Raw genomic sequence first — 89,019 nt, forward strand, 5'->3', positions numbered from 1 at the left:
GCCAGGCGCAGGTCGCCCCGCGGCGGCAGCTGGGCCGCCGCTGAGCTCCGCCACCAGCCGGTGGCGATCAGTGCTGCCGTGCCGGCGCCGGCCAGTCCCAGAAAGCGCCGGCGGGGGATGGGCATGGGGGCAGGAGGGGAGGTCAGGCGGCCTGGAGCTGACGCAGCTGGGCTTCGAGGCGCTGCTTCAGGCGTGACTGCACAAGAGCGCAGAGATCGTGCACCAGCTCGTCGTCGGCCGCGTAGATCATGCGCACACCCTCACGCCGGCAGCTCACCAGGCCTGCGCGCTGCAGCTGGCCGAGCTGGCGGCTGATGTGCGACTGGGAAAAGCCGGTGGCCTCGATCAGGGAGGCCACATCAAGGGGGCCCTGCTTGAGGTGACAGAGGAGCTGCAGACGGGCTGGCTCGCTGAGCAGGCGGAAGAACTGGCTCAACTCCTCCAGCAGCTCGGGGCTGGGGTCTGGGCTCGGGTCTTGAGTGCTGGTGGGCGCGCCCATGGCGATGCGAGAACTGCACTATGACGGTTTACGCATTATGACCCATGGGCGCAGAACGGCTTCAGAGCACGCTCAGGGCGACCCCCAGGCCCACCACCAACGCCGCGATCACGGCGAAGGCCCAGGCGGCATGGGCTCGGGCATCAGCGGGGGTTTCACCGATCACGGCCGCCACTTCATCGGCGTAGAGGTTGTCGTGATTCTCCAGATCGTGGGTATGCATGGCGGGTCCTCCTGAGGGGGCGAGGTGCTGATTTCAACCTAGGCAGCCCATCGAGGGCTGCCCAGGTTGTCGCCATCAGGCTTCACGCCGGGCCGATCAATTGCCCTTGCGGCCCTTGCCCGAGCCGCCACCGCCCTGTCTGCCCATGGGCGCCGCGATGCCGTCGCGGGAGTAGATCTCTTCCATGGCCTTGCGATGCTTCTGGCGCTCGGCGTTGTTCTGCTGCCGCCCCTCCTCCATGCAGCTGCGCAGGGCGGCGGAGTCACCGGCGCCTTTGATGCAACGCTCGTTGCTCTGCAGAGACTGAATCCGCTCGCGCTGATGGCGCAGCAGCGCGGCCTTGCGCTCCGGGAAGATCTGGGCCTCCTGGGCGGGGGTGAGCTGCTGGCGGGCCGGGCTATCGGCCAGGCCTGGCAGAGCGGTGGTCCCAGCGAGTGCGGCGATGCTCAGGGCACCTGCCAGCAGGAGGCCGGGGCGGAATCGGGCTGGGGAAATCATGGCAACCATGGGGATACGGGGAGAGGGAGAGGGACATCACAGGGCAGGCGGTGCACCCCGCTGGGCCGGTGCTCTGCTGGCCCGTTGCTCCTGGGTGCAATCCTCCCCCCAGACTGCGGCTGGGATGTGACAGCTCAGCGCTGGGTTGTGACCGGATCTTTCCGGAACCGCTCAGCCCAGGACCGCTCAGCGCGGCACTGGTACCGGCGCCAGGCCACGCTCGTCGAAGACTCCTTCAAACAGCACGGAGCTGAGGTAGCGCTCGCCGGAATCGGGCAGCACCACCACGATCGTTTTGTCCGCGTACTCCGGCTCGGCGGCCAGGCGCAGGGCGGCCGTGGTGGCGGCCCCGCAGGAGATGCCGGCCAGGATGCCCTCCTCCTTCATCAGCCGGCGGGCCATGGCCACCGCCTCGGCGTCGCTCACGGTTTCCACCCGATCCACCAGATCGAGGTCGAGGTTGGCGGGCACGAAACCGGCACCGATGCCCTGGATCTTGTGGGGCCCGGGGCGCAGCTCCTCGCCGGCGCGGGTCTGGCTGATCACCGGGCTGTTGGCCGGCTCCACCGCCACCGATTCCAGGGGCTTGCCGAGGGTGTGCTTGATGTAACGGCTCACCCCGGTGATCGTGCCGCCGGTGCCCACGCCCGCCACCAGCACGTCGATCCGGCCCTCGGTGTCGGTCCAGATCTCAGGCCCGGTGGTGTCGTGGTGGATCTGGGGATTGGCGGGATTGGCGAACTGCTGCAGCAGCACGTAGCGGTCCGGGTCGGAGGTGGCCAGTTCCCGGGCGGCGCCGATGGCACCGGCCATGCCGAAACGCCCCTCGGTCAGCACCAGGCGGGCGCCGTAGGCGGTGAGCAGTTTGCGCCGCTCCAGGCTCATCGTTTCCGGCATCGTGAGCGTGAGCGGAATGCCCCGCGAAGCGGCCACGAAGGCGAGGGCAATCCCGGTGTTGCCGCTGGTGGGCTCGATCAACTCCTTTCCCGGCCCCAGCAGGCCGTCCTGCTCGGCGCGCCAGATCATGGCCGCGCCGATGCGGCACTTCACCGAATAGGCGGGATTGCGGCCCTCGATCTTGGCCAGCACCCGGGCCCCACAGCCTTCGGTCACCCGCTGGAGGCGCACCAGGGGGGTGCGGCCGATGCTGAGGCTGTTGTCGGCATAGATGGTCATCGCGGTGCGCCGGGCGTTGCTCCAGCCTAAGGACGCCGCCTGACGCGCTCAGGACTGGGCCGGCTCCCACTCGATCTTCACCACATCCACCGGCCCGCGGCCGCTCTGGTTGAGCTCCTGGGCCGCGCGCAGGGCCGCCTCATGGGTGTGGAACAGGAAGGCCTGCTCGGGACTGCTCACGTCACTGAGGTGTTCGTCGCTGCCCTGCAGGGCCAGGTAGGCGGAAGTGTCCAGCCGCTGGATGGCGTAGCGCTCCGCCTGGGTGCAATCCATCGGATGGGACGGGTCGATCTCCGGTGCCCAGAAATGCATGGTTGAGCTGTGGGTGTTGATCTGGAGGGTTGAAGGGGTGAGTGTTTCTACTGAATCTTCAGGCTGAATCGTCAGAAGTGACGTTGCTGAGCGCACCCGTGAACAAGTTAGCTGTGCTGCTTGCCTGCGCAGCTCCTTTACGCCTCTTCATGGAAAGCGAAACGTTCAATGAAACCTGGTTGGAGGCTTGCTGAGTTGGCCCTTAGCTTCGCCAGGCGGCCGGTTGGCCGCTCTCCCTGCCCGACCCCAAGCCCTCCACCCACCACACCCCACTGGCCCTGGTTAAAGCCCCCGTGCTCGGCATTGAGCGTTACGCCAACGATCGCGACAAGGAAAACTGGGCCCACGCCTCCAGTGAGGATCGCAACACCATCATCCGCGCTGTGTATCAGCAGGTGCTGGGCCATCAGTATCTGATGAAGAGTGAGCGGCTTGATGGGCTGGAGTCGTTGTTCCGCAACGGTGATCTGACCGTGCGGGAGTTCGTGCGCCAGGTGGCCAAGAGCGGGCTCTACAAAGAGCGCTTCTTCGAGAACTGCAATCCCTACCGCTTCATCGAGCTCAACTTCAAGCATCTGCTGGGCCGGGCGCCTCAGAACAAGGCCGAGATGCTCCACCACTTCACGATCCTGCAGGAGCAGGGCTATGATTCTGAAATCGATTCCTACCTCGACAGCGACGAGTATCAGGAGCGCTTCGGTCAGGATGTGGTGCCCTACATCCACGGTTGGGACTACTCCAAAGGTCATGAGGGCCGGCAGTTCTCCTGGCTGATGCAGCTGGCCCGCGGCGCCGCCGCGTCGGTGAAGGGGGATGCCCTGGGGGTGCAGTCGCGCCTCAACAAGGTGGTGCACACCAACCAGCCGATCGCCGTGAATCCACCCAGCTCCGGGCCGGCCTTCTTCCGCTCCGCCATCGGCACGGGCGTCTACGACGGGGAGCTGGGCACCAGCGTGGCGGTGTTCAACAGCGACCGCCGCGACCGGGTGGGCGGCCTGCCGGTGATGGCCGGCACCCGCAGCAGTGATGGCGCCAGTGGTCGTCTGGTGACCATTCTCGTCACCGGCGTGGCTGATAACACCTACGTGCGTTCGGCCGAAACCGTGATCCGAGTGCCCTTCACCCGCATGAATGAAGCCCTGCAACGGGTGGGTCGCATGGGCGGCCGCGTGGTGGAGGTGCGGGTGAGCTGAGATCCACACTGGAGGGAGAACTCCTCAGGAGGGGCTGCCATGTTTCTGAAAACCCGCCACGACGACGATTCCAGCCTGGTGGAGGTGCTCGACCTCAAGCAGTTGTTCGATCCCTTTGCCACAGAGGTGGAGGTGAGGATGCATGCCGGTGAGGAGCTGCAGGATCCCCAGGCCCTCACCAAGGCCAGCCTGTTCTTCCCCTCCGGGGAAGAACTCCCACGCTGCTGGCTGACCCCCACTACGCCGGCTGATCACGCCGGCTGATCGCTACATCCCGAGACCCTCGGTGGGCAACAGCAGATCCATCAGGGCTCCGCCCTCAGGGTGGTTGCTGGCCTGGATCCGTCCGCCGTGGGTCACGGCGATCTGTTGCACGATCGAGAGGCCCAGGCCGCTGCCCGTCCGCTGGCTGCGGGCCCGGGCCGGATCGCCCCGGTAGAAGCGCTCGAACATGTGCTCGAGATCGTCCCGGCTGAGGCCGGGACCGTGGTCGCGCACGCTCAGCTGACACCAGCCGCCCCGGCTGGAGAGCGCCACTTCCAGGGCGGCGCCGTCGGGGCTGTAGCGCAGGGCGTTGTCGATCAGGTTGAGCAGAGCCCGGTGCAGGCGTGAGGCGTCAGCCTGCACCGTGATCTCCCCGGGGTGCTGGATCTGCAGATGCACGCCGCGCTGCTCCGCCAGGGGCCGCAGGCCCGCCCACACCTCGTCCACCAGCTGGCCCAGCCCCACCGGCGCCAGCTTCAGGCCCCGCCCCGGCACCGTGTTCTCCAGCCGCGAGAGCTCCAGCAGATCGTTCACCAGCTCCTGCAGGCGCAGCAGTTCGCGCTGCAGCCGCTCCACCAGCCGGGCGTTCTGGTGGGTCACCTGGGCCGCCAGGCTGTCGCCCACCAGCAGCAGGGCGGTGAGCGGGGTCTTGAGCTCGTGGGCCACATCGCTCACCCAGCGCTCCTGTTGCTCCAGCTGGGCCTCCAGGGAGCGGCGGCTCTGGAGCTGCACGCCGATCCAGCCACCGAGGGCGGGCACCACCATCACGTCGAAGTCCTGGTGGTTGAACTGCCACTCCAGCCGCTGGGGCCGGTCGTGACGCCGGGCCATGGCCACGCAGCTGAGCAGGTTGGGGTCGGGGCAGAGGTCGGCCAGCTGCCGGCCCTTGAGGTGCCGGCCCGCCTTCAATCCCAGGATCCGCTCGGCCCTGGGGTTGAGATGGTGCAGCCCACCGCCCGGCTCCAGCAGCACCCAGCCCACCGGGGAGGAATCGATCCAGCAGAGCAGCTGAACGGCATCGGGGGATTCCCCGTCGCCGGGCTGCTCGGGCCGCTGCCAGAGGGCCCAGCGCCGCGGCGAGGGTTGGCGGAGGTCAGCCAAACCTGTAGCCGAAGCCGCGCACGGTGATCAGGTGCTGGGGCGCCGAGGGACTTGTCTCCAGCTTCTCCCGCAGCCAGCGGATGTGCACGTCCACGGTCTTGCTGTCGCCGAAGTAATCGGCCCCCCACACCTGCTCAAGCAGCTTGTCGCGGCTCCACACCCGTCGGGGATGCTGCATGAACAGCTCCAGCAGCCGGTATTCCTTGGGGGAGAGGTTCACCTCATAGCCGTCGCGGGTGACCCGGCACTCATCCTGAAAGAGCCGCAGGTTGGCGTGCTCCAGCACCTTGCTGGCGGCGGTGGGGTTGCTGGTGCGGCGCAGCAGCGCCCGGCAGCGGGCCACCAGTTCGCGCATGCCGAACGGCTTGATCAGGTAGTCGTCGGCCCCCACCTCCAGCCCCAGCACCCGATCGGTCTCGCTGTCCCGGGCGCTCACCACCAGGATCGGGGTGTGGTTCTCGGCCGCCCGCAGTTGCCGGCACACGTCGAGGCCGCCCAGCCCCGGCAGCATCAGATCGAGCACCACCAGGGAAAATCCCTCACCCTCCGGGGCGCGCTGGATCGACTGCAGGGCATCGCGGCCGTTGCCGCAGGCGGTGACCGTGAACCCCTCAAGCGCCAGGGCGTCGCTGATGGTCTCGCGGATCGTGTCGTCGTCTTCGACGACCAGCAGCCTGGGTTCCATCGCCCCATTCTGTCGCCTCAGCGACGCTCCCCAGAACAGCGGATCAGCCAAGGCGATACCCCCTGCCGCGCACAGTGCTGATCAGGCGGGGATTGCTGGGGTCGTTCTCGAGCTTGAGCCGCAGCCAGTGGATGTGCACGTCCACGGTCTTGGGATCGAGGGAGGGGCCCTCGAGCTCTCCCCACACCTGCACCAGCAGCTCCTCGCGGGGCCAGATGCGGCGCTGGTGCTCGAGCAGGAAGCGCAGCAGCCGGAATTCCCGTGGCGAGAGCCTGATCCGTTCGCCGCCGCAGCGCACCTCGTGTTCCTCCACCACCATCTCGATCGGGCCGCAGCGCAGCACGGTGCGACACGGCATGGCCAGCTGGCGGCGGCGCACGAGCGCCCGGCAGCGGGCCAGCAGCTCCGCCAGCCCGAACGGCTGGCGCAGCACGTCATCGGCACCGGCGTTGAGGGCCCGCTCCGGGTCCCGACTGCCGAGCAGCAGCAGGGGCACGGATCCGGCTGCGCCACGCAAGGCCTGCAGCTGATCGTCGTTCAGGTCGCTGCACACCACCACCAGATCGATCCAGACATCGGGGTCCTGCAGGGCGACCACGGCCTCCGCTTCAGTGCAGCACGTCAGTTCAAAACCACCCTCCTCGAGGGATGGGGCCAGGGAGGTGTCTGCAGGGGAGCTCGGATCAACCAGCAGCAGCCGCGCGGGCTGCTGCTGGCTCATCGGCGCTGCAGCGGCTGATGGGCGATCACCAGACGGCGCTGGGAATCGATGTGCAGCCAGCCCTCCTCGCGCAGGCCACCGAGCACCCGGGTGACCGTGACCCGGGTGGTGCTCAGAGCGCTGGCCAGTTCCTGGTGGGTGAGCTTCACGTTGAGCCGCAGCCCCTGCTCGCAGGGCTGGCCGTAGTCGTTGGCGAGCAATTCGAGGAAGCCACGCACCCGCTCCTCAATCCGGCGCAGGCCGAGGAGCGCCAGCATCGCCTCGCTCTGGCGGTAGCGGGCCGCCATGCCCTGCAGCAGGGCGATGGCCAGATCGGGAGAACCGGCCAGGTCTTCGCAGCTCAGGCAGAGCAGGTCGGTGTCATTCAACGTGCGGGCCTCATAGGCCTGCACGTTGCTGAGGGGTTCACCGAAGGGTTCGTTGGGCCCGGCCAGCCCGAGCAGCAGCTCATCGCCCTGCAGGGAGATGGCGCTCAGTTTCACCATCCCCCGGATCACCATCCACACGCTGCGCTTGAGCAGGGGCACACTGCTGCCGGCGTTGAGATGCACGAGGCTGCGCTTCTCGAAGCTGGCCTCCAGCAGATCGCGGAAGCTGTCCCGATAGGAGGCTTCCAGGGACGGTGTGAACACCATGACGATCTGGATCTGGATTTGCGCTCAACCTATGGGGGCTGACCGGGCACCAGGCAAAGGGCTGGTAGCGGACTGTTTAAGAGTTGGTTAGGCCCTGTTCCTGAAGGGCCGGGCAGCACTGCTACGCTCGCGCGCATGCACGTGACTCCACCCTGATCGCCTCCGGCACGTCGCACGAGACACGGCGCCGCTCCCGGCCTGTTTTCTGCATCGATAGCTTCCCGGCTTCGTCGCCGCGTCGCCCCTGCCCAGGCGTGTGGATCACCCCCGCACCATCCATCTGATCCCAGGTATCTGGATCGCTGAGGCGTTCACCTGGGGTCGTTGATCCCGGTTTGGCGGTTTCTGCGGCGTGCATTCCCCATCAGGCTGCAGTGCCGATGAGCTGGGTTGGGTGTCCGTTCTCGCCAACCCCTGCTTCTGATCCAACCGCCATTTCCATCTGTGTTTCAAGGCTTGCAACTGGTGCCCCGGCGCAGTGCGATTCCCGCTGAGCTGCTCGCGGGCATCGTGGTGGCCCTCGGCATCATCCCCGAGGCCATCGCCTTCTCGATCGTGGCTGGGGTGGACCCCCAGGTGGGGCTGTTCGGCTCGATCTGCATCCTGATCGTGGTCGCCCTTCTGGGTGGGAGGCCAGGCATGGTGTCGGCCTGCACAGCCGGTGTTGCCCTGCTGATGGGCGGCCTGGTGCAGTCCCATGGCCTCACCCATCTTCTCGCCGCCTGCATTCTCGCCGGCATCTTCCAGATCATCTGGGGCCTTCTGCGACTGGCCAAGCAGATGCGTTTCGTGCCCCGGGCGGTGACCGTGGGTTTCGTGAATTCGATCGGGGTGCTGATCTTCCAGGCCCAGCTCCCCCAGATGGGCTTCGGGCGCCTGGGCAGCGACACGCCATCGAAGCTGGTGGGAGTGGAGGCCGTGAGCTGGCCGATGGTGTGGGGCCTGGTGGCTCTGGGGCTGGTGATCATCTACGGCCTGCCCCGACTCACCAGGCTGGTGCCCGCCACCCTGGTGGCGATCGTGACGATCAGCGTGATCGCCGAGGTGTGGCAGTTGCCGGTGCCACGGGTGGGGGATCTCGGTGATCTGCCCAGCAGCCTGCCGGTGTTTGAGATCCCCTCCGTATTCGGCTCCTTCGACACCCTCGGCATCATCCTGCCCACGGCCCTGGCGATTTCCCTGGTGGGGCTGCTGCAGTCGTTCCTCACCGCCAACGTGGTGGAAGACCTCGTGGATGAGGATGCCGACTACGAGGCCGAGGCTCGGGCCCAGGGCATCGCCAACATCACCGCCGGCCTGTTCGGCGGCATGGCCGGTGCCGGGATGATCGGCCAGACGGTGATCAACATCGAATCCGGCGGTCGCCACCGTCTCTCCACCCTCACCGCCGGGGTGGGACTGCTGATCCTGGTGATCTCCCTGAGCGGCTGGCTGGCTCGCATTCCCATGGCGGCCCTGGTGGCGGTGATGATCATGGTGTCGATCAGTACCGTGAACTGGGATTCGTTCCTCAAGGTGCGCAAGATTCCCAAGAGCGATACCTCGGTGATGCTGCTCACGCTGCTGCTGGCCGTGCTCACCCGCAACCTGGCAATCGCCGTGTTGGTGGGGGTGGCTCTGGCAGGCATTCTGTTCAGCCGCAAGGTGGCCAAGGTGATTTCGGTGGATGCCACCTGGCTTGATGATCACTACCTTTATTACACCGTTCGTGGCCAGCTTTTCTTTGTGAGCACGGTGTATTTTCTGGCTGGCTTCAAGAAGCACGTTCATCCCGCTCGCGTCACCATCGACATGGCCAATGCCCATGTCTGGGACCAGACGGGCATGCGTGCCCTTGATCAGGTGATCCGCAAACTATCGCGGGCCGGCTCCAGCGTGGAGGTGTTGAACCTCAATCGGGAATGCCGGGATCTGTTCGATCGCATCAGCGAAACACCTGAGTTCGTGCTCGGCGCCCGCTGTGCGGTTCCCGCCTCCTCAGAGGTTCAGGCGTGACGTTCCTCATCTCCCTGCGGCCCGCCACGCTGTTCAGCAACTGGAAGGGCGACCTCACCGGCGGCTTTACGGCCGCCGTTGTTGCTCTGCCCCTGGCCCTGGCCTTCGGCGTGGCCTCCGGGGCTGGTGCCATCGCCGGCCTCTATGGGGCCGTCACCCTCGGTTTCTTCGCGGCTCTGTTCGGGGGCACCCCCAGCCAGGTGAGCGGTCCCACAGGGCCGATGACCGTGATCATGACGGCCGTGGTGACCCTGCTGGTGGGGCGTTACGGCCCCGAGGGGGGGCTGGCGATGGCCTTCACCGTGGTGGTGCTGGCCGGTGGCTTTCAGGTGCTGTTCGGCCTGATGAAGCTGGGCCAGTACATCACGATGATGCCCTACACGGTGATCTCCGGCTTCATGAGCGGGATCGGCGTGATCATCATCGTGCTGCAGATCCCCACCCTGTTCGGGGTGACCCTGAGCGGGCCGATTCCCACGATCGTGGCCGGGATTCCTGGGGCGTTCGCCCAGCTCAATCCCACCGCACTGGCCCTGGGGGTTGCCACTTTCGCCCTGGTGATGCTCTATCCCAGGCGCTGGAACACGGTGCTGCCGGCGCCCCTGGTGGCCCTTGTGCTGGTCACGGTGGTCTCCGTGGTGGTGATACCCGAGGACGCCATTCCGCGCCTGGGCGCCATGCCCGCCGGTCTGCCCAGGCTGGTGATCCCGCGCCTGGGCCTGTCCGACCTGCGCACCCTGGCCGGTTTCGCCCTCACCCTGGCGGTGCTGGGGGCGATCGATTCGCTGCTCACCTCCCTGGTGGCCGACAACATCACCCGCACCCACCATGATTCCGACAGGGAACTGATCGGTCAGGGCATCGGCAACATCGCCGCCGGTCTGGTGGGTGGTCTGCCGGGTGCGGGCGCCACCATGCGCACCGTCACCAACGTGCAGGCGGGGGGGCGCACCCCCCTGTCCGGCATGATCCATGCCCTGGTGCTGCTGGTGATCACGCTTGGGGCGGGTCCCCTGGCCAGCCCGATCCCCCAGGCGGTGCTGGCCGGCATCCTGCTGCGGGTGGGGCTGGACATCATCGACTGGAACTTCATCTTCCGGGCGCCGCTGCTGTCGTGGAAGACCACGGGCCTGATGTGGCTGGTGCTGATCCTCACGGTGTTCTGGGATCTGGTCACCGCCGTGGTGGTGGGGGTGTTTCTGGCCAACATCCTCACGATCAAGCGCCAGAACGACCTGCAGCAGGAGCAGATGCGGCGGCTGCAGGGCGCGGCCGATCTGGCCGCGGCCGGCCACGACCTCAGCCCTGAGGAGCGCCAGCTGCTGCGCCGCTGCGGCAAGCAGGTGCTGGTGCTGGAGCTGTCGGGCCCGCTGAGTTTCGGTGCCGGCAAGTTCCTGTCCCAGCAACTCACCAGCGTGGATGACTTCCACACCCTGGTGCTCGATCTCAGCGCGGTGCCCCTGCTGGGGGTCACGGCCGCCCTGGCGATCGAGACGATCTGCTTCGACTGCCGCGACCAGCAGCGCCAGGTGATCATCGTGACCGATCGCAGCCAGCCCGTGGAGCGCCTCAACCGCCTCGGAGTGGACCGGATCCGGGGCGTGGCCTTCATGGTGGATCGGCTCTCAGCCCTGCAGGCCTGCTCCAGCCAGCTCGCCAAGGCCGCCTGAAGTCATGGGCTGGTTCGGCCTGGCGGAGCTGCTGATCCTGGCCTTGCTGGCCGACGGCCTGTTCCGGCGGCTGGGGGTGCCGGGCCTGATCGGCATGCTGCTGGTGGGGGTGGCGCTGGGCCAGTCGGGCCTGGGCCTGCTCGACCCCCGGCTGCTGGCCCTCAGCGCCGAGCTGCGCCAGATGGCCCTGGTGGTGATCCTGCTGCGGGTGGGCTTCGGGCTCAACCTCGGCACCCTCAGGACGGTGGGCCGGCGGGTGCTGCTGCTGGCCTGGATCCCGGCCACCTGTGAGGGCCTGATGATCACCCTGGTGGCCCAGCCGCTGCTGGGGCTGAGCCTGCTGGAAGCGGCTCTGCTGGGCAGCGTGATCGCGGCGGTGTCGCCGGCTGTGGTGGTGCCGCTGATTCTGCGCCTGATTGAGGAAAGGCGCGGCACCGAGCGGGCCATTCCCCAGATGGTGATGGCCGCCGCCTCCCTCGACGACGTGCTGGTGATCGTGGTGAACGGCGTGCTGCTGGGGCTGCTGGTGCAGCAGGGGGTGGGGGTGCCTGCAGCGCTGATCCGGCTGCCGGTGGGGCTGGCCCTGGGGGCCGCCGCCGGCGCCGGTCTGGGCTGGCTGCTGATCCGCTGGATCGCCCGCTTCCGGCCCCAGGCCAACCGCCAGGTGCTGCTGATCCTGGCCCTGTCGCTGTTGCTGCTGCGCCTGCAGGAGCGCATCAACGGCCTGGTGCCGTTCACCGGCCTGGTGGCGGCGATCGCCCTGGGGGTGGTGATCCTGGAGCTGCGCGACGACCTGGCCCATCCGATCGCCGCCAAGCTGGCCTCGATCTGGGTGTTCGCCGAGCTGGTGCTGTTCACCCTGGTGGGGGCCCAGCTGAACGTGGCGGTGGCCTGGCGCAGCGGCCTGGCGGGGCTGGCGGTGCTGGCCATCGGCCTGCTGGCGCGCTCGATCGGCACCCTGCTCTGCCTGGCCCGCAGCGACTTCACCCCCGGCGAGCGCCTGTTCGTGACCGTGGCCTACCTCCCCAAGGCCACCGTGCAGGCGGCCATCGGCGCCGTGCCGCTGATGACAATGCAGGCCGCCGCTCTGCCCACCGGCCCCGGTGAGATCATCCTGGCGGTGGCGGTGCTGAGCATCGTGACCACCGCGCCGCTGGGGGCCTGGCTGAGTGCCGCCCTCGCACCGCGGGTGCTGCGGCTGGAGAACGGGGCCGGATGATGCATGGTCCATGCTCCGGCAGACTGTTCCTCCAGTGAATCCTGGGTAGGGTGAGGTTCAACGCGAGAAGAATTGGAATGAACCCACAGGGTGAGACGGGCAGCTGGATGCGGCCATGGAGGTGAAGTTCTATGGGGTTCGAGGATCGATCTCCGTATCGGGCATCAAGTATAGCGAATTTGGCGGAAATACCACCTGTCTAATGATCATTGCCCCGGGAACGCAGCGGATTGGAGTGATCGATGCTGGAACAGGTATTCGTCAGCTTGGGGCTGATTTCCTGGCCAAGGGGAGCGATCAGAAAGACATCTTCATTGCGTTCACTCATTTCCATTGGGATCATATCCAGGGATTTCCGTTCTTTGCTCCCGCATATGACCCCGACATGACTATTAACTTGCTAGCAAAAGGAGGAGATAGAAGACTAAAGTGCTTGCAGGATATATTCGCAACCCAGATGCAGGAAACCTATTTCCCCGTTGCCATGGGTGAGATGGGCGCTCGATTCGAGTTTCTCCTGATCGAAAATTCCACTCAGACCTTTATCCCTCCAGACCAAGTGCCTGTGCATGTGACGGCCGTCAGGCATAACCATCCAGGTGGCGCCTACAGCTATCGCTATGAACGAGCGGGGCGATCTCTGGTTTTTTCAACTGACATTGAGCATGGCGAGAGCATTGACGAAAACATTGTGAGCCTTGCGCAAGGGGCTGACCTGCTCATCCATGACGGCCAGTATTCCAACGAGCAACTTGCGACGAAGAAGGGTTGGGGTCACAGCAGCTACGAGCAGGCGGCCGAAGTGGCCATCAGGGCCAACGTTAAGCAGCTGATCGTTACACATCATGATCCAGATCATGATGACGAGTATCTCAGGGGCGCTGAGCAGCGTTGTCGCGACATTTTTCCTGACACCACCTTCGCGCGCGAGGGGCTGCTCGTGTCCACCTGAAATTCCAGGCGGCGCTGGTGTTGTTCGCCCGGGGGGCAGCTGAATCCGGCGGTGGCGAAGTTGCCGTAGATCAGGCCGGAGAGGGTGGCCATCACCGAGCGGATCACCAGCAGGTTGGGCAGGGAGAGGGCGGGGCCCGCCAGCAGCGGGGACAGGGCCGGGGTTTTCATCATCCCCCCCCCCCCGTCGATCTCCATCGTGTCGGGGATGTCTCTCACCTCGGCGCTCGGGGCGGTGCGGGGGATTCGGGCAGCTGGGCCGGGTGAGTGATTCGATAGTGATCAACGAAGTGGCCTGGCCCACCTCTTTGACGATTGTCAAGGTGGTGCCAGGATGGCCTCATGGTGTCCACCGAGTTCCTTCCCGGTCTGGCTTCCCCGGTGCTGGGCCGCTCTGTTCCCATGGACCCAGACGCCGCCCACGGGCTGGCCCTGCGGCTCAAGGCCCTGGCCGATCCCGTGCGGCTGAAGCTGCTGGATCACCTGCTGGTCTGCCCCAGCCAGGAGGACTGCACCTGCAACCTGGCGCCCCTGGTGCAGCTGTCAGAGCCCACCGTGAGCCATCACCTCAAGAAGCTTCAGCGCTGCGGGTTTCTCACCAAGGAGCGTCGGGGCATGAGCGTTTACTACCGCGTCTCGCCCCGGGCCATCGACGCCGTGGCTGGAGCGCTGCGCGTTGGCTGAGCCACGCCCCCACCCCGCCGCCTTCTGCCTGAGCGTGCTGCTCAATGGCGCCCTGGTAACCCTGCAGCTCGTGATCGGCTTCGGCTTCGGATCTCTGGCCCTGTTCGGCGATGCCCTGCACAACCTGGGCGATGTGGCCGGCCTGCTGCTGGCCTGGGGTGCCGAGGGGCTGGCCCGGCGGCCCCCCAGCCGGCGCTTCACCTACGGCTTCGGCCGCAGCACCCAGTTCGCCGCCCTGGCCAACGCCGCCCTGGTGATGGGGGCCGGCGCAATCGTGGTGCTGGAGGGCGTTCAACGCCTGGGGCGGCCCGTGGCCCTGGGCACCACCCCGGTGGCCCTGGCCGCCCTGGCCGGGCTGGTGGTGAACCTGGGCTCGGCCCGCCTGTTCGGTGGGGGCCATCACCACGACCTCAATCGCCGCGCGGCGGTGATGCATCTGCTCAGCGATGCGGCCCTCTCCGCCACCGTGCTGCTGAGCACCCTCCTGATCGCCATCACCGGCTGGACCCCCCTCGACGCGATCGTGGCCATCGGCGTGGGCGGCCTGGTGGTGCTGAGCGGCTTGCGGGTGCTGCGCGAAGCGGTGGCGGGCTCCCTCGATGCGGTGCCCAGCACGGTGGATCTCGAGGCCGTGGAACGCTCTCTGCGGGCGATCGAGGGGGTGTGCGACGTCCATCACCTGCATGTGTGGAGTGTGAGCACTTCTCGGGTGGCCCTCACCGCCCACCTCTGCCGCGATCCGGCGGCGGTGAACGACGCCCACCTGCTGCGCCAGGCCCAGCAGCAGCTGCGGGATCTGGGGGTGGATCACGCCACTCTGCAGCTGGAGCCGGCCACGGGGATCGGCTGCGATCAGCCCGTGGTTCCCCGGTAGGGAAACAGCCAGCGGCTGCGGTTGGCCACGGCCACCAGAGCCAGCATCACCGGCACCTCCACCAGCACCCCCACCACCGTGGCCAGGGCGGCGCCGGAGCGCACGCCGAACAGGCTGATGGCCACCGCCACGGCCAGCTCGAAGAAGTTGGAGGCGCCGATCAGGGCACCGGGGGCGGCCACGTCGTGCTGCTGGTGGCAGGCGCGCATGCCCAGGGCGGTGAGCAGGAAGATCAGCACCGTCTGCAGGATCAGCGGGATCGCCACCAGCACGATCAGGGCAGGGTTCTCGGCGATCCGGCCGGCCTGGAAGCCGAACAGCAGCACCACCGTGCCCAGCAGACCCACAATCGTCCAGGGCTTGAGCACCCGCTCCAGGTGCTCGATCGCCCGCTCGCTGGCCAGAAAGCGGCGGGTGAGCCAGCCCGCGACCAGGGGGATTACCACGAACAGCCCAACCGAGAGCTGCAGGGTGTCCCAGGGCACCACCACCTGGCTCACCCCCAGCAGCAGGGCGGCGATGGGGGCAAAGGCCACCACCATGATCAGATTATTCACCGCCACCTGCACCAGGGTGTAGGTGGCATTGCCGCGGCAGAGCTGGCTCCACACAAACACCATGGCCGTGCAGGGGGCTACCCCCAGCAGGATCATGCCGGCGATCAGCTCGTCGCCCAGTTCGGCGGGGATCCAGGCGCCGTAGAGGCCGCGGATGAACCACCAGGCCAGCAGGGCCATGGTGAAGGGCTTCACCAGCCAGTTCATCCCCACCGTCACCAGCAGCGGCTGGGGATTGCGGCGGATGCGGCGCACGGCGCCGAAGTCAACCGCCAGCATCATCGGGTAGATCATCAACCAGATCAGCACCGCGATCACCAGGTTGATCTGGGCGATCTGGATCCCACCCAGCACGGTGAACAGACCCGGGAAGGACTGGCCCATGGCGATGCCGGCGGCGATCGCCAACGCCACCCAGAGACTCAGAAAGCGTTCAAAAATTCCCATCTCAGTCGCAGCAGGGGGTGGCGGGAGCGGTGCACTGGCGGGCCAGGGCCGCCAACCAGCTCTGCAGGGCCTCGAGGGCTTCTGGCCGCAGGCTGTAGTACACCCAGCGGCCGCTCTGGCGATCGCTCAGCAGCCCGGCATCGCGCAGCACCCGCAGGTGAAACGACAGCCGCGACTGGGCCAGGCCCAGCTCACCGGTGAGATCGCACACGCAGCGCTCGCCGCCGGCCAGGGCCTCGAGCACCTGCAGCCGGCAGGGATCGGCGAGGGCCTTGAGCATCGGCCGCGCCTGCTCGGTGCCCAGGGCGGGAGCAGTGCCCAGGGCGGTGGCGGCTGCTGCCGGGGCATCTCTTAACCCGTTCATAAAACCCATCAAGCACAGTTGATGTGAGAGTACCGCCAATCGCTCTTGGGTTGTGCGCATCGGCATCAACGGCTTCGGCCGCATCGGCCGCCTGGTGTTCCGGGCTCTGTGGGACCGCCCCGGCATCGAGCTGGTGCACGTGAACGACTGCGGCGGTGATGCCGCCACCGCGGCCCACCTGCTGGAGTTCGACTCGGTGCACGGCCGCTGGCAGCGCCCGGTGACGGCCCAGTCCGCCGGCTTCGCCGTGGAGGGCACCGACGTGGGCTACTCCCAGCTCAGCCATCCGGCGGTGGTGCCCTGGAAGGACGCCGGCGTGCAGCTGGTGCTGGAGTGCAGCGGCAAGGTGAAGACACCCGACGCCCTCGCCGCCTACTTCTACGAGGGCGACATCAACAGGGTGATCGTGGCCTGCCCGGTGAAGGGGGATCTCGACGGCGTGGAGATCCCCAACATCGTGTATGGCATCAACCTTGACGCCTACAAGCCAGAGCGGCATCGCCTGCTCACCGCCGCCTCCTGCACCACCAACTGCCTGGCGCCGGTGGTGAAGGTGGTGCACGAGAGCTTCGGCATCCGCCACGGCTCGATCACCACCCTGCACGATGTCACCAACACCCAGGTGGTGATCGACAGTTTCAAGAGCGATCTGCGCCGCGCCCGCTCCTGCCTGCAGAACCTGATCCCCACCACCACCGGCTCGGCGAAGGCGATCGGCCTGATCTTTCCCGATCTGCAGGGTCGCCTCAACGGCCACGCCATTCGCGTGCCGCTGCTCAATGCCTCGATCACCGATGCGGTGTTCGAACTGGAGCGCAGTGTGAACGCCGAGGAGGTGAACGCCGCCTTCGAGGCCGCCGCCAATGGCCCCCTGCAGGGCATCCTCGGCTACGAAACCCGGCCGCTGGTGTCGAGCGATTTCCTCAACGACAGCCGCAGCTCGATCGTGGATGCCCTCTCCACCTTGGTGGTGAACGGCACCCAGCTCAAGGTGTTCGCCTGGTACGACAACGAGTGGGGCTACAGCTGCCGCATGGCCGATCTGGCCTGCCACGTGATCAGCCAGGAGGCCCGCTGATGCGCACGCTCACACCGGTTCAGCAGTACAGCATCATCACGGCCAACAACTGGGCGTTCACCATCACCGATGGGGCCCTGCGCATGCTGGTGGTGTTCCACTTTCTGCAGCTGGGGTTCACCACACTGGAGGTGGCCTTCCTGTTTATCTTTTACGAATTTTTCGGCATTCTCACCAATCTGTATGGCGGCTGGCTTGGGGCCCGTTTCGGCCTCAAACTCACACTCTGGATCGGCACGCTGCTGCAGATCGTGGCCCTGTTGCTGCTGGTGCCGGTGGCGGACACCTGGCCCAGGCTGCTCTCGGTGGTCTGGGTGATGGCGGCCCAGGCCCTCAGCGGCATCGCCAAGGATCTCGAGAAGATGAGCGCCAAGAGCGCCATTCGCGTGGTGGTGCCCGAAACACCCGACGATCACAGCCGCGGCGAGGGGCAACTGTTTCGCTGGGTGGCCATCCTCACCGGCGCCAAAAACGCCCTCAAGGGCCTGGGCTTTTTTGTGGGCGGTGTTCTGCTCACCACCGTGGGCTTCAACGCGGGCGTGGTGGTGCTGGCTGGCTGGCTGGCGGTGGCCTTTCTGGTCACCCTGCTGCTGCCGCGAGACATCGGCAAGATGAAGAGCAAACCCGCCTTCAAGTCCCTGCTGTCCAAGAGCGAGGGCATCAATGTGCTGTCGCTGGCCCGTTTCTTCCTGTTTGGCGCCCGCGATGTGTGGTTCGTGGTGGCCCTGCCGGTGTTTCTGCAGGCGAGCCTCGGCTGGGACTTCTGGAAGGTGGGCGGTTTCATGGGCCTGTGGGTGATCGGCTACGGGATCATCCAGGGTTCAGCCCCGAGCCTGCGCCGGGCCTGGGGCAGCGATCGGCCGCCCGGTCCGCCGGCCGTGCAGTTCTGGGCGGCCGTGCTCACGGCGATTCCGGCGCTGATCGCCATCAGCCTGTGGCGTGAGGCGGGCAACCCCGGCATCGCCGTGGTGGTGGGGCTGATGGTGTTCGGGGTGGTGTTTGCCATGAATTCCTCGATTCACAGCTACATGATTCTCGCCTACACCGAAGCCGACGATGTGAGCCTGAATGTGGGGTTCTACTACATGGCCAATGCCGCCGGCCGTCTGTTGGGCACCCTGCTGTCCGGGGCTCTGTTCCTGGTGGGCGGGCTGCAGGCCTGTCTTTGGGCCTCCTGTCTTCTGGTGATCCTGGCCTTCCTCGCCGGCAGGCGGCTGCCCACGCCACCGCGGCAGCTGCAGCCGGCTTAGCGATAGCCCTCTTTGCGGGTTTCATCGAAGCTCTTGCGCAGGGCTTCACCGATGGTGAGGCCGATCGGCAGATCACCGCCGAAGGAGGTGCCGAGGATGTGGCGGTAGAGCTTGGTTTCCACCAGCCGGTAGGTGTCCGCCGGCAGGGGGATGTAGCCGGCCTCCTCCACAAAGCGCAGACCATTGCCCACGGTGAAGCCCACGAAGCTGCGAATGGTGTCGTCTTCCCGCATCTGCTTGTCGTTCACATACATGAACAGGGGCCGCGACAGGGGTTTGTAGCTGCCGTCCTGGGCTGATTCCACCGAAGGGGCCACGGCGATGCCGTCGGCGCCGGCGATCGCCAGGGCATTGAGCCGATCCTGATTGGCCTGGTAGTAGGCAAAGCCGAAATAGCCCATGGCATTGGGGTCACTGCCCACACACTCCACGATCACGTTGTCGTCTTCGCTGCCCTCGAAATCGCTGCGGGAGTTGGCCTTGTCGCCATTGATGGCTTCGTTGAAGTAGTCGAAGGTGCCGGAATCGGTACCGGGGCCGCAGAGGCGCAGGGGCCGATCGGGCCAGTCGATGTTGATCTGCTGCCAATTCTTGATCTTGCCCTCGGCCTCCTTCGACCAGGTGCGCGAGAGTTCCTTGGTGGTGATGGCGGAAGCCCAGTCGTTGTTGCCGTTCACCACCACGGTGAGGGCATCGAAGGCCAGGGGCAGTTCGATGAAGGTGATGCCCTTGTCGGCGCAGGCCTTGAGCTCGGCGCTGCTGATCGGCCGGGAGGCGTTGGCGATCGGGATGGCGCCCTGGCAGAACTCGCGCATGCCGCCCGTGGTTCCCACCTCGGAGAGCTTCACACGCACGTCTCGGCCGCGTTCGGTTTTGGCAAAGCCCTCGATGGCCTTCTCGATCACCGGGAACACCGTGCTGGAGCCGCTGATGGTGAGGCTGGCGCTACCGCCTGAATCGGTGCTGTCGGCAACGCGATCGCCACAGCCGCTCAGCAGGGCCAGGGAGGCGGTGAGCAGGAGGGCGGAACACTGGCGGTGGCGAGCCATGGGGGAAAGATCACGCGAACCAAGCCTGATTGATCAAGGTTTTTTGTTGGTTAAGGGCAGGCCATGGTTGACCGTTTGCAAGGAATAAAAAAAGGGGCTGCTGGCAGCCCCTTGGATCTTGCGTTTGGATCTGGCGTTCAGTGTGCAGCCAGCTGGCTGTGGCCCCAGCCAGCGGCCAGCCGCTTACTCCTTGATCTTCTCGATCTCGGCCAGGGCACGCTTGCGCAGATCACCCGTGATCGGCACGTAGCCCAGCTCAGCGGCGGTGGCCTGGGGACCATCCTGCAGGGCCCAGGTGAGGAAGGTGCGCACGGCCTCGGCTGTCTCGGCGCCCTGGCCACTCTTGTAGCCCAGGATCCAGGTGAAGGCCACGATCGGGAAGCTTTCCGCCCCGGCGGGGTTGCAGTCTTCACCACCCAGGCGCTCGTCGAGCACCACCTCGTTGAGGGCGGCGGCGCCGCTCTTCTCATCGGCCATCACGAAGTTGCCGTCCTTGTTCTGGAGAGCGGCCGCCTTGATGTTGCCCCTCACGTAGGCCTGGTTCACATAGCCGATGGCACCGGGGGTGTTTCCGATCACGCCGGCCACGCCCTCGTTGCCCTTGCCGCCCACGCCCACGGGCCAGTTCACGGCCTTGCCCACGCCCACCTTGTCCTTCCACTCCTCGGAGAAGCAGGCCAGGGAGTTGGTGAAGGCGAAGGTGGTACCGGAGCCATCACTGCGGTGGGCCACGGTGATCGGGCTGTCTGGACAGCCCAGGGCGCTCCAGTTGTTGATCTTGCCCAGGAAGATGTCAGCCACTTGCTCCTGGGTGAGCTTGAGGTCGGGGCAGTCGGGGTTGTTGTAGGCCACCGGGACGGTGCCGCCCAGCATCGGGATCTGCACGGCGCCGCGTTCGCCAGCTGCACCTGAGCTGAAATCTTCGTCGCTGAGTTCTTCGTCGGTGGCGCCGAAGTCCACCGAGCCGGCCAGGAACTGGCGCACACCGGCGCCGGAGCCCACCGACTGGTAGTTCATCTGGTTGCCGGTTTCAGCGGAGTAGTCGGCGCCCCAGCGCTGGTAGGCCGCTGCGGGGAAGGTGGCACCCGCGCCACTGATGGTGGGCAGGGATTTGATCTCACCGCCGCCACCGCCACAGGCTGTGGCCAGAAGGGAGAGCGACACCACGCCGCCCGTGATGGCGAGGGAGGAGCGGCGAACGCGCCGGGGCTGCTTCGGCTTGGCGGAGAAGCGGATGGGTTGCATGAACTCTGGGTTGTCTGACCGCGGCCTATGTCTACTGGATGAAGGCGACGAGAGCCTTAAGAGCCGTTTATGGCCAGGTTAAGTTGGGCTCTATTTGCTCAGATCAGAACAGAGAAAAGAGGTGCCATGGGGCACCTCTCTGCGACAGGGCTGTGGGTTGGTGAGGGAGCCTGGATTACGAGCCGATGCGTTCAACCGCCTTCTTGGCTTGGTTGAGGATGTTGCCCTGAAGGGGCACGTAACCGAGGCTTGCGGCCTGGTTCTGAGCCGCGGGGCTCAGCAGGTGATTCATCGCTGTGCGCATTGAGTTGGTCTTGGCGCCGTTGCCGCTTCGGTAGGCCAGAATCCAGGTGAGGGTGGAGATGGGATAGCTGTTGGCACCTGCGGGGTTTGGGTCCTCACCCGCCAGGTTGGCATTAAGCTTGATGTTGTTCAGGGCTGCCGCACCGCTTTCCTTGGTGGGCATCACAAACTTGCCGGCTTTGTTCTGTAGGGCGGCGGCTTTGATCTTGCCCTTCACGTAGGCCTGGTTCAGATAGCCGATGGAACCCGGTGTGTTCTGGATTACGCCTGCCACGCCCTCGTTGCCCTTGCCGCCCACGCCCACGGGCCATTTCACTGCCTTGCCTTCACCCACCCTGCTCTTCCATTCGGGTGAGAAGGCGCTCAGAGAATTGGTGAAGGCGAAGGTGGTGCCGGACCCGTCGGAGCGGTGGGCCACTGTGATCTTCCCCTTGCCGCATTTGAGCTGCTCCCAGGTGGTGATCTTGCCCAGGAAGATATCCACAGCCTGCTTCTGGGTGAGGTTGAGCTTGGCGCAGTCGGATTTGTTGAAAGCGATGGCGATGGTGCCTCCCACGGCCGGGAACTGCACCACCCCGCGCTTCACCTTGGCGGCCTCGGCGGCCTTGATCGGCTCATCGGTGGCGCCAAAATCCACACTGCCGCCCACAAACTGGCGCACACCAGCACCGGAGCCCACCGATTGGTAGTTCACCCGCACCTTGCTGGCCACGCCGGCGAAGGCGCGCTGATAGAAGGGGGCAGGAAATGTGGCGCCGGCACCGCTGATCGTTGCCTGTGCCAGCAGGGGAGTGGCGGCGGCGGCAACCAGGGCCACAGCTGTGATGGTGCCGGCGGCGGTGGTGGCCTTCCTGGCGAAGGTCATGATTAGAGCAAGAATTACCTTGCTTTTTATAGCAGCGGCAAGGTTAAGCAATCACCATCTCCTCATTAACATCCGGTGCTTTCCTGATTAAGACTCTGCGCCTTTGGGCTGTTTTCTGACTGCTGACCTGTGGCGATGCTCTGGTGTACAGGTGGCGGCCATGAAAAAGGCCCTCCATGAGGAGGGCCCAGGATGAGGCGAGATGTGTGAGGTGTGGGGTGCTGCAGCGACGCAGCGGCAGATCAGAACTTGAAGGTGGTCTGGATCACGCCGCCCCAGGTGTCGTTGCCACGGTTGTTGCGGTAGTCGCTGGCGTAGAACAGCGCCGGGGTGATCGAGATGTTGTCGGTGACCTGGAACTTGTAGAAGAGCTCGTACAGCCAGGACTCGGTTTCGCCACTGCTGGTGAAGGGCGGCATGCCGACGGCGAAGCCAGCGGTGCTGCCCTCCAGGAACACGTCGCTCCACTGCAGGCCAGCCATCCAGGACTGGGAATCGCGGAAGCCGCCGTCACCCCAGTTGTATCCGTAGCCGGCACTGATCGAAGGCACCCAGCCCGCATCGATCGGCTGCCAGTAGGCACCGAAGGCAATGCTGTTCGTGTCGCCGCCGCTACCCACCGTGCGGGGGCTGAAGTTGGGAACCCGGATGTTGGAACCCTCGGAGCCGTAGCGATAGGCCACGGCCGCACCCCAGTTCTTGGACTTCACACCCAGCTGGGTGAGGAAGTTGATGCCACTTTCTTCCGTGAAGGCGCCCACGCTGGAGTCGTCGTAGCCGTTCTCGGAGACGTAGTTGGCATCAAAGGTGACGTAGGGGTTGCCCTTCTCCACCTGCTGCCTCCAGCTGACGCCGAAACCGGCGCCGGTGCCCTTGTTGTAGGTACCGGAGGCACCGGCGAGCTGGAAGAAGTCGAGGATGCTCGAGTTGTAGGCGGAGGGGATGAAGCTGAGCATCTCGGTGTTGCGCACCAGGGCGCCCACCGTGACCCTGAAGCTCTCGCCCACCGGGAAGCGGTAGAAGAGGCGATCGATCTCGACGCTGTCGTCGGTGCTTTCAGCTTTGTCGAGCTTGAAGATCTGGGAGCTGCTGCCGAAGGGCAGGGAGCTGAAGTTGCCGGAGCGCAGGCGGGTGCGCAGCAGGTCCTTGCCGGTGAAGCTGGTGTCGAAGCTGAGGCGCAGGTCGTAGTTGAACGTGACTTCGTTCGGTTTCGCCGCGCGGGTGCCGTCGGAGTTGCGCAGCGGGCTTTCGAAGTCGGGGGTGCCGCCCAGGATGAAGCTGGCCTCACCGCGCAGCTTGGTGGTGGTGGAGAACTGGTTGGCCTCCAGCTCCCCCACCTTGGCCTCGAGGCCATCGACGCGGCCCTTGAGGATGGCGAGTTCCCGCTCGAACTCGGCCATCAGGCGCTTGAGCTCGTCGGTCACCTCGGTGACGCGATCGAGGCAGGCATTCAGGAGAGCAGCGGCCTCGAAGCGGGTCATGGCCCGCTGGCCCTTGAAGGTGCCGTCGGGGTAGCCGGCCACGCAGCCGTAGCGCTCGATCAGGTTGGCGAGCGCCTGGTAGGCCCAGTCCGTGGGCTGGACGTCGGGGAACTGGGAGATGCTGGTGACCTGTTCGTCACTGGCGTATTGGTTGACGCCATCCAGGTTGATCTCAGCAGCGCTGGCGGCCATGGGGGCCAGCAGACCGAGCGCTGCAGGAGCAACCAGGAGTTGCTTAAGAAGTTTCATCGGGTCCTCACACCGATAGGGAAGAACGTCCAATGGACGTCGCGCCGCAACGTATCGGCCTTTGCCTGAGATGGGGAGTGGCCAGATCACTGGGTGCTGTCGTCCAGAACACATCGGTGCCAGGGGGTGGCGTGCATCAGCCCAGGCGGCCGGCCAGGTTGATCAGGCCTGCCCGGATCTGCCCCAGGCCGGATCGCTCCTGGCCTTCGGCGAGCCAGAGCAGGGGGCGCCGCCGGCGCTGCGGCGCCGCCAGCAGGGTGGCTGCCAGATCCCGCCACTGCCGCCAGCACTGCAGGTGGTGCTGCTCCATCAGCCAGTCGAGCTGGGGCACGGTGCGCTCGATGCCATCGCGCAGTTGCTCGTCGATGGCTTTGCGCAGCACCTCCAGGTCGTTGAGCTCAGCCAGCAGATCCCGGCCCCTCCGCAGCTGCTGGCGCCAGCGTTGGCGGGCGCTGGCGCCTGCCAGGGGCAGGTTGTCGAGCCGGTCGCCATGGTCCTCGAGGCAGACCCCCAGATCCCGCAGGCCGGCCAGCTCCTCCCTGCGCTCAGCCACCCACCAGCCGCGGTGCAGCAGCAGCGGTGCGGGGTCGGCCTCCCACTCCAGCAGCCAGGCCTGCAGGGGCTCCTCCCCCAGGGCCGTGTAGCGGGGGTCCCGCAGCCAGCCCTGCAGCCGGGCAAGCTGCTCGAGATGGCCACCACTGCGCAGTGCCTCCCCGAGATGGTCGTGGGCCAGCTGCCGTTCGCGCTTCAGCTGTCGCAGCACCGGCTTGAGCCGGCGCACCTCCCGCTCCGGTGCCTGGGGCAGGAAGGCGACATCGAGGCGCTCCCGCAGGCGATCGAGATCCCGGACCATCGCCAGTCGCCGCTGGGTTTTGGCGAGTCGTTTGGCGTTCACGCCCTCGGGTAGATCCAGGGCCGGCTCGAACTGCAGCAGGCTGTGGAGCAGCTGGCGCAGGTGGTCATCCATCTGGCGCAGGGGTTCTGGATCCCGGTTCTCCAGCACTGCCGCCTGGAGCTCCACCAGCCCCCGGCAGTGCTGGGCGATCAGGCCATGGGCGTGATCGCCGTTGAGGATCGGCATGGCTGCGGCTGCCATCACTCCACTCTCCCGGCCCCAGAGCCCCTCAACGGTTAAGGGAAGGTTGTCTCAGCGGGGGGTCGTCCAGTCCTGGAACCAGCCGCGACGCTGCAGCAGCCACACCTGCAGGGTCGCCACCAGCGCCATCAGCAGCAGCGCATAGGCATAGCCGTGGCGCCAGTGCAGTTCGGGCATGTGCTCGAAATTCATGCCGTAGATGCCGCCGATCACGGTGAGTGGAGCGAAGATGCTGGTGATGATCGTGAGCGTCTTCATCACCTGGTTCATGCGGTTGCTCACGGTGGCGGCATAGGCCTGGGAGATGCCATCGCACTGGTGGCGCAGCAGCTCGCAGTTCTCGAACAGCAACTCCACCTGCTCGGCCATGTCGGTGAAGCCGGCGAGAGCCTCCGGGCCGAGGAGCTGCTGCCGCTGGCGCAGCAGCTTTCTGATCTGGTGGCGCAGCGGCCAGATCTGATGGCGGATCCGGCGCACGTTGCTGCGGTGTTGGAAGGCCATGGTCAGCAGCCTGGGTTTGGCCCGTCTCAGTGCCGCCTCCTCCAGCTCATCGAGCCGGTTGGCCATCTGCTCGAGGATCGGAAACAGGCCATCGAGCACGTCATCGATCAGGTAGTGCAGGATGTCGTCGAGATCGCGCTGGTCCACCGCGCTGGCGTTGGAGCGCAACCAGGCGGTGATCTCGGCAAACGAGTCCCCCTTGTTGGCCTCCTCGAAGCTCACCAGCAGGTTGGGCATCAGCAGCAGGCCCACCTGGGAACTGATCAGGTGGGCCGGATCGCGGGCCGTGGCCAGGCGATGCAACACCACCAGGAGGGCGTGATCGAGACTGTCTACCCGTGGCCGCTGGGGCACCTCCAGCAGGGGTGGCAGCAGCAGGGGCGGAATTCCCAGCCCCTCGAGCTGGGTGGAGATCTGATCCGGGTGGGACAAGCCCACCACCCGCAGCCAGATCGGCGCCCCGAGAGCCTTCAGCCGTTGCAGGTCGCGGGCTGTGGCCACCGTGCACAGCTCGGCCCCGTTGGGGCCAAACACCATGGCGCTGAGGCGGCTGGGTTGGTGACCGCCATGCACATAGAGCTCGGTGGGCAGGCTGGCCGGCCGTTCCTCGAGGCGGCGGGAGGTCAGGGCACCAGGGGTCGGACGCAGCACGGGGCCTCAGGGACGATCCAGCGGTCGAGCACCTGGGCGCCGCCCAGAAGGGAGGCCTGCAGCAGCAGGCAAACCATCACGTCGGACACCAGGCTCGAAGAGATCATGCCGCTCGCGTGCGCCATCGGCATCCTCGGGGCAGGGGCCCGGCCCGTCGGTGCCGCAGGCCACAACGGCCGCCCTGAGGTGTGCGGTGTGGCGGCGTGCAAGCCAGCTTCGCAGCTACTTTGAAATGAACGTCCAACTTCGGCGCAGGGCTTCCACCTGCAGCACCCCGCCCTTGAGCTCTTCCCCCTACAGGTCATCCTCCGGTGACCGTCGCCCCGACGAAGCGCCCAGCGTGCGCGCGCCCCTGGAGGCCCATTCCTCCTACCGGGCTCAGGATTGGTCGCCCCAGCGGGTGACGTTTCACCAAAACCTGGAAACCTTCGCCGACCGCGTGGGGCTGCTGGTGGGCCTGCAGAGCAACGGCAAGCTCAGCCAGGAGGAGGCCTACGACGAGATCCGGCGCATGTGGAAGCAGCTCAAGGACAGCAAGGGCTCGCTGCTGAAGGATTGAGGGAGGGTTCCGGGGGTTGCTTCACTCCTGCTGGCCCAGGTGACTGCTGATGCGCTCCAGGTGCTCGCTCACCCGGCGCAGCCAGCGCATCGCCTCCAGGCGCGCAGTGCCGCCGTCCACATCCAGATCCCCGGCCGCCACCCGCGCCAGCACTTCGTCGCGGTAGGGATCCAGGCGCTGGGCAAACCGGCGGGCGCAGCCCTGGGTGGCGGCGGCTGAGAGTTGCCACTGGCGCTCCAGGGTGAGGGGGATCAGGCGTTCCACCAGGTGCTGCAGGGCCTGGCGCTCGTCGGCCAGGGAGGCACTGCCCACCACGGTGCGCAACCGTTCCGGTTCCTCCTCGCAGCGTTCATGCAGCCGCTGCAGGTGATCGAGGCCATGGAGCAGATGCACGAGCTGCCGGCCCAGGGGCTCGCTGAGGCCGCCGAGGTGTATCTGGTCGAGATAGAGCTCCAGCCGGTCGAGGTCGGCCTGCAGCACGTGCAGTGTCCGGGGCTGGCGGCGGCTGGATCGCTCCGCCAGTGCGCCACGCAGCAGGTTGAGCAGGGTCACGAAGGTCTGGTTGATCGCCGCCTCGGCCTGGCTGACGGCCGTATCCGCGTCCTCGGGCGGCGTGTCCGCGAGGGCATCCACCGTGCGGTCTCCGTCGGCGGGCAGCAGCCGGCGGATCAGGTTGGCGAAGGGCAGGGTGAATGGCAGCACCAGCAGCACACCGGTGACGTTGAAGCCGGTGTGAAACAGGGTGAGCGCGAATTCGGGATCATGGCGGCCCAGGGCCGGCCACCACTGCTCAAGGGCCCCCAGGTAGAGGGGCAGCACGGTGAAGGCCAGGCCGGCGGTGAGCAGGTTGAACACCACATGGCCCGCGGCGGTGCGCCGGGCGCTGAGGCTGCCCCCCAGGGCCGCCAGGATTGCGGTGATCGTGGTGCCCACATCCATGCCGATCACCAGGGCCAGGCCCTGGGGCAGGGCGATGGCGCCGGCGCCCAGGGCCGCCAGGGTGGTGGCCACCCCCGCCCCCGACGACTGGGTGATCACCGTGGTGAGCAGGCCGAGCAGCACCAGCTGCAGCCGGCCGATCAGGGTGCCGGCATCGAAGCGGCTGGGATCGAGCAAGAGACCCTGGCCGGCCATGGCCTGCTGCAGGGCCGCGATGCCGGTGAACAGCAGGGCGAATCCCGCCAGCGCGATTCCCAGCTGCGCCTGCCGGCCGCGGCCCAGCAGGCGCAGGGCGGCCCCCACCAGCAGCAACGGCAGCATCAGCTGGCTGAGGTTGAGCTTGATGCCCAGCAGGGCCACCAGCCAGCCCAGCCCGGTGCTGCCGATGTTGGCCCCGAAGATGATTCCCAGGGAGGCCTGGAAGCTCAGCAGGCCGGCACTCACGAACCCCACCGTGGCCACCGTGGTGGCCGACGACGACTGCAACAGGGCCGTGGTCAGGGCACCGCTGAAGGCGCCGCTCCAGGGCGAGCGGGTGAACCGCAGCAGCCCCTGGCGCAGCCGGCCGCCGGCGAGGCTGCGCAGCCCCTCGGTCATCAGCGCCATCCCGAGCAGGAACAGACCCAGACCGCCGGCGGCATTGAGCAGGACACCACCGGCTGAGGTCATCGCGCGGGCTGCTGCGGACCCGGCCAGCCTGCCTGGTCAGGGTTGGCCGCTGCCCACGCACGTTCTCTGGAAGCTCTGGCAGCACACCAGCCGGTCGCGGTGGCTGGGGTGCTCCGGCTGTCCGCTGAGGCTGCCGGCCGCGATCTGCCGCAGGGCGCGCACGGTGGCGGTGATGTTCGGCCCCTTGTTGAGCATCAGGGCATCGGCCCGCGCCCCCAGGGCCGCGTCGCTGATCTCCGCCCGGGTGGGGGTGCCATGGCGGGCCATCTCCTCCAGCACCTGGGTGGCCCAGATGCAGGGCACATGGGCGGCGGCGCAGAGGCGCAGGATCTCCTCCTGAATGGCGGCGAGGGCTTCCCAGCCGCATTCCACCGCCAGATCGCCGCGGGCGATCATCACCCCCAGCGGCTGGGGCCGGCGCATGGCCGTGAGCAGCAGGCGGGGCAGATTGGCAAAGGCCTGGTGAGTTTCGATCTTCAGCACCACCCCCATCCGGCTGGCCCCCAGCTGCTCCAGTTCGCGCTGCAGGGCCTCCACATCGGTGCCCTGGCTCACGAACGAGTAATTGACGATGTGGGCGTGGGTCGTGGCGAAGGCCAGATCCTGCCTGTCCTTGGCGGTGAGTGCCGGCAGCTGCAGGTCGCTGTCGGGGAAGTTGATGCCCTTGTCGGCCCGCAGGCGGGTGCCGCGGGGTTTGCTCTCGTTGATCTCGATGGTCACCGCCTGCGCGTTCACCTGGCGGATCACGCCGCCGAGCTTGCCGTCGTCGAACACCACCCGCTGCCCAGGCTGGAGCGCAACGAAAACCTCCGGCAGGGTGCAACTGATGGTTCGCCGGCTGCGGCTGCTCGGCACGCTCTCCGCAGCGGCGGTGAGTTCGAGGGTGTCACCCACCCGCAGGAGCAGCTCTCCGGGGCAGGGGGGCAGGGCAGCCACCTCCAGCTCGGCGCCGCCCCCTTCGCGGCGGAAGCGCAGTCCGCCGGTGAACCGGCAGTGCTGCCGGCAGCCCAGCAGCAGGCCGTCGGCGCGGTGCTCCACCACCGTGAGTTCCCGCACGCGGCCGGACGCATCGCGGCCGCTGAAGCGGTCGCCGGGGGCCAGGGATTGGGCCACCCCTGCCTCGGGCAGCTTCACCACCGGCAGGGGGGTGATGTCGGCCTCCGGCACAGCCGGCTCCCGGCCCGGGGTCATCGCCAGGATCAGGGCCGGTTGCAGCAGGCGGCCGTAGCGATCCCGGCGGGGCCGGGCATCCACCACCCCGGGCTCCTCCGGCAGCGGGCCGGTGCGCAGCTTGGGTCCGCCCAGATCCATGCTCACCCGGCAGGAGCGCCCAGAGGTGCTGGCGGCCGTGTGCACGGCCGCCACCAGCGCCTGCCACACCGGGATGCTGTCGTGGGCGCAGTTGATCCGGGCGATGCCCATGCCTGCCTCCACCAGCTCCTGGATCAGGCCGGAGTGGTGGGCGGCCTCAGCGGGCAAGGTGACCATGATCGCGTTGCCCTGGCCCGTGGGCTCCTCGCCGAACAGCTGCTCGCAGTGCTGTTGGAGCAATTCCACGGCCAGGCCATGGCTGGGCGAGGCGGCTGCGACTGGCGGCTGATCCCCAGCTGCCAGCTGGGAGAGCACCGCGTTCAGGCTGGCCAGCAGGTGACCATCACAGCCCTCCAGGGAACTCAGGCCCCGTTCGCGCAGCTGGCGCTGCAGGCCGGGATGGTCGTGGCGGTGGAAGGCGATGAAGTGCAGCAGATTGCGCGCGCTCTCGCGGTATTGCGGCTGCACCGCGGTGAGCCAGTCGCCGCAGTCGGCTTCAAAGGCCAGCAGGTAGACCCGCAGGGCCTGCAGCTGTTGGATCAGTTCGGTATCGGGGAGGGGCGGCGCGGCGAGGGGACTGGTGTTCAAAGCTCAGGCACCACCGACGCGCTCTGTACCCATCGTGGTCAGCAGCTCGCTGCCACGACGGTGTTCCAGAGCACGTGGTGCCGTTGGCCTCAGGCCGCCAGGGGTGGGGCGGACAGGCACGTCGCCGGTGTGCGTTCGGCGCCGGCGATGGCGCTGGGGGTTTCGCGGCGGAAGCTGGTGAGCCGGTGGCGGCCGGCCCCGAGTTCAGCGGCGAGCACGGCGCATGCGCGCTCGGGCATGGTGTGATCGCCACAGGTGAACACATCCACGGCGGCATAGCCCGACTCGGGCCAGGTGTGGATGGAGATGTGGGATTCGGCCAGCAGGGCTAGCCCGGTGACGCCCTGGGGCTGGAAGCGGTGGGTGATGAGGTTGAGCAGGGTGGCACCGGCCTGATGGGCGGCGGCGGTGATGGTGTCCCTGAGGAAAGCCTGGTTGTCGAGCCGACCCGGATCGCAGTCGTAGAGCTCGAGGATGCAGTGTTTGCCAACCGTGTCGCAGCTGGGGGGCGCTGCGGTCCATCCAGGGTTGGGGTGCAGGGATTGCAGGGTTGGGGTCATTGACCGGCCATGGGCACAATCCAGCAATGTAGGGCCACTGCTCCCGGGGGCCATGCCGGTGCTCCTGGACACGCCTGCGGTTTGCATCCGCCCACCCGATGGCCTCAACCCCGGCGCCGGCGCTTAGGTCATCGCAGAGCACCGCCCCATCCCGGACGCCATGGCCACCCCGTCGCCCTCAGTGCTGGTGCTCAACAGCGGCAGCTCCAGCCTCAAGGCGTCCCTGCGCGACGGGGCGGGGGGGCGCCTATGGCAGGAGCAGCGGGCCTGGGACGGCGGCGACGGCAGCCGGGCCATGGAGTCGCTGCTGGAGGACTGGCTGGCACCGGTGATCGCGGCCGCCGATCCCGCCCCCACCCTGGTGGCTCACCGCATCGTCCATGGCGGTGCCAGCTTCACGCGCCCCACCCGGCTGAGCCCGGCGGTGCTGCGGGAGCTGGAGGCCCTGGTGCCCCTGGCGCCGCTGCACAACGGCCCGGCCCTGCAGGCGATCGCCTGGCTGCAGCAGTGGCTGGCGGCCCATCCGCTGGCGGATGAGGCCGCCATTCCCCAGTGGGCCTGCTTCGACACCGGCTTTCATGCCAGTTTGTCCCCCGCGGCCTTCACCTATGCCCTCCCCGCTGCCTGGCGCGACCAGGGCCTGCGCCGCTTCGGCTTCCACGGCCTCAACCACCAGCACGTGGCCGAAACCGTGGCCCGGCTCCACCCCGGGGCCCGGCGGGTGATCAGCTGCCACCTGGGGGCCGGCTGCTCGCTTGCTGCCATCGCCATCGCTGCCGATGGCACCGCCCGCAGCATCGACACCACCATGGGTTTCACGCCCCTGGAGGGACTGGTGATGGCCAGCCGCAGCGGCAGCGTGGACCCGGGACTGCTGCTGCAGTTGCTGCGCCAGGGGATCAGCGCCGAGGAGCTCGACCACGGCCTCAACCACGCCAGCGGCCTCAGGGGGCTCTCGGAGCTCAGCGGCGACATGCGCGAGTTGCGGACCGCGGCGGATCAGGGCCACGCTGGTGCCCTGCTGGCCATTGCCGTGTTCCGGCACCGGCTGCTGCAGGGCATCGGCGCCATGGCCGCCAGCCTCGGTGGTGTGACTGTGATCGCCCTCACTGGCGGCATCGGCGAGCACGACGACGCCCTGCTGGAGGAGCTGCGGGAGCGGCTCGACTGGCTGCAGCCCCTGGTGCTGCTGCGGGTGGCGGCCGATGAGGAGGGACTGATGGCCCGGCAGTGCCTGGCGGCCATGGCGTCTTGATGTTGCCTTAACCCGGGTTGGTCAAGCTGGGGGCGTTCCCTTCAGTGTTTTATGTCGGCTCCCACGGCTGATGAGCAGCTCCTCCACAGCATGCAGATGCTGAGCCGCAACGGCTCCATCCTCGAGCTCGAGCCCGGTGCGGTGATCTTCCGGGCCGGTGAGCCGGGCGACTGCCTGTATGGGGTGCTGGAGGGCAGCGTGCGGCTCACCTGGGGCGATGGCTCGGAAGCGGAGTGTCTCGGGACGGGCCGCTGCTTCGGCCAGGGCGCCCTGGTGCAGCCCGACCACCGGCGCTATGGCACCGCCACCGCCACCGAGCCCACCAAGCTGATCGTGATGCAGCGCGAGGGCATGCTGTTCGCCATCGAGCAGCTGCCCATGTTCGCTCTGCAGCTGCTGGAGTCCACCGAACGGCGGCTGCAGCACCTGCGGGCGCTCGCGGCCTGAGCGGGGCTGCCGGGGACCCATGCCTCTCCTTTGACACGCCCCCATGAATCAGGCCGAGGCCTTTGCCGCCATCACCGTTGCCGCCGTGGCGGCGGACCACTCCTTCGTGGGCGATGAGGCCAAGCTGATCCGCGAGCAGCTTCTGCAGCGCGCTCCCTACCGCACCATGCCGCTTCCCAGCTTCGGGGAGCTGTTCTCCGGCCTGCTGCTGCGGCTGCGTGACATCGGCTGGCAGGCCCTGGTGCGGGAGGCGGCACCGCAGTTGCAACCTGATCAGCGCGAAACCGCCTTTGCCCTGGCCGCCCAGTTGGTTCACTGTGACCGTGAGGTGAGCGCAGAGGAGGAGGCCTTCCTCGAGCAGGTGGCCCACCTGCTCGAACTGGCGCCCCAGCGCAGCCACCAGATCCTGGAGGTGTGTGCCTTGCTCAACGCCGACTGCCTGGCCTGATGTCAGCGCCTCACTTGACGCCGGGCATGAAGCGGCGCTCATGCTGGGCGCCGGTGAGCATGCGGTTCCAGTAGAGCGCCGGCAGGATCTTGCGCTTCACGAACCACATGCTCCAGCGCTCCTTGGTGGGATCGAGCGGGAACGACGGCGCCGGCTCCTGTTTGTAGTTGAACTCGGCCATGATCGTTTTGCCGTAGCCGGTGATCAGCGGGCAGCAGCTGTAGCCGTCGTAGGCCGCCTCCAGGGGCCGGCCGTCGAGCAGGGCCAGGAGGTTGGCCACCAGCACCGGCGCCTGGCCGCGCACGGCGGCGGCGGTTTTGGAGTTGGGCATGCCGCTCACATCGCCGAGGGAGAACACGTTGGCGAAGCGGACGTGCTGGAGGGAGAACTGATCCACCTCCACGAAGCCGGCGCCATTGGCCAGGGGGCTTTCGGCCACCACATCGGGTGCCGCCATCGGCGGGGTGACGTGCAGGAGGTTGTAGGGAATCACCTCCTCACGGCTGCTCTCCCCCTCCGTCACCTTGAACACTGCTTCTTTTTTGTCCGCGCGCACGGCGGTGAGCACATGGTTGTAGCGGGCGTCGATGCCCTTGCGCTTCACCACCTCCCGCAGGGGCGCGGCATAGACGGGAACCCCGAAGATGCCCGGCGTGGCGGTGGCGTAGATCACGTTGGCCTGGAGTTTCTTCTTCTTGAAGACGTCGTCGGCCAGGTAGGCGATCTTCTGGGGCGCACCGGGGCACTTGATCGGCATCGGCGCGCAGGTGAACACCGCGTTACCGCCCTTGAAGGCCTGGATCGCCTCCCAGGTGTAGGCCGTGAACTCCTTGCTGTAGTTGCTGCACACGCCGCCCTTGCCCAGGGCCTCGCTCAGCCCCTCGATGCGATCCCAGCAGAGCTTCATGCCAGTGGCCACGATCAGCAGGTCGTAGCTGACCGTGGCTCCGGTGGTCGTGGTGACGCGGTTGTGCTCCGGGTCAAAGCTGGAGGCCCCTGCCTGGATCCAGTGCACGCCGGAGGGGATCAGGTCGCGTTCGGCGCGGTGGGTGTCCTCGAGGCTGAACACGCCACCACCCACCAGTGTCCAGCCCGGCTGGTAGTAGTGATCGTGGGCAGGCTCCAGGATCGCCACATCGAGGGCCGTGCGCGCCCGCTTGAGCTGCGCTGCCACGGTGATGCCCGCGGCCCCGCCGCCGACGATCAGGATCTGGTGGTGGGCCATGGAGGCAGGGCAGCCGTGATTGCCCGTCCATTCCATCAGCCGCAGCTGCGGATGTCAGTGGATCGGGCCGTGGCGTGACGGGATTGTTGGAATCGGCGGCTGCCGGCCGGTTCAACGGGCGGAGTTCAGGCGGCCGGCTGCTCGATTTCGCGCTTGAGCAGCACGTAGAGGTAATCGGGCGACTTATAGCGGGTGGGCAGACATTTCTGCAGCAAACTCAGACGCTCCCAGCACACCGTGCGCTGAATGGCTTCAAAACTGCGGCCATTGCGGATCAAGAGGCGGAGGGCCTTGCAGTAGGTGGGGTAGCTCGCCTCCAGTTCCCCGATCGTGAGCTTGGCAGCAGCACCCATGGGCCTTCAGCGGATTGTCCAGATCAACCATAGGAACCCACCTCTCGGGCCCCGGTGCCGGCGATCACCTGCGGCCGGTTGGCTTCATGAATCCTTACGTGGCGGCGCTGATCCCGCATCTGCCAGGGTGGATCCTGTGCGCAACAGGGGGCCAGACCCCGGCACGGCGATGACACCGCAAACACACGGCGATGACAGCCCCAGATTTTCCTCGGCGGCTCACGTTGCGCCAACCCGACGACTGGCATGTGCACCTGCGCGATGGGGCCATGCTCCAGGCCGTGGCCGGGGCCACAGCGGCTCAGTTTGCCCGGGCGATCGTGATGCCCAACCTGAAACCGCCGGTCACCAGCGTGGCCGCCGCCACGGCCTACCGGCGGCGCATCCGTGAGGCCCTGAGCGACGGCTGCCCCTTCCAGCCGCTGATGACCGCCTACCTCACCGACACGATCGAGCCGGCTGAGGTGGAGCGTGGCTTTGCCGAGCAGGTGTGGGTGGCCTGCAAGCTCTATCCCGCCGGCGCCACCACAAACTCGGCGGCGGGGGTGAGCGCCATCGAGGCGATCACGCCGGTGCTGGCGGTGATGGAGCTGATCGGCATGCCGCTGCTGATCCACGGGGAGGTGGTGGATCCAGCCGTGGACATCTTCGATCGCGAGGCGGTGTTCATCGAGCGGGAGCTGGCGCCGCTGCTGCAGCGCCACCCCGGCCTGAAGGTGGTGCTGGAGCACATCACCACCGCCGACGCCGTGGATTTCGTGCGCAGCGGCCCGCCCAACCTGGCGGCCACCATCACCCCCCACCACCTGCACATCAACCGCAACGCCATGTTCGCCGGCGGGCTGCGGCCCGACTTCTACTGCCTGCCGGTGGCCAAGCGGGAGCTGCACCGCCTGGCCCTGCGCGCTGCGGCCACCTCCGGCAACCCGAAGTTCTTCCTCGGCACCGACAGTGCCCCCCACGGCCGTGGCGCCAAGGAGTCGGACTGCGGTTGCGCCGGCATCTTCAACGCCCCCTTCGCGATCGAGAGCTACGCGGCGGCGTTCGAGCAGGAGCAGGCCCTCGAGCGCCTGGAGGGGTTTGCCAGCGAGCATGGCCCGCGCTTCTACGGCCTGCCGCTCAACAGCGGCACGATCACCCTGGAACGGCAGCCCGTTGCGGTGCCCCAGCGGCTGCACCGCAACGACGCCGCCGGCACCGCCGTGGACCTGGTGCCCTTCCACGCCGGCGAAACCCTGCCCTGGCGGCTGGCCACCACGGCGGCAGGCACGTGATTACGAGGTATGTCGGGCCCTCGCCCGGCTCCGGCGCCGTGCCCTAACAACGCTCCAGGCATCCCTTGGCCATGGGCTTTTTCGTCCAGCTCACCGAGGCCATGGCCGATCGCCAGTCGCTGCTGGTGACCGGCCTCGACCCCAACCCCGAGATGCTGCAGAGCTGGGCGGCGCGCCGCGGCATGGCCAACCGCTCCTTTCTCAGTCAGGCGCGGCACTGGATCAAGGCGGTGATCGAGGCCACCGCTCCGCACGTGTGCGCCTATAAGCCCAGCCTCGGCTTCTACCAGGCCCTGGGGCCGGTGGGGCTGGAGCTGCTGCTGGAGGTGCGCGAGCTGGTGCCGCCCGATCTGCCCCTGATCATCGACAGCAAGCACGGCGATCTCAACTCCTCCTCCGCGCTCGCCCACTACCTGTTCCGGGAGCTGGCCGCCGACGCGGTGAGCCTCTCGCCGCTGCCGGGCCAGGACATCGCCGCCCCGTTCCTGCTCTATCCGGGCAAGGCGGTGGTGATGACCTGCCACAGCTCCAACCAGACGGCCCGCGTCATCCAGCACTTTCCCAGCGAGGACGACCCCCTGTTTCTGCGCATCGTGCGCGAAACCCTGCTCTGGGGCACCCAGGAGCAGCTGCTGCTGGAGGTGGGCACCAGCGACCCACAGATCCTGGCGCGGGTGCGGCAGGTGGCCCCGGAGCGCTTCCTGATCCTGCGCAGCCTCTGGGGTGAGGAGGAAAAGCTCGAGGCCATGCTGCAGGCGGGTTTCACAAGCTCCGGCGACGGTTTGCTGCTGCCCCTGCCTCAGAACCTGCTGGTGGAAGACGACATGGCCCAGCGCGCCGTGGCGCTGAAGGCGCAGATCAACGGGATCCGCGATCGCTGGCTGGAGCGCCGGCAGGGAAGCGCCAGCTGCGATCTCTGGCTGGCGGGCAACCCCGCCGAACCGGCTGGGACATCGGGAGCGCCGCCACCGGATCCGCTGGAGGCGCTGATCCTTGATCTGTTCGACATCGGCTGCCTGCTGTTCGGCGAGTACGTGCAGGCCTCCGGGGCGGTGTTCAACTATTACGTGGATCTGCGCCAGATCATCTCCGATCCCAACCTCTTCCACCGGGTGTTGGATGCCTACGCGGGCTGCATGGGCGAACTGGCCTTCGATCGCATCGCCGGCATCCCCTACGGCTCCCTGCCCACCGCCACGGGTCTTTCGCTGCTCCTGCACAAGCCGCTGATCTATCCCCGCAAGGAGGTGAAGGCCCATGGCGCCAGGCGGCTGATCGAGGGGGATTTCGAGGAGGGCGATCTGGTGGTGGTGGTGGACGACATCCTGATCACCGGTGGCAGCGTGCTGGAGGGCATCGCCAAGCTGGAGAGCTCCGGCCTGGTGGTGCACGACGTGGTGGTGTTCCTCGACCACGGCGGCGACCACGACCGCCATGCCCGCGAGCGCCTGGCGGCGGCCGGCTACCGCTGCCATGCCGTGCTCGACATCGAGCGCATCACCCGGGTGCTGCACGGCGCCGGGCGGCTCAGCGACGCGCAGGCCGCCACCCTGCGTCCCGGCCTGGCACTGGGCTAGAAACCCGCCAGTCGCCGGCCCTCCTGTGGAGCCCACACCCAGGGGGTCGATCTCCGATCCGTTTCTGCGCCGGCCGGTGCTCACCGTGGTGCTGGCCCTGCTGGTGCTGCTGGCCGGAGTGGTGAGCCTGCCGGGCCTGCAGATCGAGAACCTGCCGGAGATCGCCCCGGGGCGGGTGTCGGTGAGCGCCAGCTACCCCGGGGCTGGCCCCGAGGTGGTGGAGCAGGGGGTCACATCCCTGCTGGAGAAGCAGCTCAACGGCCTCGAGGGGCTCGATCAGATCCGCTCCACCAGCTCCAACTCCAGCAGCAGCATCACCCTCAGCTTCGAGGGTGGCAATCCGGAGATCAACCAGATCAACACCCAGAACGAGGCCGCCGTGGTGCAGCCGCGGCTGCCGGGGCCGGTGTCGCGCTTCGGGGTGCGGGTGCGGCGCAGCTCCGACGACCTGTTGATGGTGCTGAGCTTCAGCGCCGAGCGCGATCGCTACGACGACGTGTTCCTGAGCGGCTGGGTGGAGCAGGTGGTGATCGACCGTCTGCAGCGGGTGAGCGGGGTGGGGGAGGCACGGCTGTTCGGCGGCAGCACGCTGGCCTTCCGGCTCTGGCTGGATCCCCAGCGCCTCAATCTGGCGAACCTCACGATCGCCGATGTGAGCAGGGCCCTGCAGGAGCAGAACGTGCTGGCGGCCCTGGGCCAGGTGGGTGAGGCCCCGGCTCCCGCCGACCAGATGCTCACCCTGCCCCTGCGCATGGAGGGGCGCCTGCGCACGGTGGCGGAGTTCGAGGATCTGGTGGTGGCCCGTGGACCGGGCGGTGGCGTGATCCGACTGGCCGATGTGGGCCGGGTGACCCTGGGCAGCGAGGACTACGGCTCGATCGCCACCAACCTCGACGGGCGCTCCACCGTGGCGATGGGGATCTTCCAGCGCGACGGCAGCAATGCCCTGGAGGTGAGCCGGGGCATCAGCGACGCCCTCGATGAGCTCGGCGGCCAGATCCCTCCCGGAGTGGACCTCCAGGTGATCATCGACGAGGCCGAAACGGTGCGCCAGAGCATCGATCGCACCCTGGCGGGCCTGCGCGACGCGGTGCTGCTGGTGTTCTTCGCGCTGCTGCTGGGTCTGGGCAACAGCCGCCTGGCCCTGATCTCGGCGCTGGCGGTGCCGGTGGCGCTGGTGGGATCGCTCACGGTGCTGCGCCTCAGCGGCAGCTCGATCAACACCCTCACCCTGTTCGGCATGGTGCTGGCCACCGGCCTGGTGGTGGACGACGCCATCGTGGTGAGCGAGGACATCGGCCGGCGGCTGGAGCGGGGCCATGCCCCGCTGGCGGCGGCGCGGGAGGCGATGGCGGAGCTGGGCGGCGCCGTGATCGCCACCTCCCTGGTGCTGGTGGCGGTGTTTCTGCCGGTGCTCACCCTGCAGGGCAGCACCGGGCGGCTCTACGCCCCGATCGGCCTGACGATCGGCGCCACGATCTTCTTTTCCACCATCAACGCCCTCACCTTCACGCCGGTGGCCGCCAGCCGGCTGCTGAATGCCGACCAGCGCGAGCCCCGCTGGTTGCTGCGCCTGATCGATCCCCCCCGCCGGGCCCTGGAGGCCCTGGAGGGCCCCTACGACCGCTGGCTCACCCGGGCCCTGGCCTGGCGCCGCCGGGTGGTGGCCGTGCTGCTGGTGGGCTTGCTGCTCACGGCCTGGGCCTACCAGCAGCGCCCCAAGGCGTTCATCCCCCAGGAGGACGGCAGCCAGCTGCGCGGCCTGGTGGTGCTGCCCGACGGCATGGCCCTGGCCCGCACCCAGGCGGTGATGGAGCGGGTGCGGGAGCTGGTGCGGCAGGAGCCAGCGGTGAGTTCCGGCAACTTCTACGCCGGCCGCTCCTTCGGCGACAGCGCCCCCAGCCGGGGCATCTTCTTCCTGCGCCTGCTGCCGATCGGCGAACGGCCGCCGGGGGAGCACACCCCCGCGGCGATCGCCGGCCGCCTCAACCGCGAGCTGTCCAGTGCCATCGACGATGGCCAGGTGGTGGTGATCGAGGCCCCCAGCGTGCGCGGCTTCGGTAGTGAGGGGGGGATCGAGTTTGATCTGCTCGACACCAGCGGCGGCCGCCTCAGCCTCAGCGCCTTCCAGGAGGCCGTGCAGACCTTCATTGCCGCCGCCCAGGCCACCGGCGACTTCGAGCGGGTGACCACCCGCTTCAGCGCCGACGCCCCGCTGCTGCAGCTGGAACCCGACCGCCTGCAGCTGGCGTCTTTGGGGGTGGATCTCAGCGCGGTGGTGGATGTGCTGGGGTCGAGCTTCGGCAGTGAGTATGTGAATGACAGCTTCGAGGGCGACCGCATCCGCCGGGTGATCGTGCAGCTCGAAGGCACGAATCGCCGCGATCCCGCCGACGTGCTGGCCCTGCGGGTGCGCAACCGCGAAGGCCGGCTGATTCCGCTCTCCCAGCTGGTGCGCGTGCGCGAAGACACCGGCCCCACCGCGATCACCCGCACGCGGCTGGTGCGCTCGATCGCGGTGCGGGCCCAGCCCAGGGCTGGGGTGAGCACTGGCCAGGGGATGGAGCGGCTGCAGCAGGTGCGCCGCGAGCTCGGCAGCCAGCTCACGGACCTGGAGTGGGCGGGCCTGGCGCGGGAGGAAGCCCGCTCCGGCGGCGCCAACGAACGGGTGTTCCTGCTGGCGGTGGTGGTGATGGTGCTGGTGCTGGCCGCCCTCTACGAGAACGTCCTCGATCCCATGATCATCCTGATCACGGTGCCGCTGGGGCTGCTGGGAGGCATCGCCGGGCTGGCCCTGCGCGATCTGCCCCTGGATGTGTACGGCCGCATGGGCCTGCTGGTGCTGATCAGCCTGGCCGCCAAGAACGGCATCCTGATCGTGGAATTCGCCAACCAGCGCCTGGCGGCCGGCATGGCCCTGGAGCCGGCGATCCACGGCGCCGCCGTGGCCCGGCTGCGGCCGATCCTGCTCACGGCGATCTCCTCGCTGGCCGGTTTCCTGCCGCTGGTGTTCGCCGAAGGGGTGGGGGCGGTAAGCCGCCGCAGCATCGGCACCGTGGTGTTCTCCGGCCTGCTGATGGCCACGGTGCTCAGCCTGTTCGTGGTGCCGGTGGTCTACCGGATCGTCAAGGGCTGGGAGCTGCGCTGGGGTGAGCGGCGTCGCCATGGCTCCGTGGACGCGCCGTCTGCGGCTTCTCAGCACCCTTAGGCCACGCTATGGATCGCGGCAGCGACAGACCAGGCCGCAGTTCTGTGAGGAGTTGATCGCGTGACCGCAGCGGACACCAGGCCACCGCAGACGGGCAGTAACGCCTCTGGCTTGCTCGGCCGGCTGCTGCCGGGCCTGGAGCGGCTGCTCCACTACCGCATCGGCTGGCTGCGCAGTGATCTGCTGGCCGGCATCACGGTGGCGGCCTACCTGGTGCCCCAGTGCATGGCCTACGGCGAGCTGGCGGGGTTGGAGCCGATCCAGGGCCTCTGGGCAATCCTGCCGCCGCTCTTGCTCTATGCCGTGCTGGGCTCCTCGCCACAGCTCTCGGTGGGCCCGGAGTCCACCACCGCCGTGATGACGGCCGCGGCGGTGGGGCCCCTGGCCGGGGGCGACGCCGCCGGTTATGCGCTGCTCGCCAGCACCCTGGCGCTGCTGGTGGGCCTGGTGTGCTGCCTGGGGGCCTGGCTGCGGCTCGGATTTCTGGCTGATCTGCTCTCCAAGCCGATCCTGGTGGGGTACATGGCCGGTGTGGCGGTGATCATGATCACCGGCCAGATCAGCAGGATCAGCGGTGTGCCGCTGGCGGCCGAATCCCTGGCGGGCCAGCTGCTGGAACTGATGCGCCACCAGGGTGAGATCCATCCACCCACGGTGCTGCTGGCGGCGGGGGTGCTGGGGTTCCTCTTCTGGGTGCAGCGCCGCTTTCCGCAGGCACCCGGCCCGCTGCTGGTGGTGCTGCTGGCCAGCTCCGTGGTGGGGGTGTTCCATCTCGACCGTGCCGGGGTGGCCGTCATCGGCCCCATCCCGGCGGGTCTGCCTTCGCTGGCCGTTCCGGGCGGCATCACCACCAGCAACCTCACCTATCTGCTCTCCACCGCGGTGGGCATCGCCCTGGTGGGCTATTCGGACAACGTGCTCACGGCCCGCGCCTTCGCCGCCCGTGGCGGCTACCGCATCGATGCCAACCAGGAGCTGCTGGCGCTGGGAACGGTGAATCTGGGCAACGGCCTGTTCCAGGGGTTCCCGGTGAGCAGCAGCGGCAGCCGCACGGCGATCGGCGATTCCCTCGGCAGCCGCTCCCAGCTGTTCTCACTGGTGGCCTTCGCGGTGGTGATCACCGTGCTGCTGTTCCTCAGACCCCTGCTGGCCCTGTTCCCCAAGCCGGCCCTGGGGGCGATCGTGATCTACGCGGCCCTGCGCCTGATCGACGTGGCGGAGTTCCGCCGGCTGCGGCAGTTCAAGCGCAGCGAATTCCGCCTGGCACTGATCACCCTGTTCGGGGTGCTGGCCACCGACCTCCTGATCGGGGTGGGTCTGGCGGTGGCGCTGTCGATGCTGGATCTGCTCGCCCGCCTGATGCGCCCCCACGATGCGGTGCTGGGTTCGGCTCCGAACCTTGCCGGCCTGCACGACGTGAACGACTGGAAGGGCGCCACCACCGTGCCGGGGCTCGTGATCTACCGCTACGACGCGCCGCTGTGCTTCGCCAACGCCGAGAACTTCCGGCGGCGGGCCCTCGAGGCGATCGCTGCGGAGGAGACGCCTGTGGAGTGGTTCGTGCTCAACGCCGAGGCGATTGCGGAGGTCGACATCACGGCCGCTGATGCACTGCGGGACTTCGCCGAGGAGCTCCAGAGGTGCCACATCACCTTCGCCATGGCGCGCGTGAAGCAGGACCTGTACGGGCTGCTGGAGCGGGCCGGCATCGTCGAGCGCCTGGGGCCGGAGCGGTTCTTCCCGACCCTGCCCAGTGCCCTCGCCGCCTTCAACGCCCGCAGCCAGAACCGCCCTGCATCGCTTTCTATCGGTGATGCGTAAGGGATCTCCTCTGCTCGGCTGCGCCGGGGAGAATGAACTGATCTGCCAGCTGCTGCTCTTGCCCGTTTCCGTCTCCAGGTGGCAGCCCTCCAGGTGTGCGGCTCACCCCGTCGGGCGTTCTGCCTGGAGGAGCTCGCTGCTGCTCGGCCTGGCCGTCGCGGCTGGGGGCTGCGCCGCCCCGGTGAGCACACCCCTTCCCAAGCCCCTGGCCGTGGCGGCTGAGCCGGTGGCTTCCCAACCCTTTCCGGAGGAGATCACCACCATCAGCACCCTGGAGGCGCCCGAGGAGGTGAACCTGGCCGCCCAGGCGGGCGGGCGCATCGAGAGCCTGCGCGTGCGGCAGGGCGATGCGGTGCGCGCAGGCCAGCTCCTGGTGGTGCTCGACCAGACCCAGCTGCGCGAGGAGGTGAAGGCCCTGGAAAGCCAGCGCAACGAGAGCCGGCTGAACTTCCAGCGCTTCGATTTTCTGGCCAAGCAGGGGGCCGCCAGCCCCATCCAACGCGATGCCCTGCGCCAGAACTTCGTGGCGGCCGAGGCGGCCCTGAAGGCCAAGCAGGCGGATCTGGCCTACAAGGACCTGCGGGCGCCGATCGATGGTGTGGTGAGCGACGTGGCCGTGAAGCCCGGCGACGTGATCCGCGCCGGCACCCCGTTCACCACCATCCAGCGAACGGAACGGCTGCTGGCACGGATCGACGTGCCCTCGCGCTACGGGCAGCGGGTGCGTCCCGGCCAGCCCGTGCTGGTGAATGTGCCCGGCGGCAACGGCGATGTGGAGGGCCGGGTGGTGTCGATCGATCCCCGCGTCAACAACGCCACCCAGTCTTTCCTGGCCAAGGCCGAGCTGGACAACGCCGGTGGAAGGTTCCGCAACGGAGAGCGGGTGCGCACGCGCCTGGTGATCGATACGGTGCCCCGGCTGGCCGTTCCCGCCCTGGCGGTGACACGCACCAGCGGCCAGACGTTCGTGTTCGTGGTGGGGAGTCTCCAGGATCTCGAGGCCCAGCCGGGCAATGTGCCGCTGGAGCCGCTGCGGGCGCTGCCGCCCGACAGCCGCTTCGCGCTGAAGGTGCCGGTGAGCCTCGGACCGCTGCAAGACAACCGCTACCCGGTGGTGCAGGGCCTGCAGGCCGGCCAGTCGGTGATCGTGAGCAACCTGTTCAGCCTGCGCCACGGCACACCGGTGACCGCGTCATGAGCGATCCCGACCAGCGCCTGCTGCAGCTCGAGCAGCGGGTGACGGAGCTGGAGGCTGAACTTCGCCAGCTCCAGGGAACCCTGACCCTGGTGGGTGACGTGCAGCGCTACTCCCGCCTGCGGGACCTGCTCGCGGCAGGCGATCTGGATGCGGCCGATCGGGAGACCGCCCGGCTGATCGTCGACCAGCTGGCGGACCGGGATGGGGACGTGAGTCCTGAGGCCCTGGAGCGCAGTTCGGCGGCGATGCTGGAGATCATCGACGGGCTCTGGAGCGCCAGCAGCCATGGGCGGCAGGGATTCGCCGTGCAGCAGCAGCTCTACCGGGAGCTGGGCGGCAGCCGCACCAGCCTGATCGCCCAGGACTCGGCCCTGTTCGAGCGCTTCACCCGGACGGTGGGCTGGCCCACCCAGGCGGGCGTGGGATTTGCCTTGTCCGAGGAGCTCAGCGTGCCGGTGGTGGCGGCCCTCGATGACCAGGGCCTGCCGCCGCCGGGACACCTGCCCCTGCGCTGCTGGTCCAGCGACTACGGCCTCAAGGCGGCGAACCTGCTGATGGCCCGCCTGATCGAGGTGTTCGCCGCCTGAGGCGGCGGCGCTGGGCCTGGGCGATGGTGGCGAAGCCGGCCCCCACCAGCGCCCCGATCCCGGCCCCCACGCGGGGATAGGCCCGGTAGAGGCGCTGGTAGGGGAGGCTGCGGAAACGCTCCCGGCCGGCGGGATCCTGGGCCAGCGGCTCGATCGAGCGGCCCAGCCCGGCCCCGAGCACGGCCCCGATCACGGCGGCGAACAGACGCTGGCGGTTGGCCCGGTTCATGCTCAGGCCGGCTCCACGCTGCTGTCGATCGGCTCGGGGTCGCTGAGGTAGCGAAGCTCCAACCCCTTGATGATGACGTAGATCACCGGGGCCACCCCCAGGCTCAGCACCGTGGCCACCAGGTAGCCGCCGAAGCTCACGGTGCCGATCGACCAGCGGCTGATCGCACCGGCGCCGGAGGCGGTCATCAGGGGGATGTAGCCCACCAGGCCTGAGGCGGCCGTCATCACGATCGGCTGGAAGCGCACCTTGGCGGCATTGATGGCCGCCTGGGCCAGGCCCATGCCCAGGGTGCGGAATTCGTTGGCCTGCTCCACGATCAGGATGGCGTTCTTGGCGGCCATGCCGATCAGCATCAGCAGGCCCACCTGGGCAAAGATGTCGTTGCTGATCACCGGCCAGAAGCCGCCGGCCTGGAGCAGATTGGCCCGGCCCCAGATCGCCACCATCGCCCCGAGGGTGGCCAGGGGCACGGTGAGCAGGATGATCATCGGGTCGATGTAGCTGCTGTACTGGGCGGACATCACCAGGAACACCAGCACGAAGGCCAGGGCGAAGATCGCCACGGTGGCGCCGCCGGCCGTCCGCTCCTCCAGGGAGAGGCCGGCCCACTCGTAGCCGAAGCCGGGGTCGAGGGTTTCGGCGGCCAGTTCCTCCATGGCGGCGAGGGCCTGGCCGGAGCTGTAGCCGGGGGCGGGCACACCCTGGATCTTGATCGACTCGTAGACGTTGAAGGCCGTGATCGCGGGTGGGGCGATGAAGGGCTCGGTGCGGATCAGGCTCTGCAGCTGCACCAGATCACCGCTGCGGGAGCGCACGAAGAAGGCGCCGATGTCGCCTGGCTGCCGGCGCTCCTCGGCCTCGGCCTGCACATACACGCGGTACTGATCGGCACCGAGGATGAAATCGTTCACGTAGGCGCCACCGAGATAGGCCGCCAGGGTGCCGAAGGCCTCCTGCACGTCCACATCCAGCGCCTTCGCCAGATCGCGATCCAGGGTGATCGACATCTGCTCGGTGGCCGGCGTGAAGGTGGTGGTCACCCGGCCCAGCTCAGGGCGCTCCACGGAGGCCGCGATCAGGGCCTGGGCGTTGTCGATCAGCACATCCATCGGCTGGCCGGCGCGGTTCTGGAGATGGAACTCGAAGCCGCCGGTGGCCCCCACCCCGTCCACCGGCGGGATGTTGGCGGCAAAGGCCAGGGAGCCGCTCACCTCGGCGCGCAGCCTGCCGTTGATCGACTGCAGCAGGCTGAACACCGATTGGTCGGCCTCGCTGCGCTGATCCCAGGGTTTCAGGCGGATGAAGAACAGATACTTGTTGTAGGCATTGCCCTCCAGGCCGAAGCCGGCAGCCCCCAGGAAACTCTCGATGTCGGGGTAATCCTTGAGGATCTCCGTCACCTGCTCCACCTGGCGCTGGGTGTAGGGCAGCGCCACGGTGGGTGGGGCCTCCCCCTGGATGATCATCAGGCCCTGGTCCTCATCGGGGATGAATCCCGTGGGCACGATCGTGAGCATCAGGTAGGTGGCCACCAGGCCGGCCACGAAGATGGCGAACACCAGGTAGCGCATCCGCACCAGCAGCTCGATCGTGCGGCCATACCAGCTCTCCAGGCCGCCGAAGATGCGGTTGAAGCCCCGGAACAGCCAGCCCAGCCCGACATTGAGAACCCTCTGCACCGCATCGGGTTTCGCACCCTCCGGTCGCAGGAACAGGGCGCTGAGGGTGGGGGAGAAGGTGAGGGCGTTGAAGGTGGAGAACACGATCGCCGCCGCCAGGGTGACGGCGAACTGGCGGTAGACGATGCCGGTGGTGCCGGGGAAGAAGGACACCGGGATGAACACCGCCAGCTGCACCAGTGCGGCCGTGATCGTGGGCGAGGCCAGCTCGTTCATCGAATCCAGCGCGGCCTGCAGGGGTTTCATTCCCTGCCCGAGCTTGGCCTTGATCGACTGCACGATCACCACGGCGTCATCGGTCACCGTGCCGATCGCCAGGATGATGCCGAACATGGTGAGCTGGTTGATGCTGAAGCCGAGGCCCAGCACCACCGCCATCGCCCCCACCATGGCCACCGGCATCGCCAGGGCCGGCACGATGGTGGAGCGCCAGTCCTGCAGAAACAGCAGGATGGTGAGCACGGCCATGATGATGGCATCGCGCAGGTTGCCGGTCACATCCGCCAGGGAGGTGGTGACGAACAGGGTGGAGTCGTAGGGAATCTCGTAGCGCACACCGGGAGGAAAGGTCTGCGACAATTCCCCGATCCTGTCCTTCACCCGGTTGCCCGTGTCGAGGGCATTGGCACCGGGCAGCTGATACACGAACAGGGAGGTCGAGGGGCGGCCGCTCTGGCTGGTGTCGACGTCGTAGTTCTCTGCCCCCAGCTCCACCCGTCCCACATCGCTCACCTTCACCAGGGTGCCGTCGTCGCCCACCTTGAGCACCAGGTTCTCAGCGTCGGCCACATCACGGAAGCGGCTCTGGGCCACCAGGGGGACGGCCACCTCCTGCCCCGGTGTGCTGGGCTCCTGGCCGAGGCGGCCGGCCCCGGCCTGGATGTTCTGATCCAGCAGGGCCCGCTGCACGTCCATCGGCGTCAGCCCGGCGCTGGCCAGCCGGGCCGGATCCAGCCAGATGCGCAGGGCGAAGCGGCGCTCGCCGATGATCTTCACGTCGCCCACGCCAGGCACGCGCCGGATCTCGTCGATCAGGTTCTGGTCGACGAAGTTGCTGAGGAACAGCTGGTCGTAGAGGGGCTGGCCGTCGGCGCCGGTGTCGGCATAGAAGCCGTAGGCCACCAGGATGCTCGGTGAGGCGGCCTTCACGGTCACCCCCGTCTGTTTCACCACCTCCGGCAGGGTGGGCTCGGCCTGGGCGACCCGGTTCTGAACATTGACCTGGGCGATGTTGCGATCAACGTCCACCGGGAAGAAGACGTTGATGTTGCTGATGCCATCCGAGGAGGTGTTGGAGGCGATGTATTTCATGTCCTCCACTCCGTTGATCTCCTTCTCCAGCGCCCGCGTGGTGGTGTCGAAGGTGGTGCGGGCGTCGGCGCCGATGTTGGTGGCGGTGACCTGGATCTGGGTGGGGGCCAGCTGGGGAAGTTTCTCCAGCGGCAGCAGCGGGATCGCAACCCCACCGATCAGCAGGATCACCAGCGAGCACACCGTGGTGAGCACCGGATTGCGGATGAAGCGATCGGAAACGCTCAAGGCAACCCGGCGCGCTGGTGTTCGAGACTAGGAACCACTTAGCGTGGGCCTGCTTCGGTGTCGCCGAATGAAAGATTGCCGGCGACAGCATGGTTGGCCAGAGCGATGAGCAACGGCCCAGACAGCAACAGCCCGGACTTCAACAGTCCAGATAGCAGCAGCCCAGACCTCAACAGCCTGGACTGCAGATCCTCGATGCCCGGATCACACCATCAGGCGGTCGGGCCCGGATCGACCTGATGGGCTGGGTTCAATCCCCATAGGCCACCACACAGGCCGCGTTGAGCAACTCAGCTTCCGAGGCCGTGCGGGGTGTCTGTCCGTCGAGGGTTCCCTGCTGACAGTCCGCCCTCATCTCCACCGTGCCGGTGTCGGTATTCACCACGAAGGTCACCCCCTGGCTGCCGGCAGGTTCGACGCTCGGGTAGTACAGCTCATAGCTGGTGTTGGGAACGGCGATGTAGGTGACCTGATCGGAGATGGCGTCATCCACCGCGGCGTCGATGATCGCGGCGGTGGTGAGGGCGGTGACGCCCCAGGCCGCGGCGCTGGCACCCCACCAGTTCCAGGGGGGAGAACTCCAGCCGCCATACCAGCCGTAGTTCCATGGGCGGGCATAGCCCCAGCCCGGCCGGGCCCAGCCCGACCAGTAGTTGTCCCAGCGGTTGTCGGAGCGGTCGCGCCGCACGTCCGTGCGGTCCGACACGCGGTCGCTGCGCTGGTCCTGGCGGTTCGTGCTGCGGTCGGTGCGGTTGTCCTGGCGGATGTCGGTGCGGTCGGTGCGTTCCCCCTGGCGATCGCCGCGCTGGTCCGTGCGCTGGCCCTGCCGGTCCCCGGCCCCGTCCTGGCGGCCCTGCTGGCGGGTCGTGGTGGTCTGGCTGCGCTGCGGTTGCCGGGTCCCGCTTGCGGCGGGCTTGGGCTTGCTGCCGCTGCTGAAGCCGCCGGCGGGTTTGCTGCTGCCCCGGAAGGAGCTGCCGCCGTTGCTGTAGTTGCCGAAGCCGGTGCGACCGGAGGAACTGCGGCTGCCGCCACTGCTGCGGCCGTAGCTGCGGCCACCGCCACCGCCACCGCCGCCACGACCGCCACCGCCGCCACGACCACCGCCACCACGGGCGAGCAGCGACACTTCAGAGACGGCGGGGGCCTCGGCCGCGAGACCTGATGCGGCCAGCAGCGGCAGCGGCTGGAGGCCCAGGGAGAGGCTCAACCCCACCACGGTGCCCAGACGGAGAACGCGGTTCATCGGTTGATGGCCTCCAACAGGCGGGTGCAGCCGTCGTCGAAGCAGGCGATCTCGGTGCGGCCGTTGCTGCCGAAGCTCAGGCCCATCCGGTCACGACCGGCCAGGGCCGGCCCCCCTTCCTCGCGCACGCTGTTGAGGTAGTTGGGGTTGACCACGCAGAAGGCGCGGTCGTTGAAGCAGAGCTCGTTGGTGGAGAAGCGGATCGTGGCGTTGCGCACCGGCCCCCAGCTGTTGGTGGTGGGGTTGAGGGCCTCGATCCGCACATAGGGCTCATCGAACACCCGGTACACGAGGGTGCGGTCGCCCACCCGGTGCCGGTATTCGGTGGAGTCGCCCACCTCCACGGCCTCCACCACGCAGGGCACGGGGGCCATGCGCTGGATGCTGCAGGTGGTGTTGAGGGAGTAGAGGGTCTGCGCGCCGGCGGCCCTGGGGAGGGCCACGGCACCAAGCGAGATGGCAGAGCCGAGCAGCGCCAGCAAGCGGAGCGAAATCATGGCGTTGAGAAGGGAAAACCCGGCGGTGCGTTCAGGAGCCGTTCCTTCACTCTGTGCATCACCTATGCACCAGCGCGGGCCCGCTCACTGGACGGTCATCTTTCATCACAGCCAGCCCTGCGGCTGACCGGGGCCGGGTGGCTTCAGTCGCCGCCGGTCTCGTCGTCATCGCTGCCGCGCATGCTGAACCGCCCGATCAGCACCCCCAGCACGATGGCCAGGTAGCTGTTGCCGGCCACTGCCAGGGCAATGCTCAGCATCTGGGCCGCAGGCGTGATCGGCAGGATGTCGCCGTAGCCGGTGGTGGTGAGCGAGACGAAGGCGAAGTAGTTCAGCTTCACGAAGTCGAGCCTCCACACCGGATCCAGACCGTCAGGCCCGTGCGTGGTGAGGTCGACGCCGGTGAAACTGCCGGGCGCCACGGTCTCCACGGCCGCGCTGAGGATGCCGCCGGAGAGACCCAGCATCAGGTAGCCCGCCAGGGCGCCGCTCAGCACGGCCTGATCGACGCTGCGCTCCTCGTTCAGCTGGCGGATCAGGCGCTGGGTGCTCCAGAGGCTGAACAGGGCCCAGAGCACCACCACCGGTACCCCGGTATCGCGCAACTCCAGCGGAGTGAGCAGCCAGAGCCCGCCCACGGCCAGGGTGGCGATGCCCGTGCCCCGGTACAGCCGCCGGTGGAGGGTGCCCCGGCGGCTCCGCTCGCCGCCGCCCCCCAGGGCCCTCAGCATCACCACCCCCAGGGCCAGGTAGCCGGGGGAGGCCATCTGGTTCCAGGGATCGGGCAGGATGAAGATGGCGAGCAACGCCACGCAGGCGCCCAGCAGCAGTCGGTAGTGGTGCTGGCGCGCACGGCTGGCCATCGCCTTCAGGTCTCCAGCTGGCAGTTCACGTTGAACTCGAACGGCACCGCCGCCGCCGGCAGCGAGAGCAGATGGCTGACGCTGGCGGCCAGGTCCTCCGGCTGGGTCATGGCCTGGCTGGGGATCGCCGTGACGGCGGCGGCCATGTCGGTGTTCACCCAGCTGGGGCAGATCGCCGTGACGCGGATGCCGTCCTCCCAGCCCTCGTTGCGCATCGCCTGGCAGAGGGCCAGCAGGGCGAACTTGCTGACGCCGTAGGCGGCCAGCCGCCCCTTCACCCGCTTGCCGCTCATCGACACCAGCGTCAGCACGCGCCCGTCGCCACTGGCCGCCAGCAGGGGCCACACCGCCCGGCTGAGCCGCCAGGGGCCCATCAGGTTCACATCCAGCACCCGGGCGATCTCCGCCTCCTCGCCGGCGGCGAAGCGCAGGCCCACCCGCGAGAACACCCCGGCGCAGTGCACCAGCGCATCGATGCCGCCCCAGCGGGCCACGGTGGCGTCCACCCAGGCCCTCGGACCGCGGGGATCGGCGTCGCCGGCGCCTGCTTCGTAGGGATGGATGAGCAGGCGCTCCGGTGGCTGCCGGCACAGTGCCGCCGCGCCGGTCTCGGCCTGCAGGCCCGCCGGATCGCGCACCCCCGCGCTCACCCGGTGGCCCTCGGCCAGCAGGCGCCCGGCGATGGCGCGGCCGATGCCGCGGCTGGCGCCGCTCACCAGCACCGTTCGCGGGCTCGGGGCGTCGGCGGGTTCAGGCTTGCCTGGAGTGGCGCTCATGGGGCGGTGCTCATGGGGTTGCGGGGCCGGCCCGCACGATCGCCCTGGCTGGGTAGCGGTGCACCAGGTGAATCGGGCGCTCCAGGGTGGCATCCATGCCGCTGAAGCTCACCAGCAGTTCGCCCCCGCCCGCCGCAGGATCGCGGTCATGGCCCGCCAGCGGACCGCCGTCCTCAAGGGGATGCAGCAGGCGCAGGTCGTCGAGCATGGGCAGGCCGTCGGGGGTGAGCAGGGGCAGCGGCCGCAGCTGCCGGTCCCCATCGTGGGGCTGCCAGAACACGCGCACGCGCACATCAAAGAGGGTGTTGGGGCGGCTGTTGTGCAGCCGGATCACCAGGCACTCGCGGCCCTCCTGCGCCTCGATCCGGGCCTGCTCGGCGAACTCCACGCTCTGCGGGGTGCGGGCGAAGCGGGCGAAGGCCAGGCCGGTGATCAGGGCCACAAGGATCAGGCCGGTGATCGCCTCGCCGGTGGTCACCAGGTGCACCCAGAGGCTGTCGGGGTAGAGGGAGCCGTAGCCGATCGTGGCCAGCGTCTCCACCGAGAGGAAAAAGGCCCGCAGGGACACAGGCAGATCGTCGCTGCCACCGATGCCGGCGGGATCGAGCAGGTAGAGGCCGGCGAACAGCAGGTTGATCAGCAGGTACAGCCCCGTGACCAGCGCCAGGAAGCGCCACCAGCTCAGCTCCACCAGCAGCAGATAGGGCTGGCGCCAGCGGTCGCTCATGGCTGCTCCGGCTGCCGCAGGGCCCGGCGCCAGCGCCGGCGCACCGCCGCCGCCGTGGCCGCCACCGCGCTCTGGGGGCCCACGTCGATCGCCTGCTGCCGCTCGTCGGAGTCGAGGGGTTCATCCCAGCCGATCTGGCGCTCCAGCACCGTCAGATCAGCGTCGGAGGGGTCGTGGCCGCGGCGCTGGCGCTGCTCGATGCGCTCCCGCAGCAGCGCCTCCGGGGCGCTGAACTCCAGGATCAGCAGCGGCACCCCAGCGCGGGCCGCCACCACCGCCATGGCGGCGCGATCGCCGCGGCGCAGGAAGCAGGCATCCACGATCACCGCAAAACCGGCTGCCAGCACCTGCGCGGCCAGCTCCGGCAGCCGCCGGCCGAACAGCGCCTCGCTCACCTGCCGGCCATAGAGATCGCCCTGGCGTAAAGGGCCGGCCGGGACGCCCCAGAGCCCGAACATCCGCTTGCGCTCCACATCGGAGCGCAGGCGGATGGCCCCCAGCTCGGCCGCCAGCGGGCCGGTGTGGTGTGATTTGCCGCTGCCGGAGAGCCCGTGGCAGATCAGCACCGCCTGGGGGGCCGGCGTGATGCTGGCCTCGGCCAGGTCCAGGTAGGCCGCCACCGGTCCATCGGCGCTGCCGTCGCCGCTGAGGGCTGCCACCTTGGCGCGCACCAGGGCCCGGTAGCTCTGATACCAGCGCCACAGGGCCAGGCCGCCGTGGTCGCCGCTGAGGTCCAGCCAGTGGTTGAGCAGCCGGGCCCCCAGAGCCGGATGGCCGCGCTGCTGCAGATCCATCACCAGGAAGGCCAGGTCGCTGATCACGTCGATCCAGCGCAGGGCGGGGCTGAACTCGAGGCAGTCGAACACCTCGATGCGCCCGTTTCGCAGCAGCATGTTGCCCAGGTGCAGATCACCGTGGCACTCGCGTACCCGCCCCTGCTCCAGGCGGTGCACCAGCAGCGGCTCCAGCTCGGCGAAGGCGGCCCGGTTCCAGCCCGCCAAGCACTCGATGCGGGCCTGCAGCTCGGCGGCCGCTCGCTGCCGCAGGCAGGCCACATTGGCCTCCACCGGCTCAAGTACCGCAGCCGGGGTGCCGTAGGGGCCGGCGGCGGGGGCAACGGCCGCGGAGGCGTGGAAGCGGGCCAGGGTGTCCGCCAGGGCCTCGATCTGCTCGCCCCCCACCTCCTCCCGCGCCAGGGCGGCCGGCAGCAGGGCCTCCTGGGGAAACTGGCGCATCCGCACGGCCACCTCCAGCGGCGCAGTCCGCAGGATCTCCCCGTCGCTGGTGTTCTCCGCCAGCTCCTGCAGCCGGGGTCCCCGTTCGGTCTGCACCACGGCCGCCAGACCCAGGTAGAGGTCGCTCACCAGGCGCCGGTTGAGGCGCAGCTCCTCGCGGCAGTCGTGCAGGCGCAGCGCCAGGGTGGTGAAGTTCACGAAGCCCAGATCCACGGGCTTGCGGATCTTGTAGGCCACCGGGCCGGTGAGCAGCACCCAGGAGATGTGGGTCTCGAGCACCGCGATGGTCTCCACCGGATGGCCGTAGGCCTGGGGACGGCGCAGGGCCTCGATCAGGGCGGAGCCCTCGCTCACCTGCTCCCTCCCGGCCTGGGTGGAATCGTGGCAGATCCGCAACGATCCGATCTGCAACGATCCGCGGGCCGCGGGCCGGGACTGGGCTATTCAAGTTCAGCCAATCACGGTGCTGCCATGGGGCGGATCGTTCGCTGGGGGCTCGGCCTCCTGCTGGCGGCGGGGGTGCTGCTCGCCGGCCTGCTGCTGTTGCCGATCGGGGAGTGGTTGCCGGGGGGCACGGTGGGCGATGTGCCCAGCGCCCAGGTGGTGAACGGCACCGCCTTCAACGCCCTGTTCCCGGAGGCCGGCCCGGGCGAGCAGCTGGTGTACACCCAGGAGAAGCGGGGCTTCAGTGAGGCCCGCCTCAAGCAGGGCGACAGCACCCTGGCCCTGCTAGCCATCTCCGACACCACCACCGCCCCCGAGGCCCGCGAGAAGTTCGCTGCCAGCAGCGAGCGCATCCAGGGCTGGCCGCTGGTGGAGCAGGGCCCCCAGGCCAGCGCCCTGCTGGTGGCTGAGCGCTTTCAGGTGAAGGTGATCGGCCAGGGGGCGGGGCTGGATCCGGCCCAGCGCCATGAGCTGCTGGACGCCTTCGACCTGTCGGGTCTGGCGGATCTGCAGGCGCCGGCCCTGCCTGCCAAGGGGGCCCGATGAGCGCCACGGTTCTCGAGCGCCTCGAGCGCCTGCCTCGCCGCAACCTCACCGTGCTGGCCCTCAAGGGCATCGGCACCCTGGTGCCGGGGGGCTGGCAGAACATCACCTCCGCCGACGCCCTGATTGCCGAGGTGATGGGCAGTGAGGATCCGGCCCTGATCGCCCAGGTGCGGGCCCGGGCCGATGTGCTCAGCCGCGCCCGCCACGAGGGCTATGGGCGGGCCCTGAGCCTCTACGACGCCGTGAACCGCTCCCAGCGGGCCGGCGGCGGCCTGCGTCTGCTGGCCAACGTGGGCGGCGCTGTGCCGCTGCTGCGGCGGGTGGCCGATCTCACCCCCACCAGCGACACGCTGCAGGCGGCCGATCTGGGCCTCAAGGTGGCCGCCGAGCTGTTGGCCTTCACCCAGGTGAACGGCCTGCCCGGTGACAGCTTCGGCGACTTCGCCGCCGCCCTGGCGGACTACGGCAGCGAGGCCCGGGTGCGGATGGCGGCGCTGGTGTGCTTCGACGCCCTGCTGCCCCTGGGCGATCAGGCCCTGGCACGGCTCGACGAGCTGCTCGGGATGGTGGCGCAGAAGGACCTGCGCCAGCTGCCGGCCTACGCCGGCATGGCGTCGCTGATCCCTGGCCGGGGTGAGGCGGCCCACCTGAGCTTCATCCGCCGCGGAGTGGACACCTGGCTGGGCTGGGCCGGCGGCCTGGTGAGCGGTCTCGGGCTCAGTGGCCAGAAGGCGGTGCAGGCCCTGGAAACCACCCTCGGCCCCTGGCAGGGGCGCTTCGATCAGATGGCCACCTTCCTCGACGTCTTCACCGACACCTATCGCCATACCGGCACCCAGGCCGTGGCCCGTAGGTTGGTGCAGCGGGCGGCCGCTGAGATCTGAGTTCTGGACCCCTGCCCCCAGCCGATGTCGATGCCATCCCTCAGCCTGCGCGCCAAGGTCTCCGTGGTCGCCGTGCTGCTGGCATTTGTGGGCGTGTTCGCGCTCGCCTGGCAGCTGCGGCGCCAGCACCAGCAGCGCGCGCTGGCGGTCTGCCGCGAGCTGCGCAGCGAGATCAGCGACCTCAAAACCAACACCTTCGACCCGCGCCTCGAGGAGATGCGCACCATGCGCCTCAACCCCTCCCAGGCCGAAACCCTGCGCAACGCCGACCCCGACGCCTACGCCCGCTTTGCCGCCACCTACGGCCAGCTGGTGGAACAGGTGGCCCAGGCGGCGGACCGGCTGGGCGAGAAGGTGGACCTGTTCCAGAGCAAGGGCTGTGTGGATCTGGGGCCGGCCTCCTGAGGGGGCGGCAGTGAGGGGGCGGTGGCGACAGTCAGTCGAAGCCCAGCAGGTCGAAGATCTCCCTGTCCTTGAGCGATTCGGCTTCCAGGGGCTTCACGTCGTCCAGCATCGCCTGGGCCAGTTTGAGGTATTCGTTCTGCACCGCCTCCACTTCGGGCGTGGGCTCCATCTCGAAGATGGTGCATTTCTTCAGCCGTGAGCGCCGGATGGCATCCACCGTGGGGAAGTGGGCCATGGTCTTCATGCCCACCCGTTCGTTGAAACGGTCGATCTGATCGGTGTCTTCCGAGCGGTTGGCCACCACGCCGCCGAGGCGCACCTTGTAGTTCTTTGCCTTGGCCTGGATCGCGGCGATGATGCGGTTCATCGCGAAGATCGAGTCGAAGTCGTTGGCGGTGACGATCAGGCAATAGTCGGCGTGCTGCAGCGGGGCCGCGAAGCCGCCGCACACCACATCCCCCAGCACATCGAAGATCACCACGTCGGTGTCCTCGAGCAGGTGGTGTTCCTTGAGCAGCTTCACCGTCTGGCCGGTGACATAGCCGCCGCAGCCGGTGCCGGCCGGTGGGCCTCCGGACTCCACGCACATCACGCCGTTGTAGCCCTCGAACACGAAGTCTTCCGGCCGCAGCTCCTCGGTGTGGAAATCGACGGTTTCGAGGATGTCGATCACCGTGGGCACCATCTGCTTGGTGAGCGTGAAGGTGCTGTCGTGCTTGGGATCACAGCCGATCTGCAGCACCCGCTTGCCCAGCTTGGAGAAGGCCGCCGAGAGGTTGGAGCTGGTGGTGGATTTGCCGATGCCGCCCTTGCCGTACACGGCGATCACCAGGGCCCCTTCCTCGATCTGCAAGGAGGCGTCCTGGTGCACCTGCACACTGCCCTCTCCGTCCTCGCTGTGGCTGCCGATGGAAGCGGGGGGCTGAAGGGTGGTGGTCATGGTTGCAGACAGTGCAGAAAGAGTGCAGAAAGAGTGCAGAAAGAGCGCAGAAAGAGCGCAGAACCAGCCGCTGATCCAGCGACGGGTCCCGGCTGCGTGGGTCCATCCAAGGCCCCGCCATCACCGCTTGCAGGGGGGTGGTGCAATCCGAAACAACGCCGCGTTTGAGGTTGTCAAACCCCCACAAGTGGGGTGAGCAGAATCACTCATTCACAGCGGTGGCTCAGCGGCTGAAATGCACCTTGGCCTCGTAGAGGGTTTCGCCGTCGATGCTCACCAGCCCCCGCTCGCGGGCGAAGGCCTCGGTGTTGCGCCGCACCTTGCTGCGCACGAAGAAGGGAATGCGGGAGAGTTCCGCCTCGCCATCGGCCGTCCAGCGCAGTTCGCCGTTACCGGGGGTGGTGGCCGGCTCGGCAGCCGGTTCGTCGACAGAGGTGGCTGGGGGAGCGCCGGATCGGGCGCCGGATGGGGCGGCCTCGGCGAGGTGGCTGCGATGGCCCTCCACGAATTCGAAGTCGTGGCGGAACATGCCGATCAGGTGCTCCTCCAGCCCCATCATCAGCGGGTGCACCCAGGTATCGAAGATCACGTTGGCCCCCTCCCAGCCCATCTGGGGGGAGTAGCGGGCCGGCACGTCCTGCACGTGCAGCGGTGAACTGATCACGGCGCAGGGGAGGCCCAGCCGCTTGGCGCTGTGGCGCTCCATCTGGGTGCCCAGCACCAGCTCCGGCGCCGCCTCCGCCATCGCTGCCTCCACCGCCAGGTAGTCGTCGCTGATCAGGGCCTCAAGGCCCAGCTCGGCCGCCGCCGCCCGCACCTCGCGGGCCTGCTCGCGGCTGTAGCTCCCCAGCCCCACCACCTGGAATCCCAGCTCGCGGCTGGCGATGCGGGCGGCGGCCACGGCATGGGTGGCGTCACCGAAGATGAACACCCGTTTGCCGGTGAGGTAGGTGGAATCCACCGAGCGGGAATACCAGGGCAGCCGCGACCGCCGTTCGGCCTCACACACCCCATCGGCGCCGGCCACGAGCTCGGCCGGCAGCTCCATGGCCAGCACCCCGTGCAGCTCGCGCAGGAAGGCGGCGGTGGCGCCGATGCCGATCGGCACCGTTCTCACCGTGGGCATCCCGAAGCTGCGCTCCAGCCAGCTGCACACCGGCCCCGCCACTTCGGGATAGAGGCACACGTTGGCATCGGCGCTGGGGAGGCGCAGCAGGTCGGCGGGGCGGGCCCCCAGGGGTGCCACCACGGTCACGTCGATGCCGTGGTCGGCCAGCAGCGCCGTGATCTCGCGCGCGTCGTCGCGGCAGCGGAAGCCCAGCAGCGAGGGGCCCAGCAGGTTCACCCGCGGACGGCGGCCCTCGTCGCGCCAGCGGCTGGGATCCGGCTTTGGGCTTCCCGGTGCGGGCACCTGCCCTTTGAGCAGGCCGCGCACCAGCTGGTAGAGGGTTTCGGCCGCTCCCCAGTTCTCCTTCTTGGAGTAGGCGGGCAGATCCAGGCTCACCACCGGCACGCCGCCCAGATCCATGCCGCTGGCCAGGGCGCCGGGCTGGTCCTGGATCAGCTCGGCGGTGCAGCTCTCACCCACCAGCAACGCCTCGGGCGCAAAGCGCTCCACCGCCTCGGCGATCGTGCGCGTGACCAGTTGGGCGGTGTCGCCGCCCAGATCGCGGGCCTGGAAGGTGGTGTAGGTGACCGGCGGCCGCCGGTCACGGCGCTCGATCATCGTGAACAGCAGGTCGGCGTAGGTGTCGCCCTGGGGGGCATGCAGTACGTAGTGCACCCCCTCCATCGAGGTGGCGATGCGCATGGCGCCCACGTGGGGCGGGCCTTCGTAGGTCCAGAGGGTGAGTTCCATGGGGGGTATTCAGGGGTGGTGTTCAGGCGAAGGTGAGGGCGGCGCGGCGGCGCAGGGAACGGGCGAACAGCTCGGCCAGATCACCGGCCTGGTCGCAGCCGTGGATCGGGCTGAACACCAGTTCGATCGACCACTTGGTGGCGATGCCCTCGGCTTCCAGGGGATTGGCCAGGCCCAGGCCGCACACCACCAGGTCCGGGCGTGAGGCGCGCACCCGTTCCAGCTGGTTGTCCAGGTGCTGGCCCTCGCTCAGCTGGGTGCCGGCCGGCAACAGCGCCAGCTCCTCGGCCATCAGCCGGCGATCCAGGTAGGGGGTGCCCACCTCCACCAGCTCCATGCCGCACTCGCGGCTCAGGAAGCGGGCCAGGGGGATCTCCAGCTGGGAATCCGGCAGCAGGAACAGCCGTTTGCCCGCCAACACCTCCCGGTGTGGCGCCACCGCCTGCCGGCCGCGCTCCACCAGCGGATCGAGCACGGCGGCGATCTGGGCCGGGGCGATACCGAAGGCGTGGGCCGCAGCCGCCATCCAGGCCCGGCTGCCCTCCACGCCGATGGGATAGGGGGCGGCGATCAGCTCGGCACCCCGGTCCACCAGCGCCCGGGCCGTGGCGGAGAGGAACGGCTGGGCCAGCAGCACCCGGGTGCCGGCACCCACCGGCGGCAGCTCGGTGGAGCGCCGCGGCGGCAGGCTGCGCACCGTTGGGATGCCCAGGCGCTCGAACAAGGTGATCAGCCGTTCTTCAACCCCATCAGCGAGGGTGCCCACCAGCAACAGCTGGTCGGCCTGCGCGGGGTCGCCGGCGGGCGGCATCAGCGGCACCATCGCCAGCAGGGCGCCGTCTTCCCCCTGGGTGAAGGTGGTTTCGATGCCGCTGCCGGAGTAGTTGAGCACCCGCACGCGGCCGGCGTGCTGCTGCTGCAGGCGCTCGGCCGCCTTGGCCAGATCCAGCTTGATCACCTCGCTGGGGCAGCTGCCCACCAGAAACAGGGTGCGGATCTCGGGTCGCCGTTCCAGCAGCTTGGCCACCAGCCGGTCGAGCTCCTCGTTGGCGTCGGCCAGGCCGGCGAGGTCGCGCTCCCCCAGGATGGCCGTGCCGAAGCGCGGTTCGGCGAAGATCATCACCCCGGCGGCGCTCTGGATCAGGTGCGCACAGGTGCGCGAGCCCACCACCAGAAAGAAGGCGTCAGGCATGCGCCGGTGCAGCCACACGATCGAGGTGAGCCCGCAGAACACCTCCCGCTGGCCGCTTTCCTTGAGCACCGGGACGCCGGGGTGGGGGGAGGAGGTGAGGGTGGCGGACATCCGCGCGTGCCTTGCAGGAGTGTGGATGGTTAAGGCTTAGAGAATCCGGCCCCGTTGGGGATGACAACAGCAGGAAAAGTTTGGGATCAGGTGGAAGGCCACCCCGTTGGGATCAGGTGGAAGGCCACCCCGGCGTCGATCTCCAGTGCTTCCTGCCAGGGGAGCAGCTGCGCCTGGGGTGAACACTCTCAATGACCTAGCAACCGGGGGGGCATGACATCGGCCAGGGAATCGCCGATGCGCAGATCATCGAAGTGGGTGACGTAGCGATGCGGCTCGTTGCCCTTGTAGATCCCGAATTTGACCCGGTAATGCTGCGGCGGTCGCCCCGGCTCCCCTCGGCATGCTCCGGTCTCGCTTGATCCATAGGGCCCCTGCCAGTGCGCGATGCGTTTGCCGTCAGCCCAGACGTCGAACTGGCCCGCGCCGTGGGGATCCGGTTTGGCGGCGATCACGAACCTGTGCCAACGCCCTGGCGTGAGGCGAAAGCGTGCCGCCACGGAGGTGTCGCGGTTCCGGTGGCGCGTCATGAAATTGATGGCATGGCTGGAGCCGCGATCCACACGCACGCCGGCAATGGGTGACAGCGGTGCGCACTGCCACAGCTGCAAGGGGTAGAAGCCCTCGGTGGTGACCGGCGCCCGAGCTGGCAGCCGCAGCCTGAAACCGATGTAGGTGGTGCGAGCGAACGGCCGGTAAGGGCCGTGGGCTAGCTCCACCCGGTCGTTGCCCTCTGCGGATTTGCCGTTGGTGCGGAATTCCAGATAGCGGTTGCCGGGTTCCGTGCGAATCCTCGGTGGCTCCACTGAGCGCTCGCACTTGCCCATCAGACGCGTGGCCCCTTCCTGGTAGTTGCCGCCTCGATGAATCTGGGGTCCACAGCGTTCAGGATGCTGGATGGTGCCTTCCCCAGTCACCGCGATCGGGGTTTGGGGCGGGGGTGACATGGCTGGTTGGGGGGTGACCGCGCCCCCCAGGGTCACTGCCGCCAGCAGGACAGGGGGTAGGAACTGCCGAACCGCCGCCGCGTTCATCCGGGGAGGGCGGCCGTGTCCAGTCGCAGATCCACGGTGCACAGCCCGGGCTCAAGAGGCCGCCAGGGCGGGCCGAGCGGCCCTGGGATCCGGCCCGGCGCCTCCGCCTGCCAGCCCACCTCGGCACGCTCCAGCCGCCACTGGGCCAGGGGCAGCCCGGGGCCATCCCCATCGGCCTCAGGACCGAGCAGCTGCAGCACCAGTGGCAGGTGGGGCTCGATGCCCGGATGCAGGCAGGGGTAGAGCCGGTGCAGGCGGTAGCGCACCGCCAGTGGGCCATCGGCCAGGGGCAGGGGGCGGCCGTTGAGCAGCAGCCGGTGCCGCTGGCGGAAGGCTGCGCTGCTCTGCACCTCGAAGCGCTGCAGGGAGGCATCCACGAAGCGGCTGGTGAAGCCGCCCTCCCGCGGCGTGTCGCAGATCAGGGGCCAGGGCTCCAGGGCCGGCAGCAGGCTGCACCGCTCCCCGGGGTCCTCCCCCTGCCACTCCAGCAGCGGCGGGAAGCGCCAGCGCCAGATCGCCCGGAACGGCTCTGCCGTCAGGGGCAGTCCGGCCTCATCGAGATCGGCCAGCACCAGCTCCAGGTCGTGCCAGAGGGGGCCCGGCAGCAGCAGGCGGTCGTGCAGGGCTGTGCCCCAGGGGCGCAGCTGAACCGGCCGCCGCTCCGGGCTGAGCAGCATCGCCGCCAGGGATGACCAGAGCAGGGCGATGGCGGCGGTCCAGTCGGGATCGGGCAGGGTTTCCAGGGCCCGGAATTCGATCAGCCCCAGACAGCCCGCCGGTGTGCCCGGATTCCAGAACTTGTCGAGGCTGATCTCGCAGCGGTGGTTGTTGCCGGAGCGGTCGGCGTGCAGGTGGCGAAGAGTTTCGCCGATCAGCTGGCGCTGATCGCCGCTGCCGAGGGCCTCGAGGTCGCGGTAGGCCAGCTCCAGGTCGAGCAGGCTGCCGAGGGCCTCATCCGGCCGCGGCGCCTGGGAGGCCGGGCCCACGCCGGCTCCGCAGAACAGGTAGCCGAGGCTGGGGTGGTGCTGCAGGTAGCGCAGCACGCCCACCAGCCAGGCCGGTCGGCTGAAGAAGGGGTGGCGCTCCAGGCTGGGTCCGCCCCAGAGCAGGTGGTTGCCGCCACCGGTGCCCTCCTGGCCGTCGCCGCCCCGGGCCTTCCAGGTGCGCAGCCCCACCTCCGCCGCGGCGGCATCCAGCAGCCGGATCCAGTGGCGGTATTCGCTCCAGGTGGCACACACCGGCAGGTTGATCTCCAGCACGCCTGGATCGGCGGCCAGGCCGAGCACCTGCCAGCCCTCGGCCGCATCCACCGGCAGAAGCCCGCTGAACTCCGGCGGCGCCAGGGGGATGCCTGTGGCCGGGTGCTGGGCCAGGCCGCTGATGGCCTGCAGCAGCAGCTCGGTGGGCTGGCGTTCCAGGGGCGGCAGGAACAGCCCCCAGCCCTGGGAATCGATCTCGAGGGTGAGCAGCTGGCAGGGCACGGTGGTGGGGAAGTGCTCCAGCGGCAACCGCAGCCCCGCCGGGCCCGGCGCCAGCGTCAGCTGCCGCTGCTGGCGCGGCAGCGGCCAGGGGCTGCTGTGCCACTGGTCCTGGTCCCAGGTGAGCGGCACGGCCCACACCTGGCGCTGGGGATCGAGGGGATCCCGCAGCCGCCGCCGCTGCAGGGGCACCCCCAGGGCCTGGCCGAGCCGTTTCAGCCAGGCCTTGGCGTCGGCTGCCGCCAGGGCCTGGCCCTGGCCGTCGGGCACGGGCCAGGGGGCGATCGGGCGGCCGTCGAGGCCGGTGACCAGGCGCAGGGCCCAGCGGGGGTTCACCTCGCCCTCGTAGCGCTTGCCGCTGCAGTAGATCAGGGTGCTGCCGGGCCAGGTGCGGCGACGGATGGCCCCGGCCATGGCTCGGGCCACAGGCAGCTTGGTGGGGCCGTCGGCGGCCACGCTCCACTCCGCTCCCTCCGGCTCGATCGGCACGTAGGTGGGCTCGCCGCCCAGGGTGAGCTCGATACCCGCCTGCTGCAGCCGGGTCTCGGCCCGGGCGGCGGCCAGCTCCATCCAGTCCTGTTCAATCCAGTCGTGCGCCATCGCCGCCCTGTGCGCTCCGAGGTGTGGAACATCGGGTTTGCCCCCATGTTGCCTGCCAGGCGTTGGTTTAATACGCCGAAGAACCGCAGCTGCGGTTCTGGATCGTTCGGTGCCCCGCTTCTGGATGGCCCCACTGCCCTGGCGACGGCGCCGTCCCCCATCCAGCCGCAGCAATCGCGCCTGGCAGGCGCCCCTTGCCCTGGCCTTGGTGGTGAACCTGGCGGCGCTGGGCTACCGCCTCACCGAGGGCTGGGACTGGGGCGATTGCTACTGGATGGTGGCGATCACCCTGAGCACCATTGGCTACGGGGAGGTGCATCCGCTCTCGTATTCGGGCCGGCTGGTCACCGCCCTGCTGATCCTGGGCGGGTTGGTGGTGGTGCAGATCGCCATCCAGGGGGTGCTGGGGCTGAGTGAATCGGGCTATTTCCGGCGCCTGCGGGAGCGCCGTTTCCGTCGCTGGTTGAACGCCATGCAAGATCATGTGATTCTCTGCGGCTACGGCCGCATCGGCCAGGAGATCGCCCAGCAGGTGGCCCGCGAGGGGGTGGAGCTGCTGGTGGTGGAGACCGATCAGGAGCGCCGGGAGGCCGCCGAGCAGGAGGGCCTGCCCGTGCTGGTGGCCGATGCCACCCTCGACGAAACCCTGCTGGAAGCGGGCATCCACCGCTGCCGCTCGCTGGTGGTGGCCCTCTCCAGCAATGCCGCCAATCTCTATGTGGTGCTCAGCGCCCGCGGCCTGGCTCCGCGCTGCCGGCTGGTGGCCCGCTCCGACAGCAGTGAGGCGGAGCGCAAGCTGCGGCTGGCGGGGGCCGATGAGGTGGTGAGTCCGTATGTGAGTGGCGGCCGCATGATGGCGGCCACGGCCCTGAGGCCCATGGCGGTGAGCTTCATGGACCTGCTGGCGGGCAGCGACTGCGAGGTGGAGGAGTTTCTGCTCAGCTCCGATCCGGCCGACCTGGGCCGTCTCAACGGCATCAGCCTGGGCGAGCTGGAGCTGGGTCGGCGCACCGGAGCCCTGGTGCTGGCTGTGCGCCAGCCCCGGCGCCAGGCGGAGGCCGGCCTGCAGTACCGGGGCAGCAGCTACCGGCTGCCGGATCAGGAGCTGGTGGCCAATCCGGGCAGGGAGCAGCAGCTGGAGCCCGGCCAGCTGCTGGTGGTGATGGGCAGCAAGGAGGAACTCGCTCAGGTGACCGAGCTTCTGGGCCCGGCGCTGCGCAGCGTGGATCTGATGTCGAGTTAGGCCTGCACCCTGTGGGTCAGGAGTCGGCTTCCTCGAGGATCTGGCGCTTGAGTTCGATCTGATAGCCCTCGGTCATGGCGTCGAGGGCCTCGGCCTCGTGCTCATCCACCTGCAGGGCCTCGCCCAGCACCAGGTCGGGCACCTGGGTGGCGCCCACGGCGGTGAGCGCCATGCCCAGGGAGGCACTGTCGCGATGCCAGATCGAGGCGGCTTCGGCCAGCTTGGTGAGGGTGTCATCGCTCACCACCTCGCCGCTGCGCTGGGCGATCGCCGCCGCCAGCCGCCGGTCGTCGAACACCGCCGCCGCCGCCAGGTGGGCGGCGTGCAGGGCCCCCAGGCTGTACAGGGCTTCGGAGCGCAGGGTCACCAGGCTCTTGCCCAGGGCCCGCTCCCGCACCCCCTGCCAGGGCACCGACGGGGTGGCCTCATCGCCGGCGGCCGGTCCGTCGTCGAGATCCCCCAGGGCCGGCAGCTTGCGGCTGGCCAGGCTGAGCTCGCCGCCGGCGGGGGGATCGAGCCGTTCCCCCACCCACCGCAGCCAGTGCCCGATCCCTCTGCGTAGACCCCTGCGTAGACCCCTGCGCACTCCCATCCCTGCGTTGCTGCTGCAACCACTGTGGCCCCGATCAGGCCTCGCTGTCGCGGAAACGGTCGCGGATCGCCTCCACTTCCGGTCGCCGGCGGCCCAGGGCCGCCACGCAGTCGGCATCCAGCTTGCCCAGGGCCACCAGCCGCTCCAGCTCTTCCAGGGCAGCCTCCAGGCTCCAGGCCTGCTTGTAGGGCCGGTGGCTGGTGAGGGCGTCGAGTATGTCGGCCACCGTGATGATGCGCGCCTCCAGGCTGATCTCCTCGCCGCTCAGGCCGCGGGGATAACCCGAACCATCGAGGCATTCGTGGTGGTCGGCCACCACGTTGCGCATCATCGCCGCCTCCCCCCGGTGCTCCAGATCGAAGTCGCCGATCAGCTTCTCCAGCACCTCCACGCCCATCCGCACATGGTTCTCCATCAGCTGGCGCTCATCGGTATTCAGCTGGCCGGGCTTGAGCAGCACCTCGTCGGGGATGCCGATCTTGCCGATGTCGTGCAGGGGGGAGAAGAGGTAGAGGTTGGCCACGAATTCATCACTGAGGCCGCGGCTGGTCTGCAGCTCCCGGCCGATCAGCCGGGCGTAGTGGGCCATGCGCTCCAGGTGTCCGCCCGTCTCGGTGTCGCGCAGGTTGGCGAACTCCCGGGCCACCGCTGCCGAGGTGGTGATGGAGCGCACCAGGTTGAGCTCCTGGCCGATCGTGAGGTTGATCAGGGCGGCGAACAGTTCCAGGCTGCGCTGCACCGTGGCGGTGAACGCCGCCTTTCGAAGGGAATCGAAGAACAGAACACCGATCAGGGCGCCCCGCTGCTGCAGCGGCACGGTGAACGAGGAGCGGTAGCCCTGCTCGAGCAGCCAGCGGGAATGGGGGGTGTCGCCCGTGACCACGGCCGGGATGTCGTCGATCACGCGGGTGCCGCCGCCGCCGACCAGCCGGCTGAGCGAGGGGCTCTCGGCCAGCCGCCACTCGTAGGCCTCGATCGGAGTGCCGCAGCGGGTGCTGTCCACGAACGTGCTCAGCAGGTCGTCGTGCTGGTCGTAGAGGGCACAACTGATCCGGTCCACCGCCGGCACCACCTCCAGCAACTGGCTGTGGAGCTGGCGCAGGCGGGCTTCAAGGCCATGACCGCCAAGGGTGTCGCTGCTGCCGCCGGCGCTGCTGGAGGTGTGAAGCGAAACCATTCCGTTGGCCCTTGGGCCACAGACCTCTCCATGATCGGCCCCCACCGACGGTTTCGCAGGGCATGGGTATCCGCCCTAGGAGTTGCCGGAGGGTGAGGCTGGGCCACCGAGCTGGATCGGCAGCCCGTGGCGCAGGTTGATCAGCCTGGAGGTGATCACCGCCTGGCCAGGCTCCAGGCCACTGAGCAGGGGGTAGCGGTTGTTCTGCAACGGGCCGAGCCGCACCGGCACCTGGATGGCGAAGCGGCTGCCGGCCGGCAGGTTGCGCAGGCTCTCGAGATCCACCCGTCCGGGGTTCTGCTCGAGATCGGCCAGGCTGCCGGGCACGAACACGAACGCCTGGCCGGACTGCTGGCTCACGGCCTGGAAGGGCACTGAGAGCTCACGGCGCTCCTCCAGCAGCAGCCGCGTGAGGCTGCGCAGGCCGCTGCGCAGGCTGCCTGTGGGGTTGTTGAATTCGGCCTTGGCCAGCAGGAACTGGCTGGCGTCATCGATCAGCGGATCCACCGAGCCCACCCGGCCCCGGCCGAGCTCCCGCTCGCCGGAGGGATCGAGCAGCACCACGGTCTGCCCCGGCCGCACGCGCTCGGCGTAGAGGGCCGGCACCTCCAGCCGCGCCTGGAGCTGGTCGTTGCGCACGATGCGCGTGAAGGGCTCGTTGGCCTCGATCACATCCCCCACCTTCACCTGCAGGTCGGCCACGATGCCGCTGATCGGTGCGCGCACGTCGCGGAAGGCGAGGTCGGCTTCGGCGGCCCGCAATTCCTCCCGCGACGCCACAGCCTGCTGGCGAAACTCATCGCGCTGCTGCACGCTGGCTGCTCCCTGGGCGGCAAGGGCGGCAAAGCGCTCGGCATTGATCTGGTCGGTGCGGGCCTGGGCGCGCAGGCGGGCCACCTCGGAGCGGGCCTGCACCTGGTCGAGCACGAGCACCAGCTCACCGGCGCGCACCGGGTTGCCCTGGCTCACCCGCAGCTCGCGGATGCGTCCCCCCGCCTGGGACGAGAGCTGCACCTCCTCGATCGCCTCCAGGGTGCTGATCGTGTCGATGGTGGAGCTGAAGGGGGTGGCAGACAGCGTCTCGGTGCTGACGCTGAGGGGGGGCGGCGCCGGCCTGCTGCCCTCGCCCTGCTGGCGGCAGCCCACCAGCAGCGGCAGGGTCACCAGCGCCGCCGCCAGGGCTGCGCTCAGCTGGGTGCGGCCCGGGCGACGGCGGCGGCGTGTGGCTCCAGCCCTGATTCCCTCAGCTGCCATCGAGGTTGGTGCGCAGGATGCAGGGTAAGAGCCGCCCCGATCAGGGCGCTGGCGCTGCAAACGCTCAGATGTAGAACATCTGCTGGGGCTGAGCCCTGGCCGCCCGCTCTTCGAGCAGGTGCTCCAGGGTGGTGCTGTTGAGCAGGCGGGCGCGGGCCTGCTCGAGTTGTCTCTCAAGGCCGGACACAACGCCGAACTCCAGCGTGGAGCGGTCTCCCTGGCGCTCGGCCGTTGTGCCCCGCTCCAGGCAGCTGATCACCTCGGCCACGGTGATCGCGGCAGGCGCACGGGCCAGTTGATAGCCGCCGCGGGGGCCACGCATACTGCTCACCAGCCCGCCCTTGCGCAGGCTGGTGAGCAGCTGATCGAGGTAGCGGGCAGGAATGCCCTGCCGGCGGCAGATTTCCCCCACCTGAAGGGCGCTCCCGGGGGGCTCCACCGCGGCCAGCTCGATCAGGGCCACCAGGCCGTATTCGGTCTTGGCACTGAAGGTCATGGGCCCGCCGCCGGCCGCTGCTGGGGCCATTGTCTCAGCTGAACCCCGGTGGGTGGGTGGGGATTGTGCCGTGGGAGTGTGGTGTCCGTGATTCCCAGTTGTTGTGCGTGCTGCCCTGGCGATCCTGGTGGTGATGGCGCTGGTGGTGGTCAGCCTCAATCCACGGCGAGCGGATTTTGCCTGGTTCCTGCAGCTGCGCCGGCCGCCATGGCTCACCTTCGAGCCCCTGATTCCCCTGATCTGGTTGCTGATCTACGGATGTTTCTTCGTTTCGGCGCTGCTGGTGTGGACCGCCAGTGGTCGCTGGGATCTCATGGCCGGGTACCTGCTGTTGCTGGTGCTGGTGCAGAGCTACACCTGGCTGATCTGCCGCACCCGCCGGCTGGATTCCGGCACCGCGGTTGGATTCATCGGCTGGGTGTGGGGCATTGCTCTGACGATCGCCGTGGCTCGCGTGAGCGCAGTGGGCTGGTTATTGCTGGTTCCCTATCTCCTCTGGAGCCCTGTGGGTACCTTTGTCACTTGGCAGATGCAGCGCCTCAACCGCTGAAGCCTGGTGTGATCCCCACAGCCCAACCGGCGTTGATCGCCCTGATCACTGATTCGCTATGCTTTCGATGTTGATGGTTTGAACCATGCTGACGGGACAGGAACTTCTCACCCGGGTGAAGGAGCTCGGTGACGCCTCCAAATCGGAGCTCGTGCGTGAATGCGGCTACGTGAGCACCAAGAAGGACGGCAGCGAGCGGCTCAACTTCACGGCCTTCTACGAAGCGCTGCTGGAAGCCAAGGGCGTGAGCCTTGGGGATGGCGCCGCCCAGGGCCGTGGCAAGGGTGGCCGCAAGCTCAGCTACGTCACCAAGGTGCAGTTCAACGGCAATCTGCTGGTGGGCAAGGCCTACACCGCCCAGCTCGGCCTGCAGCCCGGCGACGAGTTTGAGATCAAGCTGGGCCGCAAACAGATCAAGCTCATTCCCATCGGCGGCACCGACGAGGAAGATTGATTCCGGGGGCCCGATGGCCCAGCGGCACAAGGGCGGGCCTGGTCGTCCGATCGGACATCCCCCCGACGATGACGACGACCTGCCCACCGGGCCGAGCCTGTCACTGCCCCTGCGCCTGCTGGCCCTCCTGGGGGCATTCTCCTTTCTGATGATCGGCCTCAGCAGTGTTGTGCCGCTGTTCAGATCCCCTCCACCCAGGCCCCTGCCGGATCAGCAGAGGGGACCCATCGTGTGATCCCTGGCCCCAGCGCTCTGCAGGGCCGCCTTCGGGCCTTGTGTTGCAGTGCCTTGGGTGACTCTGGGGCGACAGGCCCTCCTAACGTTGGCTCTCGCCCATCGCGCCCCTCAGCACGTCATCGGCATCACCATCGGCACAGCCATCCAAACAGCCATCGGCGGCAGCCTTCTGATGCGTGTGGATCCGCTCAGCCCGGCTCCAGTCCATGCCGGCTTGGGTCTCAGCTGCGGGCCCCTCCCCTGTCCCGATCTCAGCCTGCTCCACCGGTCCTGGAGCGGCCATTCCCTGGTGCTCGATGGGGTGGTGCTCTTCCTGATCATCCTGGGGCGCTACTTGCTCACCGCCGGGGGATCCTGGTGGCTGCTGCGCCTCTGGGGCCGGGGCCGAACGCCGAAGCCCACCCCAGCGCAGCGCCGCCGCCGCGACGAGGGGATTCGCCATGACATCCGGCTGTCGGTGGTTTCCGCGGCGGTGTTTGCCCTGGCCGCGGGCCTGGTGCTGTGGTTGCAGGCCCAGGGGCTCACCCGTCTCTACGCCCGGCCCGATGCCTACGGCTGGTGGTACATCGCCGTCAGTTATCTGGCGGTGCTGATCCTCCAGGACGCCGTGTTCTATGCGACCCACCGACTGTTTCACCATCCGCTGCTGTATCGCTGGTGCCACCACGGCCATCACCGCTCACACCATCCCACCCCCTGGACGTCGTTTGCCTTCGATCCACCTGAAGCGGTGGTGCAGGCCCTGTTCCTGGTGCTGGTGGTGGCGCTGGTGCCCCTGCACCTGATCACCCTGGTGGCTGTCTTGAGCACCATGACGGTGTGGGCGATCGTGAACCATGTGGATCTGGATCATCTGCCCCAGCGCTTCCCCCACCACCTGTTCGGTCGCTGGCTGATCGGCCCGGCACACCATTGCCTGCATCACCGCCGCCCCGGGGTGCATTTCGGCCTCTACTTCACCTTCTGGGACTGGCTCTGCGCTACGGAGGATCAGAGCTATGCCGCGAGTGTGGGTCCGGCTGGCGTTGGCTCCAGGGCGTCATGACAGCCGGATAACCGCCACGCGCCGGGTGGGTGGACGCGCCAGCTTTGTAATACTTCACATCTGGAACCATGAGCGTTTCTCAGGTGCACCGGCAGGCCATCACCTCCGGCGTGATCACCGTTCAGGAGATCCACTGGCTGGCCCACCATCGTGACCACTTCACTCCGCAGGAACGACAGGTGGTCTCCGGCCTGATCCGCTTCCTGCAGCAGGGAGTGATCAACTTTGGATGCCGCCTCGCCGACCCCGTCAATCGGCGGCACGTCCACAGCGCCGAGCTTCAGGCCGTCTGATGTCACTCTGATGGGCATGGAGCCCTTCGAAGCATGCTCTTTCACGTTCGCCACGCCCTGCGGTATGCCTATGAGCGGCCGGTGTTTCTTGAGCCCACCACGGTTCGGCTCACTCCCCGCTCCGATCCCGCCCAGCGGCTGCTGCATCACCAGCTTCAGGTGACCCCGGAGCCGAGCGGCAGCAGCCGCGTGCTGGAGCCTGACGGCGGCGAGGCCGTGGTGCTGTGGTTCGACACGCTGCGGGAGGAGCTCACCCTCGAGGTGGACATGGTGGTGCGCACCTTGAGGGAGAACCCCTTCGACTGGATCATTACCCACCCTCCGGTCAGGGGCCTGCCGGCTGCCTACCCGCCCGGTGAAGCCCTCTCCCTGGCCCCCTGTCTGCAGGGGCAGGGGCCGCCCATCGCTGAACCGGTGCGCCAATGGGCAGCCGAGTTGGCCTCAGCGGTGGATGGCTCGGCCACCGACTTCCTCATGCATCTGGCCGACACGATCCACCACGGCTTCCACCACATCGGCCGGCCCGACGGGGAGCCGATGGGCGCCGCAGACACCCTTCTGGGCCGCACCGGTGCCTGCCGCGACACCGCCATCCTCTATGTGCAGGCCTGCCGCAGCCTGGGGCTGGCCGCCCGCTTCGTGAGCGGCTACTCGATGCACCATCCCGAGGAGGTGAGCGAGCACGAACTGCATGCCTGGGCCGAGGTGTACCTGCCGGGGGCTGGCTGGCGGGGCTACGACCCCAGTCTCGGGCTGGCGGTGGCCGACGGCCATGTGGTGCTGGCGGCGTCTCCCGATCACCACCTGGCGGCGCCCGTGAGCGGCCGCTATCGCGGCACCGGGGTGGGGTCTTCGATGCGCTACGCGGTGGAGGTTCGCACCGCCGAGAGTCTCGAGGCGCTGCAGGCTCTGGATCGCGACAGGCCCGTGTGCATGCCGGCGCCGGAGGAGTGGATCAGCGGCGAGGGCACGCCTGGCCGCGATGATGGGCCACGTGAAAACCCCCAGGCTGAGCCCGGGGGTTGATGGGGGTCTCGACGTTGCGAAGACCTCAGAAGCAGAAGGGCAGGAACTGGGTGCGGCAGGCGGCGTAACCGTCCACCAGGGCTCCGAGGCCGATCTGGTGAGCGATCCCGAAACCGGTGAGCCCTTCCACCACCACGCCGATCACAAGGCCGAGCATGGCGGCGCGGCCGTTGAAGAGCTCAGCCCGCTTGAGCTGCTCCAGGTGGTTCTGCTGGGTGTTGGTCATCGGGGGTTGTGGGGGGCGAGGTCGCTGGGGCGGGACAGCACAAATGCCACCATGGAAGTGAGCACGATCACCAGGGCGGTGACGCCGGCGATGGCGGTGGAGTAATCAGCGGACATGGCGATCAACCCAGGCCGATCTGGGAGAGGATGCCCTGGCCGGTGAGCAGCTCGGTGCCGAGGCCGATCACGAAGCCGAGCATGGCCAGGCGGCCATTCCAGGTTTCGGCGAAGGCGCTGAACCCGAAGCGGGGAGTGGTGTCGGTCATGGAGGTGACGAAGTGTTGAGTGAACTGTAACAGGATGTAACGGGTTTGTCGAGGTGGGTGCCGGGTGGGGGCCGCGCCCGTTGCCGATCAGCGCGGAGCGGCTCTGTTCAGGCCGGTCTGCCCTGGAGCGAGCGCTCGGCACAGGAGCTGCTCACCCGCCTGGCGATCCCCTGCCCCCCATCGCTGCACGCTTGCGCCCCATGCCGGGGAGGGCCTGTTTCGCTTGACGGGTGCTCCGGCCCGTGGCCATAACCAAAGCAGGCATGCTGGTTCGCCATGGCCACCGAGATCGGCTCAGAGACGGCCACAGACAAAGGAGTGCCGCAACCGGCGGGGTGGCGGCTCCCTGCTGTCCTGCTCGCTGCGGTCGAGTCGCAGGCCGCGGTTGAGGGAGTGATTCCAGACGTGATCGCCGCTCGCGTGGTGGAGGCCGGCCTGATGGAGCTCGGGATCATGCCCCACGGCCGCTGCTCGGTGCGAACCGGATTGTGCGGTGGCGGTCCGATCCCGCTGCCGATCCAGCAGAACCTCAGCGTTGTTTCATAGCTGAGCTTGCGGCCGCCCTTGGCATCCAGCACGGCGGCGCTGGACCTTGCCCCATGAATTTCCGCGAGGCGCACTGATCCAGGTCGCGGCGGTGGGCAAAGGCCGGGCCGTCGTCCACCTTCGCCAGGTTGATGTTGGTGCCTGTCATCACCTCGGCCACGGTGCGGCCGCAGCGGTCGGTGGTCTTCATATCAAGCCGCACCGTGATGGTGTCGCCGTCGCCGACCGACAGCACCGTTGCGCGCTGGGTCGGCCAGATGCAGCAGGCCGTTCCTGAGCATCGGTGCAGTGTGCAGCGGGGTCTGGAGTTGATCGAGGATGGGCCACTCCCCGAGGACTGATCCAGCGACCCAGATGGACGCCCATGCCCCTCAGCCCGGGCATGGATTCATTGCGTTTGCGCTCTTTTCGCGTCCTGACCTGTCCAGAATCAAGGCCCCCTCCCGCTGTCATGGCCCGCCTGGAAGTCCTGCTCTCTCCCGTCGCCGATGGCGAGGCGTTTCGGGTTGCGCTCGCGGCGCTGGCCAGGGAGTTGGGCGGCACCTTCACCTGGCTGGATGGCCGCAACGCCTCGATCGCCCTGACGGCAGGCCCCCGGGCCCTTTCGGTGCAGGTGCTGCTGGAGCTGCGTGCCGGTGCGGAACTGGGGCTGCTGCTGAGCAGCCGCGAGGGGATGGGCAGCGGCGCCCCGCTGAGCGGCGCGGTGCTGGAGCAGCTGCTGGCCGGCCTGCAGGCGGTCGCCCCTGGCTCTCGGGTGCGGTTCCGCTCCGACCGCGACGGCCCCATCTGTCACTTCTTCAGGGCGGAAACGGTGGGCCGTGATCGCGAATGCCTGGCCGCGGGCTGAGGGCTGCCTGCGTCAGGCCTGGGGTCAGGGGAGACGGGGCCGCAAGCCCCCGCTGAGGTGGAGCGCCCCCATCTCCTCGGCCTTTCTGAGTGTGCTCCGCTCCGCAGCCGTGATCCGGGGTGCGGCCATGGCCACCTCGGGCGCCGCTTTGCTCGTGCTGCTCCTCTTGCCAGCGATGACGACGAGGGCGGCGGCCGCCCCAGCAAGCAGGTGGCGAATGAACGGGATCAGGGGCTCCCCAAGGACTACCGCTTCTCCGCCAGCGAGGTGGCGGTGCTGCGATCGGGCCTGATGGCGATGGTCCTTGCCGCGGATCCTCAGCGTGCCCGGCAGTGGGGGCAACCCCAAACGAGCCAAGGTGTTGGCCTGGGCTGATGGTGATGCCGGGTCTCGTCTGTGTGCTGCCCGAATTGCGGGCATTTGCGTCTTCCGCTCTGGCGCAAGGCTCGTTTTGGCCTCACCGGAGCGCCGCACCAGTGCCTCAATCACCAGGAAGGAAGGGTAAAGCTGTTGTGCTCAAGCTGCTCGACGCAGGGGGCTTTGAGAGCAGCCGAGGCTCAGTCATCAGGTGCGGCGTCGCTGCACCTGCAAGGCACGCTCCAGGTCCTCGGACTGGGATGGCTCCACCCGATCCTGCGCCTCCTGAAGAAAGCGGACGCGATCGATCATGCGCGACAGCCGACCGGTGAAGATGTCCACGGACAGCGGAATGGCGCGGGCCAGGCCGGCGATGGAAGCGTTCGGATCCACCGCTCACCACCAGCAGTCCAGGTTCTGTCCCACACCTGAACCGCCTCGGGCAGGCACCGCCTGCCGCGCACCCGGGGTTCCAGCAGATCCCCGTTAGGGTCCGCTGGCGCACGACCGACCGCGATGGGCCTGCTGGTGGATGGGGTCTGGACCGACCAGTGGTACGACACCAGCAGCAGCGGCGGGCGGTTCGAGCGCTCCCGCGCCGCCTTCCGCAACTGGATCACAGCGGACGGCTCGCCCGGGCCGAGCGGGGTGGGTTGCTTTGCGGCAGAAGCCGGTCGCTATCACCTCTAAGTGTCGCTGGCCTGCCCCTGGGCCCACCGCACCCTGATCTTTCGTGCCCTCAAGGGCCTGGAGGGCCTGGTCGGGCTGTCGGTGGTGCACTGGTTCATGGGGGAGCAGGGCTGGACCTTCCGCGAAGGGGATGGGGTGATTCCTGATCCCAACGAGGGGGTTGCGGTGCTGCACGAGCTCTACACCCGGGCCGATCCCTGTTACTCCGGCCGTGTCACGGTGCCGGTGCTGTGGGACAAGGCGCAGCGCACGATCGTGAGCAATGAATCCTCCGAAATCATCCGGATGTTCAACAGCGCCTTCGATCACCTTGGCGCCCGGGAGGGCGACTTCTACCCGCCGCCGCTGCGTGAAGAGATCGATGGGCTGAATGAGCGGATCTACAGCACGGTGAACAACGGTGTGTACCGCTGCGGGTTCGCCACCAGCCAGCAGGCCTACGAGGAGGCGCTGGGTCCGCTGTTCGCCACCCTCGATGCGCTGGAGGAGCGCCTGGCCAGCCGGCGCTATCTCACGGGTTCAGCCCTCAGCGAGGCGGACTGGCGCCTGTTCACCACCCTGCTGCGCTTTGATCCGGTGTATGTGGGGCACTTCAAGTGCAACCTCCGGCGGCTGGTCGATTACCCCCACCTGTTTGCCTACACCCGCGATCTGTTCCAGGTGCCGGGCGTGGCGCACACGGTGAACGTCGATCACATCAAACGGCATTACTACCAGAGCCACGGCACCATCAACCCCACCGGGGTGGTGCCGGTGGGTCCGGAGATCGACTTCCTCACGCCCCATGGCCGGGAGCACCTGGCATCAAAGGCTGATTGAGCGGCGGATCGAGCGGCTCAGTCTCATCGAAGCGGCTGAAATCCAGGCAGATGCTGTCCGGTCCGTCCATCCGCACCATGTCGCTGAAGCGCTCCTCGAAGCGCAGGTCGCCGGCGCCGTAGCTGCAGCGGAAGTGCACCGGCGCCAGCAGGATCTCGTCGATCCCCTGGAAGGCCACCACAATTTCGCCGTGGCGCCGCTCCAGATCCTCTCTGCCCAGGCCGTGGAGGGGGCTGTCGGCGTCGATGCGGTGCATCACCGTCCACATCAGCTGGAGGGAGATCGACTGGTCGCGCACCAGGGGCAAGGGCACGATGCGGCGCATCGTGCGGCCGTCGGGGCAGTCCTCGTCGATGGCCAGCGAGGCCTGGATCCGGCCGTCCACCAGGCTGGTCTGGCGCACGCTGGCCACGCGGAAGGTGAGGGTGGGGCAGCCCTGCCACGGCTCGATCGTGGCCACTCGGCTGAACAGCAGCCGTGCGCGGCTGCGGGAGAAGCGGGCGAAGGCCAGACCGGTGGTGACGGCGATGAACAGCAGCCCGAGGAAGGCTTCCACCGTCACCACCAGATTCACCCAGAGGCTGGTGGGGTGGAGCAGGCCGTAGCCGATGGTGCTGAGCGTCTGCACGCTGAAGAAAAAAGCATCCAGCAGCGTCAGCGTCTGCCCCATCGGCGTGCCGCCGATGCCGCCGAGATCCAGGGCATAGAGCAGGGTGAAGGCGAGATTCAGGAGCAGGAAGCTGGCGGCGATGGCCAGCAGGAAACCCGGCCAGGGGATCGCCAGCATGAAGCGGTAGGGCTCCCGCCAGTGCCGGTGCCAGCGCTGGAAGTGCTCGGCCTGAAGCACCCCGCCCTGCCGTTGCAGCCGCACCGAGCGGATCTGCCGGCGGCGCTCTGCCGGATGCCGCATCAGGTCTCAGCGGTGCCGAAACCCATGGTGGCACCGATTGCGGGCCAGCAGGTGCTCAACCTTGGGCACCCCGGCCCGCAGCAGATCTGGTGCTCATCGGTGCAGGGGGTCCGTCTGAGCCGATCTGGTGAGGAGTCAGGGCTAGCCGTACCAGCTGCGGTACCACTGCGTCATCTGCTCGATCTCCCGGCTTTGGTCCTTGACCATGGCCTGCTGCATCGCCCGCAGTTGCGGATGCTCGCTGTTGGTCTGGGCCATCGAGGCCATCATCACGCCCATCTGGTGGTGGGGGATCATCTGCTCGATGAAGGCCCGGTCGAAATCCTGGGCTGTGCTCAGGGCCGAGAGATTCGTACCCCCGCCCATATGTCCCATCCCCATCCCCATGCCCCTGTGTCCCATTCCCATACCCCCTTGCCAGCCCCAGTCCGTGCCTTGTCCCCAGCTGGGCACGGGTTGGCCGAACCACTGCGAATACCACGCGCGCATCTGAGCGTTCTCACGCGTCTGGCTGGCCTTGATGCTCTTGGCCAGCTCTTTGATTTCGGGCCGCTTTGCGCGGGTGAGGGCAAGATCGGCCATGGCAATCGCCCCGTCGTGGTGAGGGATCATCATCACGATGAAGTGCTGATCCATCGACTGGGAGCCCATCCGCCCCGGACCCATCCGCCCCACTCCCATCCCGCCTCCTGGTGGGGCCACCGAGGCGGGTTGCTGGGACAGCGCTGCAGCCCCCAGGGACAGCACGAGCACTCCCAGCCCTGCTGTCGCCGCGAGTCGGTGCTTCATCATCAGCTTTGCTCCATGGCGTCTGCCTGTCATCAGCATGGGGACGCAGAAGGACGCTGGACGCCGCTCCGGGTCATTGCTTCACCTGGCAGCAGCACCATCGTGATCAGGCCGCCCGGAAGCGACGCAGCAAGGAGGAATTTACGATCACCGACAACGAACTCAGGGCCATGGCCGCCCCGGCAATCATCGGATTGAGCCAGCCGAAGGCGGCGATCGGGATGCCGATGATGTTGTAAAAGAACGCCCAGAACAGGTTCTGGCGGATCTTGCGCATCGTCGCCCGCGACAATCCGATGGCGGTCACCACCAGCCGCACGTCATTGCCGATCAGGATGATGTCGCCGGCCTCCTTGGCCACATCCGAACCCGAGCCAATGGCGATGCCGATATCGGCGGTGGCCAGGGCCGGAGCGTCATTGACGCCATCCCCCACCATCGCCACCTTTTGCCCCGCCAGCTGCAACGTCTTGATCGTTCCAGCCTTGTCGGCAGGACGCACCTCGGCGATCACCTCGGTGATTCCCACCTGGGCGGCAATGGCCTCCGCAGTGGCGCGGGTATCGCCGCTGAGCATGATCACCTGCACACCTCGGCGACGGAGCAGGGCCACGGCCTCCTCGGCTTCGGCTCTGACGGTGTCGGCCACGGCAATCAGACCGAGGATGCGTGTCGAGCGGCCTAACAGCATGGACGTGCGGCCATCGGCCTCGAGTTTGGCCAGTCGCTGCTGCACGTCGTCAGGGAGGTCGCCCAGGAAGCGAGTGGCCAGGTGCCGATTGCCCAGCCAGATCGGCTCTCCCCCCTCAGTGGCGGTGAGGCCTTCACCAACCTGGGCCTCGAAGTGGTCAATCGGCAGCAGGTCGAGGCTGTGCGTTGTCACGGCCTCGGCGATGGCAGCAGCCAGGGGATGCTCCGAACCATGCTCCAGCGAGCCCGCCAGTTGCAGCACCTCCCGCTCCGAACTGCCCGGCAGGGCGATCAGATCCGTGAGGATCGGCTTGCCCTGGGTGAGCGTGCCCGTCTTGTCAAAGACCACGGTGGTGAGCGTCTCGGCCCGCTCCAGCACTTCGCCGCTGCGGATCAAGATGCCCTGCTCGGCGGCCTTGCCCACCCCCACCATCAGGGCCGCAGGGGTGGCGATGCCGAGGGCACAGGGGCAGGAGATCACCAGCACGGCAATGAAGGCCAGCAGGCCACTGCTGAACTGGCCCGCCAGTGTCCAGATCCCGAACGCCGCGAAGGCGATCAGCACCACGGCAGGCACGAACCAGGCCGTGACCTGATCGGCCAGGCGCTGCACCGTGGCGGTGCTGGCCTGGGCCTCCTCCACGATGTGCACGATCTGGGCCAGGGCTGTGTCCGCCCCCACGCGGCTGGCCCGAAAACGGAGCAGCCCCGACCCATTCACCGTGCCGCCGATCAGCTCGGCGCCGGCATTTTTGGACAATGGCAGGGATTCGCCGGTGAGCAGCGACTCATCCACGGTGGAGCTGCCGTTGAGCACCACGCCATCGGCGGGGATCTTCTCGCCCGGGCGCACCAGCACGGTCTCATCTATGGCGATGGCATCGGCAGGAACGGTCATCTCCATGCCGTCCCGGATCACCGTGGCTGTGGCTGGCTGAAGATCGAGCAACTTCCGCACGGCGGCAGAGGAGCGTTGCTTGATGGTCTCCTCCATGAATTTGCCCAACAGCACGAAGGCAATCACCACCGCCGAAACTTCGAAATACACGTCCCGTTCATTGACACCGACCGGAAGCCAGCTGGGCGCAAAGACCACCACCACGCTGTAGAAGTAGGCGACGGAGGTGCCGAGGGCGATCAGCACATCCATGTTGAGGGCGTGGCGCTTCAGGGCAGCCCAGGCGCCGGCATAGAACGACCAGCCACCGATGAACTGCACGGGGGTGGCGAGCACGAACAGCCACATCCCCCAGCTCATCCAGGGCAGCGCCGGCAGCGGCACCCACGACATCAAACTGACGCCCGCCGCCAGGGCGATGAAAGCACCGGCCCGGAACAGCGCCAGCGCCAACACCCCGCCGATCACAAGCCCGACGCGGCGGCGCATGACGCGCAATTCACGGTCGGGATTCTGGAACGTCAGCAGGCAAGTCTGGCTGCAGAAGTAGTAGCTGCGGCCTCCACGCTCGGCGGAAAGTGCCGTGGCCCGGGGCACGACCATGCCACAGATCGGGTCCTTGGCCATCCCCTTCCCGCCGCCGCCTTGCAGTGGTGGGGCATGGCTACCGTGCTGCCCGTGGTGATGGCTGTGCTCCTGGCTGACCGTCGTCGCGTTCATCTTGGCTGCTCCAGATACGAGGGGCTTGCTATGGCTGGTCTAGTCAGAATTGCGATCAAAGATCCAACAGTGCGTCATATCTGCTGTGGTGATCGAGCATGCCGTCAATGAAGCGCAGGTCTTGATCCCTGGCAGTCATGGTGCCCTTTGTGTTTCGCGCCACCGGGCAGCTGGGCCAGGGCAGGAGCCACCAAGGTGAGGGCAGAGGCCAGACCGATCAAGCTGGCGCTGCAACGGGACGAGCGCATGGCCGCAAGGTCAGGACACCTCACCGTATGGTCTCCACTAACAGGAGAGTCAATGGGGGCTTGACTCTCTCGCTGACAGGAGGCTCTGCGTTGAGATCCGCTGCTGCGAACTGGAGATCAACCACACCCGCTTCCACCGGTATCCACGGCTTCTTTGAGCCCTGCAGCGGCTGCAGCCCTGCCGGAGGACACCCGGGTGTGGTGCGCCGGCGCTGCGGCCTGGCCACGGTCCCCAGCACCATCGCCAGCGAGCGGGCCACCAACTTGTTTCCGAGAACACAGGAGACGGCGCCGAACTGGCGCGTCTGCGCAGCAGCAAGGATGATTGGCTGGCGCACGAAGCCTTGGTTCATGGCGCCACGAGCCATGGAATGAGTTCCCATTCGCTCCCCGGTGAGCAGGGCGGGAAGCAGAACCTGCCTGCCACGATTGCTGCCGGACTCACGGTTGGCAGCCTCTCCGCCTTCGCACAGATCTCCTTCGGAGCCCTGCTCTTCTCTGGATCCCTCTCGGGAGGCATGGGAGAGGGTGTCAGCCATACGCTGCTCGGGGGGGTGCTGATCGGGAGCGTGATGGCGCTGGGGGGCTCGTTCCCCGGCACGGTGGCCCGACCCCACGAACTGCCGGTGATCGTGCTGGCGCTCCTGGCGGCCCAGCTGGCCCACCGTCTGCCCAGCGCCGCACCCGGCGCCGATGTGCTCGCCACCGTGACCGTGCTGATCATGGTCAGCACCGCCGTGTTCGGCCTGACGGCCCTGCTGCTGGGTCGCTGGGGGGCCGGCAACCTGTTCCGATACCTCCCCTTTCCGGTGCTGGGAGGGTTTGTGGCTGGCACCGGTGGCCTGCTGGTGAAGGGAGGGCTCACGGTGATGCTGGGCGTGTCGGCTGATCAGTTGACCTGGTCAGCGCTCATCGACCCAGCCCTGCTGGGCCGCTGGTTACCCGGCCTGGGCTTTGCGGTGCTCATGGTCGTCGGGACGCGGCGCTGGCCGTCCTGGCGGACCATCCCGATCTTCATGATCAGCGGCATCGCCGCCTTCCACCTGCTTCTGGGCCTGACCGGCGGGAGCCTGGGCTCGGCGATGGTGGGCGGCCTCGTGCCGTCGTTGCCAGCCGAGATGGCCGCCCGCAGCCTGGTGCCCGCCGCGCTGGCTGGTCCTGTGGCCTGGAGAGAGGTGGCCGCCAGCCTGCCGGACATTCTCGCGGTGGCCTTCCTGGCCAGTCTTGGCACGCTGCTGAACGCCAGCGCCATCGAAGTGACGGTGCGCCGGGAGCTGGATTTCAACCGCGACCTGCAGATGGTGGGCCTGGCCAACCTGCTGGCAGCGCTGGTGGGCAGTCCGGCGGGATTTCACTCCTTGAGCTCCACCGCCCTTCCCGACCAGATGGGGGCCCGGGGACGGGCGGTGGGGCTGCTCGCAGCGCTGGTGTGCCTGGCCGCCTGGCTGGGGGGACCCAGGCTCCTGGAGGCGATCCCGTTCGCCGTGACCGGAGGGTTGCTCGTGTTCCTCGGGATCTCGCTGGTGGCCAACTGGCTGCTGGACCGGCGCAGCTTCCTGTCGCCGCTGGAGAACTCGGTGCTACTGGCCATCCTGGTGGTCACCATGCTGGCCGGCTGGGTCGCCGCCCTGGTGGCGGGCCTGGTGCTCGCCCTGGTGCTGTTCGTGGTCGACTACAGCCGCATCTCCGCGGTGCGCAGCCTGATGACCGGCCGCACCCGCCGTAGCCATGTGGATCGCAGCCCCGCCCGCAGCCGCCTGCTCGAGCGCTACGGCGATTCGATCCTGGTGATCTGCCTGCAGGGGCATCTGTTCTTCGGCACGGCCCACATCCTGCGCCGCACCATCATGGAACGGCTGGAGGTCCCCTCGGCTTCCAGGCCGCACTGGATCCTTCTGGACATGCGGCTGACCAGCGGCCTGGACGCCTCGGCGCTGTACACCTTCCAGCGACTGGCTCAGATCTGCGAGAGCGCCGGCATCGAACTGCTGTTCAGCGGACTCTCGTGCGACACCCTACGGCTGCTGCTGCGCTCCGGAATCCTGCAGGGCGGACGGGAGGGCCAGCATTGGTTCGCGGATCTGGACCACGGCCTGGAGTTCTGCGAGAACGAACTGCTCTCCCTGCATACGGTGCAGGAGAGCAAGGAACCGCTGGCGCTGATGGAGGCCGGGGAACTCCGCGGCCAGGGCGATCAGCAGGCCTTCGAGCGACTGCTGGAATGCTTCGAGGCGGTGAGCTTCCCGGCCGGCAGCACGATCATTTGGCAGGACCAGCCCCCCGGCGATCTGATTCTGCTGCTCTCAGGTCGTGTGGTTGTGGAGCGACGCCCAACGCCGCAGGGTGCACCGATGCGGTTGCGCACGATGGATCCCGGCACCTGCGTGGGGGAGATCGGCTTCTACCTGGGCACACCCACCAGCGCTTCGGTGATCTGCGAGGAGGAGGTGAGAGCGCTGCGGCTCTCGCAGAGCGCGCTGGCGGAGCTGGAGAAGGACGCGCCGGAGGCGGCGATGTTGCTGCACCGGCTGGTGGCCCGCAAGCTGGCCCAGCGGCTGATCAGCACCAATCAGCTGGCCACTGCCCTGGCCGGGTGATGTGTCCTGGACGACAGCAGCTCGGGGACCCGAACCCCAGGCCAGGGCTACGGTTCAGAGCAGTGATCAGAAGCCTTCCCCCCCGATGACCACCACTTCCATCGAGCACGAGGATCTGGCCGAGGACCTGCGGCGCATCCGCCTCAGCGGACGCCTGGACATGGTGGGCGTGGGCGAGATCGAGATGCGCTTCACCTCTCTGGCGGCGAGCCGGCCGATCCGGGTGCTGGTGGATCTCACCGGCGTGTCCTTTCTGGCTTCGGTGGGTCTGCGCTGCATCATCCACAGTGCCAAGGCACTCGAGCTGAAGGGCGGCAGGATGGCGCTGCTGCTTGGAGAGAACACCGTGGTGCGCGGCACCCTCGACACCGTCGGGGTCTCGGACATCATCCCGGTCTGCGACGACGAAGCCGCCGCCATGGACGCGCTCACCGTGTGACCCCCAGGTTCCGGATGGCTTCCCCTCCACCTCCCGCCGCGATCCCCTTGGAGATCCAGGCCGCCCCCCTGGAACTCCGCCGAGCTTCAGCCTGGCTGCGGGCCAGTGGAGACAGCATGGCCGTGCCCGCCGTGCAGATCGACCGGCTCGAGATCTGCCTCAACGAGGTGCTGGCCAACCTGCTGGAGCACGGCGGCACCAAAGAAAGCGGTGAACCGATCCTGCTGCGGCTGTACACCATCACCCCCGATGCCGGCGCCGGCGTGCGGCTGGAGATCAGCGATGGCGGTCTTCCCTTCGATCCGCTCGTGGCCAGCGACAAGCCCCTGCCCTCCAGCCTGAGTGAAGCCAGTCCGGGAGGACTTGGCCTGCGCCTGGTGCGCGCCTACACCGATGGCATGGCCTACCGGGTTCTGGAGCACCGCAATGAACTAAGTATCGAGATGCACTGGTCACCGCAATCCTGAGCAACGATCCCGACCCACTGGCCCGTCCCTCAGCCCCCCGGCATGGCTACGGCTGGATTCCCCTGTTCCGCGACGTGGACGAGGCGCTGCTGGCCCGTCGGCTCGAGTGCTGTGAGGTGCGGCACCTCAGCGCTGGCACCGACCTGCTGCGCCCCGGCGAGCCCAACGACACCATCTACGTGCTCCTTTCCGGTGAGCTATGGGTGCACCTCAGTCCTGAGGCCCGGGCGGACCAGAGCATTCCGGTGGCGGTGGGCGAATGCATCGGCGAGTTCTCCGCCATCGACCAGCAGCCGGTGTCGGCTCTCGTGCGCTGTGAAGGCGAGGCGGTGGTGCTCTGCCTGCAGGGGGAGTTCTTCTGGAGGCGCCTGGTGCCCCTGCCCGGCGTGGCCCGCAACCTGATGCGGGGTCTCACCCACCGGGCACGCACCGCCAACAGGCTCACCCTGGAGGCCCTGCGCGAGCGGCTCGAGCTGGAGCATCTGCGCAAGGAACTCGAGCTGGCGCGCGAGCTTCAGGCCGGCATGCTGCCGTTGCGCCATCCGCTCGTCCCGCAGCGCCCAGACCTGGACATCAGTGCACGGATGGAACCCGCTGCCAGCGTTGGCGGTGACTTCTTTGACGCCTTCCTCGTGGGCGATGGGCGGCTGTTCATCTGTATCGGCGATGTGTCGGGCCATGGCATCGGCGCGGCCCTGTTCATGGCCCGCGCGATCGGTCTGCTGCGCAGCCTGGTGATGGGCGCCTCCTGTCCCGCATCCGTGCTGGAGCAGCTCAACGCCAGCCTCTGCGAAGGCAACGAGACCTGCCTGTTCGTGACCTTGTTCTGCGGCTTCCTGGATACCGCGAGCGGGCGGCTGGAGTACTCCAATGCCGGCCACTGCCCGCCCCTGCTGGTGAGGAGCGGGCAGGTGACGGAGCTGCCCCTGCCCCAAGGCCCGCTGGCGGGCGTTCTCCCCAGGGCCACATTCAGCAGCATGGAAACCCATCTGGAGCGGGGCGATCTGCTGTTCGCCTACACCGACGGCATCACCGAGGCTGAGGATGGAGATGGCAGGCCCTTCGGCACTGAGGGCTGCCAGCGACTGTTGGGAACCCTGCACAACGCGGCACTGCCAGGGATCCTCGATGCGCTGCGCAGCGAACTGCACAGCTTTAGCCAGGGCCGCAGCCTGGAGGACGACTGCACACTGCTGTTGTTTCGGCGTACCTGAGCCTGCGGGTGCAGGGGAGTTCCTGGGCTCTGGCATGGGAGCCGATTGGCCAGCAGGACGCATTCAAGGGCAGGTGGGTGGCCGTGCTCGTCCAGGAGGTCTTCCAGCTGGAGCAGGACGAAGCCTTCGATGTGGCTGCGCAGGCTCGCCAGTCAACCTGAGTACTGCAACCGGGGTGGGCGCCTTGAGGCCGGAGTTGAGATTCAACGCCTGATGCCGACACGCACAGGACCATTGTACTCAACTCGCGACAATCTGCCATCGGGAGAGACCAGGATTACCGTCTCAAGCGTTCCTATTTCCCCCTTTGCATCCCAGCCGGGAGCACCTCCAAGGAAGCGGAAGCGATAGCCCCCTGAACTCTCTTGCACCATGCAACTGCCGCCGCCAGTTTGATGCATGCATTTTTCTGATGAATAGTTACTCAGCCCATCATTAATCACTTCGGCTTGCATGCGTGCAAGGTTGGCGGCACGCATTTGCGACTGACTAATAGTCTGTGCGAAGGCGGAAGGGGCGAGAACAATAAGAAGGGATGAGATGGCTGGAATGAGCTGTTTCATGAGAGTCGATAAAGAAGAGAATTGAATGGAAATTGAGGAGGCAGCTGACGATCCGCAAGAAGGATGTGGGTGCTGCGTTTGGATCGATATCAGATGGGTCTTCGACAAAACAAAAACTCAGCCCCTATTGCCAAGGCGGAATCATGCTGCTTCGCTTTCCCCTTGGCTTCGATGCAATTCACATGGCCTGCTTGGCGAAGGAAGTGGCTGAACCGCTCAGCGATGCTTTGATCAAGGATCGGGTCGATGGGCTGGCAGTCCTTATTTCTTCTAGACAGGTCAGTTCGCTCTGATCCTTTCGAGCTGAATCGTTGCGGCAACGGCCTGTCCAGAGCTCTGCCGCATCAGTGCCGAAGGGGCCTCTGGGGAAGTTGCGAAACATGAACGCCCCAGGAGCACACTGCCCAGCTCGGCCACCAGCTCCTCAGGGGCATCGCTGCGGGAGCCGAAGACCCGGACAGATCCCGCTTGAGCCGCGGCGCGTGGCCGCTGGCGTGGATGGCCTCGTGGTCCCAAGCGGCATAGAGAGCCGCGGCCCCGTGGATGCTCTCGCGCTCCGGCAGCTGGATGCGATCCGTTGGCGTAGCCGATCGGTTGGAACAGGCTTGCCTCAGCCATGCGCTGGAATGATGCCTAGCTTTTGGATAGGAATTCAAGTCTCGCGAATATGGTCCGATCAGCTGTCACGCTGTTCCCGTTCGCCCTGCTGTTCGGAGGCGCAGTCCTGGTGAACACCCCGGTCCAGGCACAGTGGTTCACCGGCGCCATCACCAACCCAACCCCCGGGGTGCTCTGCGATCGCAACGCCCAGCGTTGCTTTGACAACCAGGGCCCCTCGATCTCCCTGACACAGCGCTATCTGGGTAACAGCGCTGGCCAGCGGCTTTCCGCCGAGCAGAGCGGCAGGCCCAGGCCGTCGGAATTCCAGCTCAGCAACGGCACGCTCTGCAGTGTCCCAGACCAGACCTGTTGGAGCGACGGCTCGAAGAAACGGACCAGGAACACGACTCTCAGCGAGCAGCTGTTCGCTTCGACCACCGTTGACACTTCCGGCAATGAAACACAGGCAGCACGCTGCAGCCTGCACCAGCAAGGGCGGGGTATTTATGACGGTCCCTGTGAAATCCGTGTTGTGAGTCGCGACGGCAATCTCCAACGCTATGCGGCGATCTTTCCCGATGGGCGCCGCTACCAGTTCCGCCGCAGCGGGGATGCCCTCCAGCTCGAAGACGCCACAGGCACCTGGCCCGTTGAGTTGATTGATCATGGCTACACCGGTGTGTTCCGGTGGAGCACCATGTTGCTGGTCGCCACTCGCGAGCACAGCCAGATGCGGCCTCTCGCAGGTGCTGATAGTCCGGAACCAGGCTCATCGGTCTCGCCGTTCAGCCCCGGGCAGCTGATCGATCTGCTCTTCTTCCGCAACTGAAGCCAGCGGCGCAACAGCCGCAGGCTCACTTGCTGCAGTGGTGGGCGGCTCACGGTGTCCACCACCGGTACGTCGTCGCTCCGAAACGGTGTTCGCCGCCGCCGCCTGCCGCGTCCCCGCACAATCACCACCGCATGCAGTTCCTGAAGCCCGGCTTCACCCAGGCGGCTGCTGCCCTGGGCCCATTCCTCCACCCGGTCGAGCGCACGCCAGTCGTTGCACACCTCTTGTTCCGCCTTACTGCCTGCACGATCCGCAGCGCCGATGGCGCAGCAGGTGAGCGCTGCATCCCCTACCCGCTGATCGGCCCAGGGCGTAGCTCCCAGGCACAGCGCACTGCGGCGACTGGATCCATTGGTGCAGGGATTCGATGACCTGCTGGAGCTGGTGCTCGCCCGCCTGGATCGCCCCACGGCCCGTCAGGGTGGGCTTGATGAAGACCTTTGTCGGCAGGTCACGGCTGTTCTCGATCGCCTGCGTGCCCATTGCCGGATCATCGACCTGCCCAATGTCGGTCCCGTGATCGCGGGTGTCCTGCGGTCCCTTGGCTGCGCCACGCCGGCTGATCTGATCGGCTGCGATGCCATCGACCTCTACCAGCGTCTCTGCCGGCAGCGGGGGGGCCGGCAAGATCCCTGCGTGCTCGATGTCTTCCTGTCGATCGAGCGATTCCTGGCCGGCGAGGAGCCGCGCCCATGGTGGGCCTACAGCCAGGAACGCCGGCGCCGTTTTCCCAACCTCTGATCAGCGGGCAGCTCAGCAAGACAAAAGCGCCCCATGTCGGGCGCCTTGAGGACGGTTGCCGGGTTGCTCCAGAATTCTGCGAACTTTCCATTCCCAAATGTCTGACTATCTGGTCAGCACCCTGCAGATCGTGCTGGGCATCGCCTTGCTCTTCGGTGGCGGCGAACTGTTCGTTGCCGGCTCGGTGGCGCTCTCCCTGATGCTGGGGATCCCTCAGATCGTGATCGGCCTCACGGTGGTGTCGCTGGGTACCAGCGCACCGGAGCTGTTCGTGAGCCTGATCTCCACGATTCAGGGAAACCTGGGCATCTCCGGCGCTGACAACCTGGCGGTGAGCAACATCGTGGGCAGCAACATCTTCAACGTGCTGGTGGTGCTTGGCCTCAGCGCGCTGATCGTGCCGCTGCGCGTGAAGAGCCGGCTGGTACGGCGGGATGTGCCCCTGCTGCTGGGGGTGTCGATGGCGGTGTGGGGCATGGCGTCCACGGGGCGGGTCACCTGGCAGTCGGGTGCGGCCCTGCTGGTGGCCTTGGTGATCACCACGGTGTGGGAGGTGCGCACCGCCCGAGAACATCCCGATGAAGGCGATGAGATCGATGCCTCGGAGCGCAGCACCCCCTCGGTGGCCGCCGTCAAGCTGGCGGCGGGCCTTGGCCTACTGGTGGGCGGCTCCCAGCTGCTGGTGCAGGGAGCCACGGCGGCTGCGCTGGCCCTGGGAGTGAGCACTACCGTGATCGGCCTCACGATCGTGGCCGCCGGCACCTCGATGCCGGAGCTGATCACCTCCTTGGTGGCGGCCTACCGAGGCAAGGCCGATCTTGCCATCGGCAATGTGATCGGCAGCAATCTTCTCAACCAACTGCTGATCCTGGGACTCAGTGCTGCCGTGTCTGGAAGCCGGGGCCTCGGGGTGGATCCGGTGATGATCCAGCGGGATCTGCCGATCATGGTGCTCACCACCCTGGCTTGCCTACCCATCTTCTGGAGCTATGGCGTGATGACGCGCCTGGAGGGCGGCGTTCTGGTGTCGCTCTACGGCGCCTATCTGCTGGAGCAGCTGCTGGTGAACCTTGGCTCGGGGTACACCGATGAATTTCATCTCATCGTGCTGGTGGGGCTGCTTCCGGCGGTGATGATTTTACTGGCCTGGCAGGTGCTCGCCTGGCTGAAACTGCGCCGTCAGCCCGGCTGAGCGGATGCCCACGCTGTTGGAACAGCTGACCCGGGGAATCCTGGCGCCTGTCGACACCAATCCGCTCCGTGGTGGTGATGTCCCTGGCCGGGTTCCTGATCCAGTGCGTCACAGTGGCCATCAGGAGCCCAGCTGCGCTGCACCTGGCGCATCGATGCGGACGTGAGATCGGGGAGGGGGGTGCGGATCAGACCGGGCTCGATCACGATCACGTCCAGCCCGAAGGCTTTCAGTTCCAGCAGCAGCGCGTCACCCAGCGCCCGGCGATCGAGGGGCTCGAGGATGGCCCCCCGTTCGGCCCTCTCCTGACCCTCCAGTAACTGCGCCCCCTGAGGGGCACGGTGAGCTCGACCCGGAACACATGGGCGAGGGGCCGGCTGGCAGCCGATCTCCTCCCGCAGGGTGACCGTGATCTCCTCGAGTCCACCCGGTTGTAGGCATGCATCAACACATCGCGGATGCCAGACATCTCACGCCAGGGAATCTGCTGGTTCATCTCAAGCGCCTGTTTGCGTTGTCGAAGCCAGAGCTCGACGACAAGGTCTTTCTTCTGCTCGGCATCGACAAGATTGGGATCCTGCTGTTCTTCCTGATTCCCAGCATTGCCCTGCGGCTTGTCTCTTCACCGCCACCGGCATGGAGCGGCCATGCCGATCACGATGGCCAATCACCATGGCGGATCGCACGGCTGCCAGCCCTGCTGACGCTTCTGGTGCCGGTGCTTGACGGCCTCCTCGCGAGCTCGCCTGTGGCGGCTCCAGCGGATGTGCCCCAGGCAAGGCCTGGTTTGAAAGGCGAGCTGAGTGGCAATCGAGACGACTCGATGTTGCGAATTTCTGCTTTCTCAAGCGCCCATCTTTCCAGCTCAGGCTGGCCATAGTGGGGCTTGTTCCGGGCCAGCTGAATATTCCATATCGGTGCCGACCCGCGAAGAACGACAGGCGCTGGCCCATCACCGCCACACGCCGAGCGTGTCGATTGTGCTCCCCACCACGCCGATCACTCCGGACACGGACGTGGACAGGCTCCAGCTCCGGGCTCTGGCAGAAGAGGCGATCAGCCAGCTGGAGGCTGCCGGCACTGAGCGGGCTGCTTTGGCCGATCTGCAGGAGGCCTTCGACAACCTGATCGAGGACGACGATTTCTGGCGGTTCCAGGCCCGCTCCCTGCTCGTCTATGCCACGCCCGAGACCGTGATCACGTACCGGTTAGCCAGCGTGGAACCGCTCGTTGCCGTTTCCGATCGCTTTCACCTCAAGCCCCTGCTCCGGGCCACCGGTTTCACCAACAATGGCTACGTGCTGGCCTTGCCAACGGCCGAGGCCACATCAACGACCGTTCTCCTCGCGGCCGGATCACGGGCTCTGAGGGAAAAAAAGGTAAGGCTGCGGCAGTACGTCCGTCAGGTCGACCGAGCCTTGCGGGAACGACTCGCCGGCCGCGACGTTCCCCTGGTGCTGGCCGCGGTGCAGAGCCTGGGCGCGATCTTCCGATCGGTCAACACCTACCCCCACCTTGCGGCTGCCGGCATTGAGGGCAATCCCGAGCGGCTGTCCGATGGCGAAATCGCCCAGGCCGCACGCAGTGTGCTGGATGGACTCAACCAGCAGCGGCTGGCCGACTGGCGTAAGCGCTTTGTTCAGCGCCGCAATCAGGGTCGAGCCAGCACTGATGTCGCCCAGGTTGCCCGGGCTGCAACCTTCGAGGCGGTAGCGCCCCTCCGAGTGGTGTAACTCAGGAGGTCCTGTGACCCTCTCCGGAGGGTGAACAGGAGCAGTCAGGGGATGACTGCCTGGAAGCTGATTGCGCAGCTCCGTTTATCCACTATGAACCCTGATCGCTGAATGCGCAACTCGGCGATCGG

Annotated in this window: 94 protein-coding genes and 1 pseudogene; 44 read left to right on the forward strand and 51 right to left on the reverse strand. The window is 67.8% G+C overall.

All coding sequences use genetic code 11. The annotated features are described in order from the left end of the window. Positions 1 to 142 precede the first annotated feature (142 nt). The 5 genes from KBY96_RS11075 to KBY96_RS11095 form a co-directional block, all read right to left on the reverse strand. Positions 143 to 499, reverse strand: a complete 357-nt coding sequence (locus KBY96_RS11075) for a helix-turn-helix transcriptional regulator (protein ID WP_254979444.1) — start codon at positions 497 to 499, stop codon at positions 143 to 145. 61 nt (positions 500 to 560) lie between these two features. After that, a complete protein-coding gene (locus tag KBY96_RS11080; protein ID WP_254979445.1) occupies positions 561 to 722 on the reverse strand; it encodes a hypothetical protein in 162 nt (53 codons plus the stop codon). Positions 723 to 818: 96 nt separating this feature from the next. Beyond that, positions 819 to 1,220, reverse strand: a complete 402-nt coding sequence (locus tag KBY96_RS11085; RefSeq protein ID WP_254979446.1) for a hypothetical protein — start codon at positions 1,218 to 1,220, stop codon at positions 819 to 821. 186 nt (positions 1,221 to 1,406) lie between these two features. Next, positions 1,407 to 2,396: a cysteine synthase A gene (gene cysK / locus KBY96_RS11090; protein ID WP_254979447.1), complete on the reverse strand. Its 990-nt coding sequence runs from the start codon at positions 2,394 to 2,396 to the stop codon at positions 1,407 to 1,409. A gap of 48 nt (positions 2,397 to 2,444) precedes the next feature. Further along, positions 2,445 to 2,708 (reverse strand): hypothetical protein, encoded by a 264-nt coding sequence (locus KBY96_RS11095; RefSeq protein ID WP_254979448.1) that lies wholly within the window; start codon positions 2,706 to 2,708, stop codon positions 2,445 to 2,447. A gap of 272 nt (positions 2,709 to 2,980) precedes the next feature. Here KBY96_RS11095 and KBY96_RS11100 point away from each other — a divergent pair, with 272 nt between their 5' ends. Together KBY96_RS11100 and KBY96_RS11105 are read left to right on the forward strand one after the other, a co-directional pair. Beyond that, the gene (locus KBY96_RS11100) at positions 2,981 to 3,901 is read left to right on the forward strand and encodes a phycobilisome rod-core linker polypeptide (RefSeq protein ID WP_254979547.1); all 921 of its coding nucleotides are present in this window, start codon (positions 2,981 to 2,983) and stop codon (positions 3,899 to 3,901) included. A 39-nt stretch (positions 3,902 to 3,940) separates the two neighbouring features. Then, the gene (locus tag KBY96_RS11105) at positions 3,941 to 4,165 is read left to right on the forward strand and encodes an acetyltransferase (protein ID WP_254979450.1); all 225 of its coding nucleotides are present in this window, start codon (positions 3,941 to 3,943) and stop codon (positions 4,163 to 4,165) included. 3 nt (positions 4,166 to 4,168) lie between these two features. Here KBY96_RS11105 and KBY96_RS11110 read toward each other — a convergent pair whose 3' ends face one another. The 4 genes from KBY96_RS11110 to KBY96_RS11125 are packed head-to-tail and all read right to left on the reverse strand — an operon-like array spanning position 4,169 to position 7,307. Next, positions 4,169 to 5,266 carry a cell wall metabolism sensor histidine kinase WalK gene (locus KBY96_RS11110; RefSeq protein WP_254979451.1) on the reverse strand — a complete coding sequence of 366 codons (1,098 nt, stop codon included), beginning with the start codon at positions 5,264 to 5,266 and terminating at the stop codon, positions 4,169 to 4,171. Next, a complete protein-coding gene (locus KBY96_RS11115; RefSeq protein WP_254979548.1) occupies positions 5,259 to 5,951 on the reverse strand; it encodes a response regulator transcription factor in 693 nt (230 codons plus the stop codon). Before KBY96_RS11115 ends, KBY96_RS11110 begins: the two co-directional genes overlap by 8 nt. Positions 5,952 to 5,994: 43 nt before the next feature. Then, positions 5,995 to 6,672 carry a response regulator transcription factor gene (locus tag KBY96_RS11120; RefSeq protein ID WP_254979452.1) on the reverse strand — a complete coding sequence of 226 codons (678 nt, stop codon included), beginning with the start codon at positions 6,670 to 6,672 and terminating at the stop codon, positions 5,995 to 5,997. Next, positions 6,669 to 7,307, reverse strand: coding sequence for a Crp/Fnr family transcriptional regulator (locus KBY96_RS11125; protein WP_254979453.1), 639 nt, complete (start codon positions 7,305 to 7,307; stop codon positions 6,669 to 6,671). Before KBY96_RS11125 ends, KBY96_RS11120 begins: the two co-directional genes overlap by 4 nt. 465 nt (positions 7,308 to 7,772) lie before the next feature. On the opposite strand from KBY96_RS11125, the gene KBY96_RS11130 reads away from it, so the two are divergent. The 6 genes from KBY96_RS11130 to KBY96_RS11155 all read left to right on the forward strand — a co-directional run bounded on the left by KBY96_RS11130 (position 7,773) and on the right by KBY96_RS11155 (position 14,700). Continuing rightward, entirely contained in the window at positions 7,773 to 9,302 is a 1,530-nt protein-coding gene (locus KBY96_RS11130; RefSeq protein WP_254979454.1) for a SulP family inorganic anion transporter, read from the forward strand. Continuing rightward, entirely contained in the window at positions 9,299 to 10,972 is a 1,674-nt protein-coding gene (locus KBY96_RS11135) for a SulP family inorganic anion transporter (protein ID WP_254979455.1), read from the forward strand. Before KBY96_RS11130 ends, KBY96_RS11135 begins: the two co-directional genes overlap by 4 nt. Before the next feature lie 4 nt (positions 10,973 to 10,976). Continuing rightward, a complete protein-coding gene (locus KBY96_RS11140; protein ID WP_254979456.1) occupies positions 10,977 to 12,191 on the forward strand; it encodes a cation:proton antiporter in 1,215 nt (404 codons plus the stop codon). Between the two features lie 115 nt (positions 12,192 to 12,306). Then, the gene (locus tag KBY96_RS11145) at positions 12,307 to 13,143 is read left to right on the forward strand and encodes an MBL fold metallo-hydrolase (protein WP_254979457.1); all 837 of its coding nucleotides are present in this window, start codon (positions 12,307 to 12,309) and stop codon (positions 13,141 to 13,143) included. 341 nt (positions 13,144 to 13,484) lie between these two features. Next, the gene (locus KBY96_RS11150; protein ID WP_254979458.1) at positions 13,485 to 13,826 is read left to right on the forward strand and encodes a metalloregulator ArsR/SmtB family transcription factor; all 342 of its coding nucleotides are present in this window, start codon (positions 13,485 to 13,487) and stop codon (positions 13,824 to 13,826) included. Then, the gene (locus KBY96_RS11155) at positions 13,819 to 14,700 is read left to right on the forward strand and encodes a cation diffusion facilitator family transporter (protein ID WP_254979459.1); all 882 of its coding nucleotides are present in this window, start codon (positions 13,819 to 13,821) and stop codon (positions 14,698 to 14,700) included. Before KBY96_RS11150 ends, KBY96_RS11155 begins: the two co-directional genes overlap by 8 nt. Here the strand turns inward: KBY96_RS11155 and arsB are convergent. Beyond that, on the reverse strand, positions 14,679 to 15,704 hold the full coding sequence (gene arsB, locus KBY96_RS11160; RefSeq protein ID WP_254979460.1) for an ACR3 family arsenite efflux transporter: 1,026 nt from the start codon (positions 15,702 to 15,704) through the stop codon (positions 14,679 to 14,681). The two genes, KBY96_RS11155 and arsB, sit on opposite strands and share 22 nt — an antisense overlap. A 1-nt stretch (position 15,705) precedes the next feature. Beyond that, positions 15,706 to 16,068, reverse strand: coding sequence for an ArsR/SmtB family transcription factor (locus KBY96_RS11165; RefSeq protein ID WP_396122316.1), 363 nt, complete (start codon positions 16,066 to 16,068; stop codon positions 15,706 to 15,708). Positions 16,069 to 16,120: 52 nt separating this feature from the next. Here KBY96_RS11165 and KBY96_RS11170 point away from each other — a divergent pair, with 52 nt between their 5' ends. Beyond that, positions 16,121 to 17,146: an ArsJ-associated glyceraldehyde-3-phosphate dehydrogenase gene (locus KBY96_RS11170; RefSeq protein WP_254979461.1), complete on the forward strand. Its 1,026-nt coding sequence runs from the start codon at positions 16,121 to 16,123 to the stop codon at positions 17,144 to 17,146. After that, on the forward strand, positions 17,146 to 18,396 hold the full coding sequence (gene arsJ, locus KBY96_RS11175; protein ID WP_254979462.1) for an organoarsenical effux MFS transporter ArsJ: 1,251 nt from the start codon (positions 17,146 to 17,148) through the stop codon (positions 18,394 to 18,396). Before KBY96_RS11170 ends, arsJ begins: the two co-directional genes overlap by 1 nt. Here arsJ and KBY96_RS11180 read toward each other — a convergent pair. The 7 genes from KBY96_RS11180 to KBY96_RS11210 all read right to left on the reverse strand — a co-directional run bounded on the left by KBY96_RS11180 (position 18,393) and on the right by KBY96_RS11210 (position 25,943). Further along, the gene (locus tag KBY96_RS11180) at positions 18,393 to 19,445 is read right to left on the reverse strand and encodes a PstS family phosphate ABC transporter substrate-binding protein (protein WP_254979463.1); all 1,053 of its coding nucleotides are present in this window, start codon (positions 19,443 to 19,445) and stop codon (positions 18,393 to 18,395) included. The two genes, arsJ and KBY96_RS11180, sit on opposite strands and share 4 nt — an antisense overlap. Before the next feature lie 183 nt (positions 19,446 to 19,628). Continuing rightward, positions 19,629 to 20,690: a phosphate ABC transporter substrate-binding protein PstS gene (gene pstS, locus KBY96_RS11185; protein ID WP_254979464.1), complete on the reverse strand. Its 1,062-nt coding sequence runs from the start codon at positions 20,688 to 20,690 to the stop codon at positions 19,629 to 19,631. Between the two features lie 175 nt (positions 20,691 to 20,865). Further along, positions 20,866 to 21,858: a phosphate ABC transporter substrate-binding protein PstS gene (gene pstS, locus KBY96_RS11190; RefSeq protein WP_254979465.1), complete on the reverse strand. Its 993-nt coding sequence runs from the start codon at positions 21,856 to 21,858 to the stop codon at positions 20,866 to 20,868. A gap of 242 nt (positions 21,859 to 22,100) precedes the next feature. Then, a complete protein-coding gene (locus KBY96_RS11195) occupies positions 22,101 to 23,588 on the reverse strand; it encodes an iron uptake porin (protein WP_254979466.1) in 1,488 nt (495 codons plus the stop codon). Between the two features lie 136 nt (positions 23,589 to 23,724). Then, positions 23,725 to 24,684: a CHAD domain-containing protein gene (locus tag KBY96_RS11200; protein ID WP_254979467.1), complete on the reverse strand. Its 960-nt coding sequence runs from the start codon at positions 24,682 to 24,684 to the stop codon at positions 23,725 to 23,727. A 51-nt stretch (positions 24,685 to 24,735) separates the two neighbouring features. After that, entirely contained in the window at positions 24,736 to 25,836 is a 1,101-nt protein-coding gene (gene corA / locus KBY96_RS11205; RefSeq protein WP_254979468.1) for a magnesium/cobalt transporter CorA, read from the reverse strand. Then, positions 25,809 to 25,943 carry a hypothetical protein gene (locus tag KBY96_RS11210; protein WP_254979469.1) on the reverse strand — a complete coding sequence of 45 codons (135 nt, stop codon included), beginning with the start codon at positions 25,941 to 25,943 and terminating at the stop codon, positions 25,809 to 25,811. The genes corA and KBY96_RS11210 overlap by 28 nt, the downstream gene beginning before the upstream one ends. Before the next feature lie 173 nt (positions 25,944 to 26,116). Here KBY96_RS11210 and KBY96_RS11215 point away from each other — a divergent pair, with 173 nt between their 5' ends. Further along, positions 26,117 to 26,395, forward strand: coding sequence for a hypothetical protein (locus KBY96_RS11215; RefSeq protein ID WP_315859493.1), 279 nt, complete (start codon positions 26,117 to 26,119; stop codon positions 26,393 to 26,395). Between the two features lie 21 nt (positions 26,396 to 26,416). Here KBY96_RS11215 and KBY96_RS11220 read toward each other — a convergent pair whose 3' ends face one another. From KBY96_RS11220 to speD, 3 genes are all read right to left on the reverse strand, one after another. Further along, on the reverse strand, positions 26,417 to 28,003 hold the full coding sequence (locus tag KBY96_RS11220; RefSeq protein ID WP_254979470.1) for a Na/Pi cotransporter family protein: 1,587 nt from the start codon (positions 28,001 to 28,003) through the stop codon (positions 26,417 to 26,419). Between the two features lie 36 nt (positions 28,004 to 28,039). After that, entirely contained in the window at positions 28,040 to 29,902 is a 1,863-nt protein-coding gene (locus KBY96_RS11225) for a pyruvate kinase (RefSeq protein ID WP_254979472.1), read from the reverse strand. Between the two features lie 89 nt (positions 29,903 to 29,991). Continuing rightward, a complete protein-coding gene (gene speD / locus KBY96_RS11230; RefSeq protein WP_254979474.1) occupies positions 29,992 to 30,462 on the reverse strand; it encodes an adenosylmethionine decarboxylase in 471 nt (156 codons plus the stop codon). Between the two features lie 160 nt (positions 30,463 to 30,622). Here speD and KBY96_RS11235 point away from each other — a divergent pair, with 160 nt between their 5' ends. The 3 genes from KBY96_RS11235 to KBY96_RS11245 are packed head-to-tail and all read left to right on the forward strand — an operon-like array spanning position 30,623 to position 32,612. Continuing rightward, on the forward strand, positions 30,623 to 31,717 hold the full coding sequence (locus KBY96_RS11235) for an acetate/propionate family kinase (RefSeq protein ID WP_254979475.1): 1,095 nt from the start codon (positions 30,623 to 30,625) through the stop codon (positions 31,715 to 31,717). Between the two features lie 51 nt (positions 31,718 to 31,768). Continuing rightward, entirely contained in the window at positions 31,769 to 32,164 is a 396-nt protein-coding gene (locus tag KBY96_RS11240) for a Crp/Fnr family transcriptional regulator (protein ID WP_254979476.1), read from the forward strand. A gap of 43 nt (positions 32,165 to 32,207) precedes the next feature. Beyond that, on the forward strand, positions 32,208 to 32,612 hold the full coding sequence (locus KBY96_RS11245; protein WP_254979477.1) for a tellurite resistance TerB family protein: 405 nt from the start codon (positions 32,208 to 32,210) through the stop codon (positions 32,610 to 32,612). A gap of 10 nt (positions 32,613 to 32,622) precedes the next feature. Here the strand turns inward: KBY96_RS11245 and KBY96_RS11250 are convergent, their stop codons facing one another. After that, positions 32,623 to 33,837: an FAD/NAD(P)-binding oxidoreductase gene (locus tag KBY96_RS11250; RefSeq protein ID WP_254979478.1), complete on the reverse strand. Its 1,215-nt coding sequence runs from the start codon at positions 33,835 to 33,837 to the stop codon at positions 32,623 to 32,625. Positions 33,838 to 33,962: 125 nt separating this feature from the next. Continuing rightward, positions 33,963 to 34,190, reverse strand: a complete 228-nt coding sequence (locus KBY96_RS11255) for a DUF3136 domain-containing protein (protein ID WP_254979479.1) — start codon at positions 34,188 to 34,190, stop codon at positions 33,963 to 33,965. Between the two features lie 191 nt (positions 34,191 to 34,381). Between KBY96_RS11255 and pyrC the strand changes: the two genes are divergently transcribed. The 6 genes from pyrC (at position 34,382) to KBY96_RS11285 (ending at position 43,855) form a co-directional block, all read left to right on the forward strand. Beyond that, positions 34,382 to 35,464 (forward strand): dihydroorotase, encoded by a 1,083-nt coding sequence (gene pyrC, locus KBY96_RS11260; RefSeq protein WP_254979480.1) that lies wholly within the window; start codon positions 34,382 to 34,384, stop codon positions 35,462 to 35,464. A gap of 71 nt (positions 35,465 to 35,535) precedes the next feature. Continuing rightward, entirely contained in the window at positions 35,536 to 37,041 is a 1,506-nt protein-coding gene (locus KBY96_RS11265) for a bifunctional orotidine-5'-phosphate decarboxylase/orotate phosphoribosyltransferase (RefSeq protein ID WP_254979481.1), read from the forward strand. A 25-nt stretch (positions 37,042 to 37,066) separates the two neighbouring features. Beyond that, the gene (locus tag KBY96_RS11270; RefSeq protein WP_254979482.1) at positions 37,067 to 40,249 is read left to right on the forward strand and encodes an efflux RND transporter permease subunit; all 3,183 of its coding nucleotides are present in this window, start codon (positions 37,067 to 37,069) and stop codon (positions 40,247 to 40,249) included. A 60-nt stretch (positions 40,250 to 40,309) separates the two neighbouring features. Further along, on the forward strand, positions 40,310 to 42,070 hold the full coding sequence (locus tag KBY96_RS11275) for a SulP family inorganic anion transporter (protein ID WP_254979483.1): 1,761 nt from the start codon (positions 40,310 to 40,312) through the stop codon (positions 42,068 to 42,070). A gap of 181 nt (positions 42,071 to 42,251) precedes the next feature. Beyond that, complete coding sequence (locus KBY96_RS11280) at positions 42,252 to 43,268, forward strand: efflux RND transporter periplasmic adaptor subunit (RefSeq protein WP_254979484.1); 1,017 nt, start codon at positions 42,252 to 42,254, stop codon at positions 43,266 to 43,268. After that, complete coding sequence (locus tag KBY96_RS11285) at positions 43,265 to 43,855, forward strand: GUN4 domain-containing protein (RefSeq protein WP_254979485.1); 591 nt, start codon at positions 43,265 to 43,267, stop codon at positions 43,853 to 43,855. The genes KBY96_RS11280 and KBY96_RS11285 overlap by 4 nt, the downstream gene beginning before the upstream one ends. Here KBY96_RS11285 and KBY96_RS11290 read toward each other — a convergent pair. The 8 genes from KBY96_RS11290 to KBY96_RS11325 form a co-directional block, all read right to left on the reverse strand. Further along, positions 43,803 to 44,084: a hypothetical protein gene (locus tag KBY96_RS11290; RefSeq protein WP_254979486.1), complete on the reverse strand. Its 282-nt coding sequence runs from the start codon at positions 44,082 to 44,084 to the stop codon at positions 43,803 to 43,805. The two genes, KBY96_RS11285 and KBY96_RS11290, sit on opposite strands and share 53 nt — an antisense overlap. Positions 44,085 to 44,086: 2 nt before the next feature. Continuing rightward, a complete protein-coding gene (locus KBY96_RS11295) occupies positions 44,087 to 47,305 on the reverse strand; it encodes an efflux RND transporter permease subunit (RefSeq protein ID WP_254979487.1) in 3,219 nt (1,072 codons plus the stop codon). Positions 47,306 to 47,555: 250 nt separating this feature from the next. Next, positions 47,556 to 48,548 (reverse strand): hypothetical protein, encoded by a 993-nt coding sequence (locus KBY96_RS11300; protein ID WP_254979488.1) that lies wholly within the window; start codon positions 48,546 to 48,548, stop codon positions 47,556 to 47,558. Further along, positions 48,545 to 49,045, reverse strand: coding sequence for a hypothetical protein (locus KBY96_RS11305; protein WP_254979489.1), 501 nt, complete (start codon positions 49,043 to 49,045; stop codon positions 48,545 to 48,547). The genes KBY96_RS11300 and KBY96_RS11305 overlap by 4 nt, the downstream gene beginning before the upstream one ends. Before the next feature lie 143 nt (positions 49,046 to 49,188). Continuing rightward, positions 49,189 to 49,908 carry a potassium channel family protein gene (locus KBY96_RS11310; RefSeq protein WP_254979490.1) on the reverse strand — a complete coding sequence of 240 codons (720 nt, stop codon included), beginning with the start codon at positions 49,906 to 49,908 and terminating at the stop codon, positions 49,189 to 49,191. A 5-nt stretch (positions 49,909 to 49,913) separates the two neighbouring features. After that, positions 49,914 to 50,684, reverse strand: coding sequence for an SDR family NAD(P)-dependent oxidoreductase (locus KBY96_RS11315; RefSeq protein ID WP_254979491.1), 771 nt, complete (start codon positions 50,682 to 50,684; stop codon positions 49,914 to 49,916). 10 nt (positions 50,685 to 50,694) lie between these two features. Beyond that, a complete protein-coding gene (locus KBY96_RS11320) occupies positions 50,695 to 51,411 on the reverse strand; it encodes an ion channel (RefSeq protein ID WP_254979492.1) in 717 nt (238 codons plus the stop codon). Continuing rightward, positions 51,408 to 53,000: a bifunctional aminoglycoside phosphotransferase/ATP-binding protein gene (locus KBY96_RS11325; protein ID WP_254979493.1), complete on the reverse strand. Its 1,593-nt coding sequence runs from the start codon at positions 52,998 to 53,000 to the stop codon at positions 51,408 to 51,410. Before KBY96_RS11325 ends, KBY96_RS11320 begins: the two co-directional genes overlap by 4 nt. A gap of 117 nt (positions 53,001 to 53,117) precedes the next feature. Here KBY96_RS11325 and KBY96_RS11330 point away from each other — a divergent pair, with 117 nt between their 5' ends. Genes KBY96_RS11330 through KBY96_RS11340 form a run of 3 tightly spaced genes read left to right on the forward strand, consistent with a single transcriptional unit; the run spans position 53,118 to position 54,925 of the window. After that, positions 53,118 to 53,636, forward strand: coding sequence for a hypothetical protein (locus KBY96_RS11330; protein ID WP_254979494.1), 519 nt, complete (start codon positions 53,118 to 53,120; stop codon positions 53,634 to 53,636). Next, positions 53,633 to 54,520, forward strand: coding sequence for a hypothetical protein (locus KBY96_RS11335; RefSeq protein WP_254979495.1), 888 nt, complete (start codon positions 53,633 to 53,635; stop codon positions 54,518 to 54,520). Before KBY96_RS11330 ends, KBY96_RS11335 begins: the two co-directional genes overlap by 4 nt. Before the next feature lie 24 nt (positions 54,521 to 54,544). Beyond that, positions 54,545 to 54,925: a hypothetical protein gene (locus KBY96_RS11340; RefSeq protein WP_254979496.1), complete on the forward strand. Its 381-nt coding sequence runs from the start codon at positions 54,545 to 54,547 to the stop codon at positions 54,923 to 54,925. Positions 54,926 to 54,956: 31 nt separating this feature from the next. Here the strand turns inward: KBY96_RS11340 and bchL are convergent, their stop codons facing one another. The 5 genes from bchL to KBY96_RS11365 form a co-directional block, all read right to left on the reverse strand. Continuing rightward, entirely contained in the window at positions 54,957 to 55,865 is a 909-nt protein-coding gene (gene bchL / locus KBY96_RS11345; RefSeq protein ID WP_254979497.1) for a ferredoxin:protochlorophyllide reductase (ATP-dependent) iron-sulfur ATP-binding protein, read from the reverse strand. A gap of 223 nt (positions 55,866 to 56,088) precedes the next feature. Then, on the reverse strand, positions 56,089 to 57,723 hold the full coding sequence (locus KBY96_RS11350; RefSeq protein ID WP_254979498.1) for a ferredoxin:protochlorophyllide reductase (ATP-dependent) subunit B: 1,635 nt from the start codon (positions 57,721 to 57,723) through the stop codon (positions 56,089 to 56,091). Positions 57,724 to 57,745: 22 nt separating this feature from the next. Further along, entirely contained in the window at positions 57,746 to 59,026 is a 1,281-nt protein-coding gene (locus tag KBY96_RS11355) for a ferredoxin:protochlorophyllide reductase (ATP-dependent) subunit N (protein WP_254979499.1), read from the reverse strand. A 188-nt stretch (positions 59,027 to 59,214) separates the two neighbouring features. Next, positions 59,215 to 60,060: a heparin lyase I family protein gene (locus KBY96_RS11360; protein ID WP_254979500.1), complete on the reverse strand. Its 846-nt coding sequence runs from the start codon at positions 60,058 to 60,060 to the stop codon at positions 59,215 to 59,217. Continuing rightward, on the reverse strand, positions 60,057 to 62,138 hold the full coding sequence (locus KBY96_RS11365) for a transglutaminase family protein (protein ID WP_254979502.1): 2,082 nt from the start codon (positions 62,136 to 62,138) through the stop codon (positions 60,057 to 60,059). Before KBY96_RS11365 ends, KBY96_RS11360 begins: the two co-directional genes overlap by 4 nt. A gap of 124 nt (positions 62,139 to 62,262) precedes the next feature. Between KBY96_RS11365 and KBY96_RS11370 the strand changes: the two genes are divergently transcribed. Beyond that, positions 62,263 to 63,381 carry a potassium channel protein gene (locus KBY96_RS11370; RefSeq protein ID WP_254979503.1) on the forward strand — a complete coding sequence of 373 codons (1,119 nt, stop codon included), beginning with the start codon at positions 62,263 to 62,265 and terminating at the stop codon, positions 63,379 to 63,381. A 16-nt stretch (positions 63,382 to 63,397) separates the two neighbouring features. Here the strand turns inward: KBY96_RS11370 and KBY96_RS11375 are convergent, their stop codons facing one another. From KBY96_RS11375 to KBY96_RS11390, 4 genes are all read right to left on the reverse strand, one after another. Further along, complete coding sequence (locus KBY96_RS11375; RefSeq protein ID WP_254979504.1) at positions 63,398 to 63,910, reverse strand: hypothetical protein; 513 nt, start codon at positions 63,908 to 63,910, stop codon at positions 63,398 to 63,400. A 97-nt stretch (positions 63,911 to 64,007) separates the two neighbouring features. Further along, positions 64,008 to 65,150, reverse strand: coding sequence for an HD-GYP domain-containing protein (locus KBY96_RS11380; RefSeq protein WP_254979506.1), 1,143 nt, complete (start codon positions 65,148 to 65,150; stop codon positions 64,008 to 64,010). A 75-nt stretch (positions 65,151 to 65,225) separates the two neighbouring features. Next, the gene (locus tag KBY96_RS11385; protein ID WP_254979510.1) at positions 65,226 to 66,404 is read right to left on the reverse strand and encodes an efflux RND transporter periplasmic adaptor subunit; all 1,179 of its coding nucleotides are present in this window, start codon (positions 66,402 to 66,404) and stop codon (positions 65,226 to 65,228) included. Between the two features lie 64 nt (positions 66,405 to 66,468). Continuing rightward, a complete protein-coding gene (locus KBY96_RS11390; RefSeq protein WP_254979511.1) occupies positions 66,469 to 66,930 on the reverse strand; it encodes an Rrf2 family transcriptional regulator in 462 nt (153 codons plus the stop codon). A gap of 73 nt (positions 66,931 to 67,003) precedes the next feature. Here KBY96_RS11390 and KBY96_RS11395 point away from each other — a divergent pair, with 73 nt between their 5' ends. The 6 genes from KBY96_RS11395 to KBY96_RS11420 all read left to right on the forward strand — a co-directional run bounded on the left by KBY96_RS11395 (position 67,004) and on the right by KBY96_RS11420 (position 70,505). Beyond that, positions 67,004 to 67,450, forward strand: coding sequence for a tryptophan-rich sensory protein (locus KBY96_RS11395; RefSeq protein WP_254979512.1), 447 nt, complete (start codon positions 67,004 to 67,006; stop codon positions 67,448 to 67,450). Between the two features lie 85 nt (positions 67,451 to 67,535). Then, a complete protein-coding gene (locus tag KBY96_RS11400; RefSeq protein WP_254979513.1) occupies positions 67,536 to 67,904 on the forward strand; it encodes an AbrB family transcriptional regulator in 369 nt (122 codons plus the stop codon). Between the two features lie 13 nt (positions 67,905 to 67,917). Then, positions 67,918 to 68,139, forward strand: coding sequence for a hypothetical protein (locus KBY96_RS11405; RefSeq protein ID WP_254979514.1), 222 nt, complete (start codon positions 67,918 to 67,920; stop codon positions 68,137 to 68,139). A gap of 174 nt (positions 68,140 to 68,313) precedes the next feature. Continuing rightward, the gene (locus KBY96_RS11410) at positions 68,314 to 69,186 is read left to right on the forward strand and encodes a sterol desaturase family protein (protein WP_254979516.1); all 873 of its coding nucleotides are present in this window, start codon (positions 68,314 to 68,316) and stop codon (positions 69,184 to 69,186) included. Between the two features lie 68 nt (positions 69,187 to 69,254). Then, complete coding sequence (locus KBY96_RS11415) at positions 69,255 to 69,479, forward strand: hypothetical protein (RefSeq protein ID WP_254979517.1); 225 nt, start codon at positions 69,255 to 69,257, stop codon at positions 69,477 to 69,479. Positions 69,480 to 69,512: 33 nt separating this feature from the next. Further along, on the forward strand, positions 69,513 to 70,505 hold the full coding sequence (locus KBY96_RS11420; RefSeq protein ID WP_254979518.1) for a transglutaminase family protein: 993 nt from the start codon (positions 69,513 to 69,515) through the stop codon (positions 70,503 to 70,505). Between the two features lie 25 nt (positions 70,506 to 70,530). On the opposite strand, the gene KBY96_RS11425 is transcribed toward KBY96_RS11420, so the two are convergent. Continuing rightward, entirely contained in the window at positions 70,531 to 70,731 is a 201-nt protein-coding gene (locus tag KBY96_RS11425) for a chlorophyll a/b-binding protein (RefSeq protein ID WP_254979520.1), read from the reverse strand. Positions 70,732 to 70,852: 121 nt separating this feature from the next. Further along, the gene (locus tag KBY96_RS11430) at positions 70,853 to 70,996 is read right to left on the reverse strand and encodes a high light inducible protein (RefSeq protein WP_254979521.1); all 144 of its coding nucleotides are present in this window, start codon (positions 70,994 to 70,996) and stop codon (positions 70,853 to 70,855) included. Between the two features lie 276 nt (positions 70,997 to 71,272). Here KBY96_RS11430 and KBY96_RS11435 point away from each other — a divergent pair, with 276 nt between their 5' ends. Beyond that, positions 71,273 to 71,542 carry a hypothetical protein gene (locus KBY96_RS11435; protein ID WP_254979522.1) on the forward strand — a complete coding sequence of 90 codons (270 nt, stop codon included), beginning with the start codon at positions 71,273 to 71,275 and terminating at the stop codon, positions 71,540 to 71,542. On the opposite strand, the gene KBY96_RS11440 is transcribed toward KBY96_RS11435, so the two are convergent. Then, complete coding sequence (locus KBY96_RS11440; RefSeq protein WP_254979523.1) at positions 71,526 to 71,777, reverse strand: thermonuclease family protein; 252 nt, start codon at positions 71,775 to 71,777, stop codon at positions 71,526 to 71,528. The genes KBY96_RS11435 and KBY96_RS11440 overlap by 17 nt on opposite strands. A gap of 216 nt (positions 71,778 to 71,993) precedes the next feature. Here KBY96_RS11440 and KBY96_RS11445 point away from each other — a divergent pair, with 216 nt between their 5' ends. Beyond that, entirely contained in the window at positions 71,994 to 72,389 is a 396-nt protein-coding gene (locus tag KBY96_RS11445) for a hypothetical protein (protein WP_254979525.1), read from the forward strand. A 564-nt stretch (positions 72,390 to 72,953) separates the two neighbouring features. Here the strand turns inward: KBY96_RS11445 and KBY96_RS11450 are convergent. Next, entirely contained in the window at positions 72,954 to 73,139 is a 186-nt protein-coding gene (locus KBY96_RS11450; RefSeq protein WP_254979526.1) for a DUF2721 domain-containing protein, read from the reverse strand. 123 nt (positions 73,140 to 73,262) lie between these two features. Between KBY96_RS11450 and KBY96_RS11455 the strand changes: the two are divergent. Then, a pseudogene (locus KBY96_RS11455) lies at positions 73,263 to 74,255 on the forward strand (glutathione S-transferase family protein). On the opposite strand, the gene KBY96_RS11460 reads toward KBY96_RS11455, so the two are convergent. The 4 genes from KBY96_RS11460 to KBY96_RS11475 form a co-directional block, all read right to left on the reverse strand. Then, on the reverse strand, positions 74,212 to 75,165 hold the full coding sequence (locus KBY96_RS11460) for an ion channel (protein ID WP_254979528.1): 954 nt from the start codon (positions 75,163 to 75,165) through the stop codon (positions 74,212 to 74,214). The pseudogene KBY96_RS11455 and the gene KBY96_RS11460 sit on opposite strands and share 44 nt — an antisense overlap. 141 nt (positions 75,166 to 75,306) lie before the next feature. Further along, positions 75,307 to 75,801, reverse strand: coding sequence for a DUF305 domain-containing protein (locus KBY96_RS11465; protein WP_254979530.1), 495 nt, complete (start codon positions 75,799 to 75,801; stop codon positions 75,307 to 75,309). Between the two features lie 259 nt (positions 75,802 to 76,060). Further along, positions 76,061 to 78,262: a heavy metal translocating P-type ATPase gene (locus KBY96_RS11470; protein ID WP_254979532.1), complete on the reverse strand. Its 2,202-nt coding sequence runs from the start codon at positions 78,260 to 78,262 to the stop codon at positions 76,061 to 76,063. Positions 78,263 to 78,530: 268 nt separating this feature from the next. Continuing rightward, complete coding sequence (locus KBY96_RS11475) at positions 78,531 to 79,049, reverse strand: hypothetical protein (RefSeq protein ID WP_254979552.1); 519 nt, start codon at positions 79,047 to 79,049, stop codon at positions 78,531 to 78,533. On the opposite strand from KBY96_RS11475, the gene KBY96_RS11480 reads away from it, so the two are divergent. From KBY96_RS11480 to KBY96_RS11495, 4 genes are all read left to right on the forward strand, one after another. Next, entirely contained in the window at positions 78,999 to 81,107 is a 2,109-nt protein-coding gene (locus KBY96_RS11480; protein ID WP_254979551.1) for a SulP family inorganic anion transporter, read from the forward strand. The two genes, KBY96_RS11475 and KBY96_RS11480, sit on opposite strands and share 51 nt — an antisense overlap. 85 nt (positions 81,108 to 81,192) lie before the next feature. Further along, positions 81,193 to 81,546: an STAS domain-containing protein gene (locus KBY96_RS11485; protein WP_254979534.1), complete on the forward strand. Its 354-nt coding sequence runs from the start codon at positions 81,193 to 81,195 to the stop codon at positions 81,544 to 81,546. A gap of 14 nt (positions 81,547 to 81,560) precedes the next feature. Continuing rightward, positions 81,561 to 82,013: an ATP-binding protein gene (locus KBY96_RS11490; RefSeq protein WP_254979535.1), complete on the forward strand. Its 453-nt coding sequence runs from the start codon at positions 81,561 to 81,563 to the stop codon at positions 82,011 to 82,013. Between the two features lie 74 nt (positions 82,014 to 82,087). Continuing rightward, on the forward strand, positions 82,088 to 83,227 hold the full coding sequence (locus tag KBY96_RS11495; RefSeq protein ID WP_254979536.1) for a SpoIIE family protein phosphatase: 1,140 nt from the start codon (positions 82,088 to 82,090) through the stop codon (positions 83,225 to 83,227). Between the two features lie 203 nt (positions 83,228 to 83,430). Here the strand turns inward: KBY96_RS11495 and KBY96_RS11500 are convergent, their stop codons facing one another. Continuing rightward, the gene (locus tag KBY96_RS11500; protein ID WP_254979537.1) at positions 83,431 to 83,790 is read right to left on the reverse strand and encodes a hypothetical protein; all 360 of its coding nucleotides are present in this window, start codon (positions 83,788 to 83,790) and stop codon (positions 83,431 to 83,433) included. A gap of 65 nt (positions 83,791 to 83,855) precedes the next feature. Between KBY96_RS11500 and KBY96_RS11505 the strand changes: the two genes are divergently transcribed. Beyond that, complete coding sequence (locus tag KBY96_RS11505) at positions 83,856 to 84,083, forward strand: hypothetical protein (RefSeq protein ID WP_254979539.1); 228 nt, start codon at positions 83,856 to 83,858, stop codon at positions 84,081 to 84,083. A 51-nt stretch (positions 84,084 to 84,134) separates the two neighbouring features. Here KBY96_RS11505 and KBY96_RS11510 read toward each other — a convergent pair whose 3' ends face one another. Beyond that, positions 84,135 to 84,446, reverse strand: coding sequence for a zincin-like metallopeptidase domain-containing protein (locus tag KBY96_RS11510; RefSeq protein WP_254979540.1), 312 nt, complete (start codon positions 84,444 to 84,446; stop codon positions 84,135 to 84,137). A 71-nt stretch (positions 84,447 to 84,517) separates the two neighbouring features. On the opposite strand from KBY96_RS11510, the gene KBY96_RS11515 reads away from it, so the two are divergent. The 4 genes from KBY96_RS11515 (at position 84,518) to KBY96_RS11530 (ending at position 87,475) form a co-directional block, all read left to right on the forward strand. Then, positions 84,518 to 85,219 (forward strand): YcgJ family protein, encoded by a 702-nt coding sequence (locus KBY96_RS11515; protein ID WP_254979541.1) that lies wholly within the window; start codon positions 84,518 to 84,520, stop codon positions 85,217 to 85,219. A gap of 357 nt (positions 85,220 to 85,576) precedes the next feature. Then, positions 85,577 to 85,963 (forward strand): helix-hairpin-helix domain-containing protein, encoded by a 387-nt coding sequence (locus KBY96_RS11520; RefSeq protein WP_254979542.1) that lies wholly within the window; start codon positions 85,577 to 85,579, stop codon positions 85,961 to 85,963. A gap of 97 nt (positions 85,964 to 86,060) precedes the next feature. Continuing rightward, positions 86,061 to 87,155, forward strand: a complete 1,095-nt coding sequence (locus KBY96_RS11525) for a calcium/sodium antiporter (protein WP_254979543.1) — start codon at positions 86,061 to 86,063, stop codon at positions 87,153 to 87,155. 71 nt (positions 87,156 to 87,226) lie between these two features. After that, a complete protein-coding gene (locus KBY96_RS11530) occupies positions 87,227 to 87,475 on the forward strand; it encodes a hypothetical protein (protein ID WP_254979544.1) in 249 nt (82 codons plus the stop codon). On the opposite strand, the gene KBY96_RS16550 is transcribed toward KBY96_RS11530, so the two are convergent. Continuing rightward, positions 87,385 to 87,651 carry a HepT-like ribonuclease domain-containing protein gene (locus tag KBY96_RS16550; RefSeq protein ID WP_396122317.1) on the reverse strand — a complete coding sequence of 89 codons (267 nt, stop codon included), beginning with the start codon at positions 87,649 to 87,651 and terminating at the stop codon, positions 87,385 to 87,387. The genes KBY96_RS11530 and KBY96_RS16550 overlap by 91 nt on opposite strands. Between KBY96_RS16550 and KBY96_RS11535 the strand changes: the two genes are divergently transcribed. Continuing rightward, positions 87,595 to 88,035, forward strand: coding sequence for a hypothetical protein (locus tag KBY96_RS11535; RefSeq protein WP_254979545.1), 441 nt, complete (start codon positions 87,595 to 87,597; stop codon positions 88,033 to 88,035). The genes KBY96_RS16550 and KBY96_RS11535 overlap by 57 nt on opposite strands. Before the next feature lie 37 nt (positions 88,036 to 88,072). Then, positions 88,073 to 88,888, forward strand: coding sequence for a hypothetical protein (locus KBY96_RS16415; protein WP_254979546.1), 816 nt, complete (start codon positions 88,073 to 88,075; stop codon positions 88,886 to 88,888). Positions 88,889 to 89,019: the final 131 nt, after the last annotated feature.

The sequence above is a fragment of the Cyanobium sp. ATX 6A2 genome, from assembly GCF_024346355.1.
GTDB lineage: Bacteria > Cyanobacteriota > Cyanobacteriia > PCC-6307 > Cyanobiaceae > NIES-981.

What these genes read in the sequence shown, in the direction of transcription:
- KBY96_RS11125 (WP_254979453.1), bottom strand. Translation starts at nt 7,307, where the DNA reads ATGGTGTTCACACCGTCCCTGGAAGCCTCCTATCGGGACAGCTTCCGC.
- bchL (WP_254979497.1), bottom strand. Translation starts at nt 55,865, where the DNA reads ATGACCACCACCCTTCAGCCCCCCGCTTCCATCGGCAGCCACAGCGAG.
- KBY96_RS11165 (WP_396122316.1), bottom strand. Translation starts at nt 16,068, where the DNA reads ATGAACGGGTTAAGAGATGCCCCGGCAGCAGCCGCCACCGCCCTGGGC.
- KBY96_RS11085 (WP_254979446.1), bottom strand. Translation starts at nt 1,220, where the DNA reads ATGATTTCCCCAGCCCGATTCCGCCCCGGCCTCCTGCTGGCAGGTGCC.
- KBY96_RS11400 (WP_254979513.1), top strand. Translation starts at nt 67,536, where the DNA reads ATGCTGACGGGACAGGAACTTCTCACCCGGGTGAAGGAGCTCGGTGAC.
- pstS (WP_254979464.1), bottom strand. Translation starts at nt 20,690, where the DNA reads ATGCAACCCATCCGCTTCTCCGCCAAGCCGAAGCAGCCCCGGCGCGTT.
- KBY96_RS11490 (WP_254979535.1), top strand. Translation starts at nt 81,561, where the DNA reads ATGGCTTCCCCTCCACCTCCCGCCGCGATCCCCTTGGAGATCCAGGCC.
- KBY96_RS11265 (WP_254979481.1), top strand. Translation starts at nt 35,536, where the DNA reads ATGGGCTTTTTCGTCCAGCTCACCGAGGCCATGGCCGATCGCCAGTCG.
- KBY96_RS11255 (WP_254979479.1), bottom strand. Translation starts at nt 34,190, where the DNA reads ATGGGTGCTGCTGCCAAGCTCACGATCGGGGAACTGGAGGCGAGCTAC.
- arsJ (WP_254979462.1), top strand. Translation starts at nt 17,146, where the DNA reads ATGCGCACGCTCACACCGGTTCAGCAGTACAGCATCATCACGGCCAAC.
- KBY96_RS11445 (WP_254979525.1), top strand. Translation starts at nt 71,994, where the DNA reads ATGGCCCGCCTGGAAGTCCTGCTCTCTCCCGTCGCCGATGGCGAGGCG.
- KBY96_RS11145 (WP_254979457.1), top strand. Translation starts at nt 12,307, where the DNA reads ATGGAGGTGAAGTTCTATGGGGTTCGAGGATCGATCTCCGTATCGGGC.
- speD (WP_254979474.1), bottom strand. Translation starts at nt 30,462, where the DNA reads ATGACCCCAACCCTGCAATCCCTGCACCCCAACCCTGGATGGACCGCA.
- KBY96_RS11200 (WP_254979467.1), bottom strand. Translation starts at nt 24,684, where the DNA reads ATGGCAGCCGCAGCCATGCCGATCCTCAACGGCGATCACGCCCATGGC.
- KBY96_RS11220 (WP_254979470.1), bottom strand. Translation starts at nt 28,003, where the DNA reads ATGACCTCAGCCGGTGGTGTCCTGCTCAATGCCGCCGGCGGTCTGGGT.
- KBY96_RS11410 (WP_254979516.1), top strand. Translation starts at nt 68,314, where the DNA reads ATGCGTGTGGATCCGCTCAGCCCGGCTCCAGTCCATGCCGGCTTGGGT.
- KBY96_RS11405 (WP_254979514.1), top strand. Translation starts at nt 67,918, where the DNA reads ATGGCCCAGCGGCACAAGGGCGGGCCTGGTCGTCCGATCGGACATCCC.
- KBY96_RS11430 (WP_254979521.1), bottom strand. Translation starts at nt 70,996, where the DNA reads ATGACCGACACCACTCCCCGCTTCGGGTTCAGCGCCTTCGCCGAAACC.
- KBY96_RS11385 (WP_254979510.1), bottom strand. Translation starts at nt 66,404, where the DNA reads ATGGCAGCTGAGGGAATCAGGGCTGGAGCCACACGCCGCCGCCGTCGC.
- KBY96_RS11150 (WP_254979458.1), top strand. Translation starts at nt 13,485, where the DNA reads ATGGTGTCCACCGAGTTCCTTCCCGGTCTGGCTTCCCCGGTGCTGGGC.
- KBY96_RS11370 (WP_254979503.1), top strand. Translation starts at nt 62,263, where the DNA reads ATGGCCCCACTGCCCTGGCGACGGCGCCGTCCCCCATCCAGCCGCAGC.
- KBY96_RS11390 (WP_254979511.1), bottom strand. Translation starts at nt 66,930, where the DNA reads ATGGCCCCAGCAGCGGCCGGCGGCGGGCCCATGACCTTCAGTGCCAAG.
- KBY96_RS16550 (WP_396122317.1), bottom strand. Translation starts at nt 87,651, where the DNA reads ATGAACCAGCAGATTCCCTGGCGTGAGATGTCTGGCATCCGCGATGTG.
- KBY96_RS11355 (WP_254979499.1), bottom strand. Translation starts at nt 59,026, where the DNA reads ATGTCCGCCACCCTCACCTCCTCCCCCCACCCCGGCGTCCCGGTGCTC.
- KBY96_RS11330 (WP_254979494.1), top strand. Translation starts at nt 53,118, where the DNA reads ATGGGGCGGATCGTTCGCTGGGGGCTCGGCCTCCTGCTGGCGGCGGGG.
- KBY96_RS11305 (WP_254979489.1), bottom strand. Translation starts at nt 49,045, where the DNA reads ATGATTTCGCTCCGCTTGCTGGCGCTGCTCGGCTCTGCCATCTCGCTT.
- KBY96_RS11525 (WP_254979543.1), top strand. Translation starts at nt 86,061, where the DNA reads ATGTCTGACTATCTGGTCAGCACCCTGCAGATCGTGCTGGGCATCGCC.
- KBY96_RS11310 (WP_254979490.1), bottom strand. Translation starts at nt 49,908, where the DNA reads ATGGCCAGCCGTGCGCGCCAGCACCACTACCGACTGCTGCTGGGCGCC.
- KBY96_RS11415 (WP_254979517.1), top strand. Translation starts at nt 69,255, where the DNA reads ATGAGCGTTTCTCAGGTGCACCGGCAGGCCATCACCTCCGGCGTGATC.
- KBY96_RS11105 (WP_254979450.1), top strand. Translation starts at nt 3,941, where the DNA reads ATGTTTCTGAAAACCCGCCACGACGACGATTCCAGCCTGGTGGAGGTG.
- KBY96_RS11250 (WP_254979478.1), bottom strand. Translation starts at nt 33,837, where the DNA reads ATGGCCCACCACCAGATCCTGATCGTCGGCGGCGGGGCCGCGGGCATC.
- KBY96_RS11245 (WP_254979477.1), top strand. Translation starts at nt 32,208, where the DNA reads ATGAATCAGGCCGAGGCCTTTGCCGCCATCACCGTTGCCGCCGTGGCG.
- KBY96_RS11115 (WP_254979548.1), bottom strand. Translation starts at nt 5,951, where the DNA reads ATGGAACCCAGGCTGCTGGTCGTCGAAGACGACGACACGATCCGCGAG.
- KBY96_RS11470 (WP_254979532.1), bottom strand. Translation starts at nt 78,262, where the DNA reads ATGAACGCGACGACGGTCAGCCAGGAGCACAGCCATCACCACGGGCAG.
- KBY96_RS11500 (WP_254979537.1), bottom strand. Translation starts at nt 83,790, where the DNA reads ATGAAACAGCTCATTCCAGCCATCTCATCCCTTCTTATTGTTCTCGCC.
- KBY96_RS11315 (WP_254979491.1), bottom strand. Translation starts at nt 50,684, where the DNA reads ATGAGCGCCACTCCAGGCAAGCCTGAACCCGCCGACGCCCCGAGCCCG.
- KBY96_RS11460 (WP_254979528.1), bottom strand. Translation starts at nt 75,165, where the DNA reads ATGCGGCATCCGGCAGAGCGCCGCCGGCAGATCCGCTCGGTGCGGCTG.
- KBY96_RS11465 (WP_254979530.1), bottom strand. Translation starts at nt 75,801, where the DNA reads ATGGATCAGCACTTCATCGTGATGATGATCCCTCACCACGACGGGGCG.
- KBY96_RS11365 (WP_254979502.1), bottom strand. Translation starts at nt 62,138, where the DNA reads ATGGCGCACGACTGGATTGAACAGGACTGGATGGAGCTGGCCGCCGCC.
- KBY96_RS11240 (WP_254979476.1), top strand. Translation starts at nt 31,769, where the DNA reads ATGTCGGCTCCCACGGCTGATGAGCAGCTCCTCCACAGCATGCAGATG.
- KBY96_RS11290 (WP_254979486.1), bottom strand. Translation starts at nt 44,084, where the DNA reads ATGAACCGGGCCAACCGCCAGCGTCTGTTCGCCGCCGTGATCGGGGCC.
- KBY96_RS11180 (WP_254979463.1), bottom strand. Translation starts at nt 19,445, where the DNA reads ATGGCTCGCCACCGCCAGTGTTCCGCCCTCCTGCTCACCGCCTCCCTG.
- KBY96_RS11095 (WP_254979448.1), bottom strand. Translation starts at nt 2,708, where the DNA reads ATGCATTTCTGGGCACCGGAGATCGACCCGTCCCATCCGATGGATTGC.
- KBY96_RS11285 (WP_254979485.1), top strand. Translation starts at nt 43,265, where the DNA reads ATGAGCGATCCCGACCAGCGCCTGCTGCAGCTCGAGCAGCGGGTGACG.
- arsB (WP_254979460.1), bottom strand. Translation starts at nt 15,704, where the DNA reads ATGGGAATTTTTGAACGCTTTCTGAGTCTCTGGGTGGCGTTGGCGATC.
- KBY96_RS11475 (WP_254979552.1), bottom strand. Translation starts at nt 79,049, where the DNA reads ATGGCTGACACCCTCTCCCATGCCTCCCGAGAGGGATCCAGAGAAGAG.
- KBY96_RS11235 (WP_254979475.1), top strand. Translation starts at nt 30,623, where the DNA reads ATGGCCACCCCGTCGCCCTCAGTGCTGGTGCTCAACAGCGGCAGCTCC.
- KBY96_RS11420 (WP_254979518.1), top strand. Translation starts at nt 69,513, where the DNA reads ATGCTCTTTCACGTTCGCCACGCCCTGCGGTATGCCTATGAGCGGCCG.
- pstS (WP_254979465.1), bottom strand. Translation starts at nt 21,858, where the DNA reads ATGACCTTCGCCAGGAAGGCCACCACCGCCGCCGGCACCATCACAGCT.
- KBY96_RS11335 (WP_254979495.1), top strand. Translation starts at nt 53,633, where the DNA reads ATGAGCGCCACGGTTCTCGAGCGCCTCGAGCGCCTGCCTCGCCGCAAC.
- KBY96_RS11080 (WP_254979445.1), bottom strand. Translation starts at nt 722, where the DNA reads ATGCATACCCACGATCTGGAGAATCACGACAACCTCTACGCCGATGAA.
- KBY96_RS11340 (WP_254979496.1), top strand. Translation starts at nt 54,545, where the DNA reads ATGTCGATGCCATCCCTCAGCCTGCGCGCCAAGGTCTCCGTGGTCGCC.
- KBY96_RS11435 (WP_254979522.1), top strand. Translation starts at nt 71,273, where the DNA reads ATGGCCACCGAGATCGGCTCAGAGACGGCCACAGACAAAGGAGTGCCG.
- KBY96_RS11360 (WP_254979500.1), bottom strand. Translation starts at nt 60,060, where the DNA reads ATGAACGCGGCGGCGGTTCGGCAGTTCCTACCCCCTGTCCTGCTGGCG.
- KBY96_RS11210 (WP_254979469.1), bottom strand. Translation starts at nt 25,943, where the DNA reads ATGATCTCTTCGAGCCTGGTGTCCGACGTGATGGTTTGCCTGCTGCTG.
- KBY96_RS11300 (WP_254979488.1), bottom strand. Translation starts at nt 48,548, where the DNA reads ATGAACCGCGTTCTCCGTCTGGGCACCGTGGTGGGGTTGAGCCTCTCC.
- KBY96_RS11350 (WP_254979498.1), bottom strand. Translation starts at nt 57,723, where the DNA reads ATGGAACTCACCCTCTGGACCTACGAAGGCCCGCCCCACGTGGGCGCC.
- cysK (WP_254979447.1), bottom strand. Translation starts at nt 2,396, where the DNA reads ATGACCATCTATGCCGACAACAGCCTCAGCATCGGCCGCACCCCCCTG.
- KBY96_RS11075 (WP_254979444.1), bottom strand. Translation starts at nt 499, where the DNA reads ATGGGCGCGCCCACCAGCACTCAAGACCCGAGCCCAGACCCCAGCCCC.
- KBY96_RS11485 (WP_254979534.1), top strand. Translation starts at nt 81,193, where the DNA reads ATGACCACCACTTCCATCGAGCACGAGGATCTGGCCGAGGACCTGCGG.
- KBY96_RS11425 (WP_254979520.1), bottom strand. Translation starts at nt 70,731, where the DNA reads ATGACCAACACCCAGCAGAACCACCTGGAGCAGCTCAAGCGGGCTGAG.
- KBY96_RS11140 (WP_254979456.1), top strand. Translation starts at nt 10,977, where the DNA reads ATGGGCTGGTTCGGCCTGGCGGAGCTGCTGATCCTGGCCTTGCTGGCC.
- KBY96_RS11320 (WP_254979492.1), bottom strand. Translation starts at nt 51,411, where the DNA reads ATGAGCGACCGCTGGCGCCAGCCCTATCTGCTGCTGGTGGAGCTGAGC.
- KBY96_RS11195 (WP_254979466.1), bottom strand. Translation starts at nt 23,588, where the DNA reads ATGAAACTTCTTAAGCAACTCCTGGTTGCTCCTGCAGCGCTCGGTCTG.
- KBY96_RS11380 (WP_254979506.1), bottom strand. Translation starts at nt 65,150, where the DNA reads ATGGTTTCGCTTCACACCTCCAGCAGCGCCGGCGGCAGCAGCGACACC.
- pyrC (WP_254979480.1), top strand. Translation starts at nt 34,382, where the DNA reads ATGACAGCCCCAGATTTTCCTCGGCGGCTCACGTTGCGCCAACCCGAC.
- KBY96_RS11535 (WP_254979545.1), top strand. Translation starts at nt 87,595, where the DNA reads ATGCATCAACACATCGCGGATGCCAGACATCTCACGCCAGGGAATCTG.
- KBY96_RS11120 (WP_254979452.1), bottom strand. Translation starts at nt 6,672, where the DNA reads ATGAGCCAGCAGCAGCCCGCGCGGCTGCTGCTGGTTGATCCGAGCTCC.